Raw genomic sequence first — 115,343 nt, 5'->3', positions numbered from 1 at the left:
ATCGCTGGTCACCGGTTCCGGCGCGCCCACGGCCAGCATGGTCTACAAGCTGGTGAGCCGGACCAACGACGCCGGCGAGTTCATCTCCGTGGCCAAGGCAGCCAAGAACAAGGCCAGCGTCGGAGGACGCAAATACGCCCTGCGGAAACTCAACGAACGCGGCAGGGCAACACACGAAGTGGTGGGGATCGGGCACCGGCCCGAGGACGACGGGAACGACCGTTCGCTCCTCCAGCAATTCATCAAGAACGGCGAACTCCTGCCCGGCTGGACCGGTCCCGAAGGCGTCCTCCGCGCCCAGGAACGCCACGCCGCCAGCATGGCCGAGCTGCCCGCCGTCGTGAACCGGCTGCAACGCGGCGAAGCAGCGATCCCAACCATCTACGAGGAGGACTGATGGCCAAGGCCCTCATCATCGTCGACGTCCAAAACGACTTCTGCGAAGGCGGAACACTCGCCGTGGAAGGAGGCGCGGCCGTGGCCGGTGCCATCAGCGAGTACCTTGACGCGAACCAGCAGCATTTCGACCACGTGGTGGCAACGCAGGACTGGCACATCGAGCCTGGCGGCCACTTCTCGGACGATCCCGACATGGTGGATTCCTGGCCACCGCACTGCAGGGCCCGGACCAAGGGGGCCGAACTGCACCAGGACCTTGATCCCGAATACATCGAAGCCTATTTCCGGAAGGGACAGTACACCGCCGCCTACTCCGGGTTCGAAGGCGTACTCGCCCCGGAGGACGACGTTCCCTCCGGGGATCTCAAGGCCGGCGCAGCCGTGGCTGAAGTCCTGGATGAGGACGCAATCGGCCTCGACGACTGGCTCCAAAGCCACGATGTCGAAGAAGTGGTAGTGGTTGGCCTCGCCACCGATTATTGCGTCAAGGCAACCGCTTTGGATGCCGTGCAGGCCGGTTACGCCACCACTGTTATTGCCGAGCTGACGGCAGGCATCGCCGACGACCTCGACGATGCCTTCGATGACATGGAAGCGGCCGGCGTCGAAGTGGAACGCTCCTAGGACAAACGGCCGGGCCATCCGGACGGGATTGCCTTCGAAACCGACAACGAAGGGCGCCGCTGATGCGGCGCCCTTCGTCGTTTGCCATCGGTCACTTACGGCCGATGAACCAATCCTGCAGCTTACGCAAACGCGCCTGGAGCTGCTCTTCGTTGGCTTGCGCCACGGCCGGGCCGCCACACACTTCGCGGAGCTTGGTATGCACCACGCCATGCGGAGTACCGGTCCGCGCAGACCAGGCCGAGACGTTCTTGGCCAGCTCATTCCGCAGGTCCATCAGCATGCGGTGGTCCGGGATGGCCGGAGCCGGCTCCGCCGCGGGCGCCTGGCGCTTCTTGCGGGACTGCTGTTCGTGCTGCCGTTGCCGCAGCAGCGTTCCCACCTGCTCGGCGTCCAACAAACCGGGAATCCCCAGGAAGTCGAGCTCGTCATCGGAACCGATGTCGGCTCCCGTGCCGAACTCGCCGCCGTCGAACAGGACGCGGTCAAAGGATGCCTGGGAATCCAAGGCTTCGAATTTACCCTTGGTGAGCTCGTCCGAGGCTTTGTCCTCGCGGTTGGCCTCTGCCATGAGGTTCTCTTCGGGGCTGAAGAGGCCGTCGTCGTCCTTCTCGGGGCGGTCCAAGGCGTGGTCGCGTTCGGCTTCCATCGTGTTGGCCAGCCCCATGAGCGGCGGCACCGACGGCAGGAAGACCGACGCCGTTTCTCCCCTTTTGCGCGCACGAACGAAACGGCCCACGGCCTGGGCGAAGAACAACGGGGTGGACGTCGAGGTTGCGTACACGCCCACTGAAAGCCGGGGGACGTCGACGCCTTCGGACACCATGCGGACAGCCACCATCCAGCGCTTGTCTCCGGCGGAGAACTCCTCGATCTTGCTGGAGGCCTTCGAATCGTCCGAGAGGATCACGGTGGGCGACTCCCCCGTGATCTTCTTCAGCTGGCCCGCGTAGGCGCGGGCGTCCTCGTGGTCCGTTGCAATGACCAGGGCCCCGGCGTCCGGAACCGTGCGCCGGACTTCGCTCAGCCGTTTGTCGGCAGCAGCCAGGACGGCCGGAATCCATTCGCCGGCCGGGTTGAGCGCAGTCCGCCAGGCCTGCGAGGTGATGTCCTTCGTGACTGCGGCTTCCCCCAGGGAAGCCGCCATCTCGTCGCCCGCACTGGTCCGCCAGCGCATCTGGCCCGAATAGGCCATGAACAATACGGGCCGCACCACATGATCACGCAGCGCGTTGCCGTAGCCATAGGTGTAGTCGGCCTTCGAACGGCGGATGCCATCACGGTCTTCGGCGTACTCGACGAACGGAATCGGAGAGGTGTCCGAACGGAACGGCGTACCTGTCAATGACAGGCGGCGCGCAGCGGGATCGAAGGCTTCCCGAAGACCATCACCCCAGGACAGGGCTTCACCGCCGTGGTGGATCTCATCGAGGATCACCAGGGTGCGGGCAGCTTCCGTCTTGGCACGGTGCAGCATGGGCTTGCTTGCTACCTGGGCATAGGTCACTGCAACGCCTGCGAAGCCGCGGCCGTGCTGGCCATCGGAATTCTTGAAGTTGGGGTCGATCGCGATGCCAACACGCGCCGCGGCGTCCGCCCACTGGCGCTTCAAGTGGTCCGTGGGCGCCACGATGGTGATCCTGTTGACCACGCCGCTGTCCAGCAGGGTGGTGGCAATGCGGAGGGCGAAGGTGGTCTTGCCGGCACCGGGGGTTGCCACTGCCAGGAAGTCCTTGGGACTACGGCTCATATAGAGGTCCAAAGCCTCCTGCTGCCAGGCACGTAGCTTGGGCGCAGTCCCCCAGGCCGCCCGTTCCGGATAGGCCGGAGGCAGGGAGGGGCCACCAAAAAGTGTTTCAGTCATGTGGGCCTGTGTAGTCTTCCCACCCACTACTTGGAGTTGCCCGGACCGTCGCCGTTTCCACCGTCGTTGCCCGGACGGAGGCCATCATAGATTTCCTTGCACTCCGGGCAAACGGGGAACTTCTGGGGATCCCGCCCCGGGGTCCAGACTTTTCCGCACAAGGCAATGACGGGCTCCCCGGTCATTGCCGATTCCATGATCTTTTCCTTGCGGACGTAATGCGCAAACCGCTCGCGATCGCCGGGCTCCACTTCCTGGCGCGTTTCCTCGCGCTCAATGGTGGCAGTGGACGTTCCGGCTCCGGAAAGCTCGCGCATGGGGTCGTTTTCGAATGGATCCGGAGGAAGCGTAGTCATGGCATCCATCCTACCGTCTAGAGGCCTTGCCACTCCGGCTTGTTGTCGAACGTGTGGCGGTAGTAGTCGGCCAACTTCAGCGAAGAAGCAGCAGCCTCGTCCACCAGGATGGTGGCATGGGGGTGCATTTGCAGCACCGATGCCGCACAGATCGCAGCGACGGGCCCCTCCACGAAATCCCTGACAGCCTGGGCCTTTTGCGCGCCAGTTGCCACCAGGATCACATGTTTGGCATCCATGATGGTGCCCAGGCCCTGCGTCACTACGTGATGCGGAACGTCGTCGATGCTGTCGAAAAACCGGGCATTGTCCTTGCGTGTCTGCTCAATCAAGGTCTTGATGCGCGTCCGGGAGGCCAACGACGAACCTGGCTCGTTGAAGCCGATGTGCCCGTCGGTGCCCACGCCCAGGATCTGGAGGTCCACGCCGCCGACTGCCCGGATCGCATCTTCGTAGGTCTGGCACGCGGCTTCGAGATCCTCCGCGGCCCCGTCCGGGCCGTGGACGTTTTCGGGCTTGATGTTGACCCTGTTGGTGAATTCCCGCCTGATGACCTCGCGGTACGATTCCGGATGGCCGGCTTCCAGGCCCACATACTCGTCCAAGGCAAAACCGTGAGCTTGGCTGAAGTCCAGCCCACCCGCTTCGTACCGACGCGCCAACTCGTCGTAAATCGGCAAGGGCGAGGATCCGGTGGCCAGGCCAAGCACGGCGTTCGGCTTACGCCGAACGAGCGCCTCGATGCCGTCGGCCGCCAAGGAGCCGATCTGTTTGGTGCCAGGGAGAATGACAACTTCCATTGTCACGGCCTTTCTACGATGCGAATAGGTTTGCTTGAATCGAGGATATCCCATGTCCCATAACCCGGGGTGGGTGTTACGTCGTCATTTGTTCACGCTCAGCTGGGCAAACATTTCGGGACCGCGTGCGTCCAACCACTTTCCGCCCAAGCGAACACCCACCGCCAGGAGTACCGCACCCAGGACCGGACCCACGGCGAGGTTGATCCATCCGGCCTCCGGCCCTCCACTGACCACCTGGACAAGCACCAAGGCAAGCTCGGGCAGGAGCAGGATCGCCAGCGCCGCCATGCCGACACCCTGGACGGCCAGGGTCTGGGCAACGTTTCCCGGGGGCTTCTTGAACGGGCTGTCGCCGGGCAAGGGAACGGCAACGTTGTAGCGCGCTGAGATGACCGAGGCCAACCCCAGCCCCGTGAACAGCGTTCCCAAGGCCAGGCCAAGGAGGTTCGGAAGCCAGGCCCAGTCCCCCGTGATGAACAGTGGCCCGACGGTGAAGACCAACACCACCGGCAAAGAGATGGCGAGGCAAGCCAGGGCCCGGCCCAGGCGGTCGTCCACGCCACGGACTCCCGAGGCAAGGTGGAGGGCGAACGCCGTGTTGTCATAGGAAACATCCGCCGAAATCGACCACGCCATCATGAATGCCGTGAGCGGTCCAAGAACCATGAGGAGCCCAAAGCTTCCGGACTGGCTGCCGCCGAAGAAGAAAATCACCGGAAGCAGGGGAATGATCACCAAGGAGCCGGCGTACCGGGGATCCTTCAACCAATAGATCAGGGCCCTGGCCGCGACTGCTCCAGCGGGGGTTCCGGGCAGCACGCCAAACAAGCCCAGCTTTCCACCCTTCCGGTTTGAGCCACCCGAGTAGGCAGGCGTCACGAGTGCCCGCTGCAACAGGATGTGCCAGCACCACAGGAGGACGCCGATCGTAGCCAAGGCAATGACTGCCTTGAGGCCCGCAGCCCCTGGATCGCCCGCGTCCAAGTCTCCGCCGAGCGACCAGGCAGCTCCGAGGGGTGTCCAGGAAACCGTCCGGGCCATCACGGGAAGGTAGTCGGCACTCCCCCGGATGCCGTCAACGATTCCCACCATGATCGGCCCCAGCAGTACCAAAGGGACAAAGACGACGATGCTGCTGACATCCTTGAAACGACGCGAGGAGGCCAGGCCGGCTGTCGCGGTGGTAACAACCTTGGACAACACCACGCAGGTCACAGCCCCGAGTATTGCTCCGGCAAAGGCGCCGGCCACCGCCGGAAAACTCCGCCACCACGTGCCAACCGTTCCCAAGGCAGCCAACAGGGTTGCCAAACCAGGGATTCCGATGAAACCGGCCAGGGCCAGTCCCGCCAGCAACTGACGCGGCGGGATCGCGAACGTGGTGAAACGCGCAGGATCAAGCGTCATGTCGCCCGCCGAGGCAATCAGCGGGATGACTCCCCATCCGAGTATGGTTGCCGCCCCACCCAGAACCACCACCGTGTGGGCGATTCCGGGGTCGGCCCAGCGGAGCGCCACCAACCCGCCCACAAGCATCGTCAGCACGCCAAGGGCATAGAGCAGCCCCAGGCCAATACCCACCAACTGGAGGGGGCTGCGTTTAAAGCCGTTCAGGAGCAGGCGCCATTTGAGCCTTAGAAGGTGCGCAACCATTCGAGCCCCTCTGTCCGGTGCCCGCCGCCCACCAGCTGCACAAAGCGGTCTTCGAGGGTGGAGCCTGCCCGGACCTCCTCCACGGAACCGGCAGCAAGCACACGCCCGGCGGCGACGACAGCGACGTGGCTGCACATGCGCTGCACCAGGTCCATGACGTGGCTGGAAACAATCACCGTCCCCCCGGAGGACACATAGCCCTCCAGGATTCCGCGGATGTTGGCCGCGGAAACAGGGTCCACGGATTCGAAAGGCTCATCCAGCACCAGAAGGCGCGGCGCGTGGATCAGGGCCGATGCCAGGGCGATCTTCTTGGTCATGCCGGCGGAATAGTCCACCACCAGCGAGCCGGCATCCGCCTGGAGGTCGAAGGCGGCCAGCAACTCCGAAACCCTGGACAGGACCACGTCGCGGTCCATCCCGCGGAGCAGTCCCGCGTAGGTAACCAGTTGCTCGCCGGTCAGCCGGTCAAACAAGCGCACGCCGTCCGGGAGCACGCCCATAAGCTTCTTGGCTTCGAGGGGACGGGCCCAGACATCCACTCCGTGCACCAAAGCCGTGCCGAAGTCCGGCCTCAGCAAACCGGTGGCCATGGACAGCGTGGTGGTCTTGCCCGCCCCGTTCGGACCGACCATTCCGTAGAACGAACCGGCAGGCACGTCCAGGCTCACACCGTCCACGGCGATCTTGTCGCCAAACCGCTTGGCGAGGCCACGGATGGACAACGCCGGGACAGGCTGCCCCGCAACCCCGGGATCCGGTGGTTGCGGTGGCGAAACGGGTACCTGCGGGAGGCGGGATGACTGAGGGCTGGACTGATGGTCTGGTTCCGTCATGGCAACAGCCTAGCCTTGCCGGGGCATGCCCGCGGCGGTCCCTAGAAGCCGTGGCGCGGCACAGCCCGCTCGTACTGGGGTACCCAGGAAATGTCATGGCCCAATTCGTACGCCGCGCGGAGCCACCAGTGCGGATCTCGCAGGGCGGCCCGCGCCATGAACACGGCATCGGCACGACCATTCGCCACGATGTCCTCAGCCTGGGCCGGGCTGGTCAGGAGGCCGACCGCCCCGGTGGGGACACCGGCGTCGTGCTTGACCCGTTCAGCGAAACCGGCCTGGTAGCCAGGCGCCGCCTGGATCGCTTGGTGGGCCACGGCGCCGCCGCTGGAGACATCCACCAGGTCCACACCCCGCTTTGCTGCTTCCCTCGCGAGCCGAACAGACGCCTCAACGTCGACTCCGCCGTCGGCCCAATCGGAGGCCGAAATGCGCAAAAGCAGCGGCATCGAGTCTGGAATCGCGTTGCGCACGGCATCCACCACGGCGAGCATGAGGCGGTTGCGTCCGGACTCGTCCCCGCCCCAACCGTCCGTGCGCGTGTTGATCAACGGGCTCTGGAACTGGTGCAGCAGGTAACCGTGGGCGCCGTGGATCTCGACGGTGTCGAATCCGGCTGCGACCGCCCGCCCGGCCGCCGAGGCGAAGTCCGCAACGACGGCGAGGATCTCCGCTTCGGACATGGCCGCAGGCGTGGCATATCCGTCAAAGGGTGACGTTGTGGGTCCAACAGTCTGCCACCCGCCGTCGGATTCCGGAACGGAACCGGACTTGCCGGAAAACGGCCAATAGGTGGACGCTTTGCGGCCGGCATGGGCCAGTTGCGTGCCAATCCTGCAGTCCACAGCGCCATGGCGGTGGACAAAATCCACTATGCGTTCCCAGCCGGCGGCCTGCGCGTCCGAATACAGGCCGGCGTCCCGTGGGCTGATCCGTCCGGCAGCGTTAACGGCTGCCGCCTCGGTCATGATCAAGGCGGCACCGCCCGCGGCGAAGGAGCCAAGGTGCATCAAATGCCAGTCAGTGGGAACGCCCTCGCCCGTTTCGGGCAGGCAACTGTACTGGCACATCGGCGACACCCAGCCCCGGTGCGGGATGGTGAGCGAGCGCAGCTTAAGTGGACTGAACAGCGCGGACGGCACTAGAAAAGGACCCTCGCGAGCCCTTGGCGCGCCTTGGCAACACGCTCGTCCGAGGCGCCCACCACCTCGAACAATTCAAGGAGCCGGACCCGGGCGTTCTCCCGCTCGGGGCCAAAGTTGCGCCCGATGAAGGCGATGATGCGGTTGAAGCCATCCTCGATGTGGCCGCCGGAAACATCCAGATCGGCGACCCCAAGCTGGGCGTCCAGATTGTCCGGTTCCTGGGCAGCCAACTGCCTCAGGCTTTCGGCTTCCGGTGCGGAGAGTTTCTCCAGCCGGGCCATCAGTTCCACTTGGGCCAACCCGGCCTTCGCGTCGGCGTCGGCCGGCTGCTCCAGGAGGGCTTGCTTGTACGCCGCCGCGGCCGCGGCGTAGTCACCGGCTTCAATCGCGTCAATCGCCGCCTGGTGCAGCGGGGGCAACGGGGCGGGTTCGGCGTCGTTGGCCTGGGCGGCGTCGCCGATGCTTCCAGTCACGCCATTCGCGGCGGCAACCTGGAGGAGCTCTTCCACGAGGCTGTGGATCTGCGCGTCGTCGGCGGGCCCTTGGAAGAGCGGCACTGGCTGGCCCTTGACCACGGCCACTGCAGTGGGCACGGCCTGGACCTGGAAGGCCTGGGCGAGTTGCGGAAAGGAGTCGACGTCGGCCGCTGCCAGGACGAGCCTGCCGCCGAAACTCTCAACAACACGCTGCGCGGCGTCGAGGACGCCGGGAGACTCTGCTGCGTAGCGGGACCAGAGAAGGAAGAGGACGGGGATCTGCGCGGAGAGCTGGACCAGGTCCTGGAAGTTGCTTTCCGTGGCGTCCACGCGAAGGGACGGGTTGCCGCCTTCCGGCGTTTCGCCACCTGTTGTGCCGGGGGCAGCAGCTGCCGGCGGCGACTGCGGGGGTGCGGGCGGGCGGCGCAACGACGAGAGGTCGACGGCGCCGCGAAGGTTGAGCTGGCTGGCAGCGGCTGGAGTGGGTCGGTATCCGGGCGAACTCATACCGTCCACTCTAGCCGCTGCCCTGCCTGGGCCTTGCCCTATTTGAAGCTGGCGCCGACCAGTCCGCGGGTAGCGGCCACGAGCTTCATGGGGTCCGAGGAACCTGCCGGTGGAATGTAGACAGCCACCGATTCGGCAAAGTTGAGCGACATGCCCGTGGTGGTTTCCTTGCCGCCGGCAAACACTGCCGAGTCGTCCTCAAGGATCAGCTTGTCGCCGGAGGCCTTGGGAGTTCCTTCGAAAGCGAAATCGAGCCGCCCGACCACCAGCGCACCACCGTCGGCCGTATGCAGCACCACCGTCTGGTTGGTCACCGGGGTGTGCGCAAACTTGAAGTTGGCACTGGTGCCGTTCTTGACGGTGTCAGCCTGGTACGTCAGTGCTCCGGCGATGTATGGCGATGACTGGCCGTCGGCGAGCTTGCTGCGGTTCGGCGAGTCCGGCGTGGTCAGCATCTCGCCGAGGATACCCAAGGCTTCGTTGCCGCTGTAGGCCAGGCCGGTCTTGTCGTCCGCGGCCACGGGAGCGGTCCCGTCACGGGGAACCGGGAACGACGGGAAGTTGGTACCCGGCTGGAGCGGGGCGGTGCCCCACAGCTTGTAGTTCTCGCGCGGCGAGAGCTGGACGAGCGTCAGGATCTGCGGGACCACGTTGCCGTCGCCCTGGGTCAAGGCGAAGACCGTGCGGGGCCAGTCACGCTTGGTGCTGATCACACTGCTTTGCAACTTGGTGGCACGCACGGGCATCCGGGCCTCATAGGCGGACACCGCCGTACGGATCTTGTAGTTGGCGGTACGGACCTGGAGTTCCATTTTGTCCACGCGCGGAGCGAGCTTCGCGGCGTCCTTGGCTGCGTCCGCAGCGTCCACGGTGCTGGCTACCTGCTCCAGGACACGCTGCAGCTGGGATTCAAGCAGCACCGGCGTTCCGCCCTTGTCCGAAGATGCGGACGGGCTCGCGTTGCTTGAGTTGGACTCCGGCGCGGGGCTGGCCTGGGCCGCTACGGCGGTTCCGCCAACCAGGGCGGCAACCAAGGCTGCGGCGATGGCGGAAATACGCAACGTTGAGCCCTCGGCACCGGGGGCGCGGCGACCGGCTTCACCGGCGGGCGGCTGCACAGGCAGGGCAGAGGTCTCTTCACCTCCGTGCGGGCCACCGTCACCGCCGTCCTTGCGGCGGTTGCCGAGCGCCTTGGCGACGAACGGCAAGGCCGCGCCAACCAGGATGATGATGATGCCCAGCACGATGAGCGGGATGGCCCACGGGGTGGTTGCGTTGTTGGGGAACGTCATGGAAATCGACGACGGCGCCGGCTTGGTTCCGTCGCTGGCCACCAGGAGCGACCAATCGCCACCGGCCGGCGGGTTCCAGGTGTAGTCGAGTTCGCCGCTGCCGTCTTCGGTATTAACCCAAAGATCGGAGCCAACAGGGCTCGGTGCGGTCGCTTCGCCGTCAGCGGTGGAAACTTCCAGCGACTTTTGGTCCTGGGAAACACCGGTGAGCGTGTTGTGGGCAGTCTTGCCGACCCAGGCATCGACGTCGTCCGGGCGTCCCGTGGCGACGATGAAGTTGCCTTCACCCTGGATCTTGATCTTCACCGGACCCTCGTGGAGGGCGATCAACTTCTGGTCGATCACCGTCAACGGGGCAGCTTTAGTGTCACTGGGAACCGAGGCCGTCACGGTCTCGGAAGGGGCCCAGAAAGTCAGCTGGCCAATGCCGGCCAGCATCGTCAGCAGGCCCAGCAGCACCAGCAAGGCTGCAGTCTTCAAACGCACAGGATCACCTATCATCAGCGGTCGTTGAACTTCAAGGGTAACCGTTTTGTTATCAAAGAGTCAGATCGGCGGCCTGGTCATGACACGCCGGAATCCCCGTCGTGGCGCCGCCAAAGCGCCGAGACAGGGGCCTGATAGTGTGGCGATGATCATGCTATCGGGGCTGGAAACCAGCCGTATTGAACGTTTCACATCCCGGCAATGAAACTACGGGAACTACCAGAAGGCAGCAAAACCGCGTGAAAGACCACTTGGAGCCCCGTACCGACGACGAGTCCGGAACGCCCGCAGTGGACGCCCCGTCCGTAAGCGTTCCGGTGCGCACCGGCCGCCTTGCCGCCGTTGCGCGACGCCTCCGGCAACCCATTCCCGGTGCCAGGACGCGCGTCCGCTTCGAGATGCCCCCTGAGGACGAAGCCGAAGTCACTGTCGAACGCGTTCCCCACGAAGACGACCACGGTTTCGGCGCACCCGGCCCCAGGATGTCGTCTCAGCACCCGCTGTATGTCGGCTTCATGGGCACCGCTGGGGTTGGCATTGCCCTCCTTGTGTTCTACATCGCGAGCAACACCAGCCAACTCCTTTTGTGGATCCTCACCGCGATGTTCATCGCCCTGGGCCTGGACCCGGTGGTGCGGTGGCTCGAATCACGGAAGATCCCCCGCCCTGCGGGAATCCTGATCTCCGTTTCCGTCCTGGTCGCGGCCGTCGCTGGATTCTTCGCCACCCTGATCCCCACCATCGTCAATCAGGTTTCGGATATCGTGCGGCAGGCACCTGACTGGATCCGGGACTTCCTGAATTCCGATTTCTTCAGGACCGTGGACAGTCAGTTTGGCCTGCGGGACAGAATCACGCAGGAGTTGGACAAATTCGGGCAAAACTCCGAGGCCGTCGGAGGCATCTTTGGTGGAGTGGTGGGCTTCGGCTCATCGGTGGCCAACGGGCTGTTCGGCACGCTGATCGTTCTGGTCCTGAGCCTCTACTTCCTCGCGGCCCTGCCCTCGATGAAGAAATGGGCCTACCGGCTGGCTCCCCGGTCCCGCCGGCCACGCGTCGAGGCACTTTCCGAGGCCATTACCGATTCTGTGGGCAACTACGTGATCGGCCAGGCCTGCGTTGCACTCCTGAATGCGGTCTTCGCCTTCATCGTCATGACCATCCTTGGCGTCCCCTTCAGCGTCCTGCTGGCCTTCGTGGTGGCGCTCCTTGCGTTCATCCCACTGGTAGGCGGAATGATCGCGGCCATCGTCGTCATCCTGGTGGCCCTCACCGCGGGCTGGCAGACGGCCCTCATCTACGCCATCGCCTACTTCGCCTACCTGCAGTTCGAGGCGTACTTCATCTCACCGCGCATCATGCAACGGGCCGTTGCCGTACCCGGCGCGGTTGCGGTAATTTCCGTGATCGCCGGCGGCAGCCTTCTGGGTGTGCTCGGCGCGCTGATCGCGATCCCCACGGCGGCGGCCATCATGCTGCTGATCAAGGAAGTCTTCATCATCCGCCAAGACCGGCACTAGCCGACGGCGACCGGACTAGCCGACGGCGACCGACCCCGCCCAAACGCGTGGCAGGCCGTCCACGCCGGCACCGGCTTCCGTGACGTCGTCGACGATTTCGTCCAGGACCCGGGCCGCGTACTTCTCGCCCACCCACAGGTGCTTGGCGCCGTCGACCCCCACCAGCCGGGCCTGCGGTACCAAGCCGAAGCGGGCCGCAGCCTCGGCAGGCTGGAGGTAATCGTCGTGTTCGGGCACCAGGACCGTCAAGGGTTTGCCGGAGGCAGCCCATTCCTTGAGGTGCACATCCGTGGCCCGGTGCAACGGCGGCGAAAGCAGCACCGCGCCCTCCACCTGGGAGGCGACCGGTTCAACAGCCCCGTACATGAGGGCCAGTTCGGTACCAAAGGACCACCCCACCAGCCAACGGTTTGGCAATCCGCGGTCCACGGCGAAACGCACGGCTGCCTCGACGTCGTACCGTTCGCCGACGCCTTCCTCGAACTGCCCTTCGCTGGTCCCGCGGGGCGACTGGGTGCCCCGGGTATTGAACCGCAGCACCGCGACGCCCGCCAGCGCCGGCAGCCGGTAGGAGGCCTTGCGGTAGACGTGTGAATCCATGAATCCGCCGTGCGTTGGCAGGGGGTGGAGCATGATGAGCGTCGCCGTAATGTGGCCGGACTCCGGAAGTGCCAGCTCACCCACCAACAGCTTGCCGTCTTCCGTGGTGAACTCCACGTTCTCGCGACGGGCAGGCAACACGGTGGAGGCCCGGATCTCCGACGGAGCATCCTGGGGCACAAAAACGAGCGTGGCGGGATCGAAAGTCATGCCTTCAAGCCTAAGCGACTCAGCGGTAGCGGTACGTTCGCGATGTCCAGCAGTTGGTGTGCCAGTGGCGGCGTTCGGCCAGGCCGGCCGCCTCGCCGAACAGGTGGCTGTCAGACCACACCACCAGGTGTGCGATTCCGGGCATGATGGCCGTGGAGCATCCCGGGCAAATGTATTGCTTCTCCGCTTTCCGGGCCGTCATGGTGCGGACCATCCAATCCCCATCCGGTGCACTCTCCCGGCGGGCGATGCCGGCGCGGGACCGTTCCAGGTCCAACTCCGGAACGGCCTCGACCCACTTGTTGGAACGCGCGCTGGACGCGTTTCGGCGGGGACGGTTGGAGCGGGGCATGAGTCCATTCTGCCCCAGCCGATGACCTCCACGCGGTAATGTTGGGCGGGTGCGACTCGTCATAGCCCGTTGTTCTGTTGATTATGTTGGCCGCCTCAAGGCCCACCTCCCGCTCGCCACCCGGCTCCTGCTGGTCAAGGCGGACGGCTCGGTGCTGGTGCATTCGGACGGTGGCTCCTACAAGCCCTTGAACTGGATGAGTCCCCCGGCCACCCTGCGCGTCACCTCGCCCGAGGAGACCGAGGTTGAAGAAGGCGTGGTGGAGCAGTGGACGGTGCAGTCCACGAAGACCGACGACCGGCTCATCATCAACATCTACGAGCAACTTCACGACACGTCCCACGAACTCGGCGTCGATCCAGGGCTGATCAAGGACGGCGTGGAGGCCGACCTGCAGCGTCTCCTGGCCGAGCAGATCGAAACCCTGGGGGCGGGCTACTCGCTCATCCGCCGCGAATACTTCACCGCGATTGGCCCCGTGGACATCCTCGCGAGGGACGCCAACGGCGCCACCGTGGCTGTTGAGCTGAAGCGGCGTGGCGACATCGACGGCGTCGAACAGTTGACGCGGTACCTGGAACTGCTCAACCGGGATCCCCTCCTGGCACCTGTACGCGGCATTTTTGCCGCCCAACAGATCAAGCCGCAGGCCAAGGTCCTGGCCAACGACCGCGGGATCGACTGCGTCACGCTCGATTATGACGCCATGCGGGGCGTGGATGACAGCGAGTCCCGGCTCTTCTGATCCCATCGGCGGGGCGTGTGCGGCAGGCCACTAGAATCGGAACCATGACTGCCGCAGACCATTCTGTCCGTTCTTCCGCGCCCAGCCATCAGATCCTCCTGGGGACGCTCGTCAGCGACGGAATGGTGGTGGAAGACGGACTGCTGGCCATTGAGGGGGACCGCATCGCCTATGCCGGCCGGGCATCGGATTTTGCGCCCGAAGACTTTCCGGGTTTCCAGAGTGCCATCCGGCATGGGGTCCCGGCCGGCCATTACCTCCTGCCTGGCCTGGTGGACGTACACTGCCACGGCGGCAACGGCGGCGACTTCCCCGGCGGCGAGGAGTCCTCGGCCCGCCAGGCTGTCGACTTCCTGCACCGCTCCGGCACCACCACCTTCCTGGCCAGCATGGTCACAGCACCCAGGGAAGACCTGCTTCGCGGCATCGAACTGTACGTGAAGCTCGCCGACGAAGGCCTCGTTGCCGGAATCCACTTGGAAGGCCCATTCCTCTCCCACGCCCGGTGCGGCGCACAGAACCCCGACTACTTGCTGGAGCCGGACCTGGACCTCATGGACGAGCTCGTGGCAGCGGCAGCGGGCAAGCTGGCCACCATGACCTATGCGCCCGAGCTTCCGGGCGCCGCAGCCCTGGTGGACTTGATGACGTCGCACGGCGTGACCCCTTCCCTGGGCCACACTGATTGCGACGACGCCACGGCAGCAGCGTCCTTGGCCGCCGCACGCGAAGGACTTGAGTCGGCAGGGTTCGACGGCGTGAGCTCGCTTCCGACCGTGACGCACCTTTTCAACGGGATGCCTCCCATGCACCACCGCGCCCCCGGTCCGGTGGCAGCTTGCTTGCGGACCGCGCAGGCCGGCAAGGCAGTGGTGGAGTTGATCGCCGACGACACCCACCTCGATCCGAGCACGGTGGCCACGGTCTTCCAGCTGGTAGGAGCCGCCAACATCGTGCTGGTCACCGATTCCATGGCAGCGGCCGGGCTCTCCGACGGCAGCTACATGCTGGGCCCCTCCCCGGTAACCGTCAGCAGGGGCGTCGCCACCCTTGATGCCACCGGTTCCATCGCAGGCGGAACCGCAACGCTCCTGGACGTGGTCCGCAAGACCGTTGCGGCCGGCGTCGACCTCCCCGACGCCATCTGCTCGGCAACGGCGGTGCCGGCAGCCGTCCTGGGCCTTTCGGATGAGGTTGGTGGGCTGCGCCGGGGCCTTCGGGCCGACGTGGTAACGGCGGACCAGGAACTCGGTCTGACCGGAGTCATGCGAAATGGTGAATGGCTGTCATAGGCCAAAGGTCCCTGTGTTAATTCTTTGGACGACGTAACCGGCTTTTTACCGAAAATTTTCCCGAATTACCAAAAAGACCGTTGACCTCCGGCACCTCCCATGAAAGTGTTGTACCAGTCTTTGTGTAGGTGGTTTTCATGCTCGCAAGACGAGTTGCGAGCGTGAAGCTCCTGCGAAACCTGCTGGGCCAGCCCGGAAGGAATCCGGATCTTCTCGCGGAGTAACAAAGCCGGTACGCGGTGTATCGGACTGATGTTCCATATTGAGGAGAAATACATGGCACTCGGAACCGTCAAGTGGTTCAACGCTGAAAAGGGCTTCGGCTTCATCACCCCGGACGACTCGGATGGCGACGTCTTCGTTCACTACTCGGAGATTCAGACCGGCGGCTTCAAGACCCTCGATGAGAACCAGCGCGTTCAGTTCGAGATCGGCCAGGGCGCCAAGGGTCCCCAGGCTACCGGCGTCACCGTCGTCTAGTTTGACCCACTGAACCTGCATCGAGCAGATTCACCAACAGCTTGGCCCCGGCATTTCGCCGGGGCCAAGCTGTTTAAGCGGACATTGCGGATGGATATGTCTGATATTTCTGACAAGGCCTGTTACAAACGGTGAAGAAATACGAAAAGACTCCCCGAATGGAGCGTTGACAATTCAACCAACCAAGGTGCGCAACAACCGGGCGGAATGCCGGACTGATAAACCCGGAAGGTAAGCGCGGCTCAAGGCCCTGCCCATTGCAGGAAGGTGCAGGGGGTCTTGGTAATACATGTAGAGCGTCCTGTAGTCGGGTTGGAAGCGCGACTTAAAGGAAGCAAGGGAGCGGAACCCATAAACCGGTTCCAGGGCCTGCCCCACGAGGTCCAGGATCCCTGCCAGGCCCTCTGGACGCTGGTCGGGATCGTCCTTGTCCCTGGCCAGCGGTGAGCCGGATAGCGAGATCACCTCCACGGACTCGCGCAGATGCAGGACGGCGGAGGCTATCAGGAACTCCATCACACCCGGGAAGGCATCGCCACTGCGCCTCATGAAGTCCAAGGTCCAACTGACAACCATCCCGTTTTCGTAGACGGGCAACCAACTGGTAACTCCATAGACCGTTCCGTCCTGGTCGGTGGCAACGCAGCACAGGACATCCGGGTCCTCAAGTTCATCCATGCCGCCCAAGGTGAAACCCATTTCCGGGACTCGTTTCTGGGCAGCCCACTCTTCGGAAACTTCACCCACCTTGGCCCGCAAAGCGTGGGGCAGGTCAGGAAAGGCGCCCCACACTGCGGTGATTCCCATCTTGCTTGCCCTGTTGAGCGCGGTCCGGACGTTCTGCCACTCCTTGCCCCGGAATTCCAGGCCACGAATCCGCAACCGGGTTTCCTGCGCGACGGCTACCCTTCGGAAGCCCCTGGCTTGCAGCTCCGGCCACAACTCATCAGTGCACGAGTACAGGCACGGGATCAGGGCGTTCTGCGAGCAATGATTCAGGAAACCCAACGCGGTGGCCCGATGTTCTTCGCTTGGACCAATTGGGCCTGCCAACGTCAGCGCCACGTGTCCATGCTGCTGGTAGGCCACTCCCCCGGTGCCTTGTGGCGTGAACCAGTACTTGTTCGGTTCCCACAACGCCATCCAGGACAACGAGTCGCCGCCGGCCTTCACCAGCGAACAGGCATGTTCCCGCGATTGATGGTCGAGGCCACCGGCATGGTGCCCGCGGATGAGCAACACCCAGACGCCGATCAGTGCCACCAGCCAAAACGCGGTGCCGGAGTAGGAGAAGAGGAACACTTCCAGGGCGTCACGTTCGGCGAATACCTTGCGGTAGACACCGGGCAAGGGAACCGGCAGGTATTGGCGGGCGAGTTCAGTACCCAAACCCAACAAGCCGCCGTCGCGCGCCATGCCGCCGGACGCCAGCCACACAATCGTGTACGCCAGAGCCAGCGCCACACCACTGAGACCAACAAACCAGAAGACCCTCCGGCGCATCCGGGTTGAGGACTCCACCCGGAAATGCCCGCGGTAAGCGAAAAGGAGGATCGCCAGGATCAAGGGAACCAAAACCAGCGGGATCAGGTGCGCGACCGCCGAATTCATCATGCCAACCCTCGGGCGGCCCGGCAGCTGCGGCATTCCGGCGAACAGTCCCAGGTAAAGAGTGGACAAGGCCACCACTACAACTTGGACGCCGATCGCGATTCCCAGTGCCAGGCGGCGTCCACGGCGCATCCCATCGACGCAGATGAGCAACAGCACCACGGGAACCACAGCAAGGGCCAGGCCGAAGGGCCCCGTGTAGCCTTGGCGCCCCAGTTCCAGGCACGCCACATCGATGGTGCCCCCGCAATTGCCCTCCAATTGGCTCAGGGTAGGCAGGGGGTTGAGGATCACGTCGCGCAGCAAGGCAAGGGGCCCGGACGGGCTTTTGGCTACAGCGGTCAGGATGGGACCCACGGCAAAAATGGCCATGGTCAGCGACAAGAGGTTCCGCACCTCGCGACCTGTGGACCTGTGCAGGTGGAGGTGGCCGTCGTTGCTTTGCATCCACCAGGCTGCGGCCAGCCCGATCAACGCTCCCAGCAGGCCCATGAGTGTTTCCGGGTGTCCCACGAAAAGTACCAGGAGCAGGGTCATGGACAACGCGACCGTCCGGAACCGCCGCTGCCAGAGCGTCGGAAGCTTGGCGCTGGCGGCCAGGGCGGTGGCCAACAGGGCTCCATACGGACCAATGAGCCGGGTGTCCACCATGCGGGAGATCCAACCGTCGTCCGCATACTTCGCTATTTGGGTCACCAACAGGAAGGCGGTAACACAGGCGAACTGGGAGGCCAGGAACACCAATGCTGTTTTCAGGAATCCGAAATGCCGCTCGGCCAGCCCCAGGAGGAAGAGGATCATCAGCACCACAACGATGAAGGCAGGCACGTTGGTGGTGAAGAAGAGCGACGTCCAGATGGACCACCATTCGCCGGCACGCAGTCCGCCCAGGGTCACACCCGCCGCCGGCAGCCACGATTCGGGAGGACCGGCAACGATGCTGCCGGAAACGATGGAAACAAGGACGAACACCGCGAGTACAGCGAGAGTAAGGGGTGTGGCCCGCAAGTGCCGGCCCGCCTGCCGCATGGCCGGTTGAATGAAGCCCTTCAGCGCAAGGCTCACTTGGCGAAGCCCCATCTGGCCGACAGGAAGCGCAAAGCACCCGGCATGCCACGAACCACGGTGTCCCAGGAGTGCCCGGAGTGGCCGATGACATGGTCCTCAACCGAGAACCCCGCGGACCGGGCAGCATCTGCCAGGGTGTGCATGTAACCGATGAACTCATTGTCCGTGGCTCCGGCCGTCAAGTACATGCCGCTGCCCGGATACTGCCGTTGGCCCATAAGGACCAACGGAGTCCTCGACTCGAAAGCCGCCACGTCGCCGTCGAACGAATCCGCAATGGTCTTGTTCCGGTCCTTGGCCAGGGCCGGCTCCTGCTCAGCCGAAAAACCCACCACGGACGGAAAGAGCTCGGGGTGGGCGGTACCCATCTGGACGGCGCAGGTACCGCCAAAAGAGAACCCTCCAACAGCCCATTGATGGTGATCGGTGGAGACAGCCAGCGTCTGGCTGATCCAGTTGGGGACGTCCTGGGAAAGGTAGGTATCAGCAGGGGCTATGCGGCTGTCCATGCACATGGTGTTCGCATTGGCCGATCCGTTCGGATCCACCACCACCGTAACGGGTGCAAGGCCGCCATGGGCTTCGGCGAATTTGTCCAGTTGTGACCGGAGCTGCCCGCCCGTGAGCCAATCGGCGGGTCCCCCGGGTTGGCCGGAAAACAGGATCAACACGGGAAGGCTGGGCCGGTTGGCGGTCAGATAGGCAGGCGGGAGATAGATGTACGCTTCGCGCGCCGTGAAACCTGACACCGTGCCGGGAATGTCCGCCCTTCGCAGCGCGCCTCCGCGCGGCATGGTGTCGGGTGCCTTCCAGGCTGACGGCAACGGACCGGGTTTGCTGTCCGGAACACGCTGCAGCCCTGCTTCCAAAGGCTGGATGCGGGCAACGGCCGTACCAAGGAGGTCAGCCACGGTGTTGTTGAGCCCGAAATAGGAATTCACTTGGACCATGCTCAGGAGAACGACGCCGAGCATGGCAACGACGCTCGTGGAACGGTCCTTCCAGGTGGCGCGGGGGAACCTCGCAACACAGAGAAGAAGTGCAGCTACCGCTGCAGTGGACCACACCAACGTCTCAAAGGGCAGGTTCTCGGAGAACGTGGCCAGCACGTCGATGAGGACCCAGTGGGTGAGGGCGACCATGCCGGCGGCCAAAGCGAGGGAGGCAACGATGACGAACGGCCAGGTTCTGCGTCGCCGCCACAACAACCAGGCTGCGCCGGCTACGCCACAGGCAAGGGCGAACCAGAAGAAAGGCCCATCCACCAGGCTGACGTCGGACAGGAAATCCATCGCGCCTAGCGCCAGGTTCCAACGCCGATGACCGGCCCGGCCTCCAGCCACGATGACAGGCCGGCGTAGGCCTCGAACTTCATGGCAAGCATGAATTTCCGGCCCTCATATTGAAGCTCGACCACCACGACGCCAGGCTGAACCCTGACGAGCTCGTCCTCGGTGGGTTTACGCCGTCCCAGGAGTTCCAGGGAGCTGCGTTTGAAACGGTACTTGGGTATCACGCTCAGGGACATTAAGCGGAACCACTCAAGTTCATTGTCCTGATAACGACAAACCCCCATCTGCCAGCTGTTTCCAGCCATGCAAATGGAGGCGTCGACCGTGCCCAGGGCGCGCCGCAGGTTGAAGCGGCGCACCCCAAACAGGCACAGTGTAAAAATCAGCAACGCGAACGCCGTTGCCAGGGCGATGAACGGAATAAGGGAATCGTCCATCAAGGTCGTGCTATCGGATCCCCGCTGTAGCCGCTTCGCCCAGCTGGGCGTTGTCAGCAACAATGACCACGCGGTCGTTGTCGACGGAGAAGAATCCGCCGTCCACCACTACCGCAATGCGGTCACCGGAAACCGGCTGGATTGCCAGCTCGCCCTCGGCCAGGATGGCCAGGAGGGGCGAGTGGCCCGGCAGGATTCCGATTTCACCATCGCTGGTGCGGGCCTTCACCATCTTGGCCGCACCGGACCACACGAAGTGGTCCGCTGCGACAATCTCAACCTCAAGCTCAGCCATATTACTTGGTCTGTTCCTGGATCTTGGCCCAGTTGCGCTCGACGTCATCCAGGCCACCGACGTTGAAGAACGCCTGCTCTGCGATGTGGTCCAGCTCGCCGTCGCAGATGGCGGTGAAGCCTTCAACCGTGTCCTTGATGGAGACGGTGGAGCCCTCGACGCCGGTGAACTGCTTGGCGGTGTAGGTGTTCTGGGACAGGAACTGCTGGATACGACGTGCACGCGACACGACGATCTTGTCTTCTTCGGACAGTTCGTCAACACCGAGGATGGCGATGATGTCCTGGAGTTCCTTGTTCTTCTGCAGGATCTGCTTCACGCGGACTGCCGTGTTGTAGTGGTCCTTGCCGATGTACTGGGGGTCCAGAATACGGGAAGTCGAGGTCAGCGGGTCAACGGCCGGGTACAGACCACGGGAGGCGATTTCACGGGAGAGTTCCGTGGTCGCGTCGAGGTGTGCGAAGGTCGTGGCCGGAGCCGGGTCGGTGTAGTCGTCAGCGGGCACGTAGATTGCCTGCATCGACGTGATCGAGTGACCCTTCGTGGACGTGATGCGCTCCTGGAGGAGGCCCATCTCGTCAGCGAGGTTCGGCTGGTAACCCACGGCAGACGGCATACGGCCGAGCAGCGTGGAAACTTCGGAACCCGCCTGGGTGAAGCGGAAGATGTTGTCGATGAAGAGCAGCACGTCCTGGTTCTGCACATCGCGGAAGTACTCCGCCATGGTCAGTGCGGACAGTGCAACGCGCAGACGCGTTCCCGGCGGCTCGTCCATCTGGCCGAACACAAGGGCGGTGTCCTTCAGAACGCCGGCCTCTTCCATTTCAACCCAGAGGTCGTTGCCTTCACGCGTACGCTCGCCAACGCCGGCGAATACCGAGGTACCACCGAAGTTACGGGCAACACGGGTGATCATTTCCTGGATCAGAACGGTCTTGCCAACACCGGCGCCACCGAACAGGCCGATCTTTCCACCCTTGATGTAAGGGGTGAGGAGGTCGATGACCTTGATACCGGTCTCGAGCATCTCCGTGGAGCCCTCGAGGGAAGCGAAGGACGGAGCCTTGCGGTGGATCGGCCAGTAGGCGTCCGCCTTGATCTCGGACTCGTCGACGTCCAGCGGCTTGCCGAGGACGTTGAAGATGTGGCCCTTGACGCCGTCGCCGACGGGCACGGAGATCGGAGCGCCGGAGTCCTGCACGGTGGTGCCGCGGACAAGGCCGTCGGTAGCCTGCAGGGAGATGGCGCGAACGAGGTTGTCACCCAGGTGCTGGGAGGTCTCGAACGTGATGGTCTTGGTCTGGCCGTTGAGGGTAATCTCGGTGGTCAGTGCGTTGTAGATCTCGGGGATTGCGTCAGCCGGGAATTCGACGTCGACAACCGGACCAATAACACGGGCAATGCGACCGGTGGCACCGGCCGTTGCAACGTGTTCGGTAGCAGTGGCAGTCATCTCTCTCACTTCACTCAGTAGATGGCGTGGGGTTAAGTTTATCTGTTTGGTGCAGGTGCGGCTTCGAGCCGGATCAGTACCGGCTAGGACGCGAGGGCGTCGGCGCCGGCCACGATCTCGGAAAGCTCCTGCGTAATCTCGGCCTGGCGGGCCGTGTTGCGAAGGCGCGTGTACTTCTTGATGAGTTCCGTTGCGTTGTCACCGGCCGACTTCATGGCCCGCTGGCGGGCGGCAAGCTCGGAAGCTGCTGCCTGCAGCATGGCTGCGAAGATGCGGGATTCGATGTAACGCGGGAGCAGGGCGTCGAGGACCTGCTCCGTTTCCGGCTCAAACTCGTACAGCGGCAACAGCTCGGACTCCGAGGCTGCTTCCTCTTCGACGACCTCCAGCGGGAGCAAACGGATGACCGTCGGCTCCTGCGTCACCATCGACTTGAAGCGGGTGTAAACGACGTGGATCTCGTCCACGCCACCCTCCGCATAGTCGATGGCGAAGTCTTCGAGGAGTGCAGCACCGATTTCCTGGGCCGTTCCGAATTCCGGAGCGTCCGTGCCGCCCGTCCAAACGCGGGAGTATTCACGGTTGCGGAATTCGAAGTATGCCTGTGCCTTGCGGCCGACCAGGTACGACTTGACTTCCTTGCCTTCTGCGTGAAGAAGCTCGGTGAGGCCTTCGGCCTGCTTGAGCACGCTTGCGGAGTACGATCCTGCAAGGCCACGGTCCGAGGTGAGAACCAGGACGGCGGCCCGGCGGATCTGCTCCGGCTCGGTGGTCAGCGGGTGGTCGATTTCGCTCTGGGTCGCGACAGCAGAAACGGCACGGGTAATGGCGTTCGCGTAAGGCAGTGAAGCAGCTACGCGGGCGCGGGCCTTACCGATGCGCGAGGTAGCGATCAGTTCCATCGCCTTGAAGATCTTGCGCATCGACGTCGTCGAGCTGATCTTCTGACGGTAGACCCGAATCTGGGCTCCCATACTTATCCTTTCCTAAGTTCCCGACGTACCGCCCTGCCGGGGCCCTTGCGGACCCCGGCAGGGCAGGTCATCGAAACTAGCGCTTCTGCTTGACGATCTTTTCCTGGTCGACGTCGCCGCCCGAGATCGCTTCGTGCTCTTCGTGTCCGGCGCCAACCAGTCGGTTGTCACCCTCTCCGAAGAAGCCCTTCTTGAAGGAAACGATTGCTTCCTTCAGCGCTGCGGCGGTGTCGTCATCCAGGACGTTGGTCTGGGCCAGCGTGGTCAGGATGGAGGACTGGTGCTTCAGGTGCTCCAGGAACTCGGACTCGAAACGGCTGATGTCCTCAACCGGAACGTCGTCCAGGTAGCCGTTGGTGCCTGCCCAGATGGACACAACCTGGTTCTCGACCGGGAACGGCGAGTACTGGCCCTGCTTGAGGAGTTCCATGAGGCGTGCACCACGGGTCAGCTGCTGACGGGAAGCAGCGTCCAGGTCCGAGGCGAACATGGCGAATGCCTGCATGTCGCGGTACTGGGCCAGGTCCAGCTTCAAGGTACCGGAGACCTTCTTCATGGACTTGACCTGTGCGGCGCCACCAACGCGGGAGACGGACACACCAACGTCAACAGCAGGACGCTGGTTGGCGTTGAAGAGGTCCGACTGGAGGAAGATCTGGCCATCGGTAATGGAGATCACGTTGGTCGGGATGTAGGCGGAAACGTCGTTTGCCTTCGTCTCAACGATCGGCAGACCGGTCATGGAACCGGCACCGAGCTCGTCGGACAGCTTTGCACAACGCTCCAGGAGGCGGGAGTGCAAGTAGAAGACGTCACCCGGGTAGGCTTCACGTCCCGGCGGACGACGCAGCAGCAGGGACACGGCGCGGTACGCTTCGGCCTGCTTGGACAGGTCATCGAAGATCACCAGGACGTGCTTGCCGCCGTACATCCAATGCTGGCCAATGGCAGAACCGGCGTAGGGTGCGAGGTACTTGAAGCCGGCGGGGTCCGATGCCGGGGAAGCCACGATCGTGGTGTACTCCAGTGCACCGTGGTCCTCAAGCGTCTGGCGGACGGCTGCGATGGTGGAAGCCTTCTGGCCCACACCAACGTAAACGCAGCGGACCTGCTTGTTGACATCGCCCGAAGCCCAGTTGGCCTTCTGGTTGATGATGGTGTCAACGGCGATAGCGGTCTTGCCGGTCTGGCGGTCACCAATGATCAGCTGACGCTGGCCACGGCCGATCGGGATCATGGCGTCGATTGCCTTGAGGCCGGTCTGCATCGGCTCGTGGACCGACTTGCGCTCGGTTACGCCGGGAGCCTGCAGCTCCAGGGCGCGGGTGGCCTCGGCCTTGATCTCACCGAGGTCGTCGATGGGCTGGCCCAGGGGGTCAACCACGCGGCCCAGGAAGGCATCGCCAACGGGCACGGACAGGATCTCACCGGTGCGGTGAACTTCCTGGCCTTCTTCGATTCCGGTGAAGTCACCGAGGATAATGACACCGATTTCGCGGACGTCAAGGTTCTGGGCGAGGCCCAGCGTGCCATCTTCGAAGCGAAGCAGCTCGTTCGCCATGACCGAGGGAAGACCCTCAACACGGGCGATGCCGTCACTTGCGGCGGTCACGCGACCAACCTCTACGCGCTCTGCGTTACCGGGTTCGTAGGACGCCGCGAACTCGTTCAACGCATTACGGACGTCGTCGGCGTTGATGGTCAATTCGGCCATCTGCAGTCCCTGCTCTCCTGTTTTCGTGATCATCGTTGCTCACGATGACCGGGTTTATATCAGTTAGTTGTGCTTTGTCTTCTCTTAGCCAGCGAGCTGACGGCGGAGTTCGGTCAGGCGGGCGATGACCGAAGCGTCAAGCACTTCGTCGCCTACCTGTACACGGACTCCACCGATCAGTGCGGGGTCAACGGTGACGTTGACCTTCAGTTCGCGGCCGTAGAGGGCATTGAGCCCGGCCTGCAGTCGGCTGGCCTGCGTTTCCGTCAACGGACGGGTAACGCTGACAGTTGCAATCCAGCGCTGCTGGCGCTTGGCTGCAAGCTTCGCGAAGGATTCCACGAGCTTGCTCGGCTTGACACCGCGCGGCTCCGAAACTGCCTGGCCAATAAGAACCTTGGCTTCCTCGCTGATGCCAGGAACAAGCTTCTCGGCAAGGGCAGTCTTGGCGGCACCCGATGCCTGCGGCTCAGACAAAGCCCGCTGTACTTCGTGGCTGGAAGCGACAACCTGGTTGAAAGCAAACAGATCGTTTTCCAGCTCTTCCAGCCCCGTAATACCGGAGGCAGAAACGGCCGACTTGTTTTCAGCTACCGCAATGACGACCGTGGCGGCAAGCGTCTCGAGTGCATCGCCGATATCGCGTGCGGATGCCCAGCGCGAGCCGGCCAGTCCACCTGCAATCTCAGCAGCATCAGCGGAGACTTTTCCGCCAACCAGCTGCTTGACCAGCGCCGACTTCTCGTCCCCGCTGCGGGAAGGGTCAGTCAGGGCGCGGCGCAAGCCAGCCGAGCTGTCCACCGTTCCCAGGATTCCGAAGAGGTCCTTAGCCAACTGCAGCGAGGCCAAAGGAAGCTTGGCTTCCAGGTCTGCCAGTGCTTTGGTCAGCGATTCGCTCGATATTCCTGCCATTACTTAGCTGCACCTGCGTTCTGGGTCTCCAGATCAGCCAGGAAGCGGTCCACGACGCGTGCGGAGCGCTCGTCGTCGTTGAGTGCTTCGCCGACGATGCGGCCTGCCAGCGTGGTAGCAAGCGTGCCAACCTCGGAGCGGAGCGAGACAACTGCTGCCTGGCGCTCGGACTCAATGGCAGCGTGTGCCTGCTCGGTGATGCGTGCAGATTCGGCAGCTGCCTTGGCCTTCAGGTCCGCGAGGATCTGGGCGCCTTCGGCACGTGCTTCTTCGCGGATGCGGTTGGCCTCGGCACGGGCATCGGTGAGCTGCTGCTTGTACTCTTCAAGAGCTGCAGAAGCTTCTGCCTGGGCCTGCTCGGCCTTCGCAATGCCACCTTCAATTGCTTCGGCGCGCTCTGCGAACGTCTTCTCGAACATCGGGACAACAAACTTGACCACGATGAACAGGAGGACAGCAAAGCCGACCAGGACAACGCCCATTTCCCAAACATTGGGAACGAGCGGGTTTGCCCCTTCAGTGGCGGCTGAGATGATCAGCTGATTCATGTTTCACCCGTCCTATCTACTCGGTTGCGGAATTCGCTGTGTTCTGAAGTTGAAACTAGAGAACGAATGCGAAGACGAGGCCGAGGATGGCAAGAGCTTCGGTCAGGGCCAGACCAAGGAACGCGATCGGCTGCAGCACGCGCTGAGCTTCCGGCTGACGAGCAACACCGTTGATGTAAGCCGCGAACACGAGACCAACACCGATACCACCGCCGATTGCGGACAGACCGTAACCTACGAGGTTGAGATTGCCTTCCATTTTTTTCCTTTCAAGATGCCACCCATGTGGCAGGTTGTTTGGTTTACTTCAATCCCCTGAGGGGAAGTCTGGGAGCCTTAGTGGCTGTCGGCGTGCAGGGCGCCTTCGATATAGATCGCGGTCAGCAGGGTGAACACGTAAGCCTGCAGTGCCATGATCAGTGCCTCAAGCATGTACATGGCGATGGCACCCACCAGCACCAGGACCGAGGTTCCCTTGAGCAGGACGTTCTCCTGCATGACCAGGAACTCAATGCCGGACCCGGCGAGCATGACGATCAAGTGGCCGGCCAGCATGGTCGCAAACAGACGGAGGCTGTGCGTTACCGGACGGACCAGGAAGTTGGAGATGATTTCGATCGGTACGACGATCGGGAGGATGTACCACGGAACACCGGAAGGAACAGTGGCGAGCTTGAAGTAGCGCAGGCCGTTCTTCTTGATGCCGATGATGATCCAGGTGAAGTACACGATTCCTGCAAGCACGTAGGCGCCGCCGACGTGGGAGAAGCTCGGGAGCTGGATCACCGGAATGGCGCCGTAGATGTTGTTCACGAGGATGAAGAAGAACAGGCTGAACAGCAGCGGAACATACTTGATGAAGTCCTTGCCGCCGATGATGTCCTTGGCGATGCTGTTACGAACGAAGCCGTAGGCCATTTCGCCGGCGAATTGCAGCTTGCCGGGGACCAGCTGCTGCTTCCGCGCGGCGGCCACAAAGAAGCCGGCAATAATGACAACCGACAGGATCACCAGCAGCATTTGCTTGGAGAAGCCGTCCGCAGCACCCCAGGGCAGGATTGCCGGCAGGTGCATTTCTTCGATTCCGGGTGGGGTGAAGGACCCCGAATCCTGGGCTGGGAGCGCAAGCGCGATCAACGCGTTTCCTCTCTGCTGTGTCCATCATTGGGCATTGGGCGGAACGCGGACACGTTCGACGCATCCCCATTCCATGTGAAATTATTTGGCATTACTGTCCCCGTCCTTGGACGGGCCGCTGTCTGCGTTGTTCTCTCCGGCAGAAGTGCTTTGCTTGGTGAGGCCGTGCATATGGGAAAGATAGAACCCTCCTGCGGCTCCCAGCAGAGCGCCAAGGAGCACAATCCAGCGGGTCCCCCACAGATTATCCAGTCCCCAGCCTATCAAACTCCAGACAATGATCCCGCCAATGATGTAGCTGAAGACAGCGATGCCGGCGTTGTATCCGCCATCGTTCCGGACTTCTGCCTCATCGGCGGCGTGGCTGGACCCGGAAGCAGGAGCTGCCTGGGACGACTTGCGCTTACGCAGTGGCATCAGGGCCAGCCTTCCGGTCCGCGGGATCGTTGAAAATCTGCAGGCGGGCTTTGCTGAATCCGTAGAGTTCTGCGGCCTGCCAGGCCACGATGCCCACGACGGCGCCGATCAGGAACCAGCGGCCATTAAGCCAATCCGGCCTGCCAAGAGCGAAGAGCACGATGGCAAAACCGACGACCTTAATGAAATACGTCGCAACAAAGAGGCCGATTGCTCCGGATGGGTTGTTCCGGCCAACGAAATGGCCAATCAGGAGGCTGATGGCAAAGAAGACCATCACCAGCAGTGCGCCGGCCGCCGTCGAGAGCGAAGCCAATCCGCCGTCGAGCATGGCCGACACGACGGAAGCGATCGCAGCTGCAACGCCGGCGGTGAGGGCGCTCAGAAGAAGGAGCCTGAGCCACAAAGAGGAGACGCGCCCGAAAACTCCAACACCACGTTTGCCGGACGGACGTCCGGTTTCGGCGTTGGATGTCATGGGGATACCAATCCTCGTGGCAGGGGAGCCATATTCTCAAAGTGGGGTTACGGGCGAGTGACTGTCCGCACCAAGAATTCTACACGAGATAGAACTGTGACCCTAACCGGGGGCCGCCTGCTACTCCCCCGGTTGCGCAGTGTTTCGGGTGAAGTACGGCCATGCCGTGACTGCGGCCATGACGAGCGCAGCGGCAACGTCCACGATGAGGACGATCTGCCAGGGGAAGACTGCGAAGGCGACGCCGCCGAAGGCAAGGATGCAGGTCCAGACGTAGAGCATGACGACGGCGGTGCGGTGCGAGTAGCCCAGGTCCACCAGCTTGTGGTGGAGGTGCCCGCGGTCCGCGGACCATGGAGACTGTCCACGGGCCGTCCTGCGGACCACGGCCATGCCAAAGTCCAGCAGCGGCAGTGACAGGACAGCGAAAGGCAGGAGGATCGGAATGATCGTGGGAATACCGTTGGCGCGGTCATAGAGGCCGGAACCGATCTGCCCGGTAGCCACCACGCCGGCGGCGGCCATAAGGAGTCCTATCAGCATGGCCCCGGAATCGCCCATGAAAATCTTGGCAGGAAACCAGTTGTGCGGCAGGAAACCAATGCAGCCGCCCACCAGGATGGCCATGAGGAGCGTGGCCAGGTCCGAGTTGTCCGTGGACGGGTTGTTCCGGTGGACCCAGTACGCCGTCAGGAAGAACGCTCCCCCACCGATGGTGGCCACGCCCGCTGCGAGGCCGTCCAGTCCGTCGATGAAGTTCACCGCATTCATGGTGGTGACGATCAGGCCTGCCGTAAGAACGATCTGGACCAGTTCGGACTGGATGAAGATGGGCTCGGGTATGAAAGGAACCACGGACATCCGCACGCCCCAGATGGCCACGATGAAGGCGGCTGCGGCCTGGCCAAGGAGCTTGATCCACCAGCGGATGTCCAGGATGTCGTCGGCGACACCGACAGCGACGATCACCACCGCGCCGGCGAGAATCCCCCACGGCGCATCGTTGTGCCTGAAGATGTCCTTGACGAAGAACGAGTTGCCCGCCACGACGAGGGCGACGAAAAAGCCTGCGAAGATGCCCAGGCCACCCAGCTTGGAGATCAGGGACGAATGCATGTCCCTGCTGCGGATGGGACGGTAGAGCCGGAGCTTGTTGCCCAGGACGCGTGCGCCCCACGTTCCCGCATAGGACACCACGGCAGCCGTGAGCGCCATCAGCAGATACATGATCATGATGCGGCTCCGGGACGCAGCGCGGTGGCCGCTGGAAAGTCGAATGGTTCGGGGCAGCTTGGTGTGTGGAACGCTGTCTGTGGATAAATGGAACTACTCCGTCGCCATGCCTGCACCGGCCGTGCCGAATGTTGCTGGTTTTCTGTGGACTCTTGTCACGATACTAATGCCAACCGCCGTGACCACCGGCTCGACGCAGCCGCCGGCGGACCTGCTTTTGGCCGCCGCGTTGCTGCGGATCTCCTACTTTGCCGGACCCGTGACGTCCCGCAGGGCATAGATGCCGTCCAGGACTTTCGCATTGGATCGCGGAGGCCTGTAGCTGTCGCGCAGGCCCTTCAAGAAACCCGCCACGAGGACTTTGCGGTTGGACGAGGAGGCAATGGTCCGGGTCCAGTTCCGAAGGGAAGCACCCGTAAAGAGGACTTTTTCCCACGGCGCCAGGGCGTTGGAGCGCGTGTAGACCCACAGCTTGTTACGGACCTCGTAATAGAACCGGGGACCGGGATCCGCGCCGGCGTCACCGAAAACTTTGGTGTGGTGGTTGGCCACCGAAGCGTCCGTGGCCAATGCGACACCACGCCGGGATACGCGGGCCGTAAATTCGAGGTCGTCGTTCCAGATGAAGTAGTCGGCGATCGGCAAGCCGTGGCGCCGGATCTCATCGGCATGGACCAGTACGGAGACAAACGAGGCGCTTCGGATCTGGGTGGCACCCACGCGGGTGGCGGCTACGCGCGCCTGCCCGCTTGCACCGATTCGTGGCCGCATACGGTTCATGGGATGGTCGCGGCCATCTGTCCACACCACCCGGCTGGCGATGAACCCAGGGGTCTCCCCCGTCTGCTGCGCATAGCCCTCGGACACATCCAGGGCTTCCTGCAGGGCGCCGGGTTGCGGTTCGGTATCGTCGTCCATGATCCACACATGATGGGCGCCATGGTCCAGGACGGCACGCTCCATCCCCACCACGAAGCCACCGGCACCGCCCACGTTGGTGTTCAACGTGACCACGTCGGCTGGCACGGGACCGGCATAGGTGCGCAGGAAGTCCGCCGTTCCGTCCGTGGAGGCATTGTCCACAATGACGACGGCGTCCGGCACCTGGGTACCGGCGGCGATACCCGCCAGTGTTGTCTCAAGGAGCTCGCGCCGGTTATAGGTCACCACAACGGCAACCACAACGGGTTTTGACATTACTTCCCTTTGGTTGGGGATGGCTGGAATCGCTTGCGGACCAACAGTCCCGCCAGCTTCCACGGTTCAACAAACACTCGGTAGGCCACCCGGCCGGGGTGGAGCACAAGCCGCCAGGCCCACTCCAGGCCCAGGCGCCCCAGCCAGCGTGGCGCCAGCTTCTGCACGCCGGCAACTTGTTCGATCGCCCCACCAACAGCGCAATAGACGGCAGGCGGCAGTTGCCTGATCCTCCGTTGCAGGACCATCTCCTGCAACGGCATGCCAAGTCCCAGCAAAACCAGTTGGGGACGATACGCTGCCAGCCAAGCAACCACGGCGTCCTCGAGGGCGTCGTCCCAGCCTTCGCCGGGCATGCCGTCCACCGTAGCACCCGGGATGATGGTCCGGAGCTTGGCCACCGCCTTGGTATTGGCGTCGCGTCCGGCACCAATCACCGCCACGCGCTCCAATCCGCCCACGCCGCCCAGTTCCGGAATCCAGTCCATGGATCCCATGCGGTAGGCCATGGTCCCCTGGCCAAGCGGCTTCAGTTGGTCCCGATGGGCCAGACCCCACAACATGGCCACGGGTGCACCGTCCAGGAGGACAATCTCGCTGGCTTCATACAGCGCACGAAAGTCCGGACGCGAGTGGAACAACGTGACGCTGTGCAGGTTGTGACCCAGCACCGTGGTGGTTTTTCCGCCGGCGATGAGACCTCCGAGCGCTGCAACCACGCCGTCAGCGCGCAGCGGAGTGGCGTCGACGTCGAGGACGGGGACGCGCTGGCGTTCGGGAATCATTCCGGGGTGGCTTCGCGTTCAGCGTCGGCCTCCGGTTCAGCTTCCGCTGCCGGGGCCTCGGGAGCCTTGCTTTCGCCCAGGCCCAACACTGAAGGAACAACCTCCCGCAAGCGTTCCAGGGAGATGGCTCCCTGGCGCACCACCTTCAACGGTGCGGACGTGGCATCCACGATCGTCGAGGGGATGCCTGCAGTGCCTTGGACCGGTCGGAAGCCTCCTTCGAGGTAGACCTCCACCGATTCCGCCAATTGCAGGCGGGCTTCGGAGGCGGTCTGCGCCGCTTCCTGGCCGGTCCGGTTGGCAGAAGAGACTGCGAGCGGACCGGTGAGGCCCAACAGTTCCAGGGCCAGCTGGTCGTCGGGCATGCGGAGGGCGACGGTGCCCTTCGTATCGCCGAGGTCCCAGTCAAGCGAAGGCTGCGCATGGAGGATGAGCGTCAGGCCACCGGGCCAAAACGCCTGTGCCAGGGCGCGGGCGTCCGCCGGGACGTCGGTGGCCAGTCCGTCCAAAGCGTTGATCCGCGGGATCAGGACGGGGGGAGGCATTTGGCGGCTGCGGCCCTTGGATGCCAGCAGCATGGTTACGGCCAGCGGAGAGAAGGCGTCGGCCGCGATGCCGTACACAGTGTCCGTGGGCATCACGATGCACTTCTTTTCGCTGATGGCACGCTGCGCGTGTTGAAGTCCTTCAGCCCGCTGGTCATCGGAAGTGCAATTGTAGGTTGTGGTCACAGCGCTATTCTTTCACTCGTTGGGAGCGGTCTTTGCCAGCACTGCGCTCGTGGCACGTTCCTTGCCGTTGAGGTCAAAGTGCGTGGTAATTTCCTGCCAGCGTCCGGCCCGCCGCAGCATGCCGGCGATCCATTCGGCCTGCACTTCCGCGTGTTCCATGACGAAGTACCCCCCGGGCTTCAGGAGGCGCGCCGCGGACGCCGCTGCCGCCGTCGGAAGTTCCATCCCGTCGGCTCCCCCGCCGTACAGGGCTTCGGGCGGGTCGTGAAGGGCGACTTCCGGTTCGTTGGGAATCGCTTCGGCCGGAATGTAGGGCGGATTCGATACGACGGCGTCAAAGGTTCCGTCGTAGTCGGGCAGGGCGTCACGGAGGTCCCCGTGTATCAGGGTTACCCCCAGCGGTTCCAGGTTCTTGGCGGCCCACGCATGGGCCAAAGTGCTGAACTCCACGGCGAAGACGGCGGCGCCCGGGATCTCATGCGCGAGGGACCCTGCAATCGCCCCGGAACCGGTTCCGAGGTCCACCACCTTGGGAGCATCGAACCCCGCCAGATGGTCAATCACAAGTTGCACCACCGACTCCGTCTCGGGCCGCGGGATGAAGACTCCAGGCCCCACGCGCAACTCCAGGTGGCGGAAAAAGGCCACCCCGGTGATGTGTTGCAACGGCACGCGCCCGGCTCGCTCGGCAACCAAGGCAGCGTAACCCTCCGGTGCGGGTGAATCGCCGAGGAGCAACGCACGCAGGCGTCCAAGGCCCACACCCAGGAGGTGGTCGGCAAGGAGCTCTGCGTCGACCCTCGGGGTGGGCACGCCGGCGTCGGACAAAATGGCTGTGGCCTCGCGAACGGCGTCCGCGAGGCTCTGGCCAGGATGGAACGGCATGGCTTTGGCTACCGGCTGTTACTCGCCGATGGCGTCAAGCCGCGACTGCTCGTCCATTTCGATCGCCGACTGGATGACCGGCTCCAGGTCTCCATTCATCACGGCGTCAAGGTTGTACGCCTTGTAGCCCGTGCGATGGTCCGCAATACGGTTTTCCGGGAAGTTGTACGTGCGGATGCGCTCCGAACGGTCCATGGTGCGGATCTGCGACTTGCGCTGCTCCGAGTTGGCGGCGTCGATCTGCTCCTGCTGGTGGGCAAGGAGGCGTGCACGCAGCACGCGCATGCCCGCTTCACGGTTCTGGAGCTGCGACTTCTCGTTCTGCATGGCCACAACGATGCCCGTGGGCAAGTGGGTGATGCGGACTGCGGAGTCCGTGGTGTTGACGGACTGGCCACCGGGACCGGACGAACGGTAGACGTCGATCTTCAGGTCGTTTTGGCTGATCTCAAGTTCCTCGGGCTCGTCCACTTCCGGAAGGACCAGGACACCGGCTGCGGACGTGTGGATGCGGCCCTGCGACTCCGTGACGGGAACGCGCTGCACCCGGTGCACGCCGCCTTCGAACTTCAGGCGGGCAAAGACGCCTTCTGCGGGATCGTTCGAGTTGCCCTTGATGGCCACCGAAACGTCCTTGTAGCCGCCAAGATCGGATTCGGTGGCCGAGATCATTTCGGTCTTCCAGCCGCGGGACTCGGCGTACCGCATGTACATGCGCAACAGGTCGCCGGCGAACAACGCCGCTTCGTCGCCACCTTCGCCGCCCTTGACTTCAAGGATCACGTTGCGCGCATCATCCGGGTCACGCGGAATGAGAAGACGGCGCAGCCGCTCCTGCGCAGCGGGAATCTGCTCTTCGAGCTGCTCAAACTCGGCAGCGAAATCCGGGTCTTCTGCCGCCATTTCCTTGGCAGCTTCCATGTCATCGTTGAGCCCGCGCCATTTGTTGTACGCCTCCACGATGCCCTGGAGCTGGGCAGAACGCCGCCCCAACTTGCGGGCTACGGACTGGTCAGCGTAAACAGCAGGATCGCTCAGCTGTGCCTGGATGGCAGCGTGCTCATCAAGCAATCCCTGGACGGACTCAAACATTTTCAAACCTCTTTCGACTCGTACAAGTCTAATAACTGCGGCGTGTGGTTACTGACAGCCCAACCCGGCTGGGCCGAAAACGGAACGAGCCGCTGATTCTGCCGCCCCGCGCGGGGGCAGCAGAATCAGCGGCTCACCAGAGCAGCTACTTGTCGTTGTCCGACTTTGCTCCAAGAGTCGTCTTCTGGACCTGCATGAGGAACTCGACGTTGCTTTGTGTTTCCCGGATCTTGTTGGTCAGCAGCTCGAGGCTCTGCTGCTGCTCCAGGCCGGAAAGGACGCGGCGCAGCTTCCACATGATCTTGACTTCTTCAGCCGAGAGCAGGTTCTCTTCGCGGCGGGTGCCGGACGCGTTGACGTCCACGGCCGGGAAGATACGCTTGTCCGCCAGCTGGCGGGACAGGCGCAGTTCCATGTTGCCGGTGCCCTTGAACTCTTCGAAGATGACCTCGTCCATCTTGGAACCGGTCTCGACGAGCGCAGTTGCCAGGATGGTGAGCGAGCCGCCGTTTTCGATGTTTCGGGCAGCACCGAAGAAGCGCTTCGGCGGGTACAGGGCTGCGGAGTCCACACCACCGGACAGGATACGGCCGGAGGCCGGCGCTGCCAGGTTGTACGCACGGCCCAGTCGGGTCATGGAGTCGAGGAGGACCACCACGTCCATGCCCATTTCGACGAGGCGCTTGGCACGTTCGATCGACAGCTCGGCAACCGTGGTGTGGTCGTCAGCGGGACGGTCGAAGGTGGAGGCGATGACCTCGCCCTTGACAGTGCGCTGCATGTCCGTGACTTCTTCAGGACGTTCGTCAACCAGCACCATCATGAGGTGGACCTCAGGGTTGTTGGTGGTGATCGCGTTCGCAATGGACTGCAGGATGAGCGTCTTGCCGGCTTTCGGCGGGGAGACGATCAAGCCACGCTGGCCCTTGCCGATCGGAGCCACGAGGTCGATGACGCGCGGACCGATCTTCTTGGGGTCCGTTTCCAGGCGCAGGCGCTCGGACGGGTAGAGCGGCACGAGCTTGGCGAACTCTACGCGGTCCTTCAGTTCTTCCGGCGTCTTGCCGTTCACCGAGGTCACGCGGACCAGGGCGTTGAACTTCTGGCGGGAGGACTGCTGGTTGCGGTCTTCACCGTCGCGCGGTGCGCGGATGGCACCTACCACCGCGTCGCCCTTGCGGAGGTTGTACTTCTTGACTTGTGCCAGGGAGACGTAGACGTCGTTGGCGCCCGGGAGGTAGCCGGACGTGCGGATGAACGCGTAGTTCTCCAGCACGTCCAGGATGCCGGCAACGGGCAGCAGGACGTCGTCTTCGGTCACCTCGACGTCATCGACGTCCGGACCTTGGGCGCGGCCACGACGGCGTTCGTTGCGGTCGCGGAAGCGGTCGCTGCGGGTGTTGCCGTCACGGTTGTCCGGCCCCCCTCGACGGTCGTTCCGGTCGTTCTGGTCGTTGCGGTCACGACGGTTGCGACGGCTCCGGCGGTTGCCGCCGTCTTCGGCGTCGTTGGTGTCCTCGCGGCGGTTGCGGGAATTGTCGCGGCGTTCGCGCTGCTGCTGATCGCCGGATTCGGCCTGCTCGCGCTGTTCGGCACGTTCGCCGCGCGGTTCGCGCTGCTGCTGTTCGGTACGGGGCTCGCGCTGCTCGGTACGCTGTTCCGCGCCACGGGTTTCCGTTGCCTGGTGCTCGGCTGCGGGAGCCTCTGCGGTCTCGGCGGCGGCAGCAGGAGCTTCATTACGACGGCGGTTGCGCGTCCGGGGCTGGCGGCGCTCGGTTCCGGCTTCGGCTGCTTCAGGAGCTGCCGGAGCCTCAGCGGCGGGAGCAGCAGCGGCCTCGGCGCTGGCTGCGGCTGCCTCTGCGGCGGCAACGACGCCATCGCTGGTTGCCCGGCGGCTTCGGCCACGACCGCGGCGGGGCGCCTCCTGGGCTGCGGCCTCGGGAGCGGCTTCTGCCGCCGGGGCGGGGCTTTCGACCGGCTTGGCCTCGGCTGCGGGGGCTTCCTTGGGCGCGGAAGTCGACTTGGCTGCAGTTGCCTTGGTGGGCGCCTTCGCCGTGGACGTACCGGCACGGTGGGCGGAAATGGCATTGACCAGATCCCCCTTGCGCATACGCGATCCCCCGGAGATGCCCAGCTGGCTCGCGAGAGCCTGAAGCTGGGCGAGCTTAAGGCCCGCAAGGCCGCTGCTCTTGGTGGTTGCTGCCGTTGACGACTCGGCAGCAGAAGATGTGGTGTCCACAGCTGAAGCCAGCTCAGTGGTTTCTGTCACGAAGGATCCTTCCCCCTCGACGGCGTCCGAAGCGAGAGCCGGACGCGATGATTTGTTCTGGGTTGCAGTTCAGATCTGCAACCGTTGATTTCGGCCGTGCCTGATGGATTGTGGCCAACAGGGCCGGATACTGATCGTCTTCACTGGATCCAGTTGCCCGGACAGCCGACTGACTTTTCAGGAAACAGAGAGAGTTCTGCGGCACCTGAGACAGGCCGGAAGGAGACGGCACCGCCAAACGTTGGCACAGTTGACGAAAGGTACGGCGAAACCACCGAGATCCAAAATCAGGGAACTGCCCGCGGCTTTACCGGCGGTGCACTTCCACTCTAGCACCTTCAACGTCCACAGCCAGCGTCATCACACGCCAATCGACGTCCGGTGTGTTGGCGGAGGTGAAACCATTGATGTGTTCCGTGATGGCTGCCGCCTCAGCGGGTCCGTTTGCCAGGACCATCACCGTGGGGCCCGCCCCCGAAACCACCGCGGCGAAACCTGCAGAACGCAACGAGGCGATAAGGTTCGCGCTGGGGCGCATTGCCTCGGCGCGGTAGCTCTGGTGCAGGTAGTCTTCGGTACCCGGGAGCAGCAAAGCAGGCTGCGTGGTAAGGGCATGGACAAGCAGTGCGGCCCGGCCCGAGTTCATGGCGGCGGCGTGGTGGCCCACGGAGGCCGGAAGCAGGCCACGGGCAGTTTCGGTGGACAGCTCGTAGTCCGGGACGGCCACCACGGGGACAACCGCTTGTGCTACGTCGGCACGAGTACTGCTGTACTGCTCGCTGTCCTGCCATGACAGCGCCAGTCCGCCGAAAATGGCGGGTGCGACGTTGTCCGGATGGCCTTCGATCTCGCTGGTCAGCTGAAGGATCCAATCGCGGTCCTTGCGGGCTTCCTCGGGCACCAGTGCATTTGCCGCGCTGACGGCGGCAACCACGGCGGAGGCAGAAGAGCCCAGTCCACGGCCATGGGGATTCACATTGTCCGCGATGATCTTGAGGCCACCCCTGGCGAAGCCAAGGCGTTCGAGGGCCAAGTCAATGGCGCGAACCACCAAATGGGAAGCGTCGCGCGGAAGGGTGTCCGCGCCCTCACCGGAGAGCTCGAATTCGAGCTCTCCGGTGGGCAGTGTCTCCACCGTCAAGGTGTCGTAAATGGACAGGGCCAAACCGAGGCTGTCATAGCCGGGACCCAGGTTGGCACTCGTTCCGGGGACCTTGACGGTGAGCCGCTGGCCTGCCGCGACGAGCGCACGATCAGTCGCGGTGGGCTGCGTTGTTTCCACTCTTTACTTTTCTTCCAGTCCCAGTTCTGCTGCAACGGTGACGACGTCGTTCGGCACCTTGACCGGCTGGACATCGCTGCCGTCTTCGGTGCGGAGGGCCCACTGCGGGTCCTTGAGGCCGTGGCCCGTCACGGTGATGACGATCGTCTTGCCCGAGGGCACCTCGCCCGCGGCGTGCTTCTTGATGAGGCCAGCGACGCCTGCGGCGGAGCCGGGCTCGACGAAAACGCCTTCCTTGGAGGAAAGCCAGCGGTGGGCAGCAAGGATTTCCTCGTCGTTCACCGCTTCAATGAGGCCACCGGACTCGTCGCGGGCTGCGACGGCCGTCTCCCACGATGCCGGGTTGCCGATGCGGATTGCCGTGGCGATGGTATCCGGCTCGGTGATGGGGTGGCCGGCAACGAACGGAGCGGCGCCTGCAGCCTGGAAGCCCCACATGATGGGAGTCTTGGTGGAAACCGCGGGCAGCGTGCCGTTGGCAGTCTCGAACGGAGCCGAGTACTCCTTGTAGCCCTTCCAGTAGGCGCTGATGTTGCCGGCATTGCCCACGGGCAGCACATGGATGTCCGGAGCGTCGCCCAGGGAGTCCACCACCTCGAAAGCTCCCGTCTTCTGGCCTTGGATACGGGCCGGGTTTACGGAGTTCACCAGGAAGACCGGGTAGGACTCGCCGAGCTTGCGGGCGATGTCCAGGCAATTGTCAAAGTTGCCGTCCACCTGAAGCAGCGTGGCGCCGTGGGCAATGGCCTGGCTCAACTTGCCCATGGAGATCTTGCCTTCGGGCACCAGAACGGCGCACTTGAGCCCGGCGGCCGTGGCGTACGCGGCAGCGGAGGCAGAGGTGTTGCCCGTTGATGCACAAACGACTGCCTTGGCACCGGCTTCGACGGCGGCCGTCATGGCCATGGTCATGCCGCGGTCCTTGAAGGAACCCGTGGGGTTCATGCCTTCGACCTTGAGGTACACCTGCGAGCCGGTCAGCTCCGAGAGCTTCTGCGCGTGGACAAGTGGAGTACCGCCCTCGCCGAGGGTGATGACCTTCGTGGCTTCCGTTACAGGCAAACGATCAGCGTATTCGCGGATTACTCCGCGCCATTGGTGAGCCACTTAGACCCCTTCTACCCGCAGTACGGATGTCACAGAATTGATGACGTCAAGGCCCTTTACGGCCTGGACGGTTGCTGCGAGTGCAGCTTCGGATGCCCGGTGCGTCACGATTTTCAGCTCAGCCGACTCAACATTGGATGCGGAATCCCGGTGGATCGTCTGGCGCATGATTTCGATGGAGACACCGTTCTCCGCGAAAATGTGGGCGATGCGTGCCAGGACGCCCGCTTGGTCGGCCACATCGAGGCCGATGTAGTAGCTGGTGTTGGAGGCATCGACGGGAAGTGCCGGAACATGTCCCGTGGTGGTTTCGGTGCGGCCCGGACCGCCGAGGACCAGCCTGCGCGCGGCGGAGACCAAGTCACCCAAAACAGCGGAAGCCGTAGGCGTTCCGCCGGCGCCCCGGCCGTAGAACATCAGCTCGCCGGCATTCTCGGCCTCGATGAAGACGGCATTGAACGCGCCACGGACGGCAGCGAGGGGGTGCTCACGCGGCAACAGCGTGGGGTGGACACGGACGGAGATGCCGCTGCCGTTGTCCGAGGAATCGATCTTCTCCGCGATGGCCAGGAGCTTGATCACGAAGCCGGCTTCCTTGGCAGAAGCGATGTCCTCGGCACTGACCTTGGTGATGCCTTCGCAGTAGACGTCGTCCAGCGAGAAACGGGTATGGAAGGACAAGGAGGCAAGGATCGCAGCCTTGGCGGCGGCATCGTGGCCCTCCACGTCGGCGGTGGGGTCGGCCTCCGCGTAGCCCAGCCGCTGGGCCTCGGCCAGGGCGTCGGCGAACTGCGCGCCGGTGCTGTCCATCTGGTCGAGGATGAAGTTGGTGGTGCCGTTGACGATGCCCAGGACCCGCGTGATGCGGTCACCGGACAGGCTGTCGCGAATGGGGCGAAGGATGGGGATGGCTCCGGCTACCGCGGCCTCGTAGGACAACTGCACGCCGGCCTTGTCCGCCTCTTCGTAGAGGGTGGGACCGTCCTGCGCCAGAAGTGCCTTGTTTCCCGTGACAACGCAGGCCCCGTTCTGGATGGCCGTGAGGATCAGCGAACGGGCCGGCTCGATGCCACCCATGAGCTCGATCACGAGGTCGGCGTCCTTGACCAGGGTCTCGGCGTCCGTGGTGAAGAGTTCACGCGGCAGCTCAACATCGCGGGGGGTGTCGATGTTGCGCACGGCAATGCCGGACAGTTCCAGGCGGGCACCGCTCCGGGCCGCAAGGGCGTCGGCGTCGTCAATCAGAATCCGCGCGACCTGGGCCCCAACGTTGCCACAGCCCAGCAGGGCCACCTTCAGGTTTCGCACTTCAGACATTCGCCACTCCCATGTCGCGGTTCAAGAGATCTTCTTCGGTTTCCCCGCGGACAATGAGCCGGGCGGCTCCGTCGCGCACAGCGACAACGCCAGGCCGGGCCAGGTAGTTGTAGTTGCTGGAGAGGGCCCAGCAGTAGGCGCCGGTACCCGGTACTGCGAGCAAATCACCGGCTGCCACATCCGCGGGCAGATATACATCTCTAACAACTATGTCGCCGCTCTCGCAATGTTTGCCCACTACGCGGGACAGCTGCGGATCGGCGTTCGAGCCCCGCGAGGCCAAAACGGCCGAATAATCCGCGTCGTAGAGCACCGGACGGGCGTTATCGCTCATGCCTCCGTCCACCGACACATAGCGGCGCGGATACGTAACGTTCTCCATGCCGTCTTCGCCCGTTTCAGCGTCCACGCGGACTGTCTTGAGGGTTCCCACTTCGTACAACGTGAAGGTGGTGCTGCCAACAATGGCCCGTCCGGGTTCGATGGAAATTCGCGGCGATTCGATGCCCAGTTCCCCGCACGTGGTGCGAACGACGGCGGCCATCGCCTCCGCGATTTCTGCCGCGGGACGGGGGGTGTCCACCGGCGTGTAGGCGATTCCGTAGCCCCCGCCGAGATCGAGTTCGGGCATGACGATTGCGTACTTCGACTGCATGGCAGCCTGGAAGCCGAGCAGTTTCTGCGCGGCGAGGGCGAAGCCGTCCGGTTCGAAAATCTGGGATCCGATGTGGCAGTGAAGGCCAAGGAGCTCAACGCTTGGGTAGGACGTTGCCGCGGCAACGGCCTCCTCGGCCGCCGAGAGCCCCGCTTCCTCGGTGGAATCCCCGGCCATGGACAGGCCGAACTTCTGGTCCTCGTGGGCGGTGGCAATGAACTCGTGGGTGTGCGCGTGGACTCCGGGAGTCAGGCGCAGCATGACCTTGGCCGTCTCACCCCGGCTGGACGCGATCTTGGCCACACGCTCCAGTTCGTCGAGGCTGTCCACCACAATGCGTCCAAGCTTCATGTCCAACGCCCTGTTGATTTCGGCATCGGACTTGTTGTTGCCGTGCAGGCCCAGGTGTGCCCCCGGGATCCCTGCGCGCGCAGCGACGGCCAACTCCCCGCCGGAACAGGTATCCAGCCGCAGGCCCTCGTCGGCAACCCAACTGGCCACGGCCGTGCAAAGGAAGGACTTTCCGGCGTAGTAGACGTCCACTCCCCCGCAGATGTCTGCGAAGGCGGCGTCGAAGGCTTCCTTGAAGGCCCGGGCCCGCGAACGGAAGTCCGATTCGCTCATCACAAAAAGCGGTGTGCCGAACTGTGCTTTGAGCTCACTGACGGGGATACCGTCGATGGCTACCTCGCCGGCGTCGTTCCTTTCCACCCCGGCCGCCCACATGGGCGGCTGCAAGGTATTCAGGTCGTCGGGAACGGCGAGCCATTCGGGCGCGAGCGGGGAAGAGTGTGCGGTCATGTTCCCTACATCCGTTCCGGCGCCGAGACGCCCAGCAGTTCGAGTCCGTTGGCCAGAACCTGGCTGGTGGCGTCATTGAGCCACAACCGGGTGCGGTTGACGTCCTGGACAGGTTCCTCGCCCTGCGGCGACACACGGCAGGCGTCGTACCAGCGGTGGTAGGCACCGGCGATGACCTCAAGGTGGCGCGCAACGCGGTGCGGTTCGCGCAGTTCGGCGGCCTTGGCGACGATCGACGGGTAGCTGCCCAGGTACGAGAGAAGCTCGTTCTCGGTGGCGTGGTCAAGGAGAGCGGCGTCAAAAACGGAGCGGTCCACGCCCGCCTCGGCCGCATTACGGGCCGTGCCCCGCGAGCGTGCGTGGGCGTACTGGACGTAAAACACCGGGTTCTCGTTGCTGTGCTTCTTCAGCAGCTCGGGATCCAGCGTCAACGGGGAATCGGCCGGGAAACGCGCCAGCGAGTACCGGACCGCATCCTTGCCCAGCCACGAAATGAGGTCCTTGAGTTCGATGATGTTGCCGGCCCGCTTGGACAGCTTGGCACCGTTCACGGACACGAGCTGCCCGATCAATATCTCAATGTTGACCTCGGGGTCATCACCGGCGCCGGCCGCAATGGCCTTGAGGCGGTTGATGTACCCGTGGTGGTCTGCGCCGAGGAGGTAGATCTTTTCGGTGAACCCACGGTCCTTCTTGGAAAGGTAGTAGGCGGCGTCAGCGGCGAAGTACGTCGGTTCGCCGCTGACGCGGATCATGACGCGGTCTTTGTCATCGCCGAAGTCGGTGGTACGCAACCATACGGCGCCGCCGTCGTCGAATACGTGGCCCTGCTCGCGAAGGCGGGCGACGGCAGATTCGATGGCACCGGCGTCGTGCAGTTCCTTCTCGGAGAAGAAGACATCGAACTCCACACCGAAGTCCGCCAGAGTGGCCTTGATGTCTGCCATTTGTGCCTCGTAGGCCGCAGCGCGGATGACCGGCAGCGCGGCCTCGTCCGTCAGTTCGCGGATGTCCGGGTGGGCCTTCAGGACTTCGTCACCGAGCTCCATGATGTACTCGCCCGGATAGCCGCCCTCCGGGACTCCCCGGCCGTGCAGCCGGGACAGGACGGAATTGGCGAAGACGTTCATCTGCGAACCGGCGTCGTTGATGTAGTACTCCGCCGTGACATCGGCACCCGAGGCACGAAGTACGCGAGCGATCGCGTCACCCAGGGCGGCCCAACGCGTGTGCCCGATGTGCAGTGGGCCCGTGGGGTTGGCTGACACGAATTCCATGTTGATGATGTGCCCTGCGAGCGCCTGGTTGGTTCCGTAGGACGGACCGGCTTCCACGATCGCCTTGGCGAGCGCTCCGGCGGCAGCGGCGTCCACCGTGATGTTGAGGAAGCCGGGGCCTGCGATTTCGACGCCGGTCACGCCGGGAATTTCCTGAAGGCGGTTGCTGAGGATTCCGGCGAATTCCCGCGGATTGGTGCCTGCCTGCTTGGCCAGTTGCAGCGCAATGTTGGTTGCCCAGTCTCCGTGATCCCGGTTCTTGGGTCGCTCCACCCGGACGTCGTTGGGAACGGCAGATTCCGCCAGGGCAATTTCACCGGCGGCTACCGCGTCCCTAAGGCAAGTGGATATGGCAGTGGAGAGTTCTTCGGGAGTCACGCATCTAGCCTACCGGGGGCCTGCAAAGACGCGGAATTTGGAAGTCCGTATGTGGGTAACCCTGCGCACAGCGGGGACACAGGAAAGCGCTCCTGCCGGCACAGGGTGAACCATTACGCTGAATTCGACGTTGTTGAAGACGTAAGAGGTGGCCATGAAGTCATCCACGGAAAACCGAACCCAGACCGAAATCCATCCGACCAGTTGAATCTTGTCCAGATGCATCTTGTCCAGTTGAAACGAGCAGACTCATGACTACGCCACTCCGCAAGAGCCTCTACGCCGGCTTCGCCGGCCTCTCCATCATTGGCACCGCCGCAGCGTGCGCGCCCACAACCCAGGCGCCATCCCAGACCCCTGCCACCCAGAATGGTGGCCAGGAATCCACCACCAGCCCTACGACGTCTTCGGCCGCGTCCGGCGGTACGGCCGGTGGATCCACCTATAAGGACGGCACCTACAGCGCCGACGGAACCTATACCTCGCCGAACGGACAGGAGACCGTCGGCGTCCAACTGACCCTCGCCGGGGACAAGGTCACCGCTGTCAACATCACCACCCACCCGTCGAACCCGAACACCAAGAAGTTCCAGGGTGAGTTCGCCAGCGGCATCGCGGCCCAGATCGTGGGTAAGGACATTGACCAACTCAATGTGTCCAAGGTGGCCGGCTCCTCCCTGACCTCCGGCGGTTTCAACGACGCCGTCGGGCAAATCAAGTCACAGGCGAAGTAGCAGCCATGCCGCATCCGGGCTGGAGCACTTTCGGCTTTGAAGGGATCGGAACCCGGTGGGAGATTTCGACGCCGGAACAGCTGGGGCCTGGGATACGGCAGGAATTGCTCGGCACGGTTGCAGACTACGACCACACGTATTCGCGGTTCAGAAGTGATTCGCGTGTGTCCGGACTGGCGAAGGCTCCCGGAACCATCACGCTCCCTTGGCATGCCGGGGCATTGCAGCGGATTTACTCCGACCTGTACCGGCTCACCGGAGGGGCCTTGACCCCACTGGTGGGCAGCAGCTTGAACCGGCTGGGCTACGACGCCGCCTACACCTTGGTTCCCTCGGGCAAGCCCGAGCCGGCGCCGCGGTGGGAGGACGTCCTTGAGTGGGACGGCACCACCCTTACCGCCAGCGAGGCCGTGGTCCTGGACATCGGCGCGGCCGGGAAAGGACAACTCGTCGATCTCCTGGGCGGTGTGCTCAAGGATGCCGCCCAAGCGGACTTCCTGGTGGATGGCAGCGGGGACATGCTGCACGCGGGGAGCTGGCCGGTCACCATAGCCTTGGAGCATCCCTACAACGCCAAACAGGCAATCGGCACGGTGGAATTGGACAATGCCGCCCTGTGCGCCTCCGCCGCCAACAGGCGCGTGTGGGGCGATGGCCTGCACCATGTCCTGGACGGCACCACGGGAGAACCGATCCAGACCACGGTAGCCACATGGACCATGGCAGAAAATGCCCTGGTGGCGGATGCCTTGGCCACGGCGCTGTTCATGGTTGAGCCGGAGACGTTGGAAACCGCGTTCGACTTTTCGTGGCTTCGGGTTTTTTCGAATGGTGCCGCCACCTTGTCCGGCGGCTTTGAGGGGAGACTGTTCACATGATTGCCATTAAGTCGCGACTGGACACGTGGCTGGGCCGCTTCACCATGTATCGCCTGATCCTGTGGGTCCTGGGGATCCTGGTGGTTTACAGCATGGTGCTCAATGTCCTGGGGTGGTTGACCTTCGGTATCCCCGAGATGCTGGTGCATCTGGCGTTGTGCCTGGGACTCACGTACGCGTCGAGCCGCCTGCTGGCGTTGGTCTTCCGAACCAAACCGCATTCCGAGTCCTCGCTCATCACGGGCTTGTTGCTCTACTTCCTGTTCTGGCCCACGTTCGGCGCCACGGACATGCTCGGAGTCGCTTTGGCCTGCGTCCTGGCCAGTGCCTCGAAGTATGCCTTGGCCTTCCGTGGGCGGCATATCTTCAACCCGGCGGCTGCCGGGGCGTTCATCACGGGGTTGACGGGGCTCAACATTGCTACGTGGTGGGCGGCCACGCCTGCGATGCTGTGGCTGCTGGTGCCTGGGGTGTTCGCTGTGCTCTACCGGACCAGGAAACTGCTCATGGCCTCGGCTTTCCTCGTGGTGGCAACCGGCATCGTCTTTGCCGAGCTGCTCGGCCGTGGCATGACGGCAGGACAGGCCCTGTGGCAGCCGCTCGCGCAACGTCCGCTGCTGTTCTTCGTGGGTTTCATGCTCTCCGAGCCGCTCACCCTTCCTCCGCGCCGATGGCAGCAACTGGGGCTTGCCGCCGTCGTCGGCGTCGTTTTCGCGGTTCCGTACAATCTTGGCTTTGTGGCCAACTCACCGGAACTCGCCCTTTTGGTGGGCAATGCGATCGCCTTCCTCCTTGGCCAGCGCGGTGGCGTGGAACTGACCTTCAAGGACTCGCGCCAGCTGACTCCGGGAACCACCGAGTTCCGCTTCGAACCCCGGCGGCCGGTACGTTTCGCCGCCGGACAGTTCATGGAACTCAACCTCCCGCACTCAGGTTCCGACGGCAAAGGGCGCCGCAGGGTCTTCAGCATCACCAGTCCGCCGGGAGCTCCTGAGGTGACGTTCGGAGTCGGCACGGCGGAGCCGTTGTCCTCGGCGAAGAAATCGCTGTTGGCGCTCAAGCCGGGAGACCGCGTGGCCGGGACGGCGGTGGGCGGCGACTTCCTGCTGCCGCACGACGCCGGCAAACCGGTCCTGCTGATAGCGGCAGGAATTGGGATTACCCCCTTCCTGTCCCACCTCGCGTCCGACGCCTCCCGGGACGCTGTGGTGTTGTACCTGGCCAAGGGCCGGGACGAGCTCGCCGCCTGCGACCAGCTGGAAGCCTCGGGCGCGCGCGTGATCGCGCGCCTGGCGGACGGTTCCGTTCCGCCGGCGTTCATGCACGACGCCGGCAGCCAGCGTATCGACGCGGCGCGCCTTGGCCGGCTGGTTCCGGATATCAGGGACAGGGAAGTGTACGTTTCCGGGTCACCGGCGAGCGTTGATTCGCTGCGGGCAGCCGCCCGGGGTGCAGGCGCCCGCAAGGTCCACGTGGACTCGTTCGCCGGGTATTGAGCCGTGCGGGCGCTGCACGTGTTTGCCGAGGTGGTGCCGGTTTTCCTTTGCGCCACGTGGGCTGCTAAGCTCTAGGACGTCCCACCGGCAACGGAGGGAACCCCGGTTGCCCTCGTAGCTCAGGGGATAGAGCGTCTGCCTCCGGAGCAGAAGGCCGTAGGTTCGAATCCTATCGAGGGCACAACGAATACCCCGCCAGCCCAGCTGGCGGGGTATTTTCGTTTCCGCGCAGGCAGGTCTGCGGGCATCAGGGCGCTGGGCCGGACAACAAGGCAGCGCTATCAGTTCGAGGCTTGCCGAAGGCCCGCGGCCAAAATGTCGGCCCCCGATCCTAGGCTGATCACAAGTTGCCCGCCAGACGTTTCCAGCCAAAGGGGTTGCCGTGTTCTGTTCAATCGTTCCGCCATACATGCTGCGCAAGCTTGCCGCCCGGAGTGAGCCACGGCTCTGGGCCGTAGCAAGGGCTGCCAAGGAATCCTTGCTGCACATCAAAGAGCTCCAGGCCGTCCGTGCGGTTCCTGCGCCGGCAGCACCGCCGAGCGCCCGCCAGGCCCAACCCGGTCCGCCCAAACGGACCATCTACGATGCTGATACGTCAGAAAACCTGCCTGGCAAACTGGTCCGCAAGGAAGGTGCAGCGCCCACCGGAGATGTCACCGCGGATGAAGCCTACGACGGCTTGGGCAGCACCCACCGCCTCTACGCGGATATCTTCGGCCGGGATTCGATTGACGGCGCCGGCCTTCCGCTCGACGCTACCGTCCACTACGGCAACCTCTATGACAATGCCTTCTGGGACGGCAAGCAGATGGTCTTCGGTGACGGGGACGGGGAGGTCTTCCAGCGTTTCACCAAGTCCGTCAGTGTCATTGGCCACGAACTCGCCCACGGCGTCACGCAGTACACGGCAGGCCTCGCCTACCGCAACCAGGCCGGGGCCCTCAACGAGTCCATGTCAGACGTCTTTGGCGTCCTCGTGGAGCAGTACTTGAAGCAGGAATCCACCGCCCAAGCGTCATGGTTGATCGGTGAAGGGCTGTTCACGGACAAGGTCCAGGGTGCCGCGCTTCGGTCCATGAAGGCGCCGGGAACAGCCTATGACGACGATGTGTTGGGCAAAGACCCGCAGCCGGACTCCATGGACACTTACGTGCGTACCAGCGCCGACAACGGCGGAGTACATATCAACTCCGGCATCCCCAACAGGGCCTTCTACCTCGTCGCAGCCGAGCTCGGCGGTAACGCCTGGGGCGCACCGGGACAAATCTGGTACGGAACGTTGACCAGCGGTTCGCTGCCACCGTCCTGCACCTTCGGCAAGTTCGCCCGGACCACGCTGGCCACCGCGGAGGAGCTGTTCGGCTCCGGCTCGGTTGAGCATGACGCCGTCCGCAAGGCGTGGGACACTGTGAAGGTCAAGGTTTAGGCCAGCCGGCGGGACTGAACCACTCCTGCAGTCCCGCCCAGACTGGCTGTCAACGGGCCAGTGAACGGGAAAGCAGCCGGACATGAAGATCACCGTCCAACGCAGCGGGGGCGTAGCAGCCATGACTCGCGTCTGGAGCGTGGAGGCCGTGTCCGCGGACGAAAAAGAGCGCTGGCTGCCGATGGTGGAGGCATGCCCGTGGGAGGAAGCCAAAAGCCAGCCACGGGCAGTGAACGAACCGGACCGCTTCATGTATTCGATCCGCGCAGGCCAACGCCGTGCCACGTTGCCGGAGCGGGCCGTGACCGGACCTTGGCAGGACCTCGTGGAATGCGCCCAGGCTGAAGGCTCCGAGACCCGCGGGCGCGCGGTGGGGCGCCGCTAGATGGCTTCCGCCAACTGGCCGCGGAAGGCCCGCCGGTAGCTCTGGGGACTCGTGTCCAGCACTTTGGTGAAGTGGTGCCGCAGCAATACCGAATGCCCAAACCCGGCTTCCCGCGCTATTTCGTCGATGTTCAGTTCCGTGGTTTCCAGCAACTCCTGTGCACGCAGCACGCGCTGGGAGTTCAGCCACGCCGCAGGAGTCGCGCCGGTTTCCGCACGGAAGCGACGCGCGAAAGTCCTCGGTGACATATGCAGCCGGGCGGCGAGGTCGTTCACACTGTGCTCCTGGTCCAGGTGCTCAACCATCCACCGCAGGAGCTTCTCCATGGGAGCCGAACCGCACGTGGGCATGGGACGGTCGATGAACTGTGCCTGGCCTCCGTCGCGGTGCGGAGGCACCACCATGTCGCGTGCAATGGCGGCAGCGACGTTGGCGCCGAGCTCCACCCGTACCAAGTGCAGGCAGGCATCAATGCCGGCGGCGGTTCCGGCGCTGGTAATGATCGTCCCGTCCTGGACGTAGAGGACGTTTTCGTCCACGATCACGCCGGGGTACCTGGCGGCCAGGTCCTGGGAATAATGCCAATGGGTAGTGCAGCGCCGTCCCTCCAGCATCCCGGCGCGCGCCAAGGCATAAGCGCCCGAGCAGATGGACATGACCCAGGCCCCACGTTCGTGTGCGGACCGAAGGGCATCGTAGACGGACTCCGGAACCTCCTGGTCCCTGCCGAAGGGCGCCATGATGACAAGGTCGGCATCGGCTGTGGCTTCCAGGCCCAGGTTGACGTGCAGCGACAGGCCTGACTTCATGCGCACATCGCCTGGTTCGGGTGCGCACACCCTGAAATCGAAGGCGGGAACGCCTGCACCCCTGTCCGATCTGTCGATGCCGAACACCTCAAAGGCGGTGCCGAACTCGAAGATCGAGAAGTTGGGGACCACTATCACGGCTACTGATTTCAACATATCTCCAGTGTGGCAGAAATTTGTCCATTTGGGTCATTTCTGCCACTGTTTCTTGCGGCACTCCAAGAGAAGGATGGAGTCATGGAAATCTTCGGAATCATCCTCTTCATCGTCCTCATCACCGCCGTCTCATCAACCATCGCAGCGCTCCTGAAAGACGGGCGCGGCCACAATCCGCCTGTCTCTTCCAAGGAACCGTGGACCGCCTTCGAAGCGCCCAGCAGCCCTTACTGGAATCCACGGATCTACTGAGAAACAGCCCGGTACGGCACATCGACCGCTTGTCCGGAACCCTTCCCATCCATCCGACGCCCGCCCGTTCACGGAGTACTGCAGAACTCCACGAACGGCGGGCGTCCCTGTGTGCCCCGCAATCCCGGTTATCCCATCCACGCATCTCCCGGCATCGCGGGCGGCTACAGCTCTGCGCACCGCAGTAGACTGGCATCAACCATGACACTTCATATTTCCTACCCCGCCGAGCTGCCCGTTTCCGAGCGCCGCGAGGATTTGATGGCGGCCATCGCCGCGAACCAGGTGACCATCATCGCCGGCGAGACCGGCTCGGGGAAGACCACCCAGATCCCCAAGATGTGTTTGGAACTTGGCTTGGGCGAGAAGGGCCTGATCGGCCACACCCAGCCCCGCCGCCTCGCTGCGCGGACCGTAGCGGAGCGGATTGCATCCGAACTTGGTGTGGACATCGGCGCGGAAGTCGGCTTCCAGGTCCGCTTCACAGGCGAGGTCAGCTCGGCCACCAGGATCAAGCTCATGACCGATGGCATCCTGCTGGCCGAGATCCAGCGGGACAAACTGCTGCGCAAATACAGCACCATCATCATCGACGAAGCCCACGAGCGCAGCCTCAACATCGACTTCATCCTCGGCTACCTGAAGCGGATCCTCCCCCAGCGCCCGGACCTGAAGGTCATCATCACCTCGGCCACCATCGACCCCGAGCGTTTCGCCAACCACTTCGGCACGGACGCTTCCCCGGCTCCCATCATCGAAGTTTCCGGCAGGACGTATCCGGTGGAAATCCGGTACAGGCCGCTGTCCCAGCCCGCAGGCGTGGACGACGAAGAAACCGACGATGAGCTCGAAGAGGACCGCGACCCCCTGGACGCCGTCTGCGATGCCGTGGATGAGCTGGCCAAGGAAGCGCCCGGGGACATCCTCGTCTTCTTCTCCGGCGAGCGCGAGATCCGCGATGCCGCCGAGGCACTGAACAGCCGGATCCAAGGAAACCGGCGGCTCGCAGGTACGGAAGTCCTCCCGTTGTATGCCCGCCTGAGCCTGCAGGAACAGCACCGGGTGTTCAATCCGGGAGGCAAGCGCCGCATCATCCTTGCAACGAATGTCGCTGAAACGTCCCTGACGGTGCCCGGCATCAAGTACGTAGTGGACACAGGAACCGCCCGCATTTCCCGGTACTCGCACCGCACCAAAGTGCAGCGGTTGCCCATTGAACGGGTCTCGCAGGCATCGGCCAACCAGCGGTCCGGCCGTTGCGGACGCGTGTCCGAGGGAATCGCGATCCGCCTCTATTCCGAGGAGGACTTCGAGTCCCGCCCGCAGTTCACGGATCCGGAGATCCTGCGGACCAATCTCGCTGCGGTCATCCTGCAGATGACCGCCATGGGTGTGGCCCGCGGTCCCAAGGATGTAGAAAAGTTCCCGTTCGTGGAGCCTCCGGAATCACGGGCCATTAACGACGGCGTCACGCTCCTCCGGGAACTCGGCGCGTTGAGCGGACCTCAACAGCAGGACGCCGTTGAATCGCAGGGCCCGGACCACGACGGCGACGCCCCGGGCCGCAACGGGCGTGGCCGCCATGGCCGGAACCGCAGTGGCCAAGCCCGCAGCGGCAGTGGCCTGACCGCCGTCGGACAGAAGCTCGCACAGTTGCCCGTGGATCCCCGGCTGGGCCGGATGATCGTGGAGGCGGGGAAGCGCGGATGCGTCCGCGAGGTGATGATCCTTGCCGCGGCGCTGACCATCCAGGATCCGCGGGAACGCCCAACCGACAAACAGCAACTGGCTTCGGAAAAGCACGCACGCTTCCGGGATGAGAACTCGGACTTTACCGGTTACCTCAACCTGTGGAACTACGTCCAGGAAAAACAGCGCGAGTTGTCCTCCACGCAGTTCCGCCGCTTGTGCCGTACTGAGTTCATTAACTATCTCCGGATCCGGGAGTGGCAGGACCTCTTTACCCAGCTTCGGCAATTGGCCAAGCCGCTGGGCATCACCCTGGACAACACCCGCCTCGCCGATCCGGTGGGCCACCACGAGGGCATCCACATCAGCCTGCTGTCCGGCTTGCTCAGCCACATCGGCATCTACGACGAACGCAAGCGCGAATACGCCGGTGCGCGCGGCAGCCGCTTCGCGATCTTCCCAGGCTCCGCACTGTTCAAGAAGTCCCCCGCGTTCGTCATGGCCGCGGAGCTGGTGGAGACCAGCAGGCTCTGGGCACGCGTGGCGGCGAAGTTCGATCCCCTATGGGCTGAGCAAGTGGCCCCGGACCTGGTGAAACGCTCCTACAGCGAACCACACTGGTCCTCGCGCCAAGGTGCCGTGCTGGCCCATGAGAAGGTCACGCTCTACGGCGTCCCGATCATTCCCAACCGACGCGTCAACTATGGCAGGGTCGACCCCGAACTGTCGCGCGAGCTGTTCATCAGGCATGCCCTGGTGGAGGGCGAGTGGCGTACCCATCACAAGTTCTTCCATCGAAACCGCGCCCTCCTCCAGGAAGTCGAGGAGCTTGAGACGCGCATGCGCCGCAGGGACATCCTGGTGGACGACCAGACCCTCTTCGACTTCTACGACGCCCGCGTGGGCAAGGACGTCGTATCCGAGCGGCACTTCGATAAGTGGTGGAAGGAAGCACGCCAGTCCGACGCTACCTTGCTGGACTTCGATGAGTCCTTCCTGATGAGCGAGGACGCCGATGACCTGGATGACTCGGCGTACCCCAAGGTGTGGGTGCACAAGGGATTCGAGCTCCCTCTGAGCTACGAGTTCCACCCTGTGGCGCCCGGCTCCGCACCCAACCCGTCCGACGGCGTCACGGCCGAGGTTCCCGTGCTCTTCCTTAATCAAATGGAGGATGCGCCCTTCCGCTGGCAGATCCCGGGCCAGCGCGTGGACCTGGTCACGGCATTGATCAAGTCCTTGCCCAAGCAGGTCCGGAAGAATTTCGTTCCCGCCCCCGATGTCGCCCGCCAGGCAACCGCTGCGCTTGAAACTGACTTCGATCCCGCCACTGACGAGCTTGAGGCCTCCCTCGAACTGGTCCTGCGCAGGTTGAAGGGGCACATCATCCCGCCGGGTTCGTGGAACTGGGACGCAGTTCCTCCGCACTTGCGCGTGAGTTTCAAGGTAGTGGACAGCCTCGGAAAGGTCCTCGGCGAAGGCAAGGACCTTTCCGGACTGCAGGAATCCCTGGCGCCTGCCACCCGTCGTGCCATCGCCGAGTCACTCGGGGCGACTCCTGCCACCACCCGGGCAGCGAAGACCAGCCCCGCGACCGCAGGTGGGAAGGGCGCCCAGGAAGCGCCGTCGTCGGGAAGCAAACCGGCAGACGGCCCGGTTGCCGAGCGCAGCGGAATCACTTCCTGGGACTTCGGCAGGGTGGAACGCCAGGTCACGAGGAACGTCAAGGGCCATGCCGTCACGGGCTTTCCTGCGATTGTGGACGAAGGATCATCCGTTGCCCTGCGGGTGTTCCAGACACGGCAAGAGCAGGAAGCTGCCATGCGGGGCGGTGTGATCCGGCTTCTGGCTCTCCGGATTCCCTCGCCGGACCGGTACGTTCTGGAACACCTGAGCAACACGGAGAAACTGACCTTCAGCCAAAATCCGCACGGCTCGGTCAATGCCCTCATAGCCGATTGTGCACTGGCCGCCATCGACAAACTGACGCCCCAGGACCTCCCCTGGGACAAGGAAGCCTTCGATGCCTTGTACGAGGCAGTCCGGGCGGAACTGATCGATACCGTTTTTACGGTGACTGCCGTCGTCGAACGCATCCTGGCGAGCACGCGCCGGATCCAGAAGCAGCTGAAAGGCAGTGCCAGCCTTGCCCTGATCAGTGCGCTGAACGACATGAAGAGCCAGTTGGAGCAACTGGTCTTCCCCGGGTTTGTGGCACAAACGGGCTACGCCCAGTTGAGCCAGGTGCCGCGCTATCTGCAGGCCATGGAAAAGAGGCTGGAAAAGCTGCCAGGCAACGTCCAACGGGATGGGCTCAGCATGGCCGTAGTCCAAGGCCTGGAAGACGATTACGACGACGCCGTGTCAGCGCTGCTCCCCGGCCGCAGGATCGGCCCTGATTTAACACGGGTGCGCTGGATGATCGAAGAGCTCAGGGTGAGCCTGTTCGCCGTCGAGCTCGGCACGGCCTATTCCGTGTCCGAGAAGCGCGTCCGCACCGTCCTCAACCAGGCGCTTGCACCGGCCTGACCGGCACAAAAAACCCGGTGGCGCTGAAACAGCACCACCGGGTTAAACCGCCTGCGGAGGCTCAGTCCTCCGGGACAACATGTCCGTGGCCGGCGGAACGGAGCGCAGCGCGAAGCTTGACGGCGGTAGCGTCCATAATGGCCGGGTCCGGATTGTGGTCCACATTGTGCACCTCGAAGTCGGCAATGGAGTAAGCCGGCCACACGTGCACGTGGAGATGGTCCACCTCGAATCCCTCCATGAGCACGCCAACACGCTTGGCATCGAACAACCCTTCCTGCACCTTGCCGATCTTCTGGGCCACGTCCATGACCTTGCCCAACAGCTCGGGACTGGCGTGGGTCCACGAATCCACCTCTTCGCGGGGAACCACCAGGGTGTGTCCCGGGGTGATGGGCGCGATGGTCAGGAAGGCCACAACCTCGGGGTCCTTCCAGACGAAGCGGCCGGGGATCTCCCCGTTGATGATCTTGGTAAACAGCGTGCTCATGCGTCTGCCCTTTCCGATGGTTCCTGGAGTGTTGAAGTGTCCAGCACGAACCGGTATTTCACGTCGCCCGCCACCATGCGGTCGTAGGCCTGGTTCAGCTGTTCGGCTCCGACGATTTCTATGTCGCTGGCCACGCCGTGGGCGGCGCAGAAGTCCAGCATTTCCTGCGTCTCCGCGATGCCCCCGATCAGCGAGCCGGCATAGGCCAAGCGCCGCCGGATCAGCAGGCCCGGGCTTACGGGCGGCATATCCTCCGCAGGCAGGCCAAGTTGGAACAGCGCGCCGTCCAGTCGGAGCGTCTTGAAGTACGGGTTGAGATCGTGGGGTGCGGCAACGGTATCAATGATCACATCGATGCTCCGGTTGGCCGCTTCCATGGCTTCTGCGTCCGTGGACAGCACCACGTTGTCGGCACCGAGTTCACGCGCGGCCTCAAATTTGGCGGCGGACGTGGTGAACACCGTGACGTCGGCGCCCATGGCCTTGGCGATCTTGACGGCCATATGGCCCAGCCCACCGAGTCCGACGACGCCCACGGCGTCGCCCTCTTCCACCTCGAAGTAACGCAGCGGAGAGTACGTGGTGATTCCAGCACACAGCAATGGCGCGGCGGCCGCGGGGTCCAGTGCTTCCGGGATCCGGAGCACGAACCGGCGGTCTACCACCACCGAGGTCGAGTACCCGCCCTGGGTAACGGCATCGCCATTGCGGGGATCCTTGGCGCCGTAGGTGCCGACGTTGCCCCGTTTGCAATACTGTTCCAGTCCTTCCAGGCAACTGTCGCATTCGCGGCAGGAGTCCACCATGCAGCCGACGCCCACGCGTTCGCCCGGCGCAAATTCCCGTACAGCCGAACCAACCCGCGTGACCCGACCGACGATTTCGTGGCCGGGCACCAAGGGGTAGGGCGGGATGCGCCATTCGCCCCGGGTGGCATGGACATCGGAGTGGCAGAGCCCGCAGAATTCGATCGCGATTTCCACGTCGTCTTCTTTGGGTGCCCGCCGGGAGACGGTCAATGGCACGAGGCCGCTTTCCGGTGACGTGGCGCCATAGGCGGCAGCGGAGGTGCTCCCTTCGGCCGACTCAACAGTGATTGCTTTGGCGAGGGGCGGGGGCACAGGGCGTCCGGGGCTCATGCTTTGACGCTACTCCCGGCAACAGTCGCCGTGCCACTCGCCGCGGAGTCAGCGGCGCCGAACGGTTTCTCGCCCACCGCCACGGGATTGGCTTCGTTGTTGGACCACTGCGAAAACGACCCCGGGAACAGGGCGGCCTTGACTCCGGCGATTTCCAGCGCGGCGATCTGGTGGGCCGCCGTGACACCGGAACCGCAATAAACAGCCACCTCGGCGGAAGGGACAATGCCCAATCCCTCGAACCGTTCCCGCAGTTGCGCGGCAGGCAGGAACCTACCGTCCGGGGCGACGTTGGCCGTGGTTGGTGCGCTGACGGCACCCGGGATGTGACCGGCGCGCGGGTCGATGGGTTCCACCTCGCCCCGGTACCGTTCCCCCGCGCGGGCGTCCAACAGCAGGCGGTCACCATGCCATTGGGCAGCTTCGCTTTCGCTGATCGTCGCCATCCCGCCCTCGCCCAGGGTGACATGTCCGATGTCGGGAATCACCTCTCCTGCGTCCACGCGGTTCCCTGCGGCCCGCCAGGCGGCCAGGCCGCCGTCGAGCAGGTGTACAGACTTCAGTCCCGCGTTCCGCAGCATCCACCAGACCCGGGCTGCCGCCATGCTTCCACTGTTGTCGTACGCCACCACGGTGTCGCCATCGTTGATGCCCCAGCGGCGGGCCGCTTCCTGGAAACGGGCAAGGGAAGGCAACGGGTGCCTTCCCAGGGAGGGCTGGGCGTGGTCCGCGAGTTCGGTGGGAAGATCCACGAACACTGCGCCAGGCAGGTGCCCGGCCAGGTATTCGCTGTGCCCGTCGGTCCTCCCCAGGACCCACCGCACATCCAGGAGCACAATGCGCTCCCCCGCATCGAGGCGTTGGTGCAGCCGGTCAGCGTCGATCAGGATCGTCATCATGCTCCTTCAAAATGCAATTGCCCGCAGGGTGTCCTGTTCCAGCCTAGTCCGGCAGAACTGCTCCGTGCCGCCGGTAGGCTTGTCCGGTGAGCAATTCGTGCATCCAGGACCGGGCGTGGGCCCACGAGGCCATCCGAAAGATCGAGGCCGAAAACAACCGCTCGGCGGACACTCATCTCTACGCGGTTCCCTTGCCGGAACACTGGGGCGTGGACCTGTACCTCAAGGACGAATCAACCCACCGCTCGGGCAGCCTCAAGCACCGGCTGGCGCGCTCCCTCTTCCTCTACGGACTGGTCAACGGCTGGATCACCGAAGGCACCACCATCGTGGAGGCATCCAGCGGCAGCACTGCAGTCTCGGAGGCCTATTTCGCCCGCCTGATCGGCCTGCCGTTCATCGCCGTCATGACCAAAAGCACCAGCCCGGAAAAGATCGCCCTCATCGAGGACTTCGGGGGTGCATGCCTCCTGGTGGACCATGCCTCAGAGGTGTACGCCGTGGCCGAAGAGACGGCCAGGACGTCCGGCGGCTATTACATGGACCAATTCACCTTCGCGGAACGGGCCACGGACTGGCGCGGCAACAACAACATCGCCGAGTCGATCTTTGAACAGTTGTCCTTGGAACGGCATCCGGTCCCTGAGTGGATCGTCGTCGGCGCCGGAACAGGCGGAACCAGCGCCACCATCGGCCGGTACTTGAGGTACAACCGGCACAGCACCCGACTGGCGGTGGTGGATCCGGAGAACTCCGCGTTCTACCCGGCCTGGCGCGACGGCAATGCCGGCACCGCCACAGGCCTGCCGTCCCGCATTGAAGGGATCGGCCGCCCGCGTGCCGAACCAAGCTTCGTGCCGGCGGTCATCGACCACATGATCCAGGTTCCGGACTCTGCCTCCGTTGCAGCCATGCGCCACTTGAAGAAGCTCACGGGCCTGCACGCGGGACCCTCCACGGGCACCAATCTGTGGGGCGTCTGGCAACTCGTCGCGGACATGGTGACCGAGGGCAGGACAGGCAGCATCGTGTCCTTGATGTGCGACGCCGGCGACCGCTATGCCGGCAGCTATTACGACGCCGGGTGGCTGGCCGGCAAGGGACTGGACCCGGCCCCGTTCGAAACTGCCCTGGACAGTTTCCACGAGACCGGGGCCTGGAACACCGGGGCCTAGACCTCTACGCTTTCGCGGGCAGCCAAGGACTTGTAAGTGGTTCCATAGCGGGCGCCGATGCGGGTCACGTGGCCTTCCACCAGGCCGCGGCCCAGGTCATTGAGCAACGCATCGTGAACGGGGAAAGCCTTCGGTGCGCGGACGGCGATGACAAAGTCCACCACTTCGCCAACCTTGGACCACGGCGCGTGGATGGGCACCAGGAGCGTCTTGACGTCGATGCCGTCAGGTACCACAAAGGAATCCCCCGGGTGGAACACGTTCCCGTCCACCAGGTACCCGATGTTCGCCACCACGGGTATCTGGGAGTGGATGAGGGCGTGCTGGCCCCCAAATGTCTGAACGTGGAAACCGGCGACGTCGAAGGCAGATCCAGGGTCCACAGCGTGTATCCGGGCAGCGACGACGCCCGTTTGATCCTCGCCGGCGGCTTTCTTCACGGCGCTCGCGACTCCCGCCGGAGCATACAACTCCAGTGCCTCATTGGCCTTCAAGGCCTCGAGTACCGCCGGCTGGTCAATGTGGTCGGCGTGCTCATGGGTGACAAGGACAACCTGCGCGCCCTTCAGGGCCTCAGCGGATTCGGAGAATGTTCCGGGATCGATGACCAGGATGTGGTTGTCTTTCTCCAGGCGGACACAGGCATGCGTGTACTTGGTGAGCTTCATTGTCACAGCCTAGGGGCCGCCGGAAGGGGTGTCCAAGGAGGCCGGCTGGTAAAATTGGGATTCGCCAGCAGCCCACGAAACGGAGCAGTCCACAATGCCACACGGCACCCAGTCCGCCACGAGTGGCACATCCGCAACCGCACCAAGCGGCGTGAAGGAACAGCGCGTCACCAAGCAACGCCTGGCGGTCAGCGCGGCGCTGGACGAATTGGATGACTTCGTGAGCACCCAGGAGCTGTACCGTCTCCTGCAGAACAAGGGCATCTCCGTATCCCTGGCAACTGCGTACCGCATTCTCCAGTCTTTGGCCGATGACGGCCTGATCGACGTCCTGCGCAATGGTGACGGCGAGGCCGTCTACCGGCGCTGCGCCGTCACCGGACACCATCACCACCTGCTGTGCCGCAACTGCGGCAAGGCCGTGGAAGTCGAAGCGCCCGCCGTCGAAACCTGGGCCGCACGCACGGCAGCCGAGCATGGCTTCACCGAAGTGGCCCACACCGTGGAGATCTTCGGGCTCTGCCCGGAATGCACCGCCAAGAAGGCGGCTGGAAAACTCTAGAGGGCCCGCGCAGGCTGGTCCCTGGTGACCCGCCCGTTGAGCCCGCGGTTGGCGCGGACGCGGCCGATCACGCGGCACACCACGTAGATAAGGAATGACAACGTGGTGACGTAGGGGCTGATGGGGATCCGGCTGCCGAGCGCGAGCAATATTCCGCCCACGGTTGCCGTGATGGCGAACGCGACACTCAGCAACACCACCAGCCGGGGCGAAGTGGTCACCCTCAAGGCTGCCGCGGCGGGGGTAATCAGCAGCGCCAGGACCAACAGCGCCCCCACAATCTGGATGGACAAAGCCACGCTCACCCCGAGCAGCACCATGAAGCCAATCGCCAGCCCACGGACCGGGACTCCCCGGGCCTCGGCCATGTCGGGGTCCACGCTGGCAAAGCTGAGCGGACGCCAGATCGCTGCCAAGGCAAGCATTACCACTACGGCAGTTCCGGCAAGGACCTGGAGTTGGACAGTGTCGACGGAAACGATCTGGCCGGTCAGGAGGCCGAACTTGTTGGCCGCACGTCCCTCGTAAAGCGCCAGGAACAGAATGCCCAAGCCAAGGCCAAAGGGCATGATGACGCCGATGATCGAGTTCTTGTCCCGTGCCCTCACTCCCATGAATCCCAGAAGGACGGCTGCCGCGACGGAGCCGATCAGCGAACCGAAGATGATGTCGGCGCCTATCAACAGCGCGAAGGCCGCACCGGCGAAGGACAACTCGGAGATGCCGTGGACGGCAAAGGCTAGATCCCGCTTCATGACGAACGTGCCCACCAGACCGCCCAGCAGCCCCAGGACCGCGCCGGCCCAGATGGAGTTCTGCACCAGGACCAACAGCTCGCTGTAGTTCTCGAAATTGAAGATTGTCTGCAGGACGCTCCCCCAGTCCATCAGAACTCCTCTCCGGTAACTGCGTGGGCATCGTCATGGAAGTGCGTGGTTGCGTCGGGAAGGCCGACGACGACGATCCTTCCGTTGGTGTGGATGACTTCCACGTGGCTGTTGTACAGATCCGAAAGGACTTCGGTGGTCATGACCTCCTGCGGGGTTCCCACCATGAAGCGGCCACCGGCGAGGTAGAGCACGCGGTCCACGTAATCGATGACCGGATTGATCTCGTGGGTCACGAACACCACGGCGCTGTTGCGGGAATGGCATTGCTCGTTGATGAGCGAACTGACGGCTTGCTGGTGGTGGAGGTCCAGCGAAAGCAGGGGCTCGTCGCAGAGCAGGACCTGCGGCTCGGTGGCCAGAGCCTGGGCCACGCGGAGCCTTTGCTGTTCGCCGCCGGAGAGTTGCCCCACGGGAACCTTGGCATAGTCCGAGGCTCCGACTACTTCAAGCAGTTCATCCACCCGCTTGTTGACTGCCCGCGGGGCGAGCCTGAGGCCCCAACGGTGCCCGTCGATCCCCAGCCCTACAAGGTCCCTGGCCCGGAGCGGGGTATCAGGTGCGAACGATTTCTGTTGGGGGATGTACCCGATGCTCCGGCTTCCGCGTTCCACCGGATTGCCTCCGAGGGTCACCGTTCCGGACTGGAGTTCCTGGAGCCCCAGGAGGACCTTCAGGAAACTGGTCTTGCCGCTCCCGTTTGGGCCAAGGACTGCGAAGAATTCCCCGGGACTGATGTCGAGGTCAAGGTCCTTCCAGAGTGTCCTCTTGCCGAACTGCAGGCTCGCTCCGCGGAGGCTCACTACCGGTGTCAAAAGTTGTCCTCGATCCGTGCGCGGCCGGACGCCGCGGTTGTTGGTGCACGCAGGGCTGCGCGCGTCGGTGGTGGCAAGCGCAGGCCCCGCAGCCATCCTGAATATCTTAGGACGCTTGCGGGGCCCACTGCGGCAAGGCGGTACTACTTGTTCAACGCAGCCGAGATGGCGTCGACATTGCCGGCCATCCACTGCACATAGTCCTTGCCGTCGGGCAGGGTCTCAGTGAAGTTCACCACCGGCACGCCGGCACTCTCCGCTGCCTTCTTGACGGCCTCGGTCTGCGGCCCCTCGGTTTGCTCGTTGTAAGCGAGCAGCCTGACGCCTGAAATGAGGTCGGTGGTTTCCTTCAGCACGGAAGCGGGGACATCCGTGCCTTCCTCGACGGCGGCACTGTAGGCTTCCGGCGTCTTGTTTGAAAGTCCCGCGGCCTCGAGGAGATACAGGGGAACCGGTTCGGTGATGGCCACCGGGGCATCCTGGTTGCTTGACTTGAGCGCGGCCAGCTTCTTGGTCAGTTCGGCCAATTTGCCTTTGAAGGTCTCTGCGTTGCCTTTGAACGTGGCCGCAGATCCGCTGTCCAGCGTTCCAAGCTTTGCTGCCACGGCGTCGGCCAACTTGCCCATGGAGTCCAGGCTGTACCAGACGTGTTCGTTGAACTCCCCATGGCTGTGGCTGTGGGCCTCGTCAGAATGTGCGTCCTCGCTGTGGCCGGCCTCCTCCGGGGCCAGGCCGGATACCTCCACCGCGCTGATCATGTTGTCGTGGCCCACGTTGGTGTCATCGGCGAGCTTGTGCAGGAACCCGTCGTATCCGCCGCCGTTCTCCACCACGAGCTTGGCCTTGGAGATCACCAGCTTGTCCTGGGCATTTGCCTCGTAGGAGTGCGGATCCTGGCTGGTCTTGGTGATGATGGCACTGACGTTGACCTTGTCCCCGCCGATCGCCTTGACGATGTCGCCGTAGACATTGGTGGACGTCACCACTTGGATCGTTCCGGACGACGACGGCGAACCCGCCCCCGCGTTGCCGGCGCAGGAAGAAACGGACAGGGCGGCAGCTGCGGCCACAGCGACCATGGACAGGCGGGCGGCGTTACGACGCACGAAAACCTCGGATCTACTCAAAATGAGAATCAAACACAACAAGTGGATGGGTTCAGTGTAGCCCTAAATGGGAATCATTCCTATTTAGGGCTACGGTCGACGCCACTTCCCTGGAACAGCGCCCAGTGCGCCGCGCGCTAGGACTGCTGTGTTCCGCCGCCCAGGCGGCGGATCCCGGTGGCCTGCGTAGCATCCCTGATCTCGCCCACAAGCTGCTCAATGACATCTTCAAGGAAGAGCACGCCCTGGGTATTCCCACCGGGTCCCACTACGCGGGCCAGATGCGAGCCCGTCCGCTGCATTACTGACATGGCCCGCTCAATCTCGTCCTCCGGTGAGAGGTTCGCCAATGAACGGATCCGCCCCTCCGCGATCGGGTGCCGGCGTCCCTCTTCGGGGATGGACAGGATGTCCTTGACGTGCAGGTATCCGGCGAGTTCGCCGTCGTCGTCCACCATCGGAAACCGCGAGAAGCCGGTACGGCTGACAGCTTTCTCCAACTCAACAGGAGTGGATGCTGTCTTGAGCACCACCAGTTTGTCGAGCGGAACCATGATGTGCGAGGCCGTGTGCTCGGAGAACTCCAAAGCACCTGTCAGCAACCCGGCCTCGTCATCCACCAGGCCATGCCTCGTGGACTCCTGCACGATCGACTGAACTTCCTCCAACGTGAAGGACGACGAAACCTCATCCTTGGGCTCGATCCTCATGAGCCGCAGAATGTGGTTGGCCAGCCAGTTCAGCGTCCAGATGATCGGCTTGACCACACGGGCAATGAACACCAGCGGCGGTGCCAACAACAACGCCGCCTTGTCGGCCACGGATACCGAGATGTTTTTGGGAACCATCTCACCAAACGTCACGTGGAGGAACGTCACGAACAAGAGGGCGATGGCAAAGGCGATCACGTCGGCCAACTCCACCGGGACACCCACCAGCTCAAGTGGTTCCGCCAGCAAATGGTGGATTGCCGGTTCTGCCACCTGAAGGATCAGGAGCGAACACACGGTGATGCCCAACTGCGCGCAGGCGAGCATCAGGGACACATTTTCCATGGCAACAAGGGTGGTTTGCGCGCGCTTCGAACCGGCCTCCGCCAAGGGTTCTATCTGGCTGCGCCGTGCGGACATCACGGCGAACTCGGCGCCAACAAAAAACGCATTCCCCAGCAGGAGTACCACCAGCCACACCAGGCCTGCCCAGTCGCTCATCGGGTTCCCGCCTCGTGCGTGTTGCCTTGGCCGTCATCGGAAGTCTCTTCAAGTTCCTCGATGTGGTGGAAGCAGATCCGGTCGATCCTGCGTCCATCCATCCTGGTAACTGTGAGCGTCCCCCCTACGGCGTCCACAACATCACCTACTTTGGCGATCCGGCCCAGCTTGCTCATGACATAGCCGCCCACAGTTTCGTAGGCCGCCTCGTCCGGGACCTTCAGCCCGGGAATTTGTTCCGAAACCTCGTCCGGCCTCAGGAGGCCCGGAAAATACCAATCCCCGGAAGCGCTCTGGAGCAGTCCCGGACGGACCTTGTCGTGCTCATCGGACACCTCGCCCACGATCTCTTCCACGAGGTCTTCGAGCGTGGCAATACCGGCAGTCCCGCCGTATTCATCCAGGACGACGGCCAGTTGCAGGTTGCCCTCCCGCAGTTCCGCCAGGAGGGAATCCAGGTGGATGGTCTCGGGCACTCGAAGGACGTCGGTCATGATCGCGCCAGCCTGCAGCTTGCGACGGCGGTCGGACGGTACGGCAACCGCCTTCTTCACATGGACCACGCCCCGAATGTCATCCGCGGAATCGCCGATCACGGGAAACCGCGAGTATCCGGTACGGCGGGCGGCATCGAGGATATCGGCAACCGGCTGGTCGGCATCGATGGTTTCCATCCGGATGCGCGGGGTCATCACATCGGCCGCCGTCCGGCCTGAAAAGTTCAACGTCCGGGCCACGAAGTTGGCCGTTCCGGCGTCCAACGTTCCCAATTCGGCCGAACGCCGCACCAGGGACGCCAGCTCCGCCGGCGTGCGGGCTCCGGAGATCTCTTCCTTGGCTTCAAGGCCAAAGAGGTTCAGGACCTTGTTGGAGAACCCGTTGAGGAGCACGATCGCCGGCTTGAAGACGGCAGTAAAAACCAATTGGGGGCGGGCAAGTCGCTTGCCCAGCGGAAAGGCAAGGGCGATGGCCATGTTCTTTGGCACAAGCTCGCCCAAAAGCATGGACAGCAGTGTTGCCAGCATCATGGCCACTACCAAGGCCACGGAGCGGGCAACCTCGGGAGCCAATCCCAGCAGGCCCAGCGGTCCGGACAGAAGCTGGCCAACGGAGGGTTCCATCACAAAACCCGTCAGGAGCGTGGTCAGGGTGATACCCAGTTGGCAGCTGGAAAGTTGTGTGGACAGGGATTTGAGGCACCTGAGCAACGGTGCAGCCGCCAGGTCGCCGTTGTCCACCGCGCGTTGGACGCTCGCCTGGTCCAATGCGACCAACGAAAATTCAACGGCAACGAAGAAACCGGTGCCCAGGATCAGTGCAAAGCCGGCTAGGAGGAGGAGCCATTCCACTTAGCGCATCCCCCCAAGGGCCGGCGCGTGGAACAGGGAGTCGGCCCGGCGTCGGCGGCGAAGGGCCGGCGGAGGCTGATCGGGTCCGGCAGGCCTATCGCCTGGCGGACCACCGGCGTGGATGGCCGGTGCATGATGGGCATGTGAACGGGTGTTGCCGGCGTGCGGGGCACGCTGTGGAGAGTTGCCCTTCAGGCTCCCCCAGCAGTACCCAGGCCGGCACCTGGATTTACTGTCCATAAGAATTTCAGTTTACAGGCCGCGTCGGCCGCGCCCTACGCACGTTCGACGTTGATGACGGCCTGAAAACGCCCATCGGAGACCGCAACATGATTTAGGTCACCACTATTGGCAGTTAACCAACGATCGTAACTAGACTGGCAGGGGTCTGAGTTCGCGGGACCCGGACCCTGGCACATTGTTGCGGAAAAGCAACGTGGCCAGCGGGAAATCAACACTCATGGAAGAGGCGTATTTCAAGTGCCAGAGCAGCCCAGCCACCGTCTACCAGAGGAATTTGGCGGAAACGAGTGGCTCGTTGACGAACTGTACGAGCGGTATCAGCAGGACAAGAATTCGGTCGACGCCAAGTGGTGGCCGCTCTTCGAATCCTTTGACACCGGTGACGGCACTTCTTCCAACGGAACCTCCGCAGCCCCGTCGGCTGCCAATCCCCCCACCCAAGTACTTCCGGTTGTAGCCCCGGCTGCAGCGGCTCCGGCACCGGCGCCGGCCGCTCCCCCGGCTGCGCCCGCCGCCACCCCGGCCGCTGCTCCTGCACCGGCAAAGAAAGAACCTGCCACGGTTGCCCGCGACGGGGCAAAGAAGCCCTCCGGCGGCAATGCGGCACAGCCTATCCCGGCCCAGCTTCCCAAGAGCACCAAGGCGCCTACTGCACCCGAGGAAGACGTCGTTTCCGTCCTTCGCGGTCCGGCCAAGGCCATTGCCACCAACATGGTCACCAGCCTCGAGGTGCCTACCGCTACCAGCGTGCGCGCCGTTCCTGCCAAGTTGCTGATCGACAACCGTGTGGTCATCAACTCCAACCTGGCCCGCGCCCGCGGCGGCAAGGTCTCCTTTACGCACCTCATCGGTTACGCCGTAGTCCGGGCGCTCTCCCAGTTCCCGTCCATGAACGTCTACTACGACGAGATCGACGGCAAGCCCAGTGCCGTCCAGCCCGCCCACGTCAACTTCGGCATCGCGATCGACATGCCCAAGCCCGATGGCACACGCCTCCTGATGGTTCCCAACATCAAGAAGGCCGAGACCATGGACTTCGCGGAGTTCTGGCACACCTACGAGGACCTCATCAAGCGCGCCCGCAACGGCAAGCTGACGGCCGACGACCACGCCGGCACCACGGTGTCACTGACCAACCCGGGTGGCATCGGCACTGTCCACTCGGTGCCGCGTCTGTCCAAGGGGCAGGCCGCCATCATCGGCGTCGGCGCCCTCGACTACCCGGCTGAGTTCCAGGGCGCGAGCGAAAAGATCATCGCCCAGAACGCCATCAGCAAGATCCTGACGCTGACGTCCACTTACGACCACCGCGTCATCCAGGGTGCCGGCAGCGGCGAGTTCCTGAAGCTCGTACACCAGTTGCTCCTGGGCGCGCAGAACTTCTACGACGAGATCTTCGAAGCCCTGCGTATTCCTTACGAGCCCGTGCGCTGGAGCCCCGACCTCCAGGTGGACCCGGCGGACGAGATCAACAAGGTTGCCCGCATCCAGCAGCTCATCCACTCCTACCGCGTGCGCGGCCACTTGATGGCAGACACCGACCCCTTGGAGTATGTGCAGCGCAAGCACCCCGACCTCGATGTCCTGACCTACGGACTGACACTGTGGGACCTCGACCGCGAGTGGCCCACGGGCGGTTTCGGCGGCAAGCCGCAGCTGAAGTTCCGCGACATCCTCGGCGTCCTCCGCGACGCATACTGCCGCACCACGGGCATCGAGTACATGCACATCCAGGAACCTGCGGAGCGCAAGTGGTTCCAGGACGAGCTGGAACACCCCTACTCCAAGCCCAGCCGCGAAGAGCAGCTGCGCATCGTGTCCAAGCTCAATGCCGCCGAAGCTTTCGAGACCTTCCTGCAGACCAAGTTCGTTGGCCAGAAGCGCTTCTCCCTTGAGGGTGGCGAGTCGCTGATTCCGCTGCTCGACGCCGTGATCTCGGACGCAGCCGACGACGGACTCGACGAAGTCGCCATTGGCATGGCACACCGTGGCCGCCTCAACGTCCTGACCAACATCGCGGGCAAGACGTATGCCCAGGTGTTCCGTGAATTCGAAGGCACCCAGGACCCGCGCTCCGTGCAGGGCTCGGGCGACGTCAAGTACCACCTGGGTACCGAAGGCACGTTCACCTCGGACAACGGCAAGCAGACCAAGGTCTACCTCGCCGCCAACCCGTCCCACCTGGAAGCCGTCGACTCGGTCCTTGAGGGCATCGTGCGCGCCAAGCAGGACCGCCTGGACCAGGGCGAATCGTTCCCCGTGCTGCCCATCATGGTTCACGGCGACGCAGCCTTCGCCGGCCAGGGCGTGGTGGCCGAGACCCTGAACCTCTCCCAGCTGCGTGGATACCGCACTGGCGGCACCATCCACGTCATCGTCAACAACCAGGTTGGCTTCACGACGGCTCCGTCCTCTTCGCGCTCGTCCACGTACTCCACGGACGTCGCCAAGATGATCCAGGCACCGGTGTTCCACGTGAACGGCGACGATCCCGAGGCCGTAGTCCGCGTGGCGCAGCTGGCCTACCAGTTCCGCCAGCGCTTCCACAAGGACGTCGTGATCGACATGGTGTGCTACCGCCGCCGTGGCCACAACGAGGGCGACGACCCCTCGATGACGCAGCCGCTGATGTACAACCTGATCGAAGCCAAGCGCTCCGTCCGCAAGCTGTACACCGAATCGCTCATCGGCCGTGGCGACATCACCGAGGAAGAAGCAGAGCAGCTGCTCCGCGACTACCAGGAGCGCCTGGAACGCGTGTTCGCCGAGACGCATGCCGCACAGACCTCCCCGATCCCGATCATCACCGCAGATTCCGCGGCGGTATCGGACATCGAACGCCCCATCGCCCAGCAGGCCGACTTCGGTACCAACTCGCCGGCTTCCACTGCGATTTCCACCGACACGCTGGCCCGCATCGGCAAGGCGCACCTGGAAATCCCGGACGGCTTCACGGTCCACTCCAAGCTCAAGCAACTCCTGGAGAAGCGCGAGCAGATGTCCCGCGAAGGCGGCATCGACTGGGGCTTCGGCGAAATCGCCGCCTTTGGCTCGCTCATCATGGAGGGAGTGCCCGTCCGCCTCGCCGGCCAGGACTCGCGCCGCGGTACGTTCGTCCAGCGCCACGCGGTCTTCCACGACCGCGCCAATGGCAACGAGTGGCTCCCGCTGGGCAACCTCTCGGACAACCAGGCCAAGCTCTGGATCTACGACTCCCTGCTGTCCGAATACGCGGCCATGGGCTTCGAGTACGGGTACTCCGTGGAGCGTCCGGATGCCTTGGTGCTCTGGGAAGCCCAGTTCGGCGACTTCGTCAACGGTGCACAGACCATCATCGACGAGTTCATCTCCTCGGCTGAGCAGAAGTGGGGCCAGCGCTCCTCGCTGGTCCTGATGCTGCCGCATGGCTACGAAGGCCAAGGTCCGGACCACTCGTCTGCCCGCATCGAGCGCTTCCTGCAGCTGTGCGCAGAGGACAACATGATCGTCGCGAACCCGACGACTGCGGCCTCGCACTTCCACCTGCTGCGCCGCCAGGCCTACAGCCGCCCGCGCAAGCCGTTGATCATCTTCACTCCGAAGCAGCTGCTCCGCCTCAAGGGTGCCGCTTCCGCCGTCGAGGATTTCACCACGGGCGGCTTCAAGCCGGTGATCGGCGAGCACGAAGTGCAGCCTGCCAATGTTGAGCGTGTCATCCTGGTCTCCGGCCGTCTGTACTACGACCTCTTGTCCAACCGCCAGAAGTCCGGCGACACGTCCACGGCGATCGTCCGCGTTGAGCAGCTGTACCCGCTGCCCAAGGCCGAGATCGACGCAGAGCTTGCCAAGTACCCGAACGCTGACATCGTTTGGGCGCAGGACGAGCCCGCCAACCAGGGCCCATGGCCGTTCATGGGCCTCAACCTTGCGCCGCAGCTGGACCGCAAGGTGCGGCTCGTGTCGCGCCCGGCTTCGGCTTCCACGGCGGCAGGATCCATGAAGCGCCACGCCGCTGAGCAGGACACCCTGATCAAGCAGGCCTTCGACCACAAGTAAGGAAATTTGCCCGGCCCGGGGCGCTGTCATGCGCCACGGGCCGGGCATTTTCTGTTTAATGGGACAGATACCCGGTTCGCTAACCGGCGCTGACCCACAAAGCCGTGCATGGACCGTAACGAGTGTGAAGAGGTAACCGTGGAAGACAGGAAGCTGCGTATCGCGGCTGTAGGAGATGAACTGCTGGCCGGGCTGGGCGATCCCCGGGCGCTGGGCTGGTTGGGCCGGGTGCTGGCCCGCACGCCGCAGGAGGCCGTTACGGCCGAATGCTTTTCGCTCCCCTGCCCCATGGAAGGCACCGAGGGCCTGGCCGCGCGCTGGCAGGATGAAGCAGGCAGGCGTTTCAGCGAGACACACGAGAACCGCTTGGTCATAGGCCTGTCCGGCCGCGACCTGGAGTTCGGACTGTCAACCGCCCGAAGCAGGCTGAACCTTGCGAACATCCTCGATGGGGCATCGCACAGCGGTGTCGAAGTTTTCGTCGTGGGACCGCCTCCCACCCTGGATCCTTCCCGCAACAAGCGGCTTGCCGAGCTCAATACTGCCTTTGCCGATGTCACGACCCGGCGGAACCACCATTACGTTGACACTTTCTCGCCGTTGCTAAACCATGAGCAGTGGAGGACAGACCTCGCAGCCAATGGGGGCACACCGGGACAGGCCGGCTACGGGTTGATTGCGTGGCTGGTACTTCATCGTGGCTGGTTCCAATGGCTTAACATCGCTCAACCGGAGTAGCCATGACGCCGAACATGCAGGATTCTGTCAGAGCAGTATTCACAGCGGCCATCGTTGGCGCCTTGGCCGCCACAGTTTCCTGCAGTTCGGGTCCGCCGGCACCGTCCACGACTTCGTCGTCGGCGGCCGTCAGCGTCACGCCTGCGGCAACAGCCTCAGCGGCGTTGCGGCCCTTCGACGCTGCGGCCCTCCGGGCCGACTTCGAGCGCAACGCCAAGGAACTGCTCGTGCCTGGCGCGGTGGTGGTCTTGCGCACTCCGGAGGGGACACTGACGGCATCCTACGGAACAGGCGTCCGGGGCAGCGACCGCCCCGTGACGGTGGACGACCACGTCAGGGTTGGTTCCGTGACGAAGACCTGGACAACCACCGTGATCCTCCAGTTGGTCCAGGAAGGCAAACTGGCGCTCAACGATCCTGTCTCGAAATACAGGCCTGATGTCCCGGGCGGTGACAAGATCACCCTTGAGCAGCTGATGACCATGCGCAGCGGGCTCTTCAATTACACCGAGACCCTGGAACTGAATACGGCCATGGACAAGGAACCGCAGAAAGTGTGGACGCCGGACCAACTCCTGGCGTTGGCGTACGCGCATCCACCATATTTTGCGCCCGGCGAAGGCTTCCACTACTCGAATACGAACACCGTCCTGCTGGGCCTCATCGCCGAAAAGATCGACGGCAAGCAGTTGGGCGAGGTGTTCAAGGAGCGGATTTTCGACCCCCTTGGGCTCAAGGGAACGGTTTTCCCTGAAGGCGCGGCCAACACCGTTCCGGAGCCGCACCCCAATGGCTACTTCTATGGCGACAACGTCTTGACCATGACCAAGCCAGCGCTGCCGGACGACATGCAGCAGCAAGCCACTGCCGGGACGCTGGAGCCTCATGACGTCACCAACAACAACCCGTCCTGGGCCTGGGCCGCGGGTTCGGGAGTCTCCACGGCGAATGACCTGGTGACCCTTGGCGAGGGCCTGGTCAACGGAAAGTTGCTTGACGCCAAGATCCAGCAGCAGCGGCTCGACTCCGTTCAGGCCACCGATCCCAACACTCCCGGGGGCGCCCTCTACGGCTGGGGCATCGGCAAGTTTGGCAATCTCTACGGCCACACGGGCGAGCTTCCGGGTTTCAATACCTTCATGGGCAGCGATCCCGCCAACCAGGTGACCCTGGTCGTGGGGACCAACCTTGCCCCGGCCGCGGATGGCCGCGATCCAGCCACCACCATCGCCCGGTCCCTGATTGGAAAGGTCTACAAACCAGCCGCCTGACAACCGCAGACTGTTGCCATCCAGCCATACGCGATATATCGTGTTTCTATCAACGCGATATATCGCATCTTTGGAGGGATCATGTCTGACGAACTATGGACCGTGACGGGCCCGCAAACCATCGACGTGGACGATGTCCGTTCACTCAAACTGGGAATCGTGAAGGGCCGCTTCGACGTAGTGACCCATGACGAGTCCTTCGTTCGCATTGAGGTCAGCGAAATCAGCGGCGACCCACTGACGGTCACGTTGGTCAACGGCCGCCTCGAGGTACGGCATCAGCTGCAGGGTCCGCAGGGATGGTTTCGCAACCTCATGGGGACGGTCAACAACACCAGCACCAACTCGGTGATTGTCGGGATCGCCCTTCCGCCCGGAGTCGATGTCGAGGCCGGAACGGTGAGCGGCGACGGCTTGGCCTCCGGCATCAGCGGCCGGGTGCGGCTGAACACCGTTTCAGGTTCGGTCATGGCCGACGGCACCAGCGGAGAACTGCATGTCAACACGGTCAGCGGTGAGGTCATCGCCCGTAACCACGACGGCGTCCTGACCGCCAAGAGCGTCTCGGGTGAAGTCACCGCTTCAGGCAAGTTTTCAAACGTGCGGGCGACGACCGTCAGCGGCGACCTCAGCTTCGACCTGCAGGACTACACAAGCGACTTCGGCGCCAATTCGGTCTCCGGCGACCTCACCATCCGCCTGCCGCATGACGTTGGCCTGGATGTCGTGGCCAAATCAGCCAGCGGATCGGTAGTCATCGACGATCAGCTCTATGCCCAGCCAGGCAGCAACGTCCATACGATCGTGGGCCCGGACGAGAAACTCATGCTCTTGCGGACCAACACGGTTTCCGGCAAGACCTTCATCATGCACGCCACCGCGCCCGCGACGGAGGCCGATCACCAGTTCCCCGGCGAAGCGGGGCTGTGATGCCTCCGGTCTTCGCCCACGGGGCACTCCGCCTGTACCTGCTTGCACTGCTTGAAGCCGAACCAAAGCATGGGTACGAACTCATCAAGGCCCTGGGCGACCGCTTCGGCGGCACATACTCGCCAAGTGCCGGGACCATCTACCCGCGGCTGGCCAAGCTCGAGGAGGAAGGCCTGGTGGCCACCGAAACCGAAGGACGGCGCACCAAGTACCTGATCACCGAAGCCGGCCGCGCCGAACTCGACCGCAGGCGCGAAGAACTGGCAGGCGTGGAGGACAACATCTCCGCCTCGGTCAGGCGCCTCGCCGACGATCTGCGGGCAGATATCCGCAGCAACATGCAGGGCCTCAGGGCCGACCTTGCCGCGACGGCGGAAGCTGCGCGTACCAGCGCCAGGACTGCCACCGCCACACCAGGCCTGACATCCGGATACTCGCCCGAGGGCCAGCGCATCCTCAAGGAAGCCGAACTCATGGTGCAATCCTTCCGGGACGATATCCGTGTGGAGCTCAGGAAACACGGTGCCGCGCATCCGCTCTCCCCCGTGACGCTGGAAACAGTGCGTACCGTTCTGGACCAGGCCCGCATCTCGATCCGGAACTCGTTGCGAAGCTGATCCACAACGCTCCGGTTCGCGAGCCCATGCCCGGATGTGCGAGACTGGAGGGCAGCTTTATTGAGTATCAATCATTGAAGGAGGCCAGCTATGAGCAAGCGTGCACGTAAGCGTCGTGACCGTAAGCGCGGCGGCGCGAACCACGGCAAGCGCCCCAACACCTAAGCACAGGCTTAGCGTCAAGGCTTAACCGCAAAGGCCCTGGAAACCAGCAGGTTTCCGGGGCCTTTGGTATTCAAAGCTACAACCGCATCAGCGGGCAAATCTCAGGCGTCCACCGGCTTGATGGAATGAATCCTGTCAAGAATGGAGTTCTTGAGGTTTTCCGGCGCAGACTCGGTGCAGGAGCGCTTGACCATGGTGCGGATAAGGCACTCGAGGTCGTACTGCTCGGAGCATTCCTCGCAACCGTCCAAGTGCTGCTTGATCTCGCCGAGGTCCTCGCGGGTCAAGGCGCCGTCGAGGTACTCGTAAATACGCTGCATTCGCGTATCGTCGCAATCGCCCAATCCCTGGCAGTCGCTCATTTCTCTTTCTCCTGATTGTTGCTCCCGGCCGTGGCCTGGTCTTCTGTCTGGGCCTTGAAGCCCCGTTCGGCGGCGTAGTCCGCCAGCATGTCCCGCAGCATCTTCCGGCCGCGGTGCAGGCGCGACATGACCGTGCCGATCGGGGTATTCATGATTTCCGATATTTGTTTGTAGGCGTACCCCTCGACATCCGCGAAGTACACGGCCAAGCGGAATTCCTCCGGGATGGCCTGCAAAGCGTTCTTCACGTCCGAGTCAGGGAGATGGTCCAGCGCTTCGGCTTCCGCGGAGCGGAGTCCGGCCGAGGTATGCGACTCCGCCTTCGCCAACTGCCAATCCTCGATCGTGTCCGAATTGGACTGCAGCGGCTCGCGTTGGCGCTTCCGGTAAAGGTTGATATAGGTGTTCGTCAGGATCCGGTACAGCCACGCCTTGAGGTTGGTACCCGGCTTGTACTGGTGAAAGGCCGAGAACGCCTTGGTATAGGCCTCTTGAACCAGGTCTTCGGCATCTGACGGATTCCGCGCCATGCGCATCGCTGCCGAGTACAACTGGTCCACGTATCGCATGGCGTCGCGCTCGAAGCGCTCCCGCCGCTGTTCGGGTGTCTCCTTGGAAAGATCGACGTCGGCTGCCACCGCTGCGTCGTCCAACGCGCCGGCTGCCTGGTCCATGGCCGCTGCGGCCGGTTCAATGGTGCTCATCGAAGCCAAGTCTACTGTCAGCTTCAGGGAATCCGGCTGCGCCGGTACCCGGGCCCCCAGTAAATCCAGGCGGTCCTCAACCAGGGTCAAAAAACCAACTCCGTTCGCGAAGCGGCAAACGCAATGCCGCAGCGCGGTCTTCACCGCGCCTGATGTTCACAACGGGTCCCGGTGGGTAATTATTCCGCAAAGGTGCAAGACTAGAGCAGACTGCACCCCTTGAACACAACGCTCAGTGACTATTGTGGCAAGCCATCCAGGAGGCAAGACATGTCAGTAATCCGTTTTCTCGCGCGGCCCATGCTCGCGTCCAGCTTTGTCATCGCAGGTTTGGACAAGCTCAAGAATGCGGACGATACTGCCCGGCAACTCTCGCCGGTCCTGCGCCGGGCCTCCGAGTCCCTGCCGTTCCCTGCCGATGAAAAGGTCCTGGCACGCGTGATCGGCGGTGCCCAGCTTGGCGCCGGCGCCCTGCTCGGACTCGGCAAACTGTCGCGTTTCGCGGCGACCGTGCTGGCCGTGACGTCAGCCCTGAACACGTATGTTGAGTGGCGGTCCGCGGACATCAGCACCAAGGAGGGCCGCAGCGCGCGCCGGGCACAGCTCCTTAAGAACATCTCCCTCACGGGCGGGGTGCTGCTGGCATCGGTCGACACCGAGGGACGTCCCAGCTTGGCATGGCGTGCCGAACACCTCGCCACGGACGCCCGGAAAGCCACGGGCAAGCAGATCAAGCGCGCAGACAAAGCAGTTCGCAAGGCCGTAGATAACGCAGTTGGAGCATAAGGAAGCATGACTGGTACCACCGCAGCAAACACCGACCCGAAGCACGGCACATCCCTCCCCTTGTGGCCCGCTCCCTATGCCACAGGACCGGTGGATGCCACGGTGACGGTACCGGGATCCAAATCGCTGACCAACCGATTCCTGGTCCTGGCTGCGCTGGCTGATGGACCGTCGCGCCTGCGGGCACCGCTTCACTCCCGGGACTCCGTACTGATGATCCAGGCACTGCGCCAGCTCGGCGCGAAGGTCACCGAGGTACCCGGTGACGGCGATTACGGGCCGGACCTTGAGATCACCCCCATGGGCTGGTCCGCTGCCGGCAATGAAACGGCCATCGACTGCGGACTGGCCGGAACCGTCATGCGTTTCGTTCCGCCGCTTGCCGCGCTCCGCAACGGCGTCACGGTGTTTGACGGCGACCCCCACGCCCGAAAGCGTCCCATGGGAACCATCATCGAGGCTCTGGTTGCCCTCGGCGTGCCGGTCCGCAACGAAGGCGGCAGGACGCCGTCGGCCCTTCCGTTCGCGGTGGAGGGCTCAGGCGAGGTCCGCGGCGGGCACCTGGTCATTGACGCCAGCGCCTCCTCGCAGTTCGTCTCGGCCCTGCTGCTCGTTGGCGCCCGCTTCACCGAAGGGCTGCACCTGGAGCACGTCGGCAAACCGGTGCCCAGCCTTGACCACATCAACATGACAGTCGCCGTCCTGCGCAGCGTCGGAGTCCGGGTGGACGACTCGGTGCCCAACCACTGGCGTGTGGCTCCCGGCCCCATCCGCGCGTTCGACCAGCGCATCGAGCAGGACCTTTCCAACGCAGGTCCTTTCCTCGCCGCGGCCCTTGCCACGCGCGGAACCGTCCGGATTCCCAACTGGCCCATCGAAACCACCCAGGTGGGCGACCTGTGGCGCAGCATCCTCTCATCGATGGGAGCCGACGTCAGCCTCAAGGACGGGACCTTGACTGTTACGGGCGGACCGGAGATCCTGGGCGCCGATTTCGACGAGACCAGCGAACTCGCACCCACAGTCGCGGCACTCTGCGCGCTGGCCACAGGACCTTCCCGCCTTACCGGCATTGCCCACCTCAGGGGTCACGAAACGGACCGTCTCGCGGCCCTCGTCGCCGAAATCAACCGCCTTGGCGGGGACGCCGAAGAAACCGCCGACGGCCTCATCATCCGCCCTGCCGCCCTTCACGGCGCGGTGGTGCACAGCTATGCCGACCACCGTATGGCCACGGCAGGCGCGATCCTGGGGCTCGCGGTGCAAGGCGTTCAGGTGGAGGACATCGCCACCACGTCGAAGACCATGCCGGAGTTCCCGGACATATGGGCAGCCATGCTGGGGCAGGCCGCGGCGCAGGCGCCCGCAGGCGGGACCACGAACTGACCATGGGCCGTGACGCACGCTCCTGGGACGAATCGGACGTACGGATCCGGCCCAACAAGAAGGGTTCACGCCCCCGCACCAAGGACCGCCCCAGCCACGACGACGCCGTGATCGGCAGGATCATCACCGTGGACCGCGGACGCTACACCGCCGTTGTTGGCGAGGACACGGACAATGAGCGCGTGGTCATCGCAGCGCGTGCCCGTGAACTGCGCCGGAGTCCCGTGGTCCCCGGCGATTTCGTGGCGCTCGTGGGCGATGTTTCCGGTGGCCCCGACACCCTCGCCAGGCTGGTCCGCGTTGAAGAACGCCGGACCCTGCTGCGCCGCAGCGCGGACGACACCGACCCCATTGAGCGCGTCGTGGTAGCCAATGCGGACCAACTGGTTGTGGTGGTGGCCGCGGCCAATCCCGAACCGCGCACAGGTTTCATAGACCGCGCACTGGTGGCAGCTTACGACGCCGGCATCGAGCCGCTGCTCCTGGTCACCAAGGCGGACGTCAAGGATCCTGCGGAATTGCTGGCCAACTACCTCAGCCTCGATTTTCCGGTCATCATCAGCCGCACGGCCGATTCACAGGCCTCCGGTATCGATGCCCGTTCCGATGACGGTCTCTCCGCCCGCCTGGACAGCCAGGCCGTCTCCCGCCTGCGTTCCCACCTCGACGGCAAGGTGACCGTCATGTTGGGGCATTCCGGCGTGGGCAAGTCCACCATGGTCAATGCCCTGACAGGTGCCGAGCGGGCAACCGGCGGGGTGAACGCCGTGACGGGACGCGGCAGGCACACCTCATCCTCCGCTTTGGCCCTCAAACTGGCGGACGCACCGCCGGGCAGTTGGATCATTGACACTCCGGGCATCCGCTCGTTCGGCCTTGCCCACGTGGACCCTGACCGCATCCTGCACTCCTTCCCCGACCTGGAGCCTGGCACGGAGGCCTGCGACCGTGGCTGCAAGCATGACGCCAACGCGGTGAACTGCGGACTGGACGAATGGGTCAACGACGGCCATGCCGGGCCGTCCGGCGTGGCCCGGCTGGCTTCGCTCAGGCGGCTCCTCGGTGCCGACCCGCGCCTCGAAGCCAAGGAAACCAAGGAATTGGGGACGGTCAACTGAGGGTCGGAGCAACACCTCCACCGGTGCGGGAACGATTCACGATAAGTTTGGTGGCATGACCCAATCCGTTTCCAGCTATAACGATGACTTGCGATTGGCCCACGTCCTGGCCGATTCCGTGGACGCCCAGACCATGGACCGGTTCAAGGCCCTGGACCTGCAGATCGAAACCAAGCCCGACCTGACGCCGGTCACGGATGCGGACAAGGCCGCCGAGGAAGCCATCCGTGGGCAGTTGTCGCGTTCACGCCCCCGCGATGCCGTCCTCGGTGAAGAGTTCGGGAGCAGTGGCCACGGTTCCCGGCGTTGGGTCATCGACCCCATTGACGGCACCAAGAACTTCGTCAGGGGCGTTCCCGTGTGGGCCACCCTCATTGCCCTGATCGACGAAGGTGAGCCCGTCGTGGGCGTGGTCAGCGCACCCGCCCTCGGCAAGCGCTGGTGGGCAGCGAAGGACATGGGTGCCTACATGGGCCGTTCGTTGGCCTCGGCCACCAGGCTCAAGGTTTCCAACGTCTCGAACCTGGCCGACGCATCGATGTCCTACTCAAGCCTGTCCGGCTGGAAGGAACGCGGCAACCTCGACGAGTTCCTTGGCCTCACCGAGGACATCTGGCGCACCCGCGCGTACGGCGACTTCTGGTCCTACTGCCTGGTGGCTGAAGGTGCCGTTGACATCGCCTGCGAACCCGAATTGAACCTCTACGACATGGCGGCTCTCGTTCCGATCGTCACCGAAGCCGGAGGACGCTTCACCTCCCTCGAGGGCGAGGACGGACCTTTTGGCGGAAATGCACTGGCCACCAACTCGATCCTGCACTCGGAAGTCCTGAAAAGGCTCAACCCGGGCATCGACGACCTTCTCTGAATAATCGACGGCGGACACCATCATTGGGCGGTGTCCGCCGCACTTTATTCGCCGAATCGACCATTTCCTTATCCGGCGTAACAATCCGCTTAACAAACTGGACGGCTTTGTACCCGACGTGCGGGTGCCTTTATTGTCTTTTACAGGTCACGAGTGCCAGCGCTAAACCCCGGTTTGCTGGCCGGCAACCCTCCATTCGCGGTGGGGTGCCCCGGGTGACGACCAGGCCGGTCCGGAACGGATTCGGCAAGCGCGGATCCCCCGAGGGGGTCCCTCTTGAATGAGGTCCCATGAGCACTGTTACGTTCGAATCCACCGTCGTTCCCACTCTCACGCAGGAAGCCGCGGCCGCGAGGCCCCTTGCTGCCGTGACCGGCGCCGAACTGCAGGCGCCCCTGATCCAGGGTGGCCACGTCCGCTACGCCAACCTCGACTACGGAGCTTCCGCGCCGGCGCTGACCATTGTGTCCGCGTACCTGAACGAGGTCCTGCCTTACTACGCGAGCGTGCACCGCGGCGCCGGATTCGCCTCCCAGATCAGTACGTCGGTGTACGAAAACTCCCGGGACATCGTGCGGGACTTCGTTGGCGGCCGCCCCGACGACTCCGTGATCTTCACACGCAACACCACCGACTCGTTGAACCTGTTGGCTGGATGCCTTCCGCAGGTCGACGGCACTCCCACCGGCGAGGTCCTGTACCTCGACATCGAGCACCACGCCAACCTGCTCCCATGGCAGGGTGTGCCGCACCGCAGCGTGGTCGCGGCTTCCACGCTGGCCGCCACCATCACCAACCTGCGCCACGAACTGACCCAGGGCGGTGTATCGCTGCTCGCTGTTACAGGTGCTTCCAACGTCACAGGCGAGATCCTTCCCATCGCCGAGCTGGCTGCCCTGGCCCACGAATTCGGTGCTCGCATTGTGGTCGACGCAGCACAGCTCGCCCCCCACCGGCGGATCAACATTGCCGAGGCGGACGTGGACTATGTGGTCTTCTCAGGCCACAAGCTCTATGCACCCTTCGGTGCCGGCGTGGTTGTAGGTCGCCCCGATTGGCTCGACGCCGGAACCCCGCACCTGGCCGGCGGCGGCGCAGTCCGCGAAGCCCGCCTTGATTCGGTCAGCTGGGCAACCGGACCCGCGCGCCATGAAGGCGGCTCCCCCAACGTCCTCGGCGCAGCAACACTGGCCCGTGCCACACAGGTCCTGGCCAGCCTTGACCAGCAGGCCTGGCACGACCACGAGGCCGCCATCCGCTCCTACCTCGTGGAAGGGCTGCAGGCGATCGACGGCGTTACCGTCCACCAGATCTTCAGCGATTCCACCGACACCATCGGCGTGGTCAATTTCTCGGTGGAGGGATTCGACGCCGGCCTGGTCGCCGCGTACCTTTCCGCGGAACACGGCGTGGGCCTCCGCGATGGTCGCTTCTGCGCCCACCCGCTCCTCAAGCGCCTCGGCCTGCCATCTGGATCCCTGCGTGCCAGTTTCGGTGTGGGATCACGGCTGGAGGACGCCGCCCGGCTGCTCAAGGGCATCCAGGAGCTCAAAGGCACCGGTCTCGGCTGGGACTACGTGGTTGACGAGGGCCGCTGGGTACCTGCCAACGACCACCGCAGCTACCCCGAATGGGCCCCCAACACGCCCGGCACCGCAGGCGCCGCCCCCTGCACTGTGGACTGATCGCGGCTTTCCGGAAACGCACCGGCCTTGCCTTACGGTAAATTCGTAGGGTATTTCCGGCGTTCGCGGTAAAGGAGTCTGTGCATAGCCATGCCTTCCCAAAGTACCTCCAACGGTTCGCACCTACCCGGCGGACCCAAGCTGCACGCGGTGCGGCGAAAGGAACTGGGGCAGAGCTTCAAGGACGGCGGAGAGCACTACCACTTGGTGCGCCCCGGCTACCCTGCAGACTCCGTGGATTGGTTGCTTCCCCCGGGCGCACGGTCCGCTGCCGACATTGGTGCGGGCACCGGAAAATTCACCGCCCTGCTCGTGGACCGCGGGCTTGATGTGGCCGCCGTCGACCCTTCCACGGACATGCTGGCGCAACTGCGCCTGTCCTGCCCCCAGGCAGTCGCCCTGGAGGGTACGGCGGAGGCGAGCGGACTGGCGGACTCAGCTTTCGACGTCGTCAGTGTCGCCCAGGCCTGGCATTGGTGCGATCCCCTCAAAGCCAGCACGGAAATCGCCCGGGTGCTCCGTCCCCATGGCGTCCTCGGCCTGATCTGGAACCAGTTGGATACGTCCGTCCCATGGGTGCACCGCCTTTCACGCATCATGCATGCCGGCGACGTGCACAAACCGGGGTTCCGACCGGCCATCGGTCCGGAGTTCACCGACCTGGAAAGCCACGTCACGCACTGGGAAGACCCGATGTCCCCCGAGGACATCATGGAGCTGACCAAATCGCGCAGCTATTACCTCCGGGCCAACCAGGCAACCCGCGCTAAAGTCATGGGCAACCTTGACTGGTACCTCTACGAGCACCTTGGCCACGCACCTGGCCAAACAGTGGCCCTGCCGTACGTGACGCAGACGTGGCGGGCCCGCAAGGCCTGTCCTGCCGTCCCACGGTAGGCTTGAGGTGTGAAGACCAGTACGCCCTCCTCCTCGATCGAGGACTACGTCAAGGTCATCTACTCCTTCACGGAGTGGCAGGACAAGCCCATTACGTCCTCCCAACTGGCCCAACGGCTCGGAGTGGCCAATTCCTCCGTCTCCGAAATGGTGCGGAAACTCAAGGACCAAGGGCTGGTTGACCACCAGCCTTACAGCGCCATCCGCCTCACGCCGGACGGCATGCGCTTGGCCTTGGCCATGGTCCGGCGGCACCGTCTCATCGAGACGTACCTCGTTGAAGAACTTGGTTACCGGTGGGACGAAGTCCACGACGAAGCGGAAATGTTGGAACACGCAGTATCGGATACCTTCATTGAACGCATGTCCGCCAAGTTGGGCCACCCTGTCCGGGACCCGCACGGCGACCCCATCCCGTCAGCAGATGGATCCGTGGACCTGCCGCATGCCTACCGCATGATCGAGCTGGACCAGGGACATGCTGGCCGCATCACCCGGATCAGCGATGAAAACCCGGACCTGCTGCGCTATTTGGCCGCCGAGGACATTACCTTGGACGCGCGCATCGAGGTTGTGGGCCGGAAGCCCTTCGGCGGCGCCTTGGTGGTCCGGATCGGCAGCGGTGCACAGCGCCGTGAATTCGATCTCGCTGACGAAATTACCTCGGCGCTGTGGGTCCAGAGCACCGATGTCCACGAAGGCTGCGTCCTCGCCGGCGGCTGACCCGGCCAGGCACCCAGGTCAGTCAAGCGGACCGACCGGATCGCCGTCGTCGTTCGCGTCCGCTGGCGTCCCCGCAGCGGCACCCGCCGTGTCGCGAACCGGGTTGCGGATCCCGACGGCGGAAGCCACCGCCCCGAGCACGAACAGTCCCGCCGTGACCAGGAGGGCGTTGTACAAGCCGTCGCGGGTAAAGACCGGGCCCACAATAAGGCCGGCGAAGGCGATGCAGATCAGTCCGGCAATGCGGGCCACTGCGTTGTTGACCGCGGAGCCGATCCCGGCCTCTTCGGGAGGAACCGCACCGAGGATGGCGGCCGTGAGCGGGGCCACGAGTGTGGCCAGCCCCAAGCCAAATACCACTTGGCCCGGAAAGACCTGCGTCCAGTAATCCAGCGGCTCTTGGACGGAGAGGGACATCAGGAACCCGACGGCGCACAACAGCGGTCCCGCCGTCATGAACCACCGCGGACCATACTTTCCCGCCAGGCCACCAAAGTAGGAGGCCGTCAGCATCAGGATCACCGTCCCGGGCAGCAGCGCGATTCCCGCCAGCGTGGCGCCCATTCCGCCCACCTGCTGCAAATAGATGCCCAGGACAAAAAAGCCCAGTGAGATGCCGCCGTAAATGGTCAACGTGGCGAGGTTACCCCAGCCAAAGTTCCTGATCGCAAAAAGCCTTAGCGGGAGCATCGGATCGGTCGTCCTGCCCTCATGGAAGAGAAAGAATGCCAAAGCAACGGCACCCAGCAGCAACGGAGCCCAGACGAAGGGGCTCGCCCATCCCAGCCGGCCCTGTTCGATGAACGCGAACACGGGGCCGCCCAGACCGATCATGGCCAGCAAAGCTCCCGCGTAGTCGATGCGCTGGCTCTTGTCCCGGGCCGCATCGGAGGCCCGGAGGCCGGCAAGCATGGGCCAGATCGCGGCGGCCGGAACAACGTTGATGAAAAAGATCACGCGCCAGGACAACAGGTCCACGGACACGCCACCGATCAACGGAGCGACGATCGCTGCGGCGCTGGTCCAACCGGACCACTGGCCGATTGCCTTGGATTGCGCGGGTCCTGAGAAGGAGGTGACGATCATGGCAAGGGAGCTGGGCACCAGCAATGCGCCCGCTATGCCCTGAAGCGCCCGTGAAACCACCAGGATTTCACCGTTCCAGGCGAGGCCACACATCACGGAAGTCAGTGCGAAACCAGCCAAGCCCCACTGGAGTATGCGTGCGCGGCCAAAATGGTCGGACAGGGAGCCAGCCACAAGGATGAGGGCGCCCAAGGTCAAGAGGTAGGCATCCACCACCCACTGTTGGATGACCAGCCCACCGCCCAATTCGCGGCCAATCGCCGGCAGGGCGAGGTTGACCACAAAACCATCGAGAATGGCGATGAAGGAGGCCACGATGGCCACCACCAGCACCTTCTTCTGCAGTGGCGTGCTCGGCTGTACGGCCTCCGCTTCAGTCATGAGCACAGCCTACGCTTGCCGTATCGTTGAGTGGTGATCAGCAGACGTGACGTGGCCGTGGCCCTCGATATCTCCATGGAAATGGCCCAGCGCCACGGCATCCCTCCGCGCTTGCCCGAAGCCGGCCTGCGCGACCTCCAGGACAACCCGCCGGCCTGGCTGGTTCAGTCACGAGCCAACCGAACCGGGAAGCGTCCTGTCTGGGTGCAACTCACGTGCGCCGTCTGCGGCTTTTCCGAGGCTGCCCGTCCCAAGAAGTGGTGGCCCGACTTCTCCTTCGTGTACTGCGGTCACCACAGGAACTCTGAGCTTCCGGAATTGTTCCTGGGCGATGTCCGGAGCGAGTACGAGGGCATCGGCAGCCGCTTCGTCGGCGTCGTGGATGTCCGCGAGGAACGCTAGCCCAACTCCCCCATCTCGGACGGGACGGCGAGCAGCTGCACGATCCTGCCATCGCGCAGCACGGTCAGCGGGAAGGGCTGGCCAATGGCATCGGCGAAGAGCAGTTTCTGGAGGCTCTCAGCGCTCGACACCGCCCGTCCTTGCGCTTGGAGCACCAAGTCACCGGGCTCCAGTCCAGACTGTTCGGCGGGCGATCCGGCCATGACCTCCACCACGCGGAGGCCTTCCTTTTGGCCTGTGCGCACTACCGCACTGGCATCGAGCGGAATTGGCGTACTCACCAGCCCGAGATAGGCCCGCCGTACGCGTCCGTCCTTGAGCAGGGACGCGATGATGCGCTGGGTTGTGGCGTTGATTGGTACGGCCAGTCCAAGGCCCAGACCGGCCACGGCAGTGTTGATCCCCACGATGCGCCCCTTGGTGTCCGCCAGTGCGCCGCCCGAATTTCCGGGGTTCAAGGCAGCGTCGGTCTGGATCACGTCCTCGATGACGCGCCGGTGCTCTCCCGCCCGGACGGGGATGGACCGGCCGAGGCCGCTCACCACTCCCGCTGTCACGGAGCCCGCAAGGCCCAAGGGGTTTCCAACGGCGATCACCAACTGGCCCACCCTCAAGGAATCTGCGTTGCCGAGGACGGCCGGGGGCGGGGTGGTCTTCAGTCCACGCACCACGGCGAGGTCGGACAGCGGATCGGCCCCCACCAGTTCAACATCGCTGTGCTTCCCGTTGGCGAAGACGGCCCTGCCCGATTGGATGCCGGCCACCACGTGGGCGTTGGTCAGCATGTACCCGTCGCCCGTGAAAACCACGGCCGAGCCGCTGCCCACGCGCAGGCGGCCGTTCCGGCGCGCGCTGGTCATCTCAATTGCGGCAACGTGGGGCGTCACTGAGTCCGCTACCCGGATCACCGTCTCCGAATAGGCATCAAGCGCCCTGTCACTGTCCCGCTGTTCGTCTGCAAAGACTTCTTCCGGCTCGGTGCTCATCACATGCCTCCTGCCACCCACCGTGCATATCCACTACAACCACGGTGGCCGGGTTCCTAGTCCACGTTTGCCTACGCCGTGGGTGAACGCCACCCCGACGTCTGGAACGGGACAAACAGAAAGCCCCCGGACATTGTCCGAGGGCCTTCGTGGGTGGAGATGGGGGGAATTGAACCCCCGTCCGATGTTGTGTTGCCAGGGCTTCTCCGGGCGCAGTTTGCGTCGGATTTTCTCGGCCCCAGCCATCCTGCAAACAGGTGGCTGATCCGGGCCCAGTCATCTAAAAGTCCCGTTTACCCCAATGACGAAGGCAAACAGCAGTGGCTATCTAAATGACGCCAGGAACCGGGGCGATAGCAACCCCGGGCTGACGGACTGTCTTACTGCTTAGGCAGCGAGAGCGAAGTCAGTGCGCTTAGATTCGGCACTTATTGGTTTGCAGACAGCGTTTACGAGATAATTCTGCATCCTCGGCCCGCTTCACCTGCCGCGACTAACATCGTCGAAACCGATCATCCCCGTATTTTGTTACCAAACCGGCAGCCATACCAAGCGCCGCCGGACTATCAATCATAACGCATCTTCCGGAACGAACATTCCCGGGACACGCCGTGAACCGCTAGCGCCTGTTGCGCTCGCGGAGTTCCCGCAACGACTCACGCTTGTCCTGCTGCTCACGCAGCGTCTGTCGCTTGTCGTAGTCCTTCTTACCGCGGGCAATGGCGATTTCCACCTTCGCGCGGCCGTCCAGGAAATACAGCTGCAAGGGCACCACGGTGAATCCGGACTCGCGGATTTTGTGCGAGATTTTGTTCAGTTCCTCGCGGTGGAGCAAAAGCTTACGACGGCGGCGCGCGGCGTGGTTGGTCCAGCTCCCTTGGTTGTACTCGGGGATGTGGATGCCTTCCATCCACAACTCATCGTTGTAGAAGGTGCAGAACCCGTCCACCATCGAGGCATGCCCCTCCCGGAGGGACTTAACCTCGGTACCCATGAGGGCGATGCCGGCCTCATAGGTGTCGAGGACATGGTAGTCATGCCGGGCCTTCCGATTGGTGGCCACTACCTTACGGCCACTTTCCTTGGGCACGGTAGAACTCCTTGTTTGATGCGGATTCCAACCAGTGTACGCCAGGGCCGGTGCGGCCCCGCGCCATGGTGGAAGCAGTTTCGCTGACGGGGAAAGCCGTTACAGCAAGGTCATGGGATCCACTGCAACCCCGTTGAGCCAGGTCTCGAAGTGCGCGTGGCAACCGGTGGAGTTGCCTGTACTTCCCGAGTAGGCAATGAGCTGGCCCTGCGAGACCCGCTGTCCATTCGCCACCACGATGCTGCTGTTGTGGTAGTAGATGGTGGTCAGCGAGTTGCCCTGCACCACGCCATGCGAAAGCTTGACGCGCCACCCACCGCCATCGGCGGAATTCCATCCCGAGTTGAACACTTCGCCTGCCGCCGCAGCGTACACCGGAGTTCCACAGGCCGCCCCGAAGTCGATCCCCGTGTGCATGTAACCGCCGGTGCCGTAGAAGTCGATGGTGCCGGGCGGCGTCGCACGCCATCCGAAGCCGGACGTAATAGGAACGTAACTGGCGAAGGGGTGCCGCAAACCAAAGGCCGACGGCGACCCAACCGGCGGGACGAACGGCGCCTCCGGCGGTGCCGGCTTGCCTTGCGCGGCTGCAGCAGCGGCCGCGGCGGCCGCCGCCTCAGCGGCGAGCCTGCGCTGTTCGGCTTCCCAGGCTTCCCTGAGTTTGCGGTCGCGTTCGGCAATCTCCGCGGCCACGGAATCCTGCTCCGATTTCACGCGCGCCAGGTCGGCTTCAATCCCGGGCTTGGCCGCTTGGAGCTGGCCGTTCAAACGCGTGGTGTCCTCGATGAGCTTGTCCACCTCGGCCTTTTTGCTGGCAGCTTCGTCGCGGGCGGCCTTCTCCCGGTTCAGGGCCTCGTCAGCCTTCGCCTTGAGGTCCTGGATCTCCGCCTCGACAGCCGCGAGACGGGCCTGGGAGTTCACGTTGGTAGCGTTCTGCTGCGTCAACTTGGTCATCGCGGCGTTTTGGCTGCGCATGGCCTGGTCGGCGAGGTCCATGGACTCCGTGAGGTTGCCGGACTCATTCGAGCCGAACAGCAGTGCGATGTTCGTGGGGACGCCGCCCGATTTGTATGCCTGGGACGCGATCTGGCCGATCAGTTTTTTGGTGTCCGTAATCTTCTGCTTGTCGCTCTCCAGCTGCTCGGTGATCTTCGCCTTGTTCTGCTGGGCCAATTCCACCCGGGCAGCCAGGGCTTCCACTTCCTTCACGGCGCTGGCCACCCGGCCCTGTGCCTCCAGCAGGGCCTGCTGGGCACCGGGAAGCCGCCCCTGGTACACGACGAGGTCGGCGGCGGCCTTGGCGATCTTGGCGTCCACAAATTCCAAGGACGCCTGGACCCGCGCTGCCTCCGCCTCGAGTGCTGCCTGCTGGTCGTCCAGGTTGTCAGCCTGGGCTGCAGGAGCACCGGAAAGGATGCTGGCAGCCAAACCCACGGCAAGGACTGCGCCCAGAATCCGCGCTTGCCCACCTGCCAGGCGGCGGCGAAGGGAAATCCGGTCCAACGTGGTCATTATGAATCCTCTGCATTCGCCGGCATCGTCTGTGCTGTTCCGTCCGTTGGCCATACTAAACCTTCAAGTAGCGCCGGAGGGTTAACAACGAGGATATCCCGGCCAAGCCGCCGCCCAGTGCGATAAGGACGGGTGCGATCACCAGGACCTGGGTGGAAGAGATAAAGGGTGTATTGAGGAACTGCCGGGACAGATCGCCGTTGAGCCAGAAATGGGCCATGAGCCACAGCGTCAGAGAGGCCAGCAGCGCACCCACCACGGCGGCGATGACGCCCTCAAGGATGAACGGCAGTTGGATGACGGCCTTCGACGCCCCGACCAGCCGCATGATGCCCGTCTCCCGCCTGCGGCTGAACGCCGACAGCCTGATAGTGGTGGTAATCAGCAGGACCGCGCAGAAGATCATCACGGCCGCTATGCCCACGGCCACTACTGAGGCCCCGTTCATCCAGGAGAAGATCCTTTCAAGGACCTGGCGCTGGTCGCTCACCGTTTCCACCCCAGGCTGCGAGGAAAACGTCTCGCTGATGATCTGGTACTTCTCCGGGTTCTTCATGTTGATCCGGAAGGACGCAGGCAATTGGTCCTCGGATACCGAATCGACAATGGGCGAATTGGAGAACTGCTCTTTGAAGTGTTTGTAGGCCTCGGCCTGCGACTCGAATTGGAAGTCGTTGATATACTGCTTGACTGCCGGCGAGTCCAGCATGGCCTGGATGTTGGCTTGCTGTTCCTTCGTAGCCGGGCCCGATGCGCAGCCCACGGTGGTGGAGCCATCGTTGCAGAGGAAGACCGCCACCTGGACCTTGTCGTACCAGTAACCCTTCATCTGGTTGATCTGCATCTGCAGCATGCCGGCGGCACCAACGAACGTCAGGGATACGAACGTCACCAGCACCACGGAAATCACCATGGACAGGTTCCGGCGCAGGCCGCTGCCGATTTCCCCCAGGATAAAAAGGAACCTCACAGCTGTGCCCCCTGCGCGCGGGTAATTTCCTCGTCGCTGGCATCGCGCAGTCGTCGCGATTCGCCCACCACGGGAATCATGGAGGTGTAGAGTGCCTTGGCTTCGTCGCGGATCACTTTGCCGTTCTTGAGTTCCACAACGCGACGACGCATCTCGTTCACGATGTCGTCGTCGTGGGTTGCCATCACCACCGTTGTTCCGTTCTGGTTGATCTTGTCCAGGACGCCCATGATGCCCATGGAGGTGATCGGGTCCAGGTTTCCTGTCGGCTCGTCCGCCAGGAGGATTCCCGGACGGTTGACCACCGCGCGGGCGATCGCCACGCGCTGCTGTTCACCACCTGACAGTTCATGGGGCATGCGGCGTTCCTTGCCCTCCAGGCCCACGGTCTTCAGGACCTCGGGAACGGTTTCCCTGATGATGGACCTGCTCTTGCCGATCACCTGCATGGCAAACGCCACGTTCGCGAAGACATTCTTCTGCGGCAGCAGGCGGAAGTCCTGGAAAACCACGCCGATGCCGCGCCGCAGCTTGGGCACCCGCCAGCTGGAGATGTTGGCCACGTTCTGGCCGGCCACATAGACGGAGCCGGAGGAGGCCTTGTCCTCCTTGAGGATCAGCCGAAGGAAAGTGGATTTACCCGATCCCGACGCTCCCACCAGGAAGGTGAACTCGCCGCGGTTTATCTCAAGGCTTACAGAGTCGAGCGCCGGTCGGGCATTCTGCTCATAGACCTTGGTGACATTCTCAAATCTGATCATGGCCCTTTTGACCCCGCCGGACATGACTGATTGGCCCAGTCCAACAGCCGGAGCGCGGGCTTTCGGTGGGGGAAGTGAGAGCACCGGCCTCTCGACTATACGCATGACCCCACGGTGATTTCCGTGGTTTCGGAGGCGTGTCGCCAAAACCAGCCCACCCGGGCCTACGGCGCCCGGACAGCCCGCCGAACCATGACGGCTCCGGAGCCGTAACCCAGGCCTAGCCTGCTGCGTTACGGTTGCTGGTTCGCCAGCGGATTCCCGCGTCGATGAAGTCGTCGATGTCGCCATCGAGCACAGCCGAGGTGTTGCCTACTTCGTGCTCCGTGCGCAGGTCTTTGACCATCTGGTACGGGTTGAGCACGTAGGAGCGCATCTGGTCGCCCCACGATGCCTTGACGTCGCCTGCGAGCGCCTTCTTTTCGGCGTCCTCCTGTTCCTTCTTCAGCAACAGGAGCCGGGACTGAAGGACACGGAGCGCGGCTGCGCGGTTCTGCAGCTGCGACTTTTCGTTCTGCATCGACACCACGATCCCGGAGGGAATGTGCGTCAGGCGGACGGCGGAGTCGGTGGTGTTGACGGACTGGCCGCCAGGCCCGGAGGACCTGAAGACGTCGACGCGGATCTCGTTGTCCGGGATGTCAATGGAATCGGTCTGCTCAATCAGGGGAATGACTTCAACAGCCGCGAACGACGTCTGACGGCGGCCTTGGTTGTCAAAGGGGCTGATCCTGACCAGGCGGTGGGTGCCCGCCTCGACGCTGAGCGTACCGAAGGCGTACGGTGCTTTGACTTCGAAGGTGGCGGACTTCAGGCCGGCTTCTTCGGCGTAGGAGGTATCCATCACCGTGGTGGGATACCCGTGGCGTTCAGCCCACCGAAGGTACATGCGAAGGAGCATTTCCGCGAAGTCTGCGGCATCCACACCGCCCGCGCCGGCGCGGATGGTCACTACGGCTTCACGTTCGTCGTACTCGCCGGAGAGCAGGGTGACCACCTCGAGATCGGCGAGCGCCTTGCCGATGGAGGCCAGTTCCTTTTCGGCTTCAGCCAACGAGGCTTCGTCACCTTCGTCCTGGCCCAGTTCGACCAGCACCTCCAAGTCGTCAATTCGAGCGGAGAGCTTGGTGAGGCGTTCAAGTTCCGACTGCCGGTGCGACAACCGCGAGGTGACTACCTGCGCGGAGGCGGGGTCGTCCCACAGGTCCGGCGCTCCGGCCTGTTCACTCAATTCGGCGATCTCGGCCTTCAAGGCATCGATATCACTGACGTTCTCGATGGAACTGTAGGTAGCGCGAAGCGCGCGGATTTCTGCGGGAAAGTCAATCTCAGCCATGATCTTTCCAGCGTACGCTATCAGCGCCGCTCCCCCTGCTGGCGTCTCTATTGCGTCAGGTGCGACCTCGATGTTGACCGCGCCTCAACAGGGATCCCGTCCGGCAAAAGGAAGCTGACCACCGGTGGATGCGCGACGGCGGTGAGCACCACCACCGCGGTGCCACTGGAAGAGCTGCCGGTTCCCGGCGCCACGGCCAGCCGGTCGTGGCTGGAATAGGCGTCGGTGTCAGTCAGGTACAACCCGGCGACAGCCACCACGCGTTCGTCCACCAGGGACATGCCCGGCACGTCTCCGGTACCGATGTCTGCCACCATAAAGGAGTCGGCGGCGGCAAGCGCCGCACCATCTGCCAACGAGAGCAGCTTCTTGTGCTCTACGTACACCGTGGAGATGGCCATGACGACGCTCGCCAGGACCAGGGCCAACAGGATGAAGCCGATCGTCAAAACCGTGATTTGTCCTGCTTCGTGCGCTTTGCCCTCCTTGCACCAGCGAAGCCCTGGGGTGGGAGGCCCTCCGGGAGCACTCTCGGCGGCTTTGCCCATTGTTCCGGCTGTCAATGGAAACGCCGTGCTTTTTGGGTCGCTGACGCATGAAGCCGGGCGACATCGAGATGCAGCGCTTCGCCAAAGGGCGCCATGGGCAACGGAACGGTCAGTTGTATGGACACCGTGACGGCGGCACCGGAAGACAAGCAATACTGGCGATCGCACGAGACGTCCATGGTGACCGCACCAGGCGTGAATCCGTAGTCCCTCATCGCAAGGACGACGGCCTCCTCAGCCGCGGCGCGGGCAGCCCCGGCTTCACTTTGCGTTACGTAGGCCTTCGCCGCCTGGTCGGCTGCACCAACGACGGCAAACATGCCCCCTTGGATCTGGCCGATCGTCACCACGAAGTAGATCAGCGGCACCATGAGCAAGAGGCCAAGGAGAATGAACTCCACGGAGGCGCTTCCTCGTTGAGGTTCCCCGGGTTCAGCGGGCCACGGCATGCCCCGTCACTTTCAACGTACCTCCAGGACCAAGCAGTCCGACAAGGGGCATGGGGGCATCGACCCTCACCTCCAACGTGCGGATGCCCCCCACGTCAACAACCGCCGTCGAGATGTCCCCCGCGAACGCGGAGTTGAGGGCACCGGTGATCAGTTCGGCGGTCCTCGCCTCGGCATCAGCTGGCGTGCGGTCTGCCATGGCCCCGTATCTTGCACCGGAAGCGGCTGCATCAATCAGCGTATTGCGGACATGGAGTACCAGCATCAACTGGATGACGGAAACAAACAGGAGCGTCATAACCGAACCCACCAGGACGAAGTCCACCACTGCCGCTCCACGCTCATCGGAGCGACGGCGGGAACCGGGTCCCCGCACGGCAGGCCTTCCTCGACGGTGGACTCCCGCCCCGGCCGTCACGCAACCTTGCGGCATCAGTTGCCCACCTTGGACATCGCCTGGTTAAAGAGGTTTTCCAGGGCCGGCGACGCAATGGCGAGGAGACCGGCCACCAGGATCGCCGACATGAGGGTGATCATCACCCAACCGGGCACATCGCCCCGCTCCGATTCGTTCTTCGGGACGGTCGCCCGCAGGGCAACCGCCATCACCCCGGCTTTGAGCCTCGAAACGGACGTGGATGCTGCTGCGCGGGTCTCTGCGTGGTTGGCCATTCTGTCCCCAATTCGTCGTAGTTGCTAGCGAAAACCTGTCTGCCGCTCGTGGCGGGTGGTCCTTAGAAGCTCAAGTCCAAGGCCGTTATGGCCGGGAACGCGGCAAAGATCACGGTCAGCGGCAGGACCCCGAAGACAAGCGGAACCATCATTCCGATTTCCTTGCGGCCCGCTGATTCCATGAGTTCGCGTTTTGCAGCGTCCCTGACATCGGCCGCCTGCGCCCTGAGTACGTCCGCCAATGGCGTGCCGCGCTCAACCGCCACCACCAAACCATCCACGAACCTGACCAGTGGAGGCAGGTCCGTCCTGTCAGAAAGCCCTTGGAGTGCCTCGGCCAGCGGTTTGCCCGCACGGGTATCGGCCAACACCACGGCAAACTCGGCAGCCAGGGCGCCACGGGACGTGCGGCAGATCCTGTTCATCGCACCAACGGCGCTCTCCCCCGCGGCAACTGCGAGCGCCATGAGTTCGGCAAGGCTGGGAAACTGGGACAGCAAGGCCGCTTCGCGCCGCTTGATGGTTTGACCCAGCAGGTAGTCCCGAAGCAAGTAGCCGAGCAGCGCAGCCCCCGACACGAGGGCGAGGGCAACCACTGGGTTAAATCGGCCGGACGCGGCACCCGTGGCGACCCCGACCAGGGCTAGGACGAAGCCCGCAGCCGCCCACAGCAACTGTTCGGCCCTGAAATCCACCACCGATTTGGCCGACCCCGCCCGGGCCAGCCGCTTGGCCATGGCGGCCCCGCCGGGGTTGAAACGGCTGACGAAGGCCAGTCCATCGCGGACCACAGGGCGAAGAATCCATTCCAGGGGACCAAACGGGGTCACAGTGGCCGGTGCCGTCAACAACCTCGATTCGAGGTTCTGCGCTTTAAGCTGCGATTCCACCCTGTCCGAAAAAGTCAGGCGGCGCATGAAGGGCAATCGGGCAAAGACCAGCCATGCACCTGCTCCCAAGAGCAGGCCAAGGAGAAGTCCGGTGGTTGTGGAGGCGTTCATCCCAGGACCCTTTCGTCTTCGGGAAGGGCACCAATACGCAGCATGACGGTGTAGGAGACTGCCGAAACCACCAGCCCGCCCAACAGGACCAAGGCCCCCGTCGACGTGTTGTACGCCAGCATGGCTTCCGGCCTGCCGGCCATGACCACCAAAACGATCCACGGCGCGGCCACAGCGAGCCGCGCACCGTTGACAGTCCAGGACTGCCTTGCTTCCAGCTCGTTGCGGGTCCGCGCGCTTTCCCGCAGGAAGGCGGCGAGGGTTCCCAACATGCGGCCGAGATCTGATCCGCCAACCTCACGGGTCATGCGCAGCGCTTCGATGATGCGGTCTGCCACGGGATCCGCCAATCGTTCTTTCAAGTTGGTCAGTGACGGATCGAACCGGCCTCCGGATCTGTAATCGGACCCGAAGTCCCGGAACAGGTGACGCAGCTCTTCCGGGCCTTTGGACCCGAGCTGGACCAAGGCATCCGGGAGGGAAAGGCCGGCGCGAATGCCCGAACGCAAGTGGTCCACGACGTCCGGCCACAATTGCCGGAGCACTGCACGGCGCCTGCGCGCCCGCCTCCGAACAGTGGCAAACGGCAGCCACGCACCAAACACACAGAAGCAGGCGGAAACCGGCAGCGAACCCGTGACGGCGAAGAGGAGCAGGAACGCCACCAAACCGGCGCCGGCGCAGCAAAGCAGCAGCCCGGCGCTGGAGACCTTTTCGATTCCCGCGGAGCGCAGAAGAACTTCCAATCTCCGCGGACCTGCTTTTCGGCGCGGGCCCGCAGTGGATTCCCAGGTGGACCACCAGACCAGAAAAATCCCCACGCCACCCACGGCGCCCAATAGAGGACCCATCAGTTCAGTTCCAACAAAGCAGCGACATCGAAGCCCGAACGGGCGAACTTGTCGATGGCGGGCATCGAGTTGCCATTGGGCACCAGCTGGCCGTCCGCCATCTGGAACACCGGCGACGACTCGATGACCCCGTTCTCCACCCGGCGACCAAGGGCCAGAATTTCAGTAACCTGCCTCCGCCCGGTGGAATGGCGGCTGCAATGCACCACGAGGTCGATGCAGGAAGCGACAGTAGGGACCACAAAAGCGTTGGAAATGTTTGCTCCAGCCAAAAGCGGCAGTGTACAGATCTTGGTCACAGCATCGTGCGCAGAGTTGGCATGCACCGTGCACATGCCGGGAAGGCCCGAGTTCAAGGCAATCAGCATGTCCAGGCTTTCAGCTTCCCGGACTTCTCCCACCACCAGCCGGTCCGGCCGCATGCGGAGAGCCTCCTTGACCAGCCGCCTCATGGGTATCTCACCCTCCCCTTCCAGGTTCGGCTGCCGGCACTGCAGCCCCACCACATCCCTTAGCGGCAACTGCAGTTCGAAAATCTCTTCAACGGTGATCACGCGCTCCCGGGAACCGATGGCCGCGGCCAGGCAGTTCAAGAGCGTGGTCTTTCCTGCCTGGGTTGCCCCGGAGACCAGGATGTTGAGGCCGCTGGCCACCGCCGCGGACAGGAACCTCGCCGATTGTGGCGTCAGGCTTCCCAGCTCCACGAGATGGTCCAACTTGCTGGCCCGGGCAATGAACTTTCGAATGTTGACGGCCCAGTGCTTTCTGGTCACGTCCGGGATGGCGACGTGCAGGCGCGATCCGTCGGGCAAGGAAGCGTCCACAAACGGCGTGGACAAGTCCAAGCGGCGTCCGGAGGTCTTCAGCATGCGCTCCACGAGATCGCGGATCTGTTGGCCGTTCAAAGTGATGGCGGTTAGTTCCGACTCTCCGTTACGGGCCACGAAAACCTGGCTGGGTGCATTGATCCAGATTTCCTCTATGCCGGGATCGTCAAGCATCGCCTGCAGCGGGCCGAATCCAGCGACCGCATCGAAAACATGCCTGCGCGCATCCTCCAAGTGGCCGATCGGGGGCAATGACCCAAGGAGTGCCCGGTCGTCGTAGTCGCGAACGGCCGCATCGATCAGTTGCCGTACATCCGCCACCTCTTCCGCGGGATCAAGTCCGCGTCGCCTGATCAACTCGCGGACCTCTCCCTCGACGATCCGTAGTGCTTCCATCAATCCCCCAAATGACCCATTGACAAGTAAACGAGAGGCGCATCTCGAGTTATCCACGCTAAGCGTGCCTGGCATCCGTTCCAAGCAGTCTGGCGGCGCCTGTGGATAAGTCCGTCTCATTTACCTCTCAGGTAGCTCCAGCACCACTAGTCACTCCAGTTTCGAAGGTGTTAGGGTAATGCCCGTTAGGAGCTGGCCTTTGGTCTCATGCGCAGGCGCCCGCCCCGGAGCTTGTCAGCAAGCCATACACCATGCGCCGCTGAGCCGCGGCACAGGGCCGGAAATAGGGATATGACAAGCAACCCAGTACGGTCGATCCGCCGCCTGCCCATGGCCAAAGCGGGATTCGCCCTTTCACTTGCTCTCGTCGCCGGTACTTTGCTGGTGAACCCGGCGAGGGCGGACGATTCCGGGCCACGCCCGGTTCCGCCTTCCGTGACCGGGGAACAGGCAGCTCCGAAGGCGGAGTATCCGCCCGTCGGTTCGTCCCCGACCAAGCAACCACCGCAGTCGGTGAAGACGCCGGTGGGAAACACGCCGGCCGCGAATACCGCCGTCGAACCTTCAGCCGCTGAAAGTCCGGCGTCAGCCGAGCGCGCCAAGCCGGGCAATGCTCCGGACGCCGAGGCCATGAAGGCCGCCATGAGGGCGGCCATTCCGGCTGGCGGCGCCGAGATGGGCCAACGCTCTCCCCGTGTAGCCTCCACGAAACAAGAGGCCGGAACCGCGGGCCCCGCAGGGTCGCGCGGTGTTGGCAGCGTAGTCCCCATGGCCCCCGATCCGGGACACTGGCAACCCACCATCGGCGTCGCGGGCCAGGATGTCAGCGCCCACCAAGGCAACGTCGACTGGCAAAGCCAATGGAACCAAGGCTCCCGCTGGGCATACGTCAAGGCCTCGGAGGGGAACTACTACGTCAACGAAAACTACACGCAGCAATACAACGGTTCCCGCAACGTTGGCATGGTCCGCGGCGCCTACCACTTCGCCATCCCCAATTGGTCCTCGGGCGCTGACCAGGCGCGGTATTTCGTCGCGAACGGCGGCGGATGGACTGCCGACGGCTACACGCTGCCGCCGGTCCTGGATATCGAATACAACCCCTACGCCGGCCGGACCATCAACGGCTTCTACTTCGGCAATACGTGCTACGACATGTCCAAGGCCCAACTGGGACAGTGGGCTGCCGACTTCGGCAATACCGTCAAAGCCTTGACCGGTCGTTTCCCCGTCATCTACAGCACCACGGACTGGTGGAATACTTGCGTCGGCAATTCAACCTTCGGCAGTTACCCACTGTGGATCGCGTCCTACTGGTCCAACCCCACCAACTCCCCCGGCAACATGCCGGCGAGCTGGGGCAACTACACCATGTGGCAGTACAGCAGCACTGGTCCGTTCGAGGGTGACTCCAACATCTTCAACGGCAGCTACGACCAACTGCGGACGTTTGCCCGGGGCGTTTCCGACCCGTCGAATCCGTCCATAAAGTCCGGCGCCGATGTGCTCACCACAACTGCCTCGGGCAGGCTCGACAATTTCCCGGCGGACGGCAGCGGCAGGATCACAGGCCCCGTCACCATAGGTTCGGGCTGGTCCGGCGCAAAGGCGATCTACGTGGTCGACTGGAACCAGGACGGCGTCCAGGACATCCTTTCGCAATGGTCCGACGGCACCTTGAAAGTGTTCAGGGGCGCCCCGGGCGGAGGCTTCTACGCCCCCATCCAGGTGGGTTCCGGCTGGCAGGAAATGTCGCTGACCGTGGGTTGGTGGAACTTCAAGGACCCCTATCCCGGCGTGATCGGGCAGGACTACCTTGGCAACCTCTACCGCTACCCGAATTCCGGCGGCGGAGGACTTGGCGGCGGTGTGCGGATCGGAACCGGGTTCAGCGGGCACCAGCTGAACCAGATCGACTTCGACGGCGACGGCAACCAGGACATGGTCACGCGAACCGCGGACGGCACCCTCCGCCTCTACAGATCAAACGGTGTGGGCAGCTTCATCAACGAGCCAGCGAGGACCATCGGTACCGGTTGGTCCGGCATGAGCGCGGTCAGCTCCGCCATCAACTTCAGTGGTGCGGCGTCCCAAGGCCTCCAGGCCCGGGCAGCCAACGGCGACCTCTACTACTACCCCGCACAGTCCGGCTCCTGGGGCAACCGCAGCCTCATCGGCCTTGGCTGGAACGACGCCACACTCATCAGCGGGGCGCCCTTGGATGTGGAGAGCACACTGGGCATCGATGAGGAGGACATCCTGGCCGTCCGTCCGGATGCCAACCTTTACCGGTACCCCGGAACGGGAACAACTGCACTGCTTCCACAGGACCTCATCGGGACCGGTTGGGACGGATTGGAGGCAGGCTTCGTGACCGACTGGAACGGCGACGGCGCCCTGGACATCGTGGCGCAGTGGTCCGACGGACGGCTCAATGTCTACCCGGGCAGGAAAGGCAGTGGTTTCGGCGCACCGATTTCCCTTGGCAGCAACTGGAAGAACTGGACGTTGACGGTAGGCACGTGGAAAAAGGCGGATGCCAATCCGGCAATTGTCGGTTACGACGCGAACGGCCGGCTTTACTACTTCGCCAACCCCAGCGGCAAGACGGTCTCCACCGGGGTATCCATCGGCATGGGCTGGGCCGGCCTGGACATCGCGCAAGTCGATTTCGATAAGGATTCGAACGCCGATCTTATCGCCAAGACCTCTACCGGCGACCTCAAACTGTACCGAACCAACGGAACAGGCAATTTCATCGCCGAAACTCCGCGCGTCGTAGGCACGGGCTGGGACATTATCTCCAGTTTCGGCGCGATCCGCAGCTTTGCCGGCTCCGGAAGCAGCGGAATCATCGGCCGCACCACAAGCGGCGAGCTCCGCTATTACCCGATTGGTGCCAACAGCACCTGGGGCACACCGTCAAGGATCGGGTCGGGCTGGAACGGCCTGACGATCCTCGCCCCCGCCGCCAGGTAGCCACCGGCACCCGGCTATCAAGGGCCCGTCCACCTGAATTCCAGGGTGGACAGGCCCTTCTGCGATTGCCGCAAGGGACGGCGACCGGGCGCAATATTAATCCGGCCTGAACCGGACTAAATTGCAGGATCACATGTTCTAATGAAGGTGGTCTCACGTATTGGCTGTTCAGCGCATTCGGGAAACGGACTTTGTTTGGGGGCAAACGAAGATCAACCCGCAGCGCGCAATCAAGGAGTGATCTTTTATGGCGTTTAGAGTTGGAACTGCCATCGCTGACATTACGCCGTCCCTGAGCACCAATCCGTATATGGCTGGATATGGGACCACCGACGGCGGACGCGAGGCCACCAGCAGTTCGCCGTTCGAGCCCCTATACGCCCGGGCAATCCTCATCTGGGAAGATACCCACCCCCACATCATCATCAGCCTTGATGTGCTTGCCTTGCCGCGTGCCATGCACCAACGCATCAGGGATCGCATCCTGGATCTCGCGGACTGGTCCACCAGCGATATCCTCATCCAGGCAACGCACACCCACAATGGCCCGGCCTTGATAGACACGCTGCACCCCTTCATGGCCTACGGGCTTTCGGACCTGGGCTTGGTCCGGTCCTACAGCGCAGACCTTGAGGACACGATTGTGGACCTTGCACAGCAGGCCCTCGACGCCAACGAAACAGCTGTCACCTTCGACTACAAGGTCTCCACCCAGAATTTCTCGGCGAACCGCGTAGGCCTGCCATATACCGAGACGGCAGTACCCATCCTCGTGGCAAGGCGGGGTAATGGCACGCCGGCCGCCGTCATTTTCAGCTATGGCTGCCACCCCATCAGCGCCGGATTGCGCACGCTTTTCGATGGGGACTTCGCTGCTGGCGCCTGCAACTACATCGAAAACCGCAACCCGAATTGCTTCGCAATGTTCATCCAAGGCCCCGCTGGCGACCAGGACCCCGGTGGCGTCCGCAGTTGGGAATTGAGGGACCAGCACGGCGACGCCTTGGGCGCCACGGTAAACAACAACATGCAGTCCGCGGGACGTGCCCTGGGCAGCCCCATGGTCACCAGGTACCAGGAGGTCCAACTGCCGTTGGACATCACCCCGACCGCGGCAAACCTCGCGGCGGTGCGAGCCGCCTACGTCTCGCGCCTTCCAAATCCGAACGGGCAGCCGCAGTGGTATCAAAGGCACGCCCAGGTAATGATCGGCCGGATCGACAGCAACAGCTACGCAACATCCGTGCCTTCGCCCTTCCAGGTCTGGAAGTTCGGCGGGAGTCCCGAATTGAAGATCGCCATGATCGGCGGCGAGCTTGTCAGCGGATATGCGGCCTACTTCCGCAACAGGAACGGCGGCACCAACGGAATCATCGTAGGTGGATATGCCAACGAGTCCTGCTGCTATATTCCCAGCAATGAATTCTTTCCGCCATCAATGCCCCTCGGCAGCTACGAGGGCGGCTGGGAGCCTGATTATCCGGGAATTGCCGGCGGTTCGATGACCGTCTACGGCCATATTGCCCATTTCAAGGCGGGAACAAATGGGGTGGAAACCACGTTGATCAATGCCATGAATTCCCTCCTGGCATAGAATCCGACCAGCGGTAATAGCGCGGACCCCGAAAGGGTCCGCGCTATTGTTTGCGCAATGCACTTTATTGCTAGGACACGACGGCCGTCTTCAACCACCTCGTGAAAATGGCTGCCTGCGGCGCCAAAGGCGCGAGGGCCAAGGCCCCTTTCACCACCGGGACCCCATAGGCAGCCAATGCGGCCGCCAGGTTTCGCGGATCGGTCCGGGTGCAGGCACGGATGATCCGGAGGCACAGTTCGGACGCCTGTCCGCCCGGTGCACCAGCAGCCACGGCGGCATTGACCGCAGCCGTCTCTTCGGGTGTAAGGGCATGCGGTCCTGAGCCGACGTAGGCCACTTGGCAGTCTGTGATGTGCATGTACCGGGTCGAAGCCCAAACCTCCTCGAGACTTGAGAACTTGCCAATGAGGCTGCCGTCCGCGGCAAGGCATGTGAATTGGTACCTCACCAGGGGCTCGGGTTTTTCCCTGGCCACCTGGTCGTCTTTGGCGACGGCGGGCGCCACCTCAAGGGCGGAGGTTTGGGAAGTTTCTACTTTGGTTCCTGAGCAACCGGCCAGGGCAATTGTTGCCACACCAAGCTGAAGAACACTGCGCCTGCGCATGTCCACCGAGGGATCCCCACTTCATTCGGATGCTCCCCAGCTCCGCATGCATTGGTTATTCGCCCCACGCCGTTTCCGGCTGCGTCTTAGTACATCTTCCCCCAAATTCCGCATTTGTCACTAGTGAAGTTTTGGCCGGCCACCAGGTCCACGTTTTTACCGGCTTCTGCGGGTCCGCCGCTGGCCACGATACTTCCGCCCGCTGCCGACACCGACCACGTGCATGCGTCGGCGGATGCGGCCTGCTTGACCACTTGGTAGCTACCCGGTTCCATCTGGTCCCCCACCACGTGGCTGCCATCGCCCACGCGTGTCCCCTCGGCCCAGCCTGCAATGATCTTGCCCTGCGGGGCGTCGGGGCAATACTGGGCAGCGGCAACGAGGACCGCTTTGGCGGTTCCGGCGAATCCGTCGGGCCCCGTTTCATCACTGATCCGGGTGCACAGCCGCAGGATATCCAGCATGACGCCCAATCCCCCGTCATCGCCGGCCTGTGTGCCGGCAGCGGACACCGCCTCGGCTTCACGGGGTGTGGCCTGGAATGGCTGCTCGCCTTCGTAAGCGACTTCACAGGAACCCATCCGGGTGTAATTGGTTGCAGCCCAGACCTCCGCGAGGCTCGACAACTGGACTTCCGGGGAGGCGTCCAGGCTGGTGCAGCGGAAGGAGTACCGGCCAGGTTCGTCGTCACCAGGTCCGGCGTCGCCCGGGCCGGGTGGGTCGCTTAACGGGGCGGACGACGGCGAAGGGCCGGGCGCCGAGGTCACGGTGCCGCCCGTGGCGCCTGATGGGGTCGGGCTTCCGGAGGGCTGCGGCGACGGGGCTACGCATCCGCCCAGGAGCATCGCCAGGAACACGGCCAAAGGAATAATTCTGCGCATCGCTACCTCCACTTCAATCGTGCGTGGCGGGCAATCGGCGGTCAAGACGATGGCCTCGCTGCAGTGCTGGAGCAGTCCCGGGAAAGTCCACTAGTGACAAATGTGAAAATTGGGGGAAGATGTACTAAGACGCAGCCGGAAACGGCGTGGGGCGAATAACCAATGCATGCGGAGCTGGGGAGCATCCGAATGAAGTGGGGATCCCTCGGTGGACACGCGCAATCGCAGTGTTCTTCAGCTTGGTTTGGCATGCCTTGCCCTCTCCGGTCGCTCAAGAACCTCTCATCAAACCTCCCGGCATACCGTCTTGGGCGCCAAGAATGCGCCATTCCGTCGCCGCAAAGCCACAGCCGTCATCGCCACGGCAAGCCTTGCCACGGCCGCACTGACGGGAATGCTGGCGGCGGGACCCTCCGTCGCCGACCAGGCCCGCCAAACCGTAGCCGTTGGACTGACCAAGGCCGCCGGGGCCCTGGTGGACCCGAAAGGCCGGATCTGGGTTTCCGATTCCCGGGCAGGGTTTTGCCGTGTGACCGAGACATCCGGTGCCACCACCGGCGGCCTCGAAACCAGCACATGCCTCGGTGGAACCCTGGCCGGGCACAAGACCGGGCCGGCCCTTGCGGGCACCCCGGCCATCATTGATCCCACGCCCGGCAACCCCGGCAGCGGCGACGAAATTGCGTTCATTCCGGATGCCGCCGTCGGAAGCTCCGAGGTTTACCGAGCCGTGTGGAACGCGGGAACCAGCCTCTTCAACTACAAGAGCCAGTTGACCATCTTCGACGGCGACCTGCGCCCGAACGCCGTCAGCGACGGCCCCGACGGCAACATCTATTTGTCCTTTGCCAATGCCAGGTCGATCATCAAGATCGCCGATCCCACGGCCCTCCACCCCAGCATCGAGTCCATTGCCTCGGTCAGCTCCAGCGCTCTCGGAATCGCGGCGACGCACCGCAACAGCGCTGGCAACGTCGTGGTGTACGTCGCTGAAACTTCGGGCCTGACCGTCTTCACGGCACCGGACGACGGCGTTTTGACCAATTACGTTCCTACGGCGCTGTACAACGTCGGCAAGCCAACGGCGATCTACTACGACTGGCAGACACCACTGGTGCTGTACACCGGAACCGGCGGCGGAACCGGCATTGCTGACGCTGGCAAGGACACGATCTCCCGGATAGACCTCAGCAACGACTCAGTGGACAACCAGTGGGCACTTGGGTTCAGCAAGATCGGCGGAATCACCATGCGGGACGGCAAGGTCCTGGTCATGGACGATCCCGGTCAACTGGATCCAGCCAAGCCAAACGGACAGGGCCGGCTGCAGAGCCTCGGCGGCGTCGTCCCGTCAATCGTCAGCGGTCCGACGGCGGCAAACGGTTCCCAGGCGGCGAACCCCGCGTTCACCAACGATTCCACGCCCACATTCACTGTGGCGTCGACGCCTCCTGGCGGCGCCCTGGACTGCAGCCTGCAGCTGAGCACGGCTGCACCGGTCTGGACGAGTTGCACCAACGGAAGCTTCACTCCGGGGACGGCTTTGGCCGCCGGCGCCTACACCTTCTCTGTGAGGGCCGCACCATCCGGCGTTCCGGTTTCCCGTTCGTTCACCGTCGACCTGACGGCCCCGAATGCACCGGTGATTACCGCACCCGCCGCCGGGTCGACGGTCAACGGCTCCCCGGTTCTGGGGGTGACCTCGGATTCCGACTCCGTGCTCTCCTGCTCGATCGATTCCACCACTGCGTTTACGGCCTGCGCCAACGCGCAGACACTAGCCCTGGCCACGGCGGGTCAGCACGTGATCCGGGTCCGGGCTGCCGACATGGCCGGCAACGTCAGCACTGTCGCCTCGGTGACGGTGACGGCGGACCTGACCGCACCGCAGGTGAGCATCACATCACCTGCCGAGGGAGCAACAGTCGGCGTCTCGCCGTCGTTCGTCTTCACGTCGACCTCAAGCGACATCGCCGGCTACAGGTGCAAGCTCGGCAACAACGCCTTCACCGAATGCACGTCGCCCAAGGCTTACACCAACCTGGCGAATGGAACGGCGACGTTCACCGTCGAGGCCAGGGACGCAGCAGGAAATACGTCCACGGCCACCCGGACTGTCACGGTGTCCGCTCCGGACAACACGGCCCCGGTTGTTTCCGTCAACCCCGCTGGCGGCACGTACGGTCCCAACAAGACGGTCGCTTTGTCCGTCAACGAGGCCGCAACCATCTACTACACCACGGACGGAAGCACCCCCACTGTCTCCAGTTCCGTGTACACGGCACCCCTGCCACTGCAGTCCATGACGCTGAAGTACTTTGCCAAGGACACAGCCGGCAACTCTTCGGCCGTCGGCACACAGAGCTATGCAGTGGACAACACCCCGCCTGTTCTGACCGTGTCCCCCGCAGCCGGTGGCTACCCCTCGGGACAACTGGTGACAATGACCTCCAGCGAAGCCGGCAGCATCTTCTACACAACGGACGGCACCACGCCAGGTACTGCTGCCGCAGGCAGCACCAAGGCGTACTCGGCTCCCTTCGCTTTGACGGGTAACACCACTGTGAAGTCCCTTGCCGTGGATGCTTACGGCAACGCCTCGGCGGTCACCTCCACGGCCTATACGGTCCTGGACACAACGCCACCAGTTGTCACCGCCAATCCGGCCGCCGGCAGCTATCCAGCGAATCAGCAGATCACGCTGACGGCCAACGAGGCTGGGTCCAGCATCTACTTCACCACCAACGGGACCAACCCGACGGCCACGGCCGGCAACAAGTACTCCGCGCCCATCACGCTGACTGCGGCCCTGACGCTGAAGTACTTTGCCGTGGATCCAGCCAACAACAGTTCGGCAATCGTCACCCAGGCCTATACAGTGGCCGCCCCACCAGCCGCCACCTGGAAGGACTACACCGGCGATGCCAAGAACGATGTGATTGCCCGCGATAACGGTGGAACACTCTGGCTGTACCCGGGTAATGGAACGGGCGGCTGGTTGACCCAGAAGTCCCTCGGTACAGGGTGGAACTCGCTCACAGCGATCGTTCCCACCAAGGACTTCAACGGCGATGGCCGCAGCGACGTCCTGGCACGGGACACCAGCGGCGTCTTGTGGCTGTACCCCGGAAACGGTGCCGGCGGGCTCCAAACCCGTGTCCAGGCCGGTGCAGGATGGAACGGTATGACGCTCATCCTTGCACCGGGCGACTTCAGCGGCGACGGCAAGGCAGATGTCCTCGCCAGGGACTCCGCCGGCGCCCTCTGGCTTTACCGGGGCAACGGGACAGGCGGCTTCGGCACCGCGACGCAGGTAGGTACAGGCTGGAACGCCATGACGGCAATCGTCAGCACCGGCGACTTCAACGGGGACGGGAAGTCCGATGTGCTGGCCAGGGATACATCAGGAATCCTCTGGCTCTACCCGGGCAACGGCACAGGCGGTTGGCTCAGCCGGGTCCAGGTGGGCAGTGGCTGGTCTTCGATGACCGCCATCCTGGGACCGGGCGACTTCAATGGCGACGGGAAGAACGATGTCCTGGCCCGCGACGCCGGCGGAAACCTGTTCCTCTACCCCGGTAATGGAACATCCGGCTGGCTGCCCCGCAGCCAGGTCGGTTGGGGATGGGGAGGATTCACCTCGCTCCCCTGATCGGAAGCCACATAGGGCAGGACGGGGCTACCTGCCCTATGTTCAATAAGAAAACGGCCCGGACGCAGTCAAGCGTCCGGGCCGTTTTTTGATGTGTCAGGCACGTTCCTTCATGGGATGCATGGTTGGCCGGTCCGGGCTGGCCTGGATGTCCAGCTGGAGCGAGACCAGCAACATTTGGACGCCCAGCACAAAGGGCACCACAGCCAGCATCACCGACCCCGCCGTCGGCGATCCGACACTTGCAGCGAGCACCCAAGCGCCAACGCCGAGGCCCATGACGATCAGGACGAGTCCTGCGATCAGCAACAGGGCTACCGCCGAGAAGGACCACACCATGTACTTCCACCAGACGCGGCGCCAGAAGCCACCGAACAACATGGCCAGCAGCTCGGGAATGACCTTGCGCAGCTTGATGCTGGATACTTCGTTTCCGTAGACAGCCGGAATCGGAACGTCGACGATCGGCACATCGAGGATGTTCAGGTGGATCAGGAGGTCGTTCTCGAAGCTGTACCGGGCCGCGACCTTGTTCATCGGCAGTCGGCGAAGGACCTCTGTCCGGATGGCAGTGTAGCCGTTCTGGGGATCGAAGATGTGCCAGTAACCGGAGGCAAGCTTGGTCATGAAGGACAGCACGATATTGCCGAAAATCCGGTATCCGGGCATACCGGCGAAGGACTCTCCCGAGAAGAAGCGGTTTGCCTTGGCGAATCCGTAGCCATCCACCACGGGATCCAGCAACTGGGGTAGGTATTCCGGGTCCATCTGGGCGTCACCGGCCATGACCACGTTGATGTCGGCCCCGAGCTCCATGGCGGCCTTGTGTGCGGTCAGCACAGCGCCGCCGACCCCTTGGTTGACCTCGTGCCGGATGAGGGTGACCCTGCCGTCGTCGGCGCGCTTGGCGGCACCGGAGGTGTCGTCGGGGCTGCAGTCATCGACGATGACGATGTGGTCGACGAAATCGGGCATCGTCTGGATGACCTGCGCGATATGGTTCTCTTCTTTATAGGCCGGTACTACCGCGGCAATTCGAACGCCTCGATACATCGCTTATCCTTCGCTGCTCTTTGGTGTGAGGTTCTGTGGTGGCGCATCCGTGTCAGACACGCCATCGGTCTTGTGACCGGAATCTTTCGGGTGCTTCTTCTGTGGAAAGACCCAGTGCTTGTAAATGAAGTAGTTCCAGCCCATGGTCACGACGGTCGCCACCACTTTACCGGCAACGTAGCCCGCCCCAAGGAACTGGAAGAGTTCCACGATTCCCATGACTGCCAGGGTGTTGAAGGCCAGGAGCCCCGAGTAGCGAAGCACACCGCCAATGGCCGTGCCCCCGCCACCGAAAGCGAAATGCCTCTGCAGGAAGTAGTTGAAAAAGAAACTCCCCCAGAAGCCGGCGCCTGTCGCCAGCCACAACGGCCAGCCAAAGACTTGGAAACACAAAGCGAGGAGTCCCAGGTCAACCAGGAAACTCAAGCCGCCGATCAGGAGGAACCTGAAAAGGCTCGACGCCAGGAACTTAGCGATGAATGCCTTCATGGTCAGCAAATCCTTCCGAGCGGGGCAATACCGTCAGGGTTCCGGTTTTCAAGGATGCCCGGGACACCGTCAAGCTGGACCCGGTCCTTGGCGTCGGCGTCGAAAGCTTCCTTGCCGCCCGGCAACAGGGACCAATCGATCCGGTAAAGGGCGGCGTTTCCTTCCCGCGTCACCAGTTTCAGGTAAGGGATGGAATCCGGCTGTGTCAGCCCGGGTTTCGGTTCGTCCCAGGCACGGATACGTCCATCGGCGATGTAAACCCACTCGATGCCAAGTTCGGACGCGGCTGCGCGCGCTTCTGCGTCGGTGGCCAGTTCCGGAAGTTTCTGCAGGACCAGAAGCTGCCTGTTCGTTGGAAGTACCTCGAAGTGCCGGATCATGGGCATACGGTTGCCCAGGGCGTACATCCACACGGAACCATCACACGAGTCGTTAAGCACGGTGGCGTCCTGTGGGACGTACTGGTCCATCTTGCTGAGGAGGTCCACTTCCGACGCACTCAAGGTGGCACCGTCCACCTTGGTATTGATGTTGATCCGCTCGGCATTCTGCTTGAAGTACGGTGTGGCCCCGATACCAGCTGCCAGCAGGACAACGACGGCCGCCGTTACAGTCACAAGGCGACTCGGCCGCCGTCGTGCGTCATTCCCGTCTTTCGACGGCGAGGACCGCCGCGCGCGGATTCTGCCGGCCAACCACTCGACCGCCTCGGCGGCCTGGGCAACGCCCAAGCCCGCCAACGGCACCAGCAGCATCACGAGGATACCGAAGATCCGCCACTGATCATCGTAGAAGGGAGCCGTGAGGTTCAGGAAGCGGGGGCTGTCGCTGCCCATGGTGTAAACCGAGAGGAAGGCGAACGCGAGAACCGGCCCAAAATACCACCACATGCGGATGCGCAACACCACGGCCAGACAGCCCAATGCCACCAGGACGGTGAGGATCGGCATCGCGATGGATCCGTGGTGGAGGAAGATGATGTTCTGGATGGCTCCATTGCGGTCGGTGTCCGGGGCCCACATCATCTTGGAGACGCGCTCGGACTCCTTGAGCATCTGCTGGATGATCGGCAGGCCAAGCACCACCGCGAGAATCCCGGCAACTGCCAGATAGACGGTGATGCCCAGGATGCGTCCCTTCCGACGGATCGCGGCAGAAAGGAACCAGAAGACCAACAACGGGAGGACAACGAAGGCAAGGGAAGGGTGGACGGCGATCAGGCCTACGGCGCCAAAGGCGATGCCCGGAATCCAGAACTTCCTTTGCTCCAAGGCCCCTTTGATGGCCAGAAACGCGAAGGGACCCACCAGCAGCATGCCGGCGAAGAACGGGATCAGGGGGCCACGCCACAGCAGGTCGTAAGGATAGACCGTGAACCACCCGGAAACGGCCCCGGCCGCAGCGACTGCGATCGGCCGGCGGGTCACCACCATGGTCAGGGCCATGGTGCTCAGCGGAAGCTGGACCGCCATCATCACCAGGACGAAAACGTTCAGGAAAACGGGGATGCTCACCCCGGTCAGCGGCCAGACCAAGGACAGCAGCGCGTGGAATGCTATGGGGTAGCTTCTAATGGGCGCGTCGGCAATGGACGTGTCGTAATAGGCGAAGTTGCCGGCAATGCCTGGATCCCACTCATGGTTGACCGAGATCAACCGGATCATGTTGGCGTGCCACGGAATGTCCCAGTCCTGGTTGATGCCAAGGAGCCCCTCGGTACCAACAGTCCAGGACACCGCCGCCACGGCTCCGCCGGCAACGAGCCCGGCGAGCAGGATCCACCATGCGCCGGAAATGTGGTGCTTGCCGAAGACGCCAGGATCTGTCCTTACCGGCAATCCAAAGGTTCCCGGGAACCTCCGCTGCAGGAACGACCTCAACGCGAAGAGAACGCCTGCCAGGACCAGGAGCACAGCCGCGACCGGCAGCAGTTCCCAGCTAAGGCCCAGCGAATGGCCCATGACACCGATCACGGTCAATGCGCCCATACCCAACAGGGGTGCCACCACCGGCAAGATGGTCCGGCGGACACCCAGCGCCTCCCCGAGCAGCCAGCCGGGCCCCCACCACAGCACAACGATCAGGAGTACACACAACAGCAGAGGGCCGATACCCATTCCTACGGTCGCCTTTCTTAGATGCTTCCACCAGCCATCCGATGACAGACGACTTTATGCGGTTGGAGGCCGGACTAGTTGAGTTCCCTCAACCAAGCCACGGCCTGGTCTGCTGGGCCTTCGAATTGGACGGTGCCGGATGCGAGGACCACTCCCCTGTCACAAATGCGCGCGATCATGTCCAGGTCATGGCTGACTACCACGAGGGTGCGACCCTCGTCGGACAACTGCTTGATCTTCGCCAGGCACTTGCGCTGGAACGGTTCGTCACCTACCGCGAGGATTTCGTCCACGAGGAAGATATCGGGTTGGGTGTGCACCGCCACGGCGAACGCGAGGCGGAGGAACATGCCCGACGAGTAGAACTTCACTTCGGTATCGATAAACTGTTCGATCTCCGAGAAAGCGACGATCTCGTCAAATTTCGCGTTGATTTCTTCCTCGGTCATGCCGAGGATCGCAGCATTCAGGAAGACGTTCTCACGTCCCGAGAGGTCCGGGTGGAACCCCGCACCAACTTCAATGAGGCCGGCTACCCGGCCCTTCGTGCGGACCGTACCCTTGTCCGGAAGGATCACACCGGAGATCAGCTTCAGCAGCGTTGACTTTCCCGAGCCGTTGAATCCCAGCAACGCAACTGTTTCGCCCGGCTGGATTTCGAAGCTCACGTCATGCAGTGCATCGAATTTCTTGGTCAGCTCCCCCTTGCGTCCCTTGACCAGCCATACCAGGGTCTCCTTCAAGGAGTGTGAATGGCGGAGGTTGAAGGTCTTCTTCAGGTTCTTGACGATGATTGCGGCGCCCACTCAGACCTCCTGCGCAAAGTGGCCCTCGAGCCGGCGGAACACCAGCTGGCCAATGATAAGGAACACCGCGGCCATCCCCAGGCCGGCGAAGCCAGTCATGAGAAGGTGCGGGGGCAATTCAACCGGCTTGGTGACGGTGGGATACCAGAAGGCCCAGTGGAACAATTCCACTGCAACCGTCACCGGGTTGAGCTGGTAGATCGTCAGCGCCCAGTCAGGAGCCAGACGCCGGACCATGGTCCAGTCATAGAGGACCGGCGATGTCCACGTCACAACCATCATGAGCATGTCCACAATGTTCTCGGCATCGCGGAAAAACACGTTGATGGCACCAGCGAGCAGCCCCAGGCCCGTGGCCGTGACGGCAACAATGATGAAGCCAAGCAAAGCTCCGAAAAGCTGCATGGCATCGGGATGCCATCCGTTGAGCAGTGCTGCCGCCAGCAGGACCACCAGTTGGGGCAGGAAGTGGACCGCAGCAACCCACACCGAAGCCACGGGAAACAATTCCCGGGGAAGGTAGATCTTCTTCACCAAGGCCGCATTCCACACAATGGAGCGCGTGGCGTTGGAGAAAGCTTCGGTGAAGAAGTTCACCACGATGACGCCGGAGAACATGTACAAGGCGTAATTGGGGATCTGGTCCCCCACGCGAAGGACGATGCCCAAGGCCAGGAACAGAACCACGTATTGGACAAGGGGTTTGACGTAGGACCAAGCCAGCCCAAGTACGGATCCCCTGTAGCGGACCCGCAGTTCCTTGCGGACTATCAATTTGAGGAGGTACCGGCGCCGGAAAACATCCAGCAGCCCGGCACCTACCCCGGGAACAGCATATGTATCAGTCGACTCGGCCATCGCTAGTGTTTGGGCTCCGAAGCTTCGAACGTTTCGCGCCATGAATCCATCGAGGTGATTTCCCCCAGGGCGTCGCGGTACTCGGCGCGCAGGGTCTCCCAGTTCGAGAAGAGCTGGGCGTGGAGTTGAGCGGATTCCACGAGCATGCGGCGGACGAGCTTCGGGTCACGCCGGTACCAGGACGCACCCGTACCATCGGCGTTCGAAACTACGGCGCTGTCAAGGTGCGCCAGGCTCCACCACTTGCCGTCCTGGTGCGCAACGTGGGCTTCGGGATTGGTGCCTGCGGATTCGCGCACTGGCGCAATGGTCTGCTTCAGAACCGTCTTCACTGCCCACGGGAGCAAACCGAGGGCGCCCGGCTGCTTGTAGGTCTGCGGCTTCTTCGGTGGACGCTTCCGGTAAACCTCCGGGAACGCGCCCGGGTCAGTCTTTACCTGCGAGTCGACGAAGTCTTCGCGCATGGCCCGGAGTTTGGGCATGGTGGTGGGCAATTGCTCGTGGAGTTTGCCCGGTCCCTCAAGTACATCCCTGAGGGCCATGATGCGTGCCTGCTCGGGGTAGTACTGCATCGACACCAAGTGCTTGATGTCGGTGTTCATGCTTTCACGGAAGATCCGGCCACCTTTGGGGAACGGGGAGTGCAGGAGCGTCGCGATGAGGCGGTTGCGCTCGTGGTAGTAGGCCTGCCAGTCCACGGAGTCGTCCTTGTCGGCCCAGGACACGTGCCAAACGGCTGCACCGGGAAGTGTGACGGTCGGAAAACCGGCCCCACGGGCACGCAAGGAGTATTCCGCGTCATCCCACTTGATGAAGACAGGGAGCGAAAGGCCGATCTTTTCGATGACCGTTTTCGGAATCAGGCACATCCACCAACCGTTGTAGTCGGCGTCCCAACGGCGGTGCAGGAGCGGCGTGGAACGCAGTCCCTCGGCCGAGAAGTCGTGGTTGCCAAGGCCTTCGACCGGCCCCCAGAGGAAGCGGTAGAAGTTCACTACTTCTGCGTAGGCGTGAAGCACCGACTTGTTGTACATGTCGAACATGTGGCCGCCAACGATGGTCGGCTTGCGGCACAAGTCGGCGAAGGCCACGGCCCGGAGCACGCCTTCGGTTTCCAGTTCGATGTCGTCGTCGAGGAGCATGACGTAGTCGCTCTTGTCGGTGACAAGGGTCTCGTACATGTTCCTGGCGAAACCGCCGGAACCGCCCAGGTTTCCCTGGTTGATGATGCGCAGCTGGTCACCCATGGAAGCGGCGACGGCATCAAAGCCATCCTCGTCGGCAACTTTCTTGTTGCCTTGGTCCACGATGATCAACTCAGCCAGCACCTGACGGAGGCCCGCATCGGCGTCGATGGACTTGATGGTCTCAAGGCAGTAGTCCGCACGGTTGAACGTAGTGACACCGAGTGTCACTTTGCCCTGCGGCCGGCCTTCGGACGGAACCGCCCAATGTGCCTTTTTCAGCGTCATTCCGTCACCACCGGCGATCAAGTCGAACCAGTACCAGCCGCCGTCGCCGAAGGGCGCGAGGGTCAGTTCCACATCGTTGGATGCTTCACCCTCAACCAGGATGGAGTCCACCCGCTGTGACGCTCCCCTGGCGTTCGAGCGATAGACGATTACCGTGCCTTCGCCTTCGGTTTCGATGTGCAGGACGGTCTTGGTGGCAATGGTCCACTTGCGCCAGTAGCTGGCCGGGAAAGCATTGAAGTACGAGCCGAAGGAGAGGCGCTCACCCCTCCGGACCTGCACAGAGCCACGGTCCAGGATGTCTTCCGGGTGAAGCTTGCGGGCCATGCCCACGGCCTGGATAACGGCCGTGCCGTTCTCTTCCTGCTTTCGGACCTTGTTCGTGTCAGGGTCTACGTACAGCGGCAAGGTGTCGAGATCCCGGTTCGCGGGGAAGACCACGCGCTGGACAATCCGAAGGTCCTGGTCGCCGGCCTGGGGTGCGGCCTCGGCTTTGTTGGCCGTCATGGAAGTCTCCTGGCTTTCGTTAGTCGTGGCGGTCATGCGTCCACTCCACCGCTTTCCAGCTTGGCGCCGCCCGTGAAGTGCGGCTTGATCTTGTTGTCGAACATGGACAGCGCGGAGCCAATGGCCATGTGCATGTCCAGGTACTTGTAGGTTCCGAGGCGGCCACCGAACAGAACGGACTTCTCGCCGCGCGCCAGGTCGCGGTACGCAAGGAGCTTGCTGCGGTCATCAGAAGTGTTCACGGGGTAGTAAGGTTCGTCGCCCTTCTCCGCAAAGCGGGAGAACTCCCGCATGATGACCGTTGCGTCCTTCGTGTAGTCCCGTTCGGGGTGGAAGTGGCGGAACTCGTGGATGCGCGTGAAGGCGGCATCGGCGTCGGGGTAGTTCATGACGGCGCAACCCTGGAAGTCCTCAATCGGAAGGACCTCTTCTTCCAGGTCAATGGTGCGCCAGGACAAATCGCCCTCTGCGTAGTCAAAGTAGCGGTCAACCGGGCCCGTGTAGATGACCGGAACCTGGCCAAGGACTGCCGAGCGGCCGAATTCACCGTCGTCGAAGAAGTCGGTGTTCAGGATGACCTCGATGTTCGGGTGGTCCGCCATCCGTTCGATCCATGCCGTGTAGCCATCAACAGGAAGGCCCTCGTAGGTGTCGTTGAAGTACCTGTTGTCGTAGTTGTAGCGGACGGGGAGCCGGGAGATGATCTCCGCGGGAAGGTCCTTGGGATCCGTCTGCCACTGCTTGCCCGTGTAGTGCTTGATGAAGGCCTCGTACAGGGGGCGGCCAATGAGCTGGATGCCTTTGTCGTTGAGGTTCTGCGGGTCCGTGCCGGCAAGCTCGCCTGCTTGCTCGTTGATCAAGGCGCGGGCCTCCGCGGGGCTCATCGCCGAACGGAAGAACTGGTTGATGGTGCCCAGGTTGATGGGCATGGGGTACACCTCACCCTTGTGGCTGGTGTACACCTTGTGCTGGTAGCTGGTGAACTTGGTGAAGTTGTTCACGTAGTCCCAAACACGCTCGTTGGACGTGTGGAAGAGGTGCGCACCGTAACGGTGGACCTCGATTCCCGTCTTCTCTTCATTCTCGCTGTAGGCGTTTCCTCCAATATGGTGGCGGCGATCAAGCACCGCGACCTTCAGCCCCAACTCGGTAGCGGCGCGTTCCGCAATGGTCAGGCCAAAGAAACCCGAGCCGACGACGACGAGATCAGCGTTCACAAACTCTCCTGTGTATTGGCGTGCGGGCACAGAAGTGCCCACGTCTACTGGTCAAGGCTACCCGACGTGACGCGGGTTCCCCGTATCCGGGGCGCTGCCGGGCAGGGACCTGGGAAGTCCCTGAACGGCGAAGGGAGGCTGGCAAAAGCCAGCCTCCCCCGCAACCCGCAGCCGGGTCGGTAACTCAAAGAGCGATGACAGAACCCGACTTTGCCGAGGCCAGGACGGCCTCGGCAACCCGCAGGGTTTCCAGACCTTCCGCCATGGTGACGATGTTCAGCGACTTGCCGAGAACGGCGTCACGGAATGCCTCGTGCTCCATCTTGAGAGGTTCCCGCTTTGCCAGGGCGAACCGCGTCGATGATCCCTCGGAGACACCACGGAATGCCGCGATGGAGTCCCAATCAGTTTGGAACGTCCCGTTCTCGACGAAGGTGAGGTCGGCGGAGATGGTGTCCGCAATGAAAGCTCCACGCTCACCGAGGACCACCGTGGTGCGTTCCTTCATCGGGGACAACCAGTTCACGATGTGGTTGGTCACAACGCCACTCTTGAGGTGGCCAATGGCGGTAACCATGTCTTCGTGCTCACGGCCGCTCCGCGACGTCGTATGGGCCACGACGTTGACAAAGTTGCTCTGGGCGAGCCAAGCCGTGAGGTCGATATCGTGCGTGGCAAGGTCCTTGACCACGCCAACGTCCGCAATCCGGGCAGGGAACGGTCCCTGGCGACGGGTGCTGATCTGGTAAACCTCGCCGAGGTCGCCGTTGGCCAGCCTGTCGCGAAGGCTCTGAAGCGACGGGTTGAAGCGTTCAATGTGACCGACTGCACCAATGAGGCCCTTGGACTCGAAGGCCTCGGCAATGCGCCGCCCCGATTCGGAGTCATTGGCAATGGGCTTCTCGACGAGGCAGTGGATGCCTGCTTCAGCCAGCTGCAGTGCCACTTCCTCGTGAAGGATAGTGGGAACGGCAGCGACTGCCATGTCGATCCCCTGCGCGATCAGCTCCTCGACCGTGTTGTGGACGGTCAAGCCATCGGCAACATTGTGCGGATCACCAAACGAATCCGCTACGGCAACAAGATCAACGCCTTCAAGCTCACGAATAACGCGGGCGTGATGGCGGCCCATCATGCCCAGCCCGATGAGCCCTGCGCGGAGGTTCGCCACTAGCTACCTGCCTTCGCAACAGCATTGACCGCAGCAACGATGCGCTCAAGGTCATCCTGGCTCAACGACGGGTGGACCGGGATGGACAGTACGTGGGTAGCGGCTTCCTCGGTGACTGGAAGGTCATCCGAAGTCTGGAACGGCGCGAGTTGGTGGTTGGGGATCGGGTAGTAGACACCGCAGCCCACCTGGTATTCCTCGCGAAGCGCCTTGGCGAAGCCGTCGCGGTCGTCACCAATGCGGATGGTGTACTGGTGGTACACGTGTTCGTAGCCTTCAGCGACCTTCGGGGTAACAACACCTTCGATGTTGGCGTCGAAGAACGCTGCGTTTTCCTGGCGGGTCTTGGTCCAGGCTTCCACCTTGGTCAGCTGGACACGTCCGATTGCGGCGTGGATGTTGGTCATGCGGCAGTTGAAGCCAACCAGTTCGTTCTCGTACTGACGCTCCATGCCTTGGTTCCGGAGAAGGCGCAGGCGCCGTTCAACGTCGGCCAAACCAGTGCTGACCATGCCACCTTCACCGGAGGTCATGTTCTTGGTCGGGTAGAGGCTGAACATGGCGAAGTCACCGAACGTGCCGACCTTGCGGCCGTTGACCGCCGCACCATGGGCCTGCGCGGCATCCTCGAAGACCTTGACGCCGTGCTTTGCGGCCAACGCCCCAATCGCGTCGACGTTAAACGGGTGCCCATAAAGGTGAACAGGCATGATGGCCGCCGTGCGGTCCGTGATCCGGGACTCGACCGAGGCAGCGTCAAGCGTGTAGTAGTCGGGATCGACGTCCGCGAAAACCGGCGTGGCGCCGGTAAGCGCGACGGAGTTCGCCGTGGCGGCGAACGTAAAGGACGGAACGATCACTTCATCGCCAGGACCGATCCCGGCGGCAAGCAGCCCAAGGTGGAGTCCCGACGTGCCCGAGTTGACTGCGACTGCTGCACGGCCGTCCAGGAGAACCTGGGAAAACTCCTGCTCGAAGGCCGCAACCTCGGTGCCCTGGGCGAGCTGCCCTGTAGCCATGACAGCCGTCACGGCCTTGGCCTCGTCGTCACCGATGATGGGCTTGGCGGGGGGAATGAATTCGGGGCTCATGCCTCTACCTCTCGAAGGGTCTCGTTCTGTTCAACATATGTGGCGCCCGTTTCGGGACATACCCAGTGTTCACCACTGCGCTTCAACGGGAAACCGGCCTTGCCAACCCAACCATGCCGCTTCGCGGGAACGCCAACCATCAAGGCGAAGTCGGGTACGTCCTTGGCCACGACGGCTCCGGCGGCCACGGTGGCCCATCGGCCGATGGTCACCGGCGCCACGCAGACAGCGCGGGCTCCAATTGATGCACCTTCACGGATGGTCACCCCGACAGGTTCCCAATCGTGGGCACTCTTCAGGCTCCCGTCCGGGCCAACAGCACGGGGGTAGGTATCGTTCGTCAAGACCACCGCGGGACCAATGAAGACGCCGGCTTCAAGCTCAGCGGGCTCATAAACGAGCGCGTAATTCTGGACCTTGCAGTTGTCTCCCATTTTTACGCCGGTGCCGATATAAGCACCGCGTCCGACAATGCAATTAGCGCCCAATTCGGCCTTTTCGCGGACTTGTGCGAGGTGCCAGATCTTGGATCCCTCACCAATTACGGCCTCGTCTGAAACATCGGCGCTCTCTGCAACCACTATCACCGGTGAAGGTCCTTCCTCATTGAGCACACGCGACAACGAGTTTCATCTTAGCCGAGTCGCCATGGACCCGCGTCAAGGCGGCTTTGCCCGACAAAACACCGCAAAGTTGTCCACATAGCCGCTCCATGCGAAGGAAACCCAGGCATGGCTTGAGTAGCGTCTGGCACAGGAGTCCGCGCCCACACCTGAAGTATCGAAAGGAGCTGCCGATGCCACTTGAATGCACGCTTGTCCGCGGCCCCGCGGCTGCGGTTCATTCGGAACCGGAGGAGATATCCGTGGACGTCGCCGACGGTACCCCGGGTGAAAGACTTCAGAAGCTGCTGGCGGTGACGCGCGACGCCGGCACACTCTCGGTTTCAGGACTGGATGTGGCGTCCTTGACCGTGGGAAGACCTCCCCTGGTGAATGGCGCCATCCTCGTTGACGGCGGCGTCAGCAATGGTCGGGCAGGTGCACACGGAGGTACCGGACCTTCCGTAGGTTTGATGCTGCTGACCCACTCAGGCCCCGACGCCGGAGCTGTTTTTCCTTTGGAACGAGGACGCTATTCCATCGGCCGGGCAACAGGCGACCTTTCCCTTCCCGACCCCGGCATGTCACGCGAACATGCCCTGTTGGAAGTCTCCGCCACGGCGCTGCGGTTGACTGAGACGTCCGGCGTGGTCCACGTGGACGGTAAACGTGCCCGCCGCACCACGCTTACGTCATCATCGATCGTGCACTGCGGCAACTCTGGATTTTCGATCCATGCCTCGGCCGGGGGCAGTCCGGGACTCCCGCCCGAGGCCGGCCGGTCGGTGCTGGACCCGCTCGATGTCCGCCG

At 63.4% G+C, this 115,343-nt stretch carries 106 protein-coding genes, 1 tRNA gene, 1 other RNA gene and 1 riboswitch (2 of these 109 cut by a window edge); of the genes, 34 read left to right on the top strand and 74 right to left on the bottom strand.

Annotation, left to right across the window (positions count from 1 at the left end; genetic code table 11):
• Both ACFVSJ_RS08585 and ACFVSJ_RS08580 read left to right on the top strand, forming a co-directional pair.
• On the top strand, positions 1-397 hold the final stretch of the coding sequence (locus ACFVSJ_RS08585; protein ID WP_387435902.1) for a nicotinate phosphoribosyltransferase. The gene continues 932 nt to the left of window position 1, outside the view; 397 of the gene's 1,329 nt are visible here — the last part of the coding sequence; the start codon falls outside the window, past its left edge; the stop codon is at positions 395-397.
• The gene (locus ACFVSJ_RS08580; RefSeq protein WP_387435900.1) at positions 397-1,023 is read left to right on the top strand and encodes an isochorismatase family protein; all 627 of its coding nucleotides are present in this window, start codon (positions 397-399) and stop codon (positions 1,021-1,023) included. The genes ACFVSJ_RS08585 and ACFVSJ_RS08580 overlap by 1 nt, the downstream gene beginning before the upstream one ends.
• A gap of 91 nt (positions 1,024-1,114) precedes the next feature.
• On the opposite strand, the gene ACFVSJ_RS08575 is transcribed toward ACFVSJ_RS08580, so the two are convergent.
• The 8 genes from ACFVSJ_RS08575 to ACFVSJ_RS08540 form a co-directional block, all read right to left on the bottom strand.
• On the bottom strand, positions 1,115-2,887 hold the full coding sequence (locus ACFVSJ_RS08575; protein ID WP_387435898.1) for a DEAD/DEAH box helicase: 1,773 nt from the start codon (positions 2,885-2,887) through the stop codon (positions 1,115-1,117).
• A 26-nt stretch (positions 2,888-2,913) separates the two neighbouring features.
• Positions 2,914-3,252: a DUF3039 domain-containing protein gene (locus ACFVSJ_RS08570; protein WP_387435896.1), complete on the bottom strand. Its 339-nt coding sequence runs from the start codon at positions 3,250-3,252 to the stop codon at positions 2,914-2,916.
• Between the two features lie 8 nt (positions 3,253-3,260).
• A complete protein-coding gene (gene nagB / locus ACFVSJ_RS08565; RefSeq protein ID WP_387435894.1) occupies positions 3,261-4,043 on the bottom strand; it encodes a glucosamine-6-phosphate deaminase in 783 nt (260 codons plus the stop codon).
• Positions 4,044-4,127: 84 nt separating this feature from the next.
• A complete protein-coding gene (locus ACFVSJ_RS08560) occupies positions 4,128-5,699 on the bottom strand; it encodes a transporter (protein ID WP_387435892.1) in 1,572 nt (523 codons plus the stop codon).
• Positions 5,681-6,535, bottom strand: a complete 855-nt coding sequence (locus ACFVSJ_RS08555; protein ID WP_387435890.1) for an ABC transporter ATP-binding protein — start codon at positions 6,533-6,535, stop codon at positions 5,681-5,683. The genes ACFVSJ_RS08560 and ACFVSJ_RS08555 overlap by 19 nt, the downstream gene beginning before the upstream one ends.
• A gap of 41 nt (positions 6,536-6,576) precedes the next feature.
• On the bottom strand, positions 6,577-7,677 hold the full coding sequence (locus ACFVSJ_RS08550) for an NADH:flavin oxidoreductase/NADH oxidase (protein WP_387435888.1): 1,101 nt from the start codon (positions 7,675-7,677) through the stop codon (positions 6,577-6,579).
• On the bottom strand, positions 7,677-8,663 hold the full coding sequence (locus ACFVSJ_RS08545) for a co-chaperone YbbN (protein ID WP_387435886.1): 987 nt from the start codon (positions 8,661-8,663) through the stop codon (positions 7,677-7,679). The genes ACFVSJ_RS08550 and ACFVSJ_RS08545 overlap by 1 nt, the downstream gene beginning before the upstream one ends.
• A gap of 38 nt (positions 8,664-8,701) precedes the next feature.
• Positions 8,702-10,456, bottom strand: a complete 1,755-nt coding sequence (locus tag ACFVSJ_RS08540; protein ID WP_387435884.1) for a hypothetical protein — start codon at positions 10,454-10,456, stop codon at positions 8,702-8,704.
• A 224-nt stretch (positions 10,457-10,680) separates the two neighbouring features.
• Here ACFVSJ_RS08540 and ACFVSJ_RS08535 point away from each other — a divergent pair, with 224 nt between their 5' ends.
• Positions 10,681-11,961, top strand: coding sequence for an AI-2E family transporter (locus ACFVSJ_RS08535; protein ID WP_387435882.1), 1,281 nt, complete (start codon positions 10,681-10,683; stop codon positions 11,959-11,961).
• Positions 11,962-11,976: 15 nt separating this feature from the next.
• On the opposite strand, the gene ACFVSJ_RS08530 is transcribed toward ACFVSJ_RS08535, so the two are convergent.
• Positions 11,977-12,771, bottom strand: a complete 795-nt coding sequence (locus ACFVSJ_RS08530; RefSeq protein WP_387435881.1) for an alpha/beta hydrolase — start codon at positions 12,769-12,771, stop codon at positions 11,977-11,979.
• Positions 12,772-12,790: 19 nt separating this feature from the next.
• Positions 12,791-13,123, bottom strand: a complete 333-nt coding sequence (locus ACFVSJ_RS08525; RefSeq protein WP_387435879.1) for an ATP/GTP-binding protein — start codon at positions 13,121-13,123, stop codon at positions 12,791-12,793.
• Between the two features lie 49 nt (positions 13,124-13,172).
• Between ACFVSJ_RS08525 and nucS the strand changes: the two genes are divergently transcribed.
• The 3 genes from nucS to ACFVSJ_RS08510 all read left to right on the top strand — a co-directional run bounded on the left by nucS (position 13,173) and on the right by ACFVSJ_RS08510 (position 15,640).
• Positions 13,173-13,868 carry an endonuclease NucS gene (gene nucS / locus ACFVSJ_RS08520; RefSeq protein WP_387435878.1) on the top strand — a complete coding sequence of 232 codons (696 nt, stop codon included), beginning with the start codon at positions 13,173-13,175 and terminating at the stop codon, positions 13,866-13,868.
• A gap of 44 nt (positions 13,869-13,912) precedes the next feature.
• Entirely contained in the window at positions 13,913-15,160 is a 1,248-nt protein-coding gene (locus ACFVSJ_RS08515; protein ID WP_387435877.1) for an N-acetylglucosamine-6-phosphate deacetylase, read from the top strand.
• 276 nt (positions 15,161-15,436) lie between these two features.
• A complete protein-coding gene (locus tag ACFVSJ_RS08510; RefSeq protein WP_018776337.1) occupies positions 15,437-15,640 on the top strand; it encodes a cold-shock protein in 204 nt (67 codons plus the stop codon).
• 174 nt (positions 15,641-15,814) lie between these two features.
• Here ACFVSJ_RS08510 and ACFVSJ_RS08505 read toward each other — a convergent pair whose 3' ends face one another.
• The 25 genes from ACFVSJ_RS08505 to argS form a co-directional block, all read right to left on the bottom strand.
• Positions 15,815-18,331, bottom strand: a complete 2,517-nt coding sequence (locus ACFVSJ_RS08505) for a phosphatidylglycerol lysyltransferase domain-containing protein (RefSeq protein WP_387435875.1) — start codon at positions 18,329-18,331, stop codon at positions 15,815-15,817.
• Positions 18,313-19,611, bottom strand: a complete 1,299-nt coding sequence (locus tag ACFVSJ_RS08500; protein ID WP_387435873.1) for an alpha/beta hydrolase-fold protein — start codon at positions 19,609-19,611, stop codon at positions 18,313-18,315. Before ACFVSJ_RS08500 ends, ACFVSJ_RS08505 begins: the two co-directional genes overlap by 19 nt.
• A 5-nt stretch (positions 19,612-19,616) precedes the next feature.
• The gene (locus ACFVSJ_RS08495) at positions 19,617-20,048 is read right to left on the bottom strand and encodes a DUF2550 domain-containing protein (RefSeq protein ID WP_387435871.1); all 432 of its coding nucleotides are present in this window, start codon (positions 20,046-20,048) and stop codon (positions 19,617-19,619) included.
• Positions 20,049-20,058: 10 nt separating this feature from the next.
• Positions 20,059-20,343, bottom strand: a complete 285-nt coding sequence (locus ACFVSJ_RS08490; protein ID WP_216923952.1) for a F0F1 ATP synthase subunit epsilon — start codon at positions 20,341-20,343, stop codon at positions 20,059-20,061.
• A gap of 1 nt (position 20,344) precedes the next feature.
• A complete protein-coding gene (gene atpD / locus ACFVSJ_RS08485; RefSeq protein ID WP_387435869.1) occupies positions 20,345-21,796 on the bottom strand; it encodes a F0F1 ATP synthase subunit beta in 1,452 nt (483 codons plus the stop codon).
• Positions 21,797-21,879: 83 nt separating this feature from the next.
• A complete protein-coding gene (locus ACFVSJ_RS08480; RefSeq protein ID WP_387435868.1) occupies positions 21,880-22,770 on the bottom strand; it encodes a F0F1 ATP synthase subunit gamma in 891 nt (296 codons plus the stop codon).
• A gap of 76 nt (positions 22,771-22,846) precedes the next feature.
• Positions 22,847-24,484 carry a F0F1 ATP synthase subunit alpha gene (atpA, locus tag ACFVSJ_RS08475; RefSeq protein WP_387436159.1) on the bottom strand — a complete coding sequence of 546 codons (1,638 nt, stop codon included), beginning with the start codon at positions 24,482-24,484 and terminating at the stop codon, positions 22,847-22,849.
• An 84-nt stretch (positions 24,485-24,568) separates the two neighbouring features.
• Entirely contained in the window at positions 24,569-25,396 is an 828-nt protein-coding gene (locus tag ACFVSJ_RS08470; protein WP_387435866.1) for a F0F1 ATP synthase subunit delta, read from the bottom strand.
• Entirely contained in the window at positions 25,396-25,944 is a 549-nt protein-coding gene (locus tag ACFVSJ_RS08465) for a F0F1 ATP synthase subunit B (RefSeq protein WP_387435864.1), read from the bottom strand. Before ACFVSJ_RS08465 ends, ACFVSJ_RS08470 begins: the two co-directional genes overlap by 1 nt.
• Before the next feature lie 55 nt (positions 25,945-25,999).
• Positions 26,000-26,203: an ATP synthase F0 subunit C gene (gene atpE / locus ACFVSJ_RS08460; RefSeq protein WP_009356484.1), complete on the bottom strand. Its 204-nt coding sequence runs from the start codon at positions 26,201-26,203 to the stop codon at positions 26,000-26,002.
• A gap of 77 nt (positions 26,204-26,280) precedes the next feature.
• Positions 26,281-27,081: a F0F1 ATP synthase subunit A gene (atpB, locus tag ACFVSJ_RS08455; RefSeq protein WP_387435862.1), complete on the bottom strand. Its 801-nt coding sequence runs from the start codon at positions 27,079-27,081 to the stop codon at positions 26,281-26,283.
• Between the two features lie 81 nt (positions 27,082-27,162).
• Positions 27,163-27,498 carry a hypothetical protein gene (locus ACFVSJ_RS08450; RefSeq protein ID WP_387435860.1) on the bottom strand — a complete coding sequence of 112 codons (336 nt, stop codon included), beginning with the start codon at positions 27,496-27,498 and terminating at the stop codon, positions 27,163-27,165.
• Positions 27,485-27,976: a hypothetical protein gene (locus ACFVSJ_RS08445; RefSeq protein ID WP_387435858.1), complete on the bottom strand. Its 492-nt coding sequence runs from the start codon at positions 27,974-27,976 to the stop codon at positions 27,485-27,487. Before ACFVSJ_RS08445 ends, ACFVSJ_RS08450 begins: the two co-directional genes overlap by 14 nt.
• Positions 27,977-28,096: 120 nt before the next feature.
• Entirely contained in the window at positions 28,097-29,209 is a 1,113-nt protein-coding gene (locus ACFVSJ_RS08440; RefSeq protein ID WP_387435856.1) for an MraY family glycosyltransferase, read from the bottom strand.
• Between the two features lie 243 nt (positions 29,210-29,452).
• The gene (locus ACFVSJ_RS08435) at positions 29,453-30,406 is read right to left on the bottom strand and encodes a glycosyltransferase (RefSeq protein WP_387435854.1); all 954 of its coding nucleotides are present in this window, start codon (positions 30,404-30,406) and stop codon (positions 29,453-29,455) included.
• Entirely contained in the window at positions 30,406-31,191 is a 786-nt protein-coding gene (locus ACFVSJ_RS08430) for a WecB/TagA/CpsF family glycosyltransferase (protein WP_387435852.1), read from the bottom strand. Before ACFVSJ_RS08430 ends, ACFVSJ_RS08435 begins: the two co-directional genes overlap by 1 nt.
• Positions 31,188-31,922 carry an L-threonylcarbamoyladenylate synthase gene (locus tag ACFVSJ_RS08425; RefSeq protein WP_387435850.1) on the bottom strand — a complete coding sequence of 245 codons (735 nt, stop codon included), beginning with the start codon at positions 31,920-31,922 and terminating at the stop codon, positions 31,188-31,190. The genes ACFVSJ_RS08430 and ACFVSJ_RS08425 overlap by 4 nt, the downstream gene beginning before the upstream one ends.
• Before the next feature lie 12 nt (positions 31,923-31,934).
• Complete coding sequence (gene prmC, locus ACFVSJ_RS08420) at positions 31,935-32,807, bottom strand: peptide chain release factor N(5)-glutamine methyltransferase (protein ID WP_387435849.1); 873 nt, start codon at positions 32,805-32,807, stop codon at positions 31,935-31,937.
• A gap of 18 nt (positions 32,808-32,825) precedes the next feature.
• Positions 32,826-33,899, bottom strand: a complete 1,074-nt coding sequence (prfA, locus tag ACFVSJ_RS08415) for a peptide chain release factor 1 (protein WP_387435847.1) — start codon at positions 33,897-33,899, stop codon at positions 32,826-32,828.
• 145 nt (positions 33,900-34,044) lie between these two features.
• Positions 34,045-36,168, bottom strand: a complete 2,124-nt coding sequence (rho, locus tag ACFVSJ_RS08410) for a transcription termination factor Rho (RefSeq protein ID WP_387435845.1) — start codon at positions 36,166-36,168, stop codon at positions 34,045-34,047.
• A gap of 307 nt (positions 36,169-36,475) precedes the next feature.
• Positions 36,476-37,450, bottom strand: coding sequence for a homoserine kinase (gene thrB, locus ACFVSJ_RS08405; protein ID WP_387435843.1), 975 nt, complete (start codon positions 37,448-37,450; stop codon positions 36,476-36,478).
• A gap of 3 nt (positions 37,451-37,453) precedes the next feature.
• Positions 37,454-38,557 carry a threonine synthase gene (gene thrC, locus ACFVSJ_RS08400; RefSeq protein ID WP_387435842.1) on the bottom strand — a complete coding sequence of 368 codons (1,104 nt, stop codon included), beginning with the start codon at positions 38,555-38,557 and terminating at the stop codon, positions 37,454-37,456.
• Positions 38,558-39,874 carry a homoserine dehydrogenase gene (locus ACFVSJ_RS08395; protein ID WP_387435841.1) on the bottom strand — a complete coding sequence of 439 codons (1,317 nt, stop codon included), beginning with the start codon at positions 39,872-39,874 and terminating at the stop codon, positions 38,558-38,560.
• Positions 39,867-41,330 (bottom strand): diaminopimelate decarboxylase, encoded by a 1,464-nt coding sequence (lysA, locus tag ACFVSJ_RS08390; RefSeq protein ID WP_387435839.1) that lies wholly within the window; start codon positions 41,328-41,330, stop codon positions 39,867-39,869. Before lysA ends, ACFVSJ_RS08395 begins: the two co-directional genes overlap by 8 nt.
• 5 nt (positions 41,331-41,335) lie before the next feature.
• Positions 41,336-42,985 (bottom strand): arginine--tRNA ligase, encoded by a 1,650-nt coding sequence (argS, locus tag ACFVSJ_RS08385; protein WP_387435837.1) that lies wholly within the window; start codon positions 42,983-42,985, stop codon positions 41,336-41,338.
• Positions 42,986-43,236: 251 nt separating this feature from the next.
• Between argS and ACFVSJ_RS08380 the strand changes: the two genes are divergently transcribed.
• The 6 genes from ACFVSJ_RS08380 to ACFVSJ_RS08355 all read left to right on the top strand — a co-directional run bounded on the left by ACFVSJ_RS08380 (position 43,237) and on the right by ACFVSJ_RS08355 (position 47,904).
• Positions 43,237-43,719, top strand: coding sequence for a hypothetical protein (locus ACFVSJ_RS08380; protein WP_387435836.1), 483 nt, complete (start codon positions 43,237-43,239; stop codon positions 43,717-43,719).
• 5 nt (positions 43,720-43,724) lie between these two features.
• Positions 43,725-44,597 (top strand): FAD:protein FMN transferase, encoded by an 873-nt coding sequence (locus ACFVSJ_RS08375; RefSeq protein ID WP_387435835.1) that lies wholly within the window; start codon positions 43,725-43,727, stop codon positions 44,595-44,597.
• Positions 44,594-46,093, top strand: coding sequence for an FAD-dependent oxidoreductase (locus tag ACFVSJ_RS08370; protein ID WP_387435834.1), 1,500 nt, complete (start codon positions 44,594-44,596; stop codon positions 46,091-46,093). The genes ACFVSJ_RS08375 and ACFVSJ_RS08370 overlap by 4 nt, the downstream gene beginning before the upstream one ends.
• Before the next feature lie 108 nt (positions 46,094-46,201).
• Positions 46,202-46,274 (top strand) — tRNA-Arg (locus ACFVSJ_RS08365).
• Between the two features lie 228 nt (positions 46,275-46,502).
• Positions 46,503-47,519, top strand: a complete 1,017-nt coding sequence (locus tag ACFVSJ_RS08360; protein ID WP_387436157.1) for a M4 family metallopeptidase — start codon at positions 46,503-46,505, stop codon at positions 47,517-47,519.
• Positions 47,520-47,601: 82 nt separating this feature from the next.
• On the top strand, positions 47,602-47,904 hold the full coding sequence (locus ACFVSJ_RS08355) for a protealysin inhibitor emfourin (RefSeq protein ID WP_387435832.1): 303 nt from the start codon (positions 47,602-47,604) through the stop codon (positions 47,902-47,904).
• Here the strand turns inward: ACFVSJ_RS08355 and ACFVSJ_RS08350 are convergent.
• Entirely contained in the window at positions 47,901-48,869 is a 969-nt protein-coding gene (locus tag ACFVSJ_RS08350) for a GlxA family transcriptional regulator (RefSeq protein WP_387435830.1), read from the bottom strand. The genes ACFVSJ_RS08355 and ACFVSJ_RS08350 overlap by 4 nt on opposite strands.
• Positions 48,870-48,950: 81 nt before the next feature.
• Here ACFVSJ_RS08350 and ACFVSJ_RS08345 point away from each other — a divergent pair, with 81 nt between their 5' ends.
• Positions 48,951-49,121, top strand: a complete 171-nt coding sequence (locus ACFVSJ_RS08345; RefSeq protein WP_387435828.1) for a hypothetical protein — start codon at positions 48,951-48,953, stop codon at positions 49,119-49,121.
• Positions 49,122-49,322: 201 nt separating this feature from the next.
• Complete coding sequence (hrpA, locus tag ACFVSJ_RS08340; RefSeq protein ID WP_387435826.1) at positions 49,323-53,339, top strand: ATP-dependent RNA helicase HrpA; 4,017 nt, start codon at positions 49,323-49,325, stop codon at positions 53,337-53,339.
• Between the two features lie 61 nt (positions 53,340-53,400).
• Here hrpA and ACFVSJ_RS08335 read toward each other — a convergent pair whose 3' ends face one another.
• From ACFVSJ_RS08335 to ACFVSJ_RS08325, 3 genes are read right to left on the bottom strand one after another with little or no spacing between them, the layout of a single operon-like run.
• Positions 53,401-53,829, bottom strand: coding sequence for an HIT family protein (locus ACFVSJ_RS08335; RefSeq protein ID WP_387435825.1), 429 nt, complete (start codon positions 53,827-53,829; stop codon positions 53,401-53,403).
• On the bottom strand, positions 53,826-54,968 hold the full coding sequence (locus tag ACFVSJ_RS08330; RefSeq protein WP_387435823.1) for an NAD(P)-dependent alcohol dehydrogenase: 1,143 nt from the start codon (positions 54,966-54,968) through the stop codon (positions 53,826-53,828). The genes ACFVSJ_RS08335 and ACFVSJ_RS08330 overlap by 4 nt, the downstream gene beginning before the upstream one ends.
• Positions 54,965-55,864: a sulfurtransferase gene (locus ACFVSJ_RS08325; RefSeq protein WP_387435822.1), complete on the bottom strand. Its 900-nt coding sequence runs from the start codon at positions 55,862-55,864 to the stop codon at positions 54,965-54,967. Before ACFVSJ_RS08325 ends, ACFVSJ_RS08330 begins: the two co-directional genes overlap by 4 nt.
• 89 nt (positions 55,865-55,953) lie before the next feature.
• Between ACFVSJ_RS08325 and ACFVSJ_RS08320 the strand changes: the two genes are divergently transcribed.
• Positions 55,954-57,042, top strand: coding sequence for a PLP-dependent cysteine synthase family protein (locus ACFVSJ_RS08320; RefSeq protein WP_387435820.1), 1,089 nt, complete (start codon positions 55,954-55,956; stop codon positions 57,040-57,042).
• Here ACFVSJ_RS08320 and ACFVSJ_RS08315 read toward each other — a convergent pair.
• Positions 57,039-57,710: an MBL fold metallo-hydrolase gene (locus ACFVSJ_RS08315; RefSeq protein ID WP_387435818.1), complete on the bottom strand. Its 672-nt coding sequence runs from the start codon at positions 57,708-57,710 to the stop codon at positions 57,039-57,041. The genes ACFVSJ_RS08320 and ACFVSJ_RS08315 overlap by 4 nt on opposite strands.
• Positions 57,711-57,804: 94 nt before the next feature.
• Between ACFVSJ_RS08315 and ACFVSJ_RS08310 the strand changes: the two genes are divergently transcribed.
• Entirely contained in the window at positions 57,805-58,272 is a 468-nt protein-coding gene (locus ACFVSJ_RS08310) for a Fur family transcriptional regulator (protein ID WP_387435816.1), read from the top strand.
• Here ACFVSJ_RS08310 and ACFVSJ_RS08305 read toward each other — a convergent pair.
• From ACFVSJ_RS08305 to ACFVSJ_RS08285, 5 genes are all read right to left on the bottom strand, one after another.
• A complete protein-coding gene (locus ACFVSJ_RS08305; protein WP_387435814.1) occupies positions 58,269-59,159 on the bottom strand; it encodes a metal ABC transporter permease in 891 nt (296 codons plus the stop codon). The two genes, ACFVSJ_RS08310 and ACFVSJ_RS08305, sit on opposite strands and share 4 nt — an antisense overlap.
• A complete protein-coding gene (locus ACFVSJ_RS08300) occupies positions 59,159-59,974 on the bottom strand; it encodes a metal ABC transporter ATP-binding protein (RefSeq protein WP_387436156.1) in 816 nt (271 codons plus the stop codon). Before ACFVSJ_RS08300 ends, ACFVSJ_RS08305 begins: the two co-directional genes overlap by 1 nt.
• 143 nt (positions 59,975-60,117) lie before the next feature.
• A complete protein-coding gene (locus ACFVSJ_RS08295) occupies positions 60,118-61,113 on the bottom strand; it encodes a metal ABC transporter solute-binding protein, Zn/Mn family (protein WP_387435813.1) in 996 nt (331 codons plus the stop codon).
• A 104-nt stretch (positions 61,114-61,217) separates the two neighbouring features.
• A complete protein-coding gene (locus ACFVSJ_RS08290) occupies positions 61,218-62,291 on the bottom strand; it encodes a hemolysin family protein (protein ID WP_387435811.1) in 1,074 nt (357 codons plus the stop codon).
• Complete coding sequence (locus tag ACFVSJ_RS08285) at positions 62,288-63,640, bottom strand: hemolysin family protein (protein ID WP_387435810.1); 1,353 nt, start codon at positions 63,638-63,640, stop codon at positions 62,288-62,290. The genes ACFVSJ_RS08290 and ACFVSJ_RS08285 overlap by 4 nt, the downstream gene beginning before the upstream one ends.
• 480 nt (positions 63,641-64,120) lie before the next feature.
• On the opposite strand from ACFVSJ_RS08285, the gene ACFVSJ_RS08280 reads away from it, so the two are divergent.
• The 6 genes from ACFVSJ_RS08280 to ACFVSJ_RS08255 all read left to right on the top strand — a co-directional run bounded on the left by ACFVSJ_RS08280 (position 64,121) and on the right by ACFVSJ_RS08255 (position 71,639).
• The gene (locus ACFVSJ_RS08280; protein ID WP_387435808.1) at positions 64,121-67,918 is read left to right on the top strand and encodes a multifunctional oxoglutarate decarboxylase/oxoglutarate dehydrogenase thiamine pyrophosphate-binding subunit/dihydrolipoyllysine-residue succinyltransferase subunit; all 3,798 of its coding nucleotides are present in this window, start codon (positions 64,121-64,123) and stop codon (positions 67,916-67,918) included.
• Positions 67,919-68,056: 138 nt separating this feature from the next.
• Positions 68,057-68,656 carry a GDSL-type esterase/lipase family protein gene (locus ACFVSJ_RS08275; protein WP_387436154.1) on the top strand — a complete coding sequence of 200 codons (600 nt, stop codon included), beginning with the start codon at positions 68,057-68,059 and terminating at the stop codon, positions 68,654-68,656.
• A gap of 2 nt (positions 68,657-68,658) precedes the next feature.
• A complete protein-coding gene (locus tag ACFVSJ_RS08270; RefSeq protein WP_387435807.1) occupies positions 68,659-69,927 on the top strand; it encodes a serine hydrolase domain-containing protein in 1,269 nt (422 codons plus the stop codon).
• An 81-nt stretch (positions 69,928-70,008) separates the two neighbouring features.
• Complete coding sequence (locus tag ACFVSJ_RS08265) at positions 70,009-70,857, top strand: DUF4097 family beta strand repeat-containing protein (RefSeq protein WP_387435805.1); 849 nt, start codon at positions 70,009-70,011, stop codon at positions 70,855-70,857.
• Positions 70,857-71,474, top strand: a complete 618-nt coding sequence (locus ACFVSJ_RS08260) for a PadR family transcriptional regulator (RefSeq protein WP_387435804.1) — start codon at positions 70,857-70,859, stop codon at positions 71,472-71,474. The genes ACFVSJ_RS08265 and ACFVSJ_RS08260 overlap by 1 nt, the downstream gene beginning before the upstream one ends.
• Positions 71,475-71,564: 90 nt before the next feature.
• Entirely contained in the window at positions 71,565-71,639 is a 75-nt protein-coding gene (locus ACFVSJ_RS08255; RefSeq protein WP_369299106.1) for a 50S ribosomal protein bL37, read from the top strand.
• Positions 71,640-71,740: 101 nt separating this feature from the next.
• Here the strand turns inward: ACFVSJ_RS08255 and rsrA are convergent, their stop codons facing one another.
• Both rsrA and ACFVSJ_RS08245 read right to left on the bottom strand, forming a co-directional pair.
• Positions 71,741-72,001 (bottom strand): mycothiol system anti-sigma-R factor, encoded by a 261-nt coding sequence (rsrA, locus tag ACFVSJ_RS08250; RefSeq protein ID WP_387435803.1) that lies wholly within the window; start codon positions 71,999-72,001, stop codon positions 71,741-71,743.
• Complete coding sequence (locus ACFVSJ_RS08245; protein WP_387435802.1) at positions 71,998-72,795, bottom strand: sigma-70 family RNA polymerase sigma factor; 798 nt, start codon at positions 72,793-72,795, stop codon at positions 71,998-72,000. The genes rsrA and ACFVSJ_RS08245 overlap by 4 nt, the downstream gene beginning before the upstream one ends.
• Positions 72,796-72,975: 180 nt before the next feature.
• On the opposite strand from ACFVSJ_RS08245, the gene ACFVSJ_RS08240 reads away from it, so the two are divergent.
• The 7 genes from ACFVSJ_RS08240 to ACFVSJ_RS08210 all read left to right on the top strand — a co-directional run bounded on the left by ACFVSJ_RS08240 (position 72,976) and on the right by ACFVSJ_RS08210 (position 80,168).
• Positions 72,976-73,491, top strand: a complete 516-nt coding sequence (locus tag ACFVSJ_RS08240) for a DoxX family membrane protein (RefSeq protein WP_387435800.1) — start codon at positions 72,976-72,978, stop codon at positions 73,489-73,491.
• 6 nt (positions 73,492-73,497) lie between these two features.
• Positions 73,498-74,877, top strand: coding sequence for a 3-phosphoshikimate 1-carboxyvinyltransferase (gene aroA, locus ACFVSJ_RS08235; RefSeq protein ID WP_387435799.1), 1,380 nt, complete (start codon positions 73,498-73,500; stop codon positions 74,875-74,877).
• 2 nt (positions 74,878-74,879) lie between these two features.
• Complete coding sequence (locus ACFVSJ_RS08230) at positions 74,880-75,995, top strand: ribosome small subunit-dependent GTPase A (protein ID WP_387436153.1); 1,116 nt, start codon at positions 74,880-74,882, stop codon at positions 75,993-75,995.
• A 55-nt stretch (positions 75,996-76,050) separates the two neighbouring features.
• A complete protein-coding gene (hisN, locus tag ACFVSJ_RS08225) occupies positions 76,051-76,863 on the top strand; it encodes a histidinol-phosphatase (RefSeq protein WP_387435797.1) in 813 nt (270 codons plus the stop codon).
• Positions 76,864-77,008: 145 nt separating this feature from the next.
• Positions 77,009-77,122: riboswitch (SAM riboswitch) on the top strand.
• A 31-nt stretch (positions 77,123-77,153) separates the two neighbouring features.
• Positions 77,154-78,548, top strand: coding sequence for an aminotransferase class V-fold PLP-dependent enzyme (locus ACFVSJ_RS08220; protein ID WP_387435796.1), 1,395 nt, complete (start codon positions 77,154-77,156; stop codon positions 78,546-78,548).
• Between the two features lie 90 nt (positions 78,549-78,638).
• Positions 78,639-79,445 carry a class I SAM-dependent methyltransferase gene (locus tag ACFVSJ_RS08215; protein WP_387435795.1) on the top strand — a complete coding sequence of 269 codons (807 nt, stop codon included), beginning with the start codon at positions 78,639-78,641 and terminating at the stop codon, positions 79,443-79,445.
• A 9-nt stretch (positions 79,446-79,454) separates the two neighbouring features.
• Complete coding sequence (locus tag ACFVSJ_RS08210) at positions 79,455-80,168, top strand: metal-dependent transcriptional regulator (protein WP_387435793.1); 714 nt, start codon at positions 79,455-79,457, stop codon at positions 80,166-80,168.
• A gap of 18 nt (positions 80,169-80,186) precedes the next feature.
• Here the strand turns inward: ACFVSJ_RS08210 and ACFVSJ_RS08205 are convergent, their stop codons facing one another.
• Positions 80,187-81,635, bottom strand: a complete 1,449-nt coding sequence (locus tag ACFVSJ_RS08205) for an MFS transporter (RefSeq protein ID WP_387435792.1) — start codon at positions 81,633-81,635, stop codon at positions 80,187-80,189.
• A 75-nt stretch (positions 81,636-81,710) separates the two neighbouring features.
• Here ACFVSJ_RS08205 and ACFVSJ_RS08200 point away from each other — a divergent pair, with 75 nt between their 5' ends.
• Positions 81,711-82,037: a hypothetical protein gene (locus ACFVSJ_RS08200; RefSeq protein WP_387436151.1), complete on the top strand. Its 327-nt coding sequence runs from the start codon at positions 81,711-81,713 to the stop codon at positions 82,035-82,037.
• Here ACFVSJ_RS08200 and ACFVSJ_RS08195 read toward each other — a convergent pair.
• From ACFVSJ_RS08195 to ACFVSJ_RS08130, 14 genes are all read right to left on the bottom strand, one after another.
• Positions 82,034-83,023, bottom strand: a complete 990-nt coding sequence (locus ACFVSJ_RS08195) for a S1C family serine protease (RefSeq protein WP_387435791.1) — start codon at positions 83,021-83,023, stop codon at positions 82,034-82,036. The genes ACFVSJ_RS08200 and ACFVSJ_RS08195 overlap by 4 nt on opposite strands.
• A gap of 151 nt (positions 83,024-83,174) precedes the next feature.
• Positions 83,175-83,543, bottom strand: a transfer-messenger RNA (tmRNA) gene (ssrA, locus tag ACFVSJ_RS08190).
• Positions 83,544-83,642: 99 nt separating this feature from the next.
• A complete protein-coding gene (gene smpB / locus ACFVSJ_RS08185) occupies positions 83,643-84,113 on the bottom strand; it encodes an SsrA-binding protein SmpB (RefSeq protein ID WP_262275400.1) in 471 nt (156 codons plus the stop codon).
• A 99-nt stretch (positions 84,114-84,212) separates the two neighbouring features.
• Positions 84,213-85,625: a peptidoglycan DD-metalloendopeptidase family protein gene (locus ACFVSJ_RS08180; RefSeq protein ID WP_387435789.1), complete on the bottom strand. Its 1,413-nt coding sequence runs from the start codon at positions 85,623-85,625 to the stop codon at positions 84,213-84,215.
• Between the two features lie 55 nt (positions 85,626-85,680).
• Positions 85,681-86,595, bottom strand: a complete 915-nt coding sequence (ftsX, locus tag ACFVSJ_RS08175) for a permease-like cell division protein FtsX (protein ID WP_387435787.1) — start codon at positions 86,593-86,595, stop codon at positions 85,681-85,683.
• Entirely contained in the window at positions 86,592-87,356 is a 765-nt protein-coding gene (gene ftsE / locus ACFVSJ_RS08170) for a cell division ATP-binding protein FtsE (protein ID WP_387436149.1), read from the bottom strand. The genes ftsX and ftsE overlap by 4 nt, the downstream gene beginning before the upstream one ends.
• A gap of 220 nt (positions 87,357-87,576) precedes the next feature.
• Positions 87,577-88,692: a peptide chain release factor 2 gene (prfB, locus tag ACFVSJ_RS08165; RefSeq protein WP_387435786.1), complete on the bottom strand. Its 1,116-nt coding sequence runs from the start codon at positions 88,690-88,692 to the stop codon at positions 87,577-87,579.
• A gap of 47 nt (positions 88,693-88,739) precedes the next feature.
• Entirely contained in the window at positions 88,740-89,255 is a 516-nt protein-coding gene (locus ACFVSJ_RS08160) for a pilus assembly protein TadG-related protein (RefSeq protein WP_387435785.1), read from the bottom strand.
• Positions 89,252-89,641: a hypothetical protein gene (locus ACFVSJ_RS08155; protein WP_387435784.1), complete on the bottom strand. Its 390-nt coding sequence runs from the start codon at positions 89,639-89,641 to the stop codon at positions 89,252-89,254. Before ACFVSJ_RS08155 ends, ACFVSJ_RS08160 begins: the two co-directional genes overlap by 4 nt.
• A 31-nt stretch (positions 89,642-89,672) precedes the next feature.
• The gene (locus ACFVSJ_RS08150) at positions 89,673-90,065 is read right to left on the bottom strand and encodes a TadE/TadG family type IV pilus assembly protein (protein WP_387435783.1); all 393 of its coding nucleotides are present in this window, start codon (positions 90,063-90,065) and stop codon (positions 89,673-89,675) included.
• A 56-nt stretch (positions 90,066-90,121) separates the two neighbouring features.
• Positions 90,122-90,361, bottom strand: a complete 240-nt coding sequence (locus tag ACFVSJ_RS08145) for a hypothetical protein (protein WP_387436182.1) — start codon at positions 90,359-90,361, stop codon at positions 90,122-90,124.
• A 62-nt stretch (positions 90,362-90,423) separates the two neighbouring features.
• Positions 90,424-91,362 (bottom strand): type II secretion system F family protein, encoded by a 939-nt coding sequence (locus tag ACFVSJ_RS08140; protein ID WP_387435782.1) that lies wholly within the window; start codon positions 91,360-91,362, stop codon positions 90,424-90,426.
• Positions 91,359-92,213 (bottom strand): type II secretion system F family protein, encoded by an 855-nt coding sequence (locus ACFVSJ_RS08135; RefSeq protein WP_387435781.1) that lies wholly within the window; start codon positions 92,211-92,213, stop codon positions 91,359-91,361. Before ACFVSJ_RS08135 ends, ACFVSJ_RS08140 begins: the two co-directional genes overlap by 4 nt.
• Entirely contained in the window at positions 92,213-93,436 is a 1,224-nt protein-coding gene (locus ACFVSJ_RS08130; protein WP_387435780.1) for a CpaF family protein, read from the bottom strand. Before ACFVSJ_RS08130 ends, ACFVSJ_RS08135 begins: the two co-directional genes overlap by 1 nt.
• Before the next feature lie 291 nt (positions 93,437-93,727).
• On the opposite strand from ACFVSJ_RS08130, the gene ACFVSJ_RS08125 reads away from it, so the two are divergent.
• The gene (locus tag ACFVSJ_RS08125) at positions 93,728-96,415 is read left to right on the top strand and encodes a GH25 family lysozyme (RefSeq protein WP_387435778.1); all 2,688 of its coding nucleotides are present in this window, start codon (positions 93,728-93,730) and stop codon (positions 96,413-96,415) included.
• 247 nt (positions 96,416-96,662) lie between these two features.
• Positions 96,663-98,009, top strand: a complete 1,347-nt coding sequence (locus ACFVSJ_RS08120; protein WP_387435776.1) for a neutral/alkaline non-lysosomal ceramidase N-terminal domain-containing protein — start codon at positions 96,663-96,665, stop codon at positions 98,007-98,009.
• A gap of 70 nt (positions 98,010-98,079) precedes the next feature.
• Here the strand turns inward: ACFVSJ_RS08120 and ACFVSJ_RS08115 are convergent, their stop codons facing one another.
• On the bottom strand, positions 98,080-98,586 hold the full coding sequence (locus ACFVSJ_RS08115; protein WP_387435774.1) for a hypothetical protein: 507 nt from the start codon (positions 98,584-98,586) through the stop codon (positions 98,080-98,082).
• A 116-nt stretch (positions 98,587-98,702) separates the two neighbouring features.
• Positions 98,703-99,497, bottom strand: coding sequence for a hypothetical protein (locus tag ACFVSJ_RS08110; RefSeq protein WP_387435773.1), 795 nt, complete (start codon positions 99,495-99,497; stop codon positions 98,703-98,705).
• Positions 99,498-99,804: 307 nt separating this feature from the next.
• Between ACFVSJ_RS08110 and ACFVSJ_RS08105 the strand changes: the two genes are divergently transcribed.
• Complete coding sequence (locus ACFVSJ_RS08105) at positions 99,805-103,149, top strand: chitobiase/beta-hexosaminidase C-terminal domain-containing protein (protein ID WP_387435772.1); 3,345 nt, start codon at positions 99,805-99,807, stop codon at positions 103,147-103,149.
• Between the two features lie 96 nt (positions 103,150-103,245).
• On the opposite strand, the gene ACFVSJ_RS08100 is transcribed toward ACFVSJ_RS08105, so the two are convergent.
• From ACFVSJ_RS08100 to ACFVSJ_RS08055, 10 genes are all read right to left on the bottom strand, one after another.
• Positions 103,246-104,202, bottom strand: a complete 957-nt coding sequence (locus ACFVSJ_RS08100) for a glycosyltransferase family 2 protein (RefSeq protein WP_387435771.1) — start codon at positions 104,200-104,202, stop codon at positions 103,246-103,248.
• Positions 104,203-104,205: 3 nt separating this feature from the next.
• Positions 104,206-104,691, bottom strand: coding sequence for a GtrA family protein (locus ACFVSJ_RS08095; protein ID WP_387435769.1), 486 nt, complete (start codon positions 104,689-104,691; stop codon positions 104,206-104,208).
• A 2-nt stretch (positions 104,692-104,693) separates the two neighbouring features.
• Entirely contained in the window at positions 104,694-106,808 is a 2,115-nt protein-coding gene (locus ACFVSJ_RS08090) for a DUF6541 family protein (RefSeq protein WP_387435767.1), read from the bottom strand.
• 74 nt (positions 106,809-106,882) lie between these two features.
• A complete protein-coding gene (locus ACFVSJ_RS08085) occupies positions 106,883-107,614 on the bottom strand; it encodes an ABC transporter ATP-binding protein (protein WP_387435766.1) in 732 nt (243 codons plus the stop codon).
• A complete protein-coding gene (locus ACFVSJ_RS08080; RefSeq protein WP_387435765.1) occupies positions 107,615-108,472 on the bottom strand; it encodes an ABC transporter permease in 858 nt (285 codons plus the stop codon).
• 2 nt (positions 108,473-108,474) lie between these two features.
• On the bottom strand, positions 108,475-110,487 hold the full coding sequence (locus ACFVSJ_RS08075; RefSeq protein WP_387435764.1) for a glycosyltransferase: 2,013 nt from the start codon (positions 110,485-110,487) through the stop codon (positions 108,475-108,477).
• Positions 110,484-111,668: a UDP-galactopyranose mutase gene (gene glf / locus ACFVSJ_RS08070; protein WP_387435763.1), complete on the bottom strand. Its 1,185-nt coding sequence runs from the start codon at positions 111,666-111,668 to the stop codon at positions 110,484-110,486. The genes ACFVSJ_RS08075 and glf overlap by 4 nt, the downstream gene beginning before the upstream one ends.
• Before the next feature lie 184 nt (positions 111,669-111,852).
• A complete protein-coding gene (locus tag ACFVSJ_RS08065) occupies positions 111,853-112,839 on the bottom strand; it encodes a Gfo/Idh/MocA family oxidoreductase (protein ID WP_387435762.1) in 987 nt (328 codons plus the stop codon).
• Entirely contained in the window at positions 112,839-113,930 is a 1,092-nt protein-coding gene (locus tag ACFVSJ_RS08060; protein ID WP_387435761.1) for a DegT/DnrJ/EryC1/StrS family aminotransferase, read from the bottom strand. The genes ACFVSJ_RS08065 and ACFVSJ_RS08060 overlap by 1 nt, the downstream gene beginning before the upstream one ends.
• A complete protein-coding gene (locus tag ACFVSJ_RS08055; RefSeq protein ID WP_387436147.1) occupies positions 113,927-114,544 on the bottom strand; it encodes an acyltransferase in 618 nt (205 codons plus the stop codon). Before ACFVSJ_RS08055 ends, ACFVSJ_RS08060 begins: the two co-directional genes overlap by 4 nt.
• A gap of 182 nt (positions 114,545-114,726) precedes the next feature.
• Between ACFVSJ_RS08055 and ACFVSJ_RS08050 the strand changes: the two genes are divergently transcribed.
• A protein-coding gene (locus ACFVSJ_RS08050; RefSeq protein ID WP_387435759.1) for an FtsK/SpoIIIE domain-containing protein crosses the window boundary here: on the top strand, positions 114,727-115,343 show its beginning. The gene runs 3,469 nt beyond the window's last position; 617 of the gene's 4,086 nt are visible here — the first part of the coding sequence; it begins with the start codon at positions 114,727-114,729; its stop codon lies beyond the right edge, outside the window.

Source organism: Paenarthrobacter sp. NPDC058040, assembly GCF_042885775.1.
Taxonomy (GTDB): Bacteria; Actinomycetota; Actinomycetes; order Actinomycetales; family Micrococcaceae; genus Arthrobacter.
This window is presented reverse-complemented; position numbering and strand designations above follow the sequence as displayed.

Coding starts and splice junctions, on each gene's coding strand:
- ACFVSJ_RS08580 (WP_387435900.1), top strand. CDS start 397: ATGGCCAAGGCCCTCATCATCGTCGACGTCCAAAACGACTTCTGCGAA.
- ACFVSJ_RS08575 (WP_387435898.1), bottom strand. CDS start 2,887: ATGACTGAAACACTTTTTGGTGGCCCCTCCCTGCCTCCGGCCTATCCG.
- ACFVSJ_RS08570 (WP_387435896.1), bottom strand. CDS start 3,252: ATGGATGCCATGACTACGCTTCCTCCGGATCCATTCGAAAACGACCCC.
- nagB (WP_387435894.1), bottom strand. CDS start 4,043: ATGGAAGTTGTCATTCTCCCTGGCACCAAACAGATCGGCTCCTTGGCG.
- ACFVSJ_RS08560 (WP_387435892.1), bottom strand. CDS start 5,699: ATGGTTGCGCACCTTCTAAGGCTCAAATGGCGCCTGCTCCTGAACGGC.
- ACFVSJ_RS08555 (WP_387435890.1), bottom strand. CDS start 6,535: ATGACGGAACCAGACCATCAGTCCAGCCCTCAGTCATCCCGCCTCCCG.
- ACFVSJ_RS08545 (WP_387435886.1), bottom strand. CDS start 8,663: ATGAGTTCGCCCGGATACCGACCCACTCCAGCCGCTGCCAGCCAGCTC.
- ACFVSJ_RS08540 (WP_387435884.1), bottom strand. CDS start 10,456: ATGATAGGTGATCCTGTGCGTTTGAAGACTGCAGCCTTGCTGGTGCTG.
- ACFVSJ_RS08530 (WP_387435881.1), bottom strand. CDS start 12,771: ATGACTTTCGATCCCGCCACGCTCGTTTTTGTGCCCCAGGATGCTCCG.
- ACFVSJ_RS08525 (WP_387435879.1), bottom strand. CDS start 13,123: ATGCCCCGCTCCAACCGTCCCCGCCGAAACGCGTCCAGCGCGCGTTCC.
- ACFVSJ_RS08515 (WP_387435877.1), top strand. CDS start 13,913: ATGACTGCCGCAGACCATTCTGTCCGTTCTTCCGCGCCCAGCCATCAG.
- ACFVSJ_RS08510 (WP_018776337.1), top strand. CDS start 15,437: ATGGCACTCGGAACCGTCAAGTGGTTCAACGCTGAAAAGGGCTTCGGC.
- ACFVSJ_RS08505 (WP_387435875.1), bottom strand. CDS start 18,331: ATGGGGCTTCGCCAAGTGAGCCTTGCGCTGAAGGGCTTCATTCAACCG.
- ACFVSJ_RS08500 (WP_387435873.1), bottom strand. CDS start 19,611: ATGGATTTCCTGTCCGACGTCAGCCTGGTGGATGGGCCTTTCTTCTGG.
- ACFVSJ_RS08495 (WP_387435871.1), bottom strand. CDS start 20,048: ATGGACGATTCCCTTATTCCGTTCATCGCCCTGGCAACGGCGTTCGCG.
- ACFVSJ_RS08490 (WP_216923952.1), bottom strand. CDS start 20,343: ATGGCTGAGCTTGAGGTTGAGATTGTCGCAGCGGACCACTTCGTGTGG.
- atpD (WP_387435869.1), bottom strand. CDS start 21,796: ATGACTGCCACTGCTACCGAACACGTTGCAACGGCCGGTGCCACCGGT.
- ACFVSJ_RS08480 (WP_387435868.1), bottom strand. CDS start 22,770: ATGGGAGCCCAGATTCGGGTCTACCGTCAGAAGATCAGCTCGACGACG.
- atpA (WP_387436159.1), bottom strand. CDS start 24,484: ATGGCCGAATTGACCATCAACGCCGACGACGTCCGTAATGCGTTGAAC.
- ACFVSJ_RS08470 (WP_387435866.1), bottom strand. CDS start 25,396: ATGGCAGGAATATCGAGCGAATCGCTGACCAAAGCACTGGCAGACCTG.
- ACFVSJ_RS08465 (WP_387435864.1), bottom strand. CDS start 25,944: ATGAATCAGCTGATCATCTCAGCCGCCACTGAAGGGGCAAACCCGCTC.
- atpE (WP_009356484.1), bottom strand. CDS start 26,203: ATGGAAGGCAATCTCAACCTCGTAGGTTACGGTCTGTCCGCAATCGGC.
- ACFVSJ_RS08450 (WP_387435860.1), bottom strand. CDS start 27,498: ATGCCACTGCGTAAGCGCAAGTCGTCCCAGGCAGCTCCTGCTTCCGGG.
- ACFVSJ_RS08445 (WP_387435858.1), bottom strand. CDS start 27,976: ATGACATCCAACGCCGAAACCGGACGTCCGTCCGGCAAACGTGGTGTT.
- ACFVSJ_RS08440 (WP_387435856.1), bottom strand. CDS start 29,209: ATGATCATGTATCTGCTGATGGCGCTCACGGCTGCCGTGGTGTCCTAT.
- ACFVSJ_RS08435 (WP_387435854.1), bottom strand. CDS start 30,406: ATGTCAAAACCCGTTGTGGTTGCCGTTGTGGTGACCTATAACCGGCGC.
- ACFVSJ_RS08430 (WP_387435852.1), bottom strand. CDS start 31,191: ATGATTCCCGAACGCCAGCGCGTCCCCGTCCTCGACGTCGACGCCACT.
- prmC (WP_387435849.1), bottom strand. CDS start 32,807: ATGCCGTTCCATCCTGGCCAGAGCCTCGCGGACGCCGTTCGCGAGGCC.
- prfA (WP_387435847.1), bottom strand. CDS start 33,899: ATGTTTGAGTCCGTCCAGGGATTGCTTGATGAGCACGCTGCCATCCAG.
- ACFVSJ_RS08395 (WP_387435841.1), bottom strand. CDS start 39,874: ATGTCTGAAGTGCGAAACCTGAAGGTGGCCCTGCTGGGCTGTGGCAAC.
- lysA (WP_387435839.1), bottom strand. CDS start 41,330: ATGACCGCACACTCTTCCCCGCTCGCGCCCGAATGGCTCGCCGTTCCC.
- ACFVSJ_RS08380 (WP_387435836.1), top strand. CDS start 43,237: ATGACTACGCCACTCCGCAAGAGCCTCTACGCCGGCTTCGCCGGCCTC.
- ACFVSJ_RS08375 (WP_387435835.1), top strand. CDS start 43,725: ATGCCGCATCCGGGCTGGAGCACTTTCGGCTTTGAAGGGATCGGAACC.
- ACFVSJ_RS08370 (WP_387435834.1), top strand. CDS start 44,594: ATGATTGCCATTAAGTCGCGACTGGACACGTGGCTGGGCCGCTTCACC.
- ACFVSJ_RS08360 (WP_387436157.1), top strand. CDS start 46,503: ATGCTGCGCAAGCTTGCCGCCCGGAGTGAGCCACGGCTCTGGGCCGTA.
- ACFVSJ_RS08355 (WP_387435832.1), top strand. CDS start 47,602: ATGAAGATCACCGTCCAACGCAGCGGGGGCGTAGCAGCCATGACTCGC.
- ACFVSJ_RS08350 (WP_387435830.1), bottom strand. CDS start 48,869: ATGTTGAAATCAGTAGCCGTGATAGTGGTCCCCAACTTCTCGATCTTC.
- ACFVSJ_RS08345 (WP_387435828.1), top strand. CDS start 48,951: ATGGAAATCTTCGGAATCATCCTCTTCATCGTCCTCATCACCGCCGTC.
- hrpA (WP_387435826.1), top strand. CDS start 49,323: ATGACACTTCATATTTCCTACCCCGCCGAGCTGCCCGTTTCCGAGCGC.
- ACFVSJ_RS08335 (WP_387435825.1), bottom strand. CDS start 53,829: ATGAGCACGCTGTTTACCAAGATCATCAACGGGGAGATCCCCGGCCGC.
- ACFVSJ_RS08330 (WP_387435823.1), bottom strand. CDS start 54,968: ATGAGCCCCGGACGCCCTGTGCCCCCGCCCCTCGCCAAAGCAATCACT.
- ACFVSJ_RS08325 (WP_387435822.1), bottom strand. CDS start 55,864: ATGACGATCCTGATCGACGCTGACCGGCTGCACCAACGCCTCGATGCG.
- ACFVSJ_RS08315 (WP_387435818.1), bottom strand. CDS start 57,710: ATGAAGCTCACCAAGTACACGCATGCCTGTGTCCGCCTGGAGAAAGAC.
- ACFVSJ_RS08310 (WP_387435816.1), top strand. CDS start 57,805: ATGCCACACGGCACCCAGTCCGCCACGAGTGGCACATCCGCAACCGCA.
- ACFVSJ_RS08305 (WP_387435814.1), bottom strand. CDS start 59,159: ATGGACTGGGGGAGCGTCCTGCAGACAATCTTCAATTTCGAGAACTAC.
- ACFVSJ_RS08290 (WP_387435811.1), bottom strand. CDS start 62,291: ATGAGCGACTGGGCAGGCCTGGTGTGGCTGGTGGTACTCCTGCTGGGG.
- ACFVSJ_RS08270 (WP_387435807.1), top strand. CDS start 68,659: ATGACGCCGAACATGCAGGATTCTGTCAGAGCAGTATTCACAGCGGCC.
- ACFVSJ_RS08265 (WP_387435805.1), top strand. CDS start 70,009: ATGTCTGACGAACTATGGACCGTGACGGGCCCGCAAACCATCGACGTG.
- ACFVSJ_RS08260 (WP_387435804.1), top strand. CDS start 70,857: ATGCCTCCGGTCTTCGCCCACGGGGCACTCCGCCTGTACCTGCTTGCA.
- rsrA (WP_387435803.1), bottom strand. CDS start 72,001: ATGAGCGACTGCCAGGGATTGGGCGATTGCGACGATACGCGAATGCAG.
- ACFVSJ_RS08240 (WP_387435800.1), top strand. CDS start 72,976: ATGTCAGTAATCCGTTTTCTCGCGCGGCCCATGCTCGCGTCCAGCTTT.
- aroA (WP_387435799.1), top strand. CDS start 73,498: ATGACTGGTACCACCGCAGCAAACACCGACCCGAAGCACGGCACATCC.
- ACFVSJ_RS08230 (WP_387436153.1), top strand. CDS start 74,880: ATGGGCCGTGACGCACGCTCCTGGGACGAATCGGACGTACGGATCCGG.
- hisN (WP_387435797.1), top strand. CDS start 76,051: ATGACCCAATCCGTTTCCAGCTATAACGATGACTTGCGATTGGCCCAC.
- ACFVSJ_RS08220 (WP_387435796.1), top strand. CDS start 77,154: ATGAGCACTGTTACGTTCGAATCCACCGTCGTTCCCACTCTCACGCAG.
- ACFVSJ_RS08215 (WP_387435795.1), top strand. CDS start 78,639: ATGCCTTCCCAAAGTACCTCCAACGGTTCGCACCTACCCGGCGGACCC.
- ACFVSJ_RS08205 (WP_387435792.1), bottom strand. CDS start 81,635: ATGACTGAAGCGGAGGCCGTACAGCCGAGCACGCCACTGCAGAAGAAG.
- ACFVSJ_RS08200 (WP_387436151.1), top strand. CDS start 81,711: ATGGAAATGGCCCAGCGCCACGGCATCCCTCCGCGCTTGCCCGAAGCC.
- ACFVSJ_RS08195 (WP_387435791.1), bottom strand. CDS start 83,023: ATGAGCACCGAGCCGGAAGAAGTCTTTGCAGACGAACAGCGGGACAGT.
- ACFVSJ_RS08180 (WP_387435789.1), bottom strand. CDS start 85,625: ATGACCACGTTGGACCGGATTTCCCTTCGCCGCCGCCTGGCAGGTGGG.
- ftsE (WP_387436149.1), bottom strand. CDS start 87,356: ATGATCAGATTTGAGAATGTCACCAAGGTCTATGAGCAGAATGCCCGA.
- prfB (WP_387435786.1), bottom strand. CDS start 88,692: ATGGCTGAGATTGACTTTCCCGCAGAAATCCGCGCGCTTCGCGCTACC.
- ACFVSJ_RS08145 (WP_387436182.1), bottom strand. CDS start 90,361: ATGGCCAACCACGCAGAGACCCGCGCAGCAGCATCCACGTCCGTTTCG.
- ACFVSJ_RS08140 (WP_387435782.1), bottom strand. CDS start 91,362: ATGAACGCCTCCACAACCACCGGACTTCTCCTTGGCCTGCTCTTGGGA.
- ACFVSJ_RS08135 (WP_387435781.1), bottom strand. CDS start 92,213: ATGGGTCCTCTATTGGGCGCCGTGGGTGGCGTGGGGATTTTTCTGGTC.
- ACFVSJ_RS08130 (WP_387435780.1), bottom strand. CDS start 93,436: ATGGAAGCACTACGGATCGTCGAGGGAGAGGTCCGCGAGTTGATCAGG.
- ACFVSJ_RS08125 (WP_387435778.1), top strand. CDS start 93,728: ATGACAAGCAACCCAGTACGGTCGATCCGCCGCCTGCCCATGGCCAAA.
- ACFVSJ_RS08120 (WP_387435776.1), top strand. CDS start 96,663: ATGGCGTTTAGAGTTGGAACTGCCATCGCTGACATTACGCCGTCCCTG.
- ACFVSJ_RS08110 (WP_387435773.1), bottom strand. CDS start 99,497: ATGCGCAGAATTATTCCTTTGGCCGTGTTCCTGGCGATGCTCCTGGGC.
- ACFVSJ_RS08100 (WP_387435771.1), bottom strand. CDS start 104,202: ATGTATCGAGGCGTTCGAATTGCCGCGGTAGTACCGGCCTATAAAGAA.
- ACFVSJ_RS08095 (WP_387435769.1), bottom strand. CDS start 104,691: ATGAAGGCATTCATCGCTAAGTTCCTGGCGTCGAGCCTTTTCAGGTTC.
- ACFVSJ_RS08090 (WP_387435767.1), bottom strand. CDS start 106,808: ATGGGTATCGGCCCTCTGCTGTTGTGTGTACTCCTGATCGTTGTGCTG.
- ACFVSJ_RS08080 (WP_387435765.1), bottom strand. CDS start 108,472: ATGGCCGAGTCGACTGATACATATGCTGTTCCCGGGGTAGGTGCCGGG.
- ACFVSJ_RS08075 (WP_387435764.1), bottom strand. CDS start 110,487: ATGACCGCCACGACTAACGAAAGCCAGGAGACTTCCATGACGGCCAAC.
- ACFVSJ_RS08060 (WP_387435761.1), bottom strand. CDS start 113,930: ATGAGCCCCGAATTCATTCCCCCCGCCAAGCCCATCATCGGTGACGAC.